The sequence below is a fragment of the Pseudomonas sp. 58 R 12 genome (assembly GCF_900005865.1).
In the GTDB taxonomy this organism is placed as follows: Bacteria; Pseudomonadota; Gammaproteobacteria; order Pseudomonadales; family Pseudomonadaceae; genus Aquipseudomonas; species Aquipseudomonas tritici.
Map to the genome: position 1 here is coordinate 462,156 of NZ_CVTP01000028.1, position 114,615 is coordinate 576,770.

Sequence of the window (114,615 nt, forward strand, 5' to 3'; positions counted from 1 at the left end):
TCGCCACAAAATCTCTGTCCTACAGACGGCACTGGCGTGATGGTTGAGCTACTGGTACTGTACAAAAAACCAGTATCGGTAGCCCTCCATGCAGTTGATCGAAAAACTCAGCATCCTCGCCGACGCCGCCAAGTACGACGCGTCGTGCGCCAGCAGCGGCGCGCCCAAGCGTAGCTCCGAGGGCAAGGCGGGGCTGGGTTCCACCGATGGCATGGGCATCTGCCACAGCTATACGCCCGATGGGCGATGCGTGTCATTGCTCAAGGTGTTGCTCACCAACTTCTGTCTCTACGACTGCCAATACTGTGTCAACCGCCGCTCCAGCGACGTGCCCCGCGCGCGTTTCAGCCCGGAGGAGGTGGTCACCCTGACCCTGGACTTCTACCGGCGCAATTGCGTCAGCGGGCTGTTTCTCAGCTCCGGCATCATCCGTTCGTCCGACTACACCATGGAGCAGTTGGTGCGGGTCGCCAAGCTTCTACGCGAAGAGCACGACTTTCGCGGCTATATCCACCTCAAGACCATTCCCGACGCGGACCCGGCGCTGATCGCCGAAGCCGGGCGTTATGCCGACCGCCTGAGCGTGAATATCGAACTGCCTACCGAGACCAGCTTGCAAACCCTGGCGCCGGAAAAACAGATCGTCTCGATCAAGCAGGCCATGCAGACCATCTACACCGGCGAGCAGACCGTGCTCAACGAGCCGCGCGCGCCGCGATTCGCCCCGGCAGGGCAGAGTACGCAAATGATCGTCGGCGCCGACGACACCGATGACAGCACCATCCTCCACGGTGCCGAAGCGCTTTACGGCAATTTCAAGCTGCGGCGCGTGTATTACTCGGCGTTCAGCCCCATCCCCAACAGCCCGAAGAGCGTGCCCCTGGCTGCACCACCGCTGATGCGCGAGCATCGCTTGTACCAGGCCGATTTCCTGCTGCGCAGCTACGGGTTCAGTGCCAACGAACTGTTCGCAGGCCCCGGCCACCTGGCCCTGGATATCGACCCCAAGCTGGCCTGGGCCCTGGAACACCGCGAGGTATTCCCCCTGGACCTGAACCGCGCCGAGCCGACCTTGATTGCGCGCATTCCGGGCATTGGCCTGCGCACCACCCAGCGCCTGGTGGACCTGAGGCGTGAACGCAAGATCCGCTTCGAAGACCTGGCGCGCATGCGCTGCGTACTGGCCAAGGCCAAGCCGTTTTTCATCACCAGTGACTATCACCCGCAACAGGCCGAAAGCACCAGCGTGCTGCTACGTGAACAATTGCGCGACCGCCCCGCACCCCAGCAAATGGGGCTGTGGGGATGATCAGCCTGGAATGCGACAACCTGTTCAGCACTTGGCGCGACCAGGCGCGATGGCTGCTCAGCCATCAGGTCGATCCCAGCCAGGTGAGCTGGGGCGAGGCCGAGGTAGCCGATCTGTTTGCCACCGACCAGTCCATTCCCGAAGGCCTCGGGCCGTTCCAGACGCGCGTGCCCAAGGCGTTGTTGGATCTGCTGGAGTCGGCCGCCTGCTACCACGGCGACCAGCGCTGGAGCCTGCTGTATGAAGTGTTGTGGCGTGTGAGCCATGGCGATCGTACTGCGATGCTGGCGGGGGACAAGCTGGGTAGCGAGTTGCAGCGGCGGATCAAACAGGTCAGCCGCGAGGCGCACCACCTGCATGCGTTTGTGCGGTTTATCGCATTACCCGCCGGGGCGGGGGCGGAGCTGCCGGAATATGTGGCCTGGCACGAGCCTGCACACGACATTCTGAAATCCGCCAGCCAGCATTTCGTCGGGCGCATGGGCCGTCATCGTTGGATGATCGCCACGCCGCTGGACGGGGTGTACTACGACGGAGAGCAGCTTATTCATCAGCGCGAGTGCCCCGAGGCGTGGCGGCAGCTGGCGCAGAATGTGGAGGATCCGCACAGTGCGATGTGGCTGACCTATTACAGCCACATCTTCAACCCGGCGCGGTTGAACCCCAAGGTGATGGAAGGGCACTTGCCGAGCCGGTTCTGGAAGAACTTGCCCGAGGGCAAGTTGATCCCAGGGTTGATCACTGAGGCGCGGACGGGGAAGCAGAAGGATGGGCAGGCGAAGTTGATTGGGGCAAAGGCCGGTCGCCAGATTGCCAGCCCCCACCGAGCGCGGTGACCAATCCCACGCTTGCCTGTAACTGACGGGTCTGCACCGCCTGCAATGTTCGTTGTGCCTGCAAGGCTGCCGTTTGTGCGGTCACTACATCCAGGTAACTCACGGCCCCGGCTTGGTAGCTGTTCATCGCCAGCGATTGCGTATGTTGCGCGGCATCCGCCGCCGCCTGTTCGTCCTGGGCTTCCTGTTGCAAGTCCCGAAGCTGCGCCAGGTTATCTTCGACCTCGCGCACCGCTTTCAGTACGCGGCTCCGGTATTGCGCCGAGGCTTCTTCAAACTCCGCTTTGGCTTGATGTTCATTGGCGCTCAAGCGGCCGCCATCAAAGATCGGCAAGTTGACCAGCGGCCCCAGCGCCCAATACCGATTGCCCGCCGAAAGCAGATTGCCGACGCCTTGCGTCTGCCCGCCAACCAACCCGGTCAAGCTGAAATCCGGATACCACGCGGCCTTGGCCACCCCGATATTCGCATTGGCCGCAAACACCCGCCGTTCCGCCGCCGCAATATCCGGGCGGCGCTGCAGCAACTGGCTGGGTAACTGCGTAGGAATTCCCGGTAACGCGATCAACTGTTGGCTCGGCGGCAACGTAAAATCACTGGCTGCGACACCCACCAGTTCACCAATGGCATGCTCAGTAAGGTTGCGCTGGCCGCGCACTTCATCCAATTGCGCCTTGGCTTCTGCCAACTGATTCTGCGCGCGGGTCAGGTCCAGCTCAGAAGCAATCTGGCCTTCATACCGGCTGCGGGTCAATTGCAGCGCTTGGCTGAAATCGTCCAGCGAACGGTTGAGAATTCGCGCCTGCGCATCCAGCCCATTGAGCTGCACATACAACGTCGCCAACTGGTGCTGCAGGCTCAAGCGTGCCACCGCCAAGTCATCGCCGGACGCTTGCGCCTGAGCATCACCCGCCGCCACCTGGTTGCGGATTTTGCCCCACAGGTCCAGGTCGTAGCTCAATGAAAAACCTGCGGTGTTGCTGTTATACACGGACGGCTGAGTCGTCCCCCGCAACGGTCGCGAGTCCGATTGCCGTTGCCGCAACGGCTGCGCGCTGGCAGTGATTTGCGGGAACAACCCGGCATGCAGTTGGCTGGCGTACGCCTGGGACGCATCGAAGTGCGCCAGCGCTGCATCCAGGTCCGGATTGGCCTTGAGCAGTTGCTGTTGCAGGTCATTCAGGTGTGGGTCGTTGTAGAGTTTCCACCATTCGGGCGCCAGTTGGTCGCAGGGTTGAGCGCTGTGCCACGGGCCGTCACGGGTCTGTTCGCGGTAGCCCGTCGGGAGGTTTACCGAAGGCACGGTGTAGGTCGGCGCCATTGAGCAACCTTGCAACGCCAGCAGTATCAGGGCTGCGACAGGTTTAAGCCTTGGGCACATGTGCACCTCCCGAGGCGTTGGCCAGTTGCACCGGGTCGCCTTCACGCAGGGCGTCGGGTGGGTTGTCGACGACACGGTCGGCGCGTTTCAGGCCCTGGTCGATCACCAAGCGTTCGCCCAAATCCAATCCGATGTGGATGTTCTGCAGGTGCACGTGATTCTGCGCGTCCAGCACCGCCACTTGCGTGCCTTGGGCGCGGAAGATCAACGCGCTGGCCGGGATGCTCACGCCATGGGTGTCCACCGGAATCGGCAGGGTGGCTTCGGCGTAATCACCGGGCAGCAATTCGCCCTTGGGGTTGTCTGCCACGAATTGCGCGAGCAGGGTCCCGGAGCGGCGGTCGATGGCGGTGGAGTCGCCGATCAGGCGGGCCTTGAAGTGTTCGCCAGGATGCTCGGGCACTGTCAGTTCGGCTTCAAGGCCGGGATGGATGACGGCCGCGTAGTTCTGTGGCACCGGCACATACAGGCGCAACTGGTGGGTGTCAGCAATGTTGAACAACTCGGGATCACTGTCGGTATCGGCTTTGATCAACTGGCCGATATCGGTGTTGCGCGCGGTGATGGTGCCGGCGAATGGCGCACGAAGGGTCTTGTAGCTTTCCAGCGCGGTGAGCCTCGCGTAGTCGGCAGCGGCGGCTTCGGCGTTGGCCTTGGCCGCGGCGGCATTGGAGGTTTTTTCATCGGCCTCCTGGCGTGATACCGAGTGGCTGGCGAGCAGGTTTTGCCAGCGGGTGGCGGTGGTTTTGGCCAGGCGTGCGTTGGCTTGTTCCTGCACTAGGCGTGCGTGGGTTTGGGCCAGTTGCTGGTCCAGGTCCGGGCTGTCGATCTCGGCGAGGACCTGCCCGGCCTTGACTTGAGTGCCGATGTCGGCTTTCCAGTCTTTCAGGTAGCCGCTGACCCGGGCGTGAATCGGCGCCTTGCTCCAGGCTTCCAAATGCGCGGGCAAACGCAGGGTATCGCCGGCGGCGTTCTGTTGCGGTTGGACCACCCTCACTTGAGCGATGGCGGCAGTCTCGGTCCAGGCGGCAACCGATTGTTCGTGCAGCGTACGGGCGTGCAGGCCGTTGGCGACCAACAGGGCGGCCAGGGTCAGGCCGCCGACACCCATGAGCATCAGACGCTTGCGCGAGGGTTTTTGATCAGACGACATGTGGGGGAACTCCTGCAACTGCGCGAGTAGAGTGACGACCGTGGACCAGGCTGAAGACCACGGGAACAAACAACAGGGTGGCGACGGTGGCGAAGATCAAGCCACCGATCACCGCACGGCCGAGCGGTGCGTTCTGCTCCTCGGAGATCGCCAGTGGCAGCATGCCGATGATCATCGCCAGGGCGGTCATGCACACTGGGCGAAAGCGCGTGTAGCCCGCTTCCAGCGCGGCCTTCAGCGCATCACCATGTTCGGCCAGGCGTTCGCGGCAGAAGCTCACGACCAGGATCGAGTTTGCGGTGGCGACGCCCATGCACAGGATTGCGCCGGTCAACGCGGGCACCGACAGCGAGGTGCCGCTGAGGAACAGCATCCACACGATCCCCGCCAGGGCCGCCGGCAAGGCGGTGATGATCACGAACGGGTCGGCCCACGACTGGAAGTTGACCACGATCAGCAGGTAGATCAGCACCACCGCACCGAGCAGGCCGACGCTCAAACCGCTGAACGCTTCATGCAACGCATCGATCTGCCCGTGCAGGCTGATCACCGCGCCTTTGGGGCGCATCGACGCGGTGTCATCCAGCACTTTTTGCACATCACGGGCTACGCCGCCGAGGTCGCGGCCTTGGACATTGGCGTACAAGTCCAGGGTCGGTTCGATGTTGTAGTGAGTCACCACCGCCGGGCTCTGCACGCGGGAGATGGTTGCCACGCCGCCGAGGATTTGCGACTGGCCGCCAGCACCCGTTACCGGCAGCGCTTCCAGTGACGGCAGGCTGTCGAGGCGGTATTGCGGGGTCGCGGCAACGATGGAATAGGACACGCCGTTGGCCGGGTTGAGCCAGAAGGTCGGCGCCACCTGGGAGCTGCCGGCGAGGGAGGCGACCATGCTGTTGGTCACGTCACGCTCCGTGATGCCCAGGCCGTTGGCGCGCATCCGGTCGACATTCACCTGCAAGGACGGGTAGCCGGTGGACTGTTGGATACGCAGGTCGGCGATGCCCGGGACGTGCTGCAGGCGGCGCTCCAGTTCTACCGCATAGGCGCGGTTTTCTTCGTCGTTGCGCCCGGAGATCTTCACGTCCAGCGGGGCAGGCGCGCCAAAGTTGAGGATCTGGCTGCTGATATCCGCCGGCAGGAACGCAAAGTGGCTGCCGGGAAAACTTTGCGGCAAGGCTTCACGCAGTTTCTTCACATAGTCCGCGGTGGGGGCGTGGTCTTTTTTCAAGGTGACCTGGATGTCGCCATCCTGCGGGCCGATGGTGCCGCTGCTGCTGTAGGCCATGTCGATGCCGCTCAGCGGGATGCCGATGTTATCGACAATGGTGTCGAGTTCTTCGGCGGGAATCACTTCACGAATCCGCGCTTCGATGCGGTCGAAAGCGGCGGCGCTTTCTTCGATGCGCGTGCCCAGTGGTAAACGTACGTGAAGGGCGAGGGCACCGGCGTCGGTGGCTGGGAAGAAGTCCTGGCCCAGGCTAGGCAACAGCAGGAATGACGCGAGTACGCAGGCCAGGAAACCGACGATAAAGCGTTTGCGATTGCCCAGCGCCAAGGTCAGCAGGCCGTAATAGGTATCGCGGCTATTCGAGAAATGGCGCTCGAACCCCTGTTGGAAATTCAGCATCGATTGCAGCAGGGCGTTGCGCTGTTTCGTGTGCTGCTCACCTTCGTGATGATTGATGAATTCATCTTCCGGGTGATGCCCCGCGCCTGGCTCCGGCATGTGCGGCTTGAGCAGGAACATCGCCAGTGTCGGTACCAACGTACGCGAGAGGATGAACGAACTGGCCATGGCAAAGATGACCGCCAGGGCCATCGGGCGGAACAGGTAGCCGGCGATGCCTTGCAGCAAGAACATCGGCACAAACACGATGCAGATGCACAGCAGCGAGACGAACGCCGGGCCGACGATCTGCGCGGCGCCGTCGAGGATCGCGGTTTTTACCGCCTTGCCTTGTTCCAGGTGCCAGTTGATGTTTTCGATGGTGACCGTGGCGTCGTCCACCAGGATGCCCACGGCTAACGCCAGCCCGCCGAGGGTCATCACGTTGAGGGTTTGCCCGGACACCGCCAGCAGCGCGATGGCCGAGAGTACGGCCAGGGGAATCGACGCCGCGATGATCAGCGTCGAACGCCAGCTGCCAAGGAACAGCAGGATCATCGCGCTCGTCAGCAGCGCGGCAATGATGCCTTCCTGGGCCACGCTGCCCACCGACTGTTTGACGAACACCGAGGCGTCGCCCAGCAGCGAAGTCTTCAGCGACGGCGGCAGCGTTTCGTTGATGCGCGGCAACATCTGCCGGATGCCGTCGATGATCTCCAGGGTGGAGATGCTGCCGTTTTTCAACGCCGGCATCAGCACCGCACGGTGGCCGTCGACGCGTACGATGTTGGTCTGCGGCGGCGAGCCATCACGTACGTGGGCCACCTGGCCGATGGTGATCAGCGCACCGTCGACGGTTTTGATTGGCAAATCGTTGAGTTCATCAATTGCCTTGGGGCTGTTGTTGAGCAGGATCGTGTATTCGTTGGGACCGAGTTTGGCGGTGCCCACTGGGATGATCTGGTTTTGCAACGCGAGTGCATTGCCCACGTCCTGGGCCGACAGCTCTTTGGCGGCCAGCGCCTGCGGGTCGAGGTCGAGGGTGATCTGGCGTTGTTTACCTCCCATGGGTGTGGGCATCGCCAGGCCGGGCAGGGCGCTTAAAGGCAGGCGGATGTTGTTTTGCACCAGGTCGCGAATCTTCGCCTCCGAGAGGCTCGGGCTGGAGAATGCCATCTGCAGGATCGGCACCGTGGAGGCACTGTAGTTGAGGATCAGCGGCGGCGTGATGCCCGGTGGCATCTGCTTGAGTACGGTTTGAGAAACTGCCGTCACCTGAGCGTTGGCGGTGCGGATATCCACGCCGGGCTGGAAGAAGATCTTGACGATGCCCATGCCGGGCAGCGATTGCGATTCGATGTGTTCGATGTCGTTGACGGTGGTACTCAGGGAGCGTTCGTAGGTGTAAATCACCCGGCCGGCCATGGCGTCCGGCGACAGGCCGTTGTACTGCCACACCACCGCTACCACAGGGATGCCGATATCCGGGAAAACGTCAGTGGGGGTACGCAGGGCCGCCATTGGCCCGATGATGCAGATGAATATGGCCAACACGATAAACGTGTACGGCTTTTGCAGTGCGGTCTTTACCAGCCCGAGCATGCGTGAACCTCCAAAGGAGCAGGATTGCAAACCCCGGCAGTCTTGCCCGACCCACCTAACACGCACCTTTCAGCCAGGTGAAGGAACATTTAGGTAAGGGCTGAAGATCGTTTCATATGTATTCATTTGTTCTAAACAGGCGCGCTCACCAAGCTTGTAACCCATCGGACATATCGTCTTTCTTTGGAGCCCTGCCATGTCACTCAAACCCCTGTTGTTGATTCCCGCCCTCGGTGCTGTGCTGCTGTTATCGGCCTGCGCCGGTCCCATTCCAAAAGCCGACCCGAGCGAAGCCTGGATCGGCTTGAAGGAAGAAGCGCCGAACGACCTGATGGCTGAGCGAGTGGATGGAAAACGCGTGGATGACGGGCGTTTTTTTGAAGTGACGCCGGGAGATCATCGCCTGGATGTGACGTTATTCGAGGAAGAACCAGGCGACGACAACCAGCAGGACTGCCAGGGTCGGGTCGAGTACAAGGACTTCAAGGCGGGTGAGCACTACACCTTGGTGGAATCCAGCCTGGGCACGACCGTGCGCGCATCCCTGGAGGATGGCCACGGCAAGGAAGTCGCGGCGACTCAGGATTTCAATTGCATGCCTGGCTAGGCGTGATGCACCGCTGCCTTATGAGGCTTGGCGGGTTTGGCGTGGGGGTGATGGTGCCGGCGGGTAATGCGCAACACCCCCCACAACATGGCGCCGGCTACCGCCAGCCAGCCGCAGATCAACAGGAAAATCGTTGTTGCAAGGCTCATTCGGGCCTCCTTTCGCCCCGTTCGGGGCACACACAGTCTTCTCAAGGGACAGTCTAGCTAGCTGGCGGTTGCCTGCTATTGACCAATGGTCGTGTCTGTCCAACTTCTTTGCTCTATCCACTCCCTTTACTAAGCCTGCGGGCTATACCCGCGTGGCAGAGCGTCCTATGATCAGGGCCCTCACCGGCGGTTGATCAAGAGAGAAGAACATTGCGGTTACGGTCGAACCTTAAAACATCCGTGTTGCTCGCCTGTGCCCTGGGGCTTGCGGCCTGTTCTGCAACCCCATCGAGGCTGGCGGGCCTGCCGGAGCGCGTCGAGCTCAATGGCGTGCCGACTTTTCGCAGCGAGGCTTATCAGAGCGGTCCTACGGCGTTAGCCAGCATGCTGTCGCAACAAGGCATTGTCATGACACCGGGCTTGCTGGATAAGCCGCTGCGTTTACCGGGCGCTGAAGCAGACCTTGAACGCAACATGCAGGTGCTGGCGCGTGAATACGGGCTGATGGTCTATCCGCTGGATGCGGAGCTGACGGCGGTGCTGGCGCAGGTGGCGGCGGGTTACCCGGTGATGGCGCGAATTGGCGGCGGGGTGTGGTCTGACGCGCATTATGTGGTCGTGGTCGGGTTCAATCAGCAGAAAAGCACCGTGCTGCTGCGCTCCGGGATGGACCGGCGCCTGTTGATGAGCTTCAGCGACTTTGAATCGAAGTGGAAGAATGCGGGGAGTTGGGCAGTCCTCACCCAGCGTCCAAGCCAGTTGCCGGCCAATGTGGATGCGCAACGCTGGCGGGAGTCGGCTAATGCAACGGCCCAGGCGGGGCAGGAACGGGCGGCGGCGCAGGCCCTTAAAGTGTTGGCGGAACGCAAGTAAGGAATACACCGAAGATCCAGTGTGGGAGCGGGCTTGCTCGCGAAAGCGGAGTGTCAGTCAATGCATTTGGCGACTGATTCACCGTATTCGCGAGCAAGCCCGCTCCCACATTAGAACTGTTGTTTAGCGACGCACTTCCGCAGCGTTAGGACGGTTCTTCAGGTTCTTGTCCGCCTTGTAGCGCAATGCCACATCCGGCACCGAGCCGCTCTTACCGGTTTCAACCCAATTACGAATCCGGCTGGCATCGGCAAAGTGCGTGAATTTGCCGAAGGCATCCAGGATCACCAACGACACCGGGCGGTTACCCATGCTGGTCACCAGCACCAGGCAGTGGCCGGCCTGGTTGGTGAAGCCGGTCTTGGTCAGCTTGATGTCCCAGTTGGCGCGGTTGATCAGGTGATCGGTGTTGGAGAAACCCAGGGTATAGTTGGGTTTGCGGAACGAAACGGTCTTTTCCTTGGTGGTACTCAGTTGGCTGAGCAGCGGGTAGTGGCGCGCGGCGGCCAGCAATTTGCTCAGGTCACGGGCGGTGGACACGTTATGAATCGACAGGCCAGTAGGCTCGACGTAGTGGGTGCTGGTCATGCCCAGCGCTTTGGCCTTGGCGTTCATCGCCGCGATAAACGCTGGATAGCCGCCTGGGTAGTGGTGGGCCAGGCTGGCGGCGGCGCGGTTTTCTGACGACATCAGGGCGATCAGCAACATCTCTTTGCGCGGCATTTCGCTGCCGATTTTCACGCGGGAGAACACACCTTTCATTTCCGGTGTGTCCTTGATATTGATATCGATGTACTCATCCATGTTCTGCTTGGCTTCGAGCACGATCAGGCCGGTCATCAGCTTGCTCACCGAGGCAATGGGCACCACCACGTCGGGGTTGCTGGAATAGATGACCTTATTGGTCTGCAGGTCCACCAGCATGGCGCTGCCTGAAGCGATCTGCAGCTTGGAGGTATCACGCGGAGCCTGGGTGGTTTCGGCTGCTTGCGCGAAGGTGCCTGTGAAAGCAAAAAATAGGCTGACAATAGAGAGACGAATTTTCACGCGGATGAACTCGCTAAAAAGTAAGGAAATGCCGTTGGGGAACGGGTTTTTGATAAATGCCGTTACATTTTAGGAGTATGGATCACAAAGTGATAGAGAGCCTTTAAATAAAGGCTCTAAGCCGCTGATTGGTTAGGCTTGTACCGATTTTGTACCAATCATCGCTTGCTCAAGCTTTCCAACTTCTGACCAGTCAGTGCTTGACGATAGCCATTTTGCGTAAGTCGTCAGCAAAACTTGGATGCTGTGGCCAAGCTGGCCGGCGATAAACGCAGGATTCATGCCCGCCATTAGACACATGGTGGCATACGTGTGTCGGCAGTTGTACTGCGGTCTATGTCGTAGATCAAGCGCCGTCAACGCCTTGCTGAACTGGTCGCCAGTCTGGGATGGCCGGCAAATGAATTCGGATCCACCCGATGGCGGAAACACGTACTGCGATGTCGTCTTGATTCTCCGACGCTGTAGCAATCGATCATCGGCGATTTGCTTGGCTTGCCGCAGGGCATTCAACGCTCGGCTATTAAGCATCACTGCCCTCGCGTACTTCGTTTTTGTGCGTTCCTCTACTTCCCCATCTACAACGATCCGGCAGACGTGTGCAGTGCGCGCGTCCATGTCAATCTCATCCCAGCGCAACGCCGCTATCTCTCCTGTTCTCAGCCCGCTGAAGAACGCAAATTCAAAATAGGCGGCAAATATCCGCACGCCTGGCTTTTTAAAATTCGTGTACATCCACTCAATGATTGCAGCCGCTTCATCCCCAGAAAATGGGTCTACCTGCTTTTTTACTTTCTTCGGTAGCTTTATCGGCGCAGCCGGGTTGCGATCGATCAGCTCATCTTGCACGGCAGACTTCAGTAGTGAAGTGACCCGTGCTATCGACTCGCGTTTAATCGACTGTGTTTCCCAAACTGTTTCACTTATTACCCTGCGTAGCACCATCGTGGTGATTGCCGTGATCGGGAGCTGCCCAAGCCATGGCATCCAGTAGGTGTTGATCGTTGCGCGATAGTTTCTGCGCGTGCCTGGTACGATCTCCAAGCTATTAATCCAGGCCTGGGCGTACTCGCCGAACGTCATCACCAGCGATACGGGCATGTAGCTGGAGTTTGGGAACAGCTCAGCGTATCGCTGATCATCCAAAACTCCATGCTTTGCCAGGCTTATTACTTGATCGCGTAGATCGGCTGCCGCTTTAATCCCTTTTGGGGTTTGTGGGTGTGCGAGAGTCTCGCAGCGTCGCTCGCCTCTCCAGGTGAAGCGAATGCGAACGGACTGGCCAACGAATTCAACTCCTGTGGGCAGGCCCATTGGCTTTCTAGCCATGCTTCATATCTCCTTAAGCTATAAAATATCCTGCCGTCTATCTTGTTCCAAACGCCTTCAGGAATTACGCGACGGTCGCGCTTGCCTTCCAGTGCGCGCTTAGTGGTGCCGATGATCTCGGCCATCCGAGACTCCGGCACTTTGTCGAGCTGAAAGGGTTCCTGTGTTTTCTGTGTTTCCGGCATAGGCGTACCTCGCCCGCCGCTCACCGGCAGGCATGTAGTGGGATAGAGTGATAGCGTTTTGCTCGTATTCACTGATCGTGAGTACGGGTGTACAACTTCGTTTAACTCACCCAGTCAGCAGGAGGGCACGTGTCACACCACCTCGATGTTCCAATTGCCCACGCTTATCGGGGTCACACGATGTTTCTCAAGTTCGATTGGCGACGTCCGAACGACGAGGCACCGGTTGCCGCGAAGATCATCGAGGCCGCGCCAATTGATGGATTGGGCGAGGTTGCCGCCGAATTGATCGGACCCTGGCCGGACTACCCTGCCGCGCTGGATGAGGCCATAGCTGCAGCTGAGCGTTGGATTGACAGCCAATTACCGTAAGACCGCTCATCGGCAGGCATGTAGGGGAATTGGAGTTAGGTGAGTGCCTTGCAGACTTCGGCGGCAACCCGAACGATTGCGCGCCGGGTTGGGCCCTCGGATCTAGGTTGTGAGGCTCGCTCAGTTGGATCGTGGTGCTGTTTAGGCTGTATACGTCGGTGATGTTTGGTAGCAGCGCCCGCTGCTCATCCATCTTGACGCCGGTATAAAGCTCTGCGCGAAGGGAGAGGGGATAAGCAGAAATATATAGGTACATCGCACTCAAAGCCGCGAAATAGGAAGATACTCCAGCGCTTTGGGGGGCTCGGAAATGTTTACTCGCGGTAGAACCTTTTGGACTTGGGCAAATCCGCACCTTCATTGCCGAACCAAAGATGAGCGTCTTGCTGACGGCGCTCAGGTCAACGTTCAGGTGCGGACTTCAAGCACAGGCGCTGTGCAGCTGTTTCTTGGGTTATACGCTCCGAAAGGAATTATGATTTTTGAGGAATCGTTTGACTCACGGCCTGACCAAACAATGACGCAAGCCATGGAATGGGGCATATCCAGAGCAAAAGAACTCTGGACTATCTCCAGGGAAAAAGCCCTGAATACGCGTAAGTTTTCAAAGCTCCCTCGATCGATATCTGAGTAGTCCACGTGACCGCTCATCGCTCTATTTGAATGCGCATATGTAATTAGATGTCACTGCTTCGGTGGGAACATTCCGGGGCCTCCGGCAATACCCGCCGCAAGGCGAATTTATGAGCGGAATAGATGACTTCAGATTTAAGTCCCACCACCTTTTGATCGAGCTAGATGCGGCGACGAGCATGATGATGCAGCTGGTTTCATCCAAGGAAGTGGCTGGGGCTGGTTGGGACGCTGCCGCCCTGCGCCACCATGAAGCCTTCGAGGCTTGGAGCGATTTTCTCAACTCTCCTGAAAGCCCTTTGGCCGAGCCGGCGCCGCCGATTCACTAGCGCTCGTCACCAGATTTTGGGCATTCACAACCGTCATGCCGAGGCGTTCTGCGATCAGGACTTCCAGGCGGGCGCCCTTTGAATTTTCCCAGCCGGGCAGGGTGGCCACGGTGTCGCACTCCATCAGCGTTGCTATGTCGCGGCGCATGCAGTCGGTCCTGCTGCCGCCCTCGGGGTTGAGCTCGGCGGGGTTGGTGACGGTGTGGCCGCCAGCGCGAACGCTGGCTTTCATGCTGTGGAAAGTCGGGAAGTTCAGCCCTGGCAAGCCGCTCATGGGGCCGCTGGGTAAATACGTTTCAGGCTGCCTCCTTTTGCTCGTCCGGCTTTCGGATCAAGCCCAGGCGCACACCTTCATCGCGAACAATCAAGATATCGTCGCCATAGCCCCAAGGATTCTCGAAACCGTTATCCATCACGTGCTGGAAATACCCGTAGCGCATCGGCTTTCCTGTGAGTACGAACGCACCGATAGACCCGACTAGGCTCTTCAGGGTGCCGCCGTGCGAGAAGCCATCCCATGAGCCCTCCCTCATCACGTTGATACGGGCCCCGGTGTAGTCATCGAACAGCCAGACGATATTGCGGCGACCATTGAGAGCTAGGTATGCATCGTGCCCGGCGCCCTTGTTACGAAAGAAGCACCGGCCGCAGTTGGCGATCACCCTGAGGAATTCGTTTGCATCGATGATCCGGTCCAGGCGCTGCTGACCGATGGTTTTGTTTTCTGTAGGCATGGGGAGTCCTTGCCGGGCCATGCCCGGTGTGTGGTGCTACGATGGCCCCTTCCTCTAAATGGGCTGGACCATGACAAAGCACGATATTTACGATGAGATCGAAGGCTTTCAGGTTTGGAACTACATGGAGTGCGACAAGGACGAGGAAGGCCGGGAGACCTGGCGTATCAATGTCGAAGTAAAGCGTGGTGGCGAAGTGGTGGTGCAGGTTGTTGCGGGTGACCGAACCTATGTTGACCGTGGCCTGGCGCAGGTTGCTGGGCGTAAAGTCGGTGCTAGGCTGATTGCAGAAGCAGGCTTATAGGTTTTCTGTGGGCTTCGGGTGTCCTATGCGGGGTCACGCCGGGGCGGCTAAAGTTCGGAGTTTTTGATACGATTTGCGCTTACAGAAAAATCCAAAAGGAGTTGTCAGAGTGGATGATGAAAACTCTATTGAAAAGGGTGATTCAAATTTAAGTGGCACTTGGCTTGTAATGTTGGCTCTATTACCCATAGTCATTGTTTCTTCACTTGTTGTTTCTCACTTTCAATTTGGTGTGGATATTCCATTTTTAAAAGTGATTAATTCGGGTTCGGCTACTTATTGGGGGCAAATTGGAGACTTTGTTGGCGGAGTTTTAAATCCAATCCTGAGTTTCATAGCTTTGCTCGCAGTTGTGCTCAGCCTAAGATCTCAGGCGTCTGAGCTCAGAGCCGCAAGAGCGGAGGCCAGAGCATCACAAATTACTCAGACACAGCAGACAGAAATTTTCGAAAAGCAAAGTAAACTAATTGAGCGTCAAAGCTTTGAGACTGTGTTTTTCGGGCTGTTAGATCTTCATACCAAAAACGCAGAGTCGGCTAAGTTCTTTAGACATGGCTCGGATAGTTTTGGCGCAGATGCATTCCAGTCATACTCCACAAGGTTTAATATTGACAGCGTGGCAATGACAGTTGGAGTCGGTGATGTAGCAGAAGCTGATATTTTGGAGCGCGTCTACTCTTTCAACGAAAGTTCGCGGGAAGGCCTTGGGCGGTATTTTAGGACGCTTTTTGAGTTTCTTGTATATATAGATAATTATGGAGTTCCCCTACGTCATAGTCATCTTGGCGTGAATCCTATTTTGCTTAAAGGCTTTGATACCCCAGATTCAGTCATCAAAAAGACGTATGCCAGTATCGTTGCCGCGACCTTTAGTTTGCATGAATCAGAATGCATAATGATGTACTGCTTGACTCCAGAAGGTAAAGGATTGAAAAGTCTTTGTGAGAAATATGGGCTTCTGAAGCACCTGCCGGATCGGCAGAATCAAGAGTTTTTTAAAGCTTTGTTTGAACCATCAGCATTTGGATAACGTTCTTATTTCACCTGGGTAGCCTCTGAGCCTAGATCGGACTAAGTATCAGCCTTTCAATTGCTATGAGCGTGCGGGATCCTTATCGATACGGGCCGGTTCATTGATGGTGGTGAGTACAGGCGGTAGTGGATAGGGCAGGAATGTCTTCGCCGCCGCGTGCAATGCCAGCGTGCAGCTCGACCTTGCTCCCGGCGAGCATGCCGGCGATTTGGGCGTTCATATCCAACTCGACGCCCTTGCTTTTCCGCGACTCTCTAATGTCTTGGGTGGCAAGGTATTGGCTGATCAACGCCTTGTCTTGCGCCTGAATCGCGATGAGGTTCTGGCCGGTGCCAGGCTGGCTGAGCGGATCAGCATCGGCTTGAGGTACAAGCGCTTTCAGCTTCGACTGAACCTCCCAAACCCACGCTAGTGCAAAGTGATCGCCGGCAGTTTCTGCCGAATACTGACTACGATGAACTCCTGATCTGACCGCTGAGCAGTAGGCCTTCCGGGCCTGGGTGAGCTTGGTGTGCAGCGCCTCGTACGCGTAAAGGGCGATGTTCTGGGCGGGAGACACTCCGACGAATGTTGCGCACTCAATGACCTGGCCTTTCGCAGAACTCCACGTCCTGCGCCGTAGGGTTGTGCAGTTGAATGCTTCTGCTACAGCGATGCTGAGCTGCTGATCCCACGCTGGTCGCCGCTTGGTGCGGAAGAGGGCGGACTCAACTTCACCGACATCGCTCAATTTCACATCCATTTCGGTCAGCCGGTACTCCCGCATCAGTGCCTGAGCCTGCCTGAGCGCAGTGGCTGCCTCGTTCTCGTTTGCGCTCTGCGCCAGTGCAAGGCAGTGTTTGATCTTGCGGATTGCGCGCTCGAGCTTCTTTTCGTCAATCTGTTGTGCGCACATAGGGGATCCTCGTCAGCTGGCGTGATTCGTTGATATAGGGTATTTGTGGTCTGCTGGGTATTGGGCAAAAACGTAGAGCAGAATATGAAACGAAGCGATGTTGTTCTTCTTGCGGTTTTTTCAGTTGGTTTTTTTTCAGTCGGTGTGGTTTGGCGTCCGGCATTTGGTACTTATGGGAACATTAAAGATGGGCTTGAGTGTGTAAGTTACATAGCGACCACGGTAGCTGCAATCGTAGCAATATTCGCGCTTAGTGCCTGGAAAGCTCAGTTTAAATATTCCGAAAAATTTAAATCGATTAATATACTTAATGATTCGGCCGTAGGGTTGCTAATATTTTCACATTATATTGTTGCAATGACGTCTCAATGCATGGAGGAAAAGTTCAAAACTCCTTCTCCTATAAGATCGAGCAGCAAAAAAATCGTTGATAACGAGAGTTTGTGGGGTGCGTTGAATAAATTTAAATTGGATCTAGCTGTGGCATCTTTATTTCTAACAAAATCCGAGTCTTCTGAAATCAGTGCTTGTGCTGATAGATTAGAGAGGGCACATAGGAAATGGCTGAAAAAGTTTCATGAGTGTCTTTTGTTGTCTGAGTATAACGCTGAGCCGGTTGAGCTAGTGGTTAAGTGGATCACTGAAATTAACGAGTATCTCGGGGCGCTTCAAGAAAAAATTTCTATCGCACGTAAGTCGTCAGTTGCCTAGTGCTGCAAATTAGTTAAGTTTCTCTTGTTGGATAAACTCTACTTGTAAAGCACGTTGTTATTTAAGTTTTGCAAGCTGTCGGCACTGAATTTAACTGATGGCGAACTCATGTTGCGACATGTTAGAAAAAGGTATAGTTACTTTAATCAGTGCTTTGCAGGGTTGACCAGAAACTTGGACACCGTCTCTTGCCATTCCTCGAAGTTTTGGCGCTCGCTGAAAATCTGAAGAGCGTCAGCGGGAGCTTTCGAGATGATCAGTGTTTGCTTTTCGGTGCCGATACTGTCGAGTAGTGTCTTCTCTTTCGCGCGCTTGTCCCGCTGGACCTGCGCGTTGTCCGGCCATGCCTTAGCTCTTCGGTTTCATGTCTTGGCACATCAAGCCATGTCTTCCGCCGAGGTTGAGGTGCTGGGCCTGGACTTGATCAATCAACCAACACTGTTGGAGCAGCCGCAATACGCCGCGATGTCGGCGGCCTGGTTCTGGTCCACGAAAGGCCTGAACACGCTGGCGGATCAGGGTGATTTCCCGAAGATCACCCGCCGCATTAACGGTGGACTCAACGGCCTAGAAGATCGCTTGCAACTGTGGGAGCGGGCGAAGAAGGTGCTGGCATGACGCCTTTGCAGAAGCTGGCCGGGCTGGTGCTGCTGATCCTGGTGCTGATGGCCAGCGCCGCGGGCGTGACCTGGCAGGTTCAGGACTGGCGCATGGGCAAACAGCTTTCCGAGCAGGCAGGCCTGCACCAGGCAGACCTCGCTGCCATCGGAGCTGCTGCTGCCGCCCAGGCCCGCACCGAGCAGGACAAACGCCTGGCTACAGAGCGGAAGCTCGCCGCCCAGGACCAACAACACACCAAGGAATTATCCGATGCCCAACGCAGCCAGGCTCTTTTGCGCGATCGCCTTGCCACTGCTGATGTGCGCCTGTCAGTCCTCCTTGCCGAGGATCCAGCCGATGGCTGCAACGTGCCTTCCGCCCCCGGCGCCGTCGGCGTGGTTCATGCAGCCCGTCGAGCCCAACTTGACCCAGCGCATGCTCAAAGAATTATCGGCATTACCGACGACGGCGACCAAGGATTGATCGCGTTGCGGGCATGTCAAACGTACGTCAGGGAAATTGCCCGCTGACCTAAAATCGCGGCCGCTAAAAATTAGAATGATCTCAATGAAAACCTCACTTGCAAAGGATTGCAAAAATGACAACCCCAATCGTTCCATGGATGGGTGGCAAGCGCCGCTTGGCCGATCGCTTGATCCCTCTCTTCCCTCCACATGAGTGCTATGTCGAGGTCTTCGCTGGCGGCGCCGCCCTTTACTTTATGCGGCCCCAGGCGGCCCCCGTTGAAGTTCTCAACGACATCAATGGCGACCTGGTTACGCTCTATCGGGTGGTGCAAAACCATCTGGAGGAGTTCGTGCGCCAGTTCAAATGGGCGCTCAGTTCTAGGCAAGTATTTGAGTGGCATAAGATGACCAGGCCGGAAACGCTCACCGACATCCAGCGAGCTGCTAGGTTTTTCTACCTGCAACACCATGCCTTCGCCGGCAAGGTGAGTGGACAGACCTTCGGTACAGCAACAACTGGCCCAGCCATTAACCTATTGCGGATCGAGGAGAATCTGTCTGCAGCTTGGCAACGGCTGTCCGGCACCTATGTCGAGAACTTGGGATGGCTTGAATGCGCTGAACGATACGATCGACCGCACACCTTCCATTACATGGACCCGCCTTACTGGCAGACTGTCGGATATGGCGTGGACTTCCCCTTTGAAAACTATGAGCGGATGGCCGACTTCATGCGCCGCTGTAAAGGCAAGGTGATGGTGAGCATCAACGACCACCCTGATATCCGGCGGGTTTTTGAAGGGTTCCACTTCGAAACGCTGGACATTCGGTACAGCACCACCAATCAGCGTCAGGGAAAGGCCGAGGTCAGCGGCGAGCTCGTGATTATGAATTGGAAGCCCTCCGACTTAGGCGGGCTGTTCTAAGGGGCCGGCTGTATCAGCTTGGGCCCCTGGTTCCGCACATTGCCCACAGCGGTATCGACCTTGAACCATTCGAAGGCTTCGGTCGGTTCGCACTGATGCAGCACCATCTGCTCGGCGCGCTCTTGGGGCGTAGCCGGGTCCAACCATTCCCGAGCCAACTCCGGCGTCAGCACTACGGGCCGACGGTCGTGGATGTCCACCATGCCGCCGGCGCTGTCGGCGGTGATGATCACAAAGCCGTCATGCTCCCCAGGTCCTTCGTCCGCGTCTGGCAGTTGGCCAATGGCCGCGCACAGCACTGGCGCGCCGTCCCGCCGACGGATCAAATACGGTTGTTTCTTCGGGCCGCCTTCGTCCACCCATTCAAACCAATTGTCTATGGGTGTGATTACACGATGCGGCCAGATCGCCCGGAAGAAAGGGCCGTGGGCAACCTTCTCGACACGGGCATTGATCGGCGCGGCACGATCCTTTGCCCAGTGCGGCCGCCATCCCCACCTTACCTGGTCGGCGTGCAGTAATTCGCCCTGCAGGTGAAGCAGCGCAACCTGCATTGTCGGCGCGACGTTGTAGCGCTCGATCGGTTGATCGCCTACAGAGTTGGCCAGAGCATTAGGCATGCTCAGCGCTGCAACAAAGTCATGGATGCCGCGGTACTGCGTCAATCTTCCGCACATGGTCGTCTCCGCTCGTCGGGGGTGGTGAACCCCCAGGATTCGGTCAGTATCTACAGGGTAGACACTGGGCCAGAGCATTCGTCATGACGATCAGTAATGGGCAAGGCAATGCATTAGAGGGATCAACTCCGCCGAGCATTCGGGCAGCGACCGGATCTCTATCCCCTCAAGAGCGGTACGACACGAGCATGTCCGCTGCGAACGTTTTGAGGTCGCATGGACTGATTGACGCGGCCGGTTGGATCGACTTGTCAGATAGAGCTCTGACTGTATACGCAGACGAGCTAGGTTGAAGGCTCTTTTAGATTTTTCAGCTCCATCAGCAGTCGCTGGTTCTCTCTCAGTAAGTGGTCGCGCTGGCCGGTAACCAGATCTATGGGACGGAAGCTCACATTGTCAGGCGCCTGATTGCTCACGGCTGAACCGCGCTCGATGGCTTCTCTGAGAGCCGCCTCTGCTGATGCCTTTCCGGTGGCGAGCAGGTCATTCATCTGCACCAGGCCTGCGATGTTGGCCCGCGCCTTTCTGAGCATCGATTCAGTCTCGATGAGCTCGTCCTCAAGCAGGGCGCACTGGTGTTGGTACATTTCGAGGGGTGTGGGGCAGCCAAGCCACGCGGAGGTGTCTTCGTCGATATTCATAGTGGATTAACTCAAATACTGTATGTGCATACAGTAATAGAGGTTTGTCCGGTGTGCGATTTGAGGCGACGGGAGGCTATCCGTCAGGAGACATGAGCACGGCCAGTGTCAGCTTGATGAACTCTTCGTTGTCGTCGATGGTATGCAGCGCACCCCGAATATTTTCTGCGACCTCAGCGGAGCCACGCTGCTCAACCCAGTTCGATAGCTCCATGATGGAAGCCTCAAGGGCCAGCTGGTTTTCGTAGAGCTTGGATAGAAGGGAGGGGAGTAGGTCTGAGTTTGGCATCGGCGTTCCTCTGGCGGAGTGAAGAGCTTAGCAGTCGGTTCTTTGGGCAGTTGTGTTCGGTCGGCAGGACGCCGTGGGAGGGGTGGATCTCGTACCAATTTTTGTACCACTGACCGCGTTCCGCTATCGAATGGTGTGTATCCCAAAGTAGGAAAGGCCCTGTATTTGCTGGGCCTTGCTACTTTGTAAAACTCTGGAAAACACAAAATTAATATTAGGAGTATGGATCAGAAACTGTCGAATGTTCTTCTAAAGCCAGATGAAAGTTCCTAAAAACTAAGAAAAAAGAGTTTTTTGCGGGCAATAAAAAGCCCTGCGATAAGACAGGGCTTTTTCAGTACACCTGGTTATTAATCGTGCAGGGTTTCTGCGGCGTACAAGGTGTTTTCCAATAGGCAGGCACGCGTCATCGGGCCAACTCCACCCGGTACTGGAGTAATCCAGCCGGCGCGGGGCAGGGCGGTTTCGTACACCACGTCCCCCACCAGTTTGCCGTCTTCCTGGCGGTTGATGCCCACGTCGATGACGATGGCGCCTTGCTTGATCCACTCACCCTTGACCAGGCCCGGCTTACCGGCGGCGACAACGACCAGATCGGCGCGGCCAACGTGGCCGGCGAGGTCTTTGGTGAAGCGGTGGGTGACGGTCACGGTGCAGCCGGCCAGCAGCAGTTCCATGGCCATCGGGCGGCCGACGATGTTGGACGCGCCGACAACCACGGCATCAAGGCCATACAGGTCGACACCGGTGCTTTCCAGCAGGGTCATGATGCCTTTCGGCGTGCACGGGCGCAGCAGCGGGATACGCTGGGCCAGGCGGCCGACGTTATAAGGGTGGAAGCCGTCGACGTCCTTGTCCGGGCGGATGCGCTCCAGCAATTTGGACGCGTCCAAGTGCTCGGGCAAAGGCAGTTGGAGCAGGATGCCATCGATCTTCGGGTCGTCGTTGAGACCGTCGATCAGGTCGGTAAGCGCCTGCTGGGTGGTCTCGGAAGGTAAGTCGTAGGCCTTGGAAATAAAGCCGACCTCTTCACAGTCTTTACGCTTGTGCGAGACATAAACCTGGGACGCAGGATCGCTGCCGACCAGGATCACCGCGAGGCCAGGCGTGCGCAGGCCTTGCTGGCCACGCTCGGAGACGCGTTTGGCGATCTGCTGGCGCAGGCTGGCGGCGATTGATTTGCCGTCGATAAGTTGTGCAGTCATTACGCGTGATTAACCATCGAGAGGGGGAAGAAAAGTGCGCGCATTCTCGCATGCCATGACGTGAGGGCAAAGGCGCTTGGTCTGCAAATTGCCCTAACCCCTTAAATAAAATCAGTTTTTTTCAAAAAAGATTTGACGGGTTTCCAGGCCCTCTATACTATTCGTCGCACTTGTCGGGCACAGCCTAGCACTGGTTAAGAAGGTCGAGCAGAATAGAGTGTTGTTCTGCAAGGCTGGAAGCACTTAGTTTGTAATCCTCCAAGAGTACAGATTAATCAGGCGCCCGTAGCTCAGCTGGATAGAGCATCCGCCTTCTAAGCGGATGGTCGCAGGTTCGAGTCCTGCCGGGTGCGCCATTAGGCAGCTTTGGCACAAGTAGCGCTAGTTGGTGGGCGTAGCTCAGTTGGTAGAGCACGGGATTGTGACTCCCGTTGTCGAGGGTTCGATCCCCTTCGTCCACCCCATATTTTGAAAAGGCGCCAGATTAATCGTCTGGCGCCTTTGCTTTAAGAGCTACAAGCGCGGATGTGGTGGAATTGGTAGACACACTGGATTTAGGTTCCAGCGCCGCGAGGCGTAAGAGTTCGAGTCTCTTCATCCGCACCAAACAAGGCTTGGCCATGTCGAAAGGCAGGGCAGGGCTAAACAAAGAAGTGGTTTGGTTTCTTTGTTAACGCAATATGGTGGGCGTAGCTCAGTTGGTAGAGCACGGGATTGTGACTCCCGTTGTCGAGGGTTCGATCCCCTTCGTCCACCCCATATTCGAAAGGCGCCAGATTTAACAGTCTGGCGCCTTTTTTGGTTTCAGCGGTACGAATATTCGGCGGCTGCAGGTAGTGGGTCGCAACGGCAGGGCGTTTCGTCGTATTTATGTATCTCGATGATGCCGCACTGCCTGCTGGCCCTGTTTGAGGGGTTGGCCGCCAAGGGGGTGCAGACGACTTCTTCTATTTATAGAAGAGGCGGCGCGGAGCCCTGGCGTACTTGGCTGTATTTGTCACCGGTGCGAGGTGCGTCAGTGCCTTCGTACCGATAAATTGCCGGCTGTTTTCGGGCGTATTTTCAGTAGGGTGACTTCTTGAGTTTGACCCACTAGAATGCATGCCCTTGATTGGGGTCGGAAATGGCCGGCTAACGTCTGTGCAACGAGGAATATCCATGCAAGTTTCTGTTGAAAATACTACTGCTCTCGAGCGCCGCCTGAGCATCACCGTTCCGGCAGAGCGTATTGAGACTGCGGTCAACAAGCGTCTGCAGCAGACTGCCCAAAAGGCCAAGATCGCTGGTTTCCGTCCAGGCAAAGTGCCAATGAGCGAAATCAAGCGCCGTTTTGGTGCTGATGCGCGCCAGGAAGCTGTTGGTGACGTAATCCAGGCTTCTTTCTACGAAGCAGTGGTTGAGCAAAAGCTGAACCCAGCAGGTTCGCCGTCGATCGAGCCTAAGTCCCTCGAAGCGGGCAAGGACCTGGAATACGTTGCCGTATTCGAAGTGTTCCCAGAATTCGAAGTGGCCGGTTTCGACGGTATTGCTATCGAGCGCCTGAGCGCCGAAGTGGCTGATTCGGACCTGGACAACATGCTGGAAATCCTGCGCAAGCAGAACACCCGTTTTGAAGTAGCCGAGCGTGCTGCCCAGAACGAAGACCAGTTGAACATCGATTTCGTTGGCAAGGTTGACGGCGAAGTCTTCGCTGGCGGCTCCGCCAAGGGTACTCAGCTGGTGCTGGGTTCCAACCGCATGATCCCTGGCTTTGAAGACGGCCTGGTTGGCGCCAAAGCCGGCGAAGAGCGTGTTCTGAACCTGGAATTCCCTGCTGACTACCAGAACCTGGACCTGGCTGGCAAAGCCGCCGAGTTCACCGTGACCGTCAACAGCGTTTCCGAGCCTAAGCTGCCTGAGCTGAACGAAGAGTTCTTCGCTCAATTCGGTATCAAGGAAACCGGCATCGAAGGCTTCCGCACCGAAGTTCGCAAGAACATGGAGCGCGAGCTGCGTCAGGCCATCAAATCCAAGGTCAAGAACCAGGTCATGGACGGTCTGCTGGCTGCCAACCCGATCGAAGTGCCTAAGGCACTGCTGTCCAACGAAGTGGATCGCCTGCGCGTACAAGCTGTTCAGCAATTTGGTGGCAACATCAAGCCTGATCAACTGCCGGCCGAGCTGTTCGAAGAGCAAGCCAAGCGCCGCGTCGTCCTGGGTCTGATCGTGGCAGAAGTGGTCAAGCAGTTCGACCTCAAGCCTGACGAAGACCGCGTTCGCGAAATGATCCAGGAAATGGCTTCGGCCTACCAGGAGCCTGAGCAGGTTGTGGCTTGGTACTACAAGAACGACCAGCAACTGAACGAAGTACGTTCGGTTGTGCTGGAAGAACAAGTTGTGGATACTGTTCTGCAGAAGGCTAAGGTGACCGATAAAGCGGTCTCTTACGAAGAAGCAGTCAAACCGGCGGAAGCACCACAAGCCGACTGATTGTCCAACTCGTTGGAAATTCAACCATAAGCCAGCCTCGCGCTGGCTTATGCGTTTTCAAGACATGACTATTTGGGAGTAACTGCAGAGCATGTTCCGTAATTCCTATATTCAGCAGAACTCTGATATCCAGGCCGCTGGCGGCCTGGTCCCGATGGTTGTCGAGCAGTCCGCTCGTGGCGAACGCGCCTACGACATCTACTCGCGCCTGCTCAAGGAGCGAGTGATTTTTCTGGTGGGCCCGGTAGAGGACTACATGGCCAACCTGATCTGTGCGCAGCTGCTGTTCCTTGAAGCGGAAAACCCGGACAAGGACATCCATCTCTACATCAACTCACCGGGCGGTTCGGTGACTGCGGGCATGTCGATCTACGACACCATGCAATTCATCAAGCCGAACGTATCCACCACTTGCATTGGCCAGGCTTGCAGCATGGGCGCGTTCCTGCTGACTGCGGGTGCCGAAGGCAAGCGTTATTGCCTGCCTAACTCGCGCGTGATGATTCACCAGCCACTGGGCGGTTTCCAGGGCCAGGCGTCGGACATCGAAATCCACGCCAAGGAAATCCTGTTCATTCGCGAGCGTCTCAATACGTTGATGGCCAAGCACAGCGGGCACACCCTGGAAGAAATCGAGCGCGATACCAACCGCGACAACTTCATGAGTGCCGAGGCCGCGCGTGACTACGGGCTGATCGACGCCGTGATCGACAAGCGCCCCGCTTAATATAAGCCGCTCAAAATAGGGCCGGTCGGCATGTCCGACCACTGGCGGGCTTGAAAAAGCCCGCATAAGCCTTCATCTTGTGTTGCAAGCCTATCGGATTTGGATCGAACGAATGACTGACACCCGCAACGGCGAGGACAACGGCAAGCTGCTCTATTGCTCCTTCTGTGGCAAAAGCCAGCATGAAGTACGCAAATTGATTGCCGGCCCCTCGGTCTTTATCTGCGACGAGTGCGTCGACCTGTGCAATGACATCATCCGTGAGGAGGTGCAGGAAGCCCAGGCCGAAAGCAGCGCGCATAAATTGCCTTCGCCTAAAGAAATCAGCGGCATCCTTGATCAATACGTGATTGGTCAAGAGCGTGCAAAGAAGGTTTTGGCCGTAGCGGTATACAACCACTACAAGCGCTTGAACCAGCGTGACAAGAAAGGCGACGAAGTCGAACTCGGCAAGAGCAACATCTTGCTGATCGGTCCTACAGGCTCGGGTAAAACCCTGCTTGCAGAAACCCTCGCTCGTCTGCTCAACGTTCCGTTCACTATCGCCGACGCCACCACCCTCACCGAGGCTGGATACGTGGGTGAAGACGTCGAGAACATCATTCAGAAGCTGCTGCAGAAGTGCGACTACGACGTAGAGAAAGCCCAGATGGGTATTGTCTACATCGACGAAATCGATAAGATTTCGCGCAAGTCTGACAACCCGTCGATCACTCGGGATGTTTCCGGTGAAGGCGTGCAGCAAGCCCTGTTGAAACTGATCGAAGGCACGGTTGCTTCCGTACCGCCACAAGGCGGCCGCAAGCACCCGCAGCAGGAATTCCTTCAGGTTGATACGCGCAACATCCTGTTCATCTGTGGCGGTGCGTTCTCCGGGCTGGAAAAAGTTATCCAGCAACGTTCCACCCGGGGCGGCATTGGTTTCGGTGCAGAAGTGCGCAGCAAGGAAGAAGGCAAGAAGGTGGGCGAGTCCCTGCGTGAAGTCGAGCCTGACGATCTGGTCAAGTTCGGTCTGATCCCGGAATTCGTTGGCCGTCTGCCCGTCCTGGCCACGTTGGACGAATTGGATGAGGCTGCTCTGATTCAGATCCTCACCGAGCCGAAAAACGCCCTGACCAAGCAATACGCCAAGCTGTTCGAGATGGAAGGTGTAGACCTCGAGTTCCGTACCGACGCACTCAAATCAGTGGCCAAGCGGGCACTGGAGCGCAAGACCGGTGCACGTGGCCTGCGTTCGATTCTGGAAGGCGTGTTGCTCGACACCATGTACGAAATCCCCTCGCAGTCCGAGGTGAGTAAAGTGGTGATCGACGAAAGCGTTATAGAAGGCAAGTCCAAGCCACTGTATATCTACGAAAACAGTGAGCCGGCTGCCAAGGCTGCGCCCGACGCGTAAGCGTTTCGCAGTTTCGGTATAAACAAGGGGCCTCCAGGGGCCCCTTTGTTTTTACAGCGTTTTTACTCCAAAGCGTTTACTGCGTTTAACTGCTGGCAATAAGCTTGTTTTTTTTGCATGCAGCCCCCATCTTGGTTTCAAGTTTATTTTTCAACTGTCATAGAGGCGAAATCATGAAGACAACCATTGAATTGCCTCTCCTGCCGTTGCGTGATGTCGTCGTCTATCCGCACATGGTTATCCCGCTGTTCGTGGGGCGCGAGAAGTCTATCGAAGCCCTCGAGGCCGCGATGACGGGCGACAAGCAGATCCTGCTGTTGGCCCAGAGAAATCCTGCTGATGATGATCCAGGCGAAGATGCCCTGTATCGCGTGGGCACCATTGCTACCGTGCTGCAATTGCTCAAGCTGCCTGATGGCACTGTCAAGGTGCTGGTGGAAGGTGAGCAACGGGGTGCGGTCGAACGCTTCATGGAGGTGGACGGCCACCTGCGCGCCGAAGTCGCGCTGATCGACGAAGTCGAAGCCCCTGAGCGTGAGTCGGAAGTTTTTGTACGCAGCCTGCTCTCGCAATTCGAGCAGTATGTGCAGTTGGGCAAGAAAGTCCCGGCTGAAGTCCTGTCTTCCCTCAACAGCATTGATGAGCCAAGCCGCCTGGTCGACACCATGGCCGCGCACATGGCGCTGAAAATCGAGCAGAAGCAAGACATCCTCGAAATCATCGACCTGTCGGCCCGTGTTGAGCATGTGCTAGCGCTGCTGGATGGCGAAATCGACCTGTTGCAGGTTGAGAAACGCATCCGTGGCCGTGTGAAGAAACAAATGGAGCGCAGCCAGCGCGAGTACTACCTGAATGAGCAGATGAAGGCCATCCAGAAAGAACTCGGCGACAGCGAGGAAGGCCACAACGAAATCGAAGAGCTGAAAAAGCGCATCGATGCCGCCGGCCTGCCGAAAGACGCCCTGACCAAGGCCAACGCCGAGCTGAACAAGCTCAAGCAAATGTCGCCGATGTCGGCTGAAGCCACCGTGGTGCGCTCCTACATCGACTGGCTGGTGCAGGTGCCGTGGAAGGCCCAGACCAAAGTACGCCTGGACCTGGCTCGCGCTGAGGATATCCTAGACGCCGATCACTACGGCCTCGAAGAAGTCAAAGAACGCATCCTCGAATACCTCGCCGTGCAAAAGCGCGTGAAGAAAATTCGTGGGCCGGTGTTGTGCCTGGTGGGGCCGCCTGGCGTGGGTAAAACCTCCCTGGCTGAGTCGATTGCCAATGCCACCAACCGTAAATTCGTGCGCATGGCCCTCGGCGGTGTGCGCGATGAAGCGGAAATTCGTGGTCATCGCCGGACTTACATCGGTTCGATGCCAGGAAGATTGATTCAAAAGATGACGAAAGTGGGTGTGCGCAACCCGCTGTTCCTGCTCGATGAAATCGACAAAATGGGCAGCGACATGCGTGGCGATCCGGCATCGGCCCTGCTCGAAGTGCTCGACCCGGAACAGAACCACAATTTCAACGACCATTACCTGGAAGTCGATTACGACCTGTCCGACGTAATGTTCCTGTGCACCTCCAACTCCATGAACATCCCGCCAGCGTTGCTGGACCGGATGGAAGTGATTCGTCTGCCGGGCTACACCGAAGACGAGAAGATCAACATCGCGGTCAAATACCTCGCGCCCAAGCAGATTTCGGCCAACGGCCTGAAGAAGGGCGAGATCGAGTTCGAGCTCGAAACGATCCGCGACATCGTGCGTTATTACACCCGCGAGGCCGGTGTACGGGGCCTGGAGCGCCAGATCGCGAAAATCTGCCGCAAAGCGGTCAAGGAACATGCGCTGGAAAAACGCTTCTCGGTGAAGGTCACCGCCGACTCCCTGGAGCATTTCCTGGGCGTGCGTAAATTCAGTTACGGCCTGGCCGAGCAACAGGATCAGGTAGGGCAGGTCACTGGCCTGGCGTGGACCCAAGTGGGCGGCGAGTTGCTGACCATCGAAGCTGCGGTGATCCCGGGCAAAGGCCAACTGATCAAGACCGGTTCCCTGGGTGACGTGATGGTCGAGTCCATCACTGCCGCGCAGACCGTGGTGCGCAGCCGCGCCAAGAGCCTGGGGATCCCCCTGGACTTCCATGAGAAGCACGACACGCACATCCACATGCCGGAAGGGGCGACCCCGAAGGACGGCCCTAGCGCAGGCGTAGGGATGTGCACGGCCCTGGTGTCGGCATTGACTGGCATTCCGGTGCGTGCCGATGTCGCTATGACCGGGGAAATTACCCTGCGTGGTCAAGTACTGGCTATCGGTGGTCTGAAGGAGAAATTGCTCGCCGCACACCGGGGTGGCATCAAGACCGTGATCATTCCTGAAGAGAATGTTCGCGACTTGAAAGAAATTCCTGACAATATCAAGCAGGATCTTCAGATTAAACCGGTTAAATGGATTGACGAGGTCCTGCAAATTGCGCTGCAATACGCGCCGGAGCCCTTGCCGGATGTGGCTCCGGAGATTGTCGCGAAGGATGAAAAACGCGAGTCAGATTCCAAGGAAAGAATTAGCACGCATTAATGCGATTAAGCCGGGTGGCTTCCTTGACAGCTTTTTAGAGCCCTTGTTATAAAGCGGCTCTTAAGTGTCTGTAGGCCATTCAGCACTGGCTTTTGTTTTTACCAAAAAACTTAGAATCATACTCAATAGAAATATAAGGGGACTTAGAGTGAACAAGTCGGAACTGATTGATGCTATCGCTGCATCCGCTGATATCCCGAAAGCTGCTGCTGGCCGTGCGCTGGATGCAGTAATCGAATCCGTCACTGGCGCTCTGAAGGCCGGCGACTCCGTGGTCCTGGTAGGCTTCGGTACTTTCTCTGTGACTGACCGCCCAGCTCGCACTGGCCGTAACCCACAGACTGGCAAAGCACTGCAAATCGCTGCTGCCAAGAAACCAGGTTTCAAAGCCGGTAAAGCCCTGAAAGAAGCCGTTAACTAAGCTTCGCTCAAGCCTTACCTACCCGGGTCGGACGCAGGTCTGGCCTGGCAGCGGAGCGGCAGTTGACCTACGTATCCATTGGGTCGCTACGCCGGGGGTGTGGGTTCAAACCCCCGTCCGCTCCGCCAGTTACGAGAAGGCGCATCCTCGGATGCGCCTTTCTTCTATCCGGACTCTACCCACGCTCCACGGTTGCCTATTTTTGAAGTTCAACCGTTTCTGGGGGACGCATGCTGCAAAATATCAGGGACAATTCACAAGGCTGGATTGCCAAGACCATTATCGGGATCATCGTCGCATTGATGGCGTTCACCGGTATCGAAGCCATTTTCCAGGCTTCGGGTAACAGTAAACAGGACGTGGCCAAGGTCAACGGTGAAGAGATCACCCAGACCGAGCTGAGCCAAGCCGTCGACATGCAACGTCGCCAGCTGATGCAACAGCTGGGCAAGGATTTCGATGCTTCGCTGCTGGACGAAAAACTGCTGCGCGAGGCGGCCCTCAAGGGTCTGATCGATCGCAAGCTGCTGCTGCAAGGTGCGGCCGATTCCAAGTTTGGCTTCTCTGAAGCTGCGCTGGACCAGGTGATCCTGCAGACGCCGGAGTTCCAGGTGGACGGCAAGTTCAGCGCCGAACGCTTTGACCAGGTGATTCGTCAACTGGGCTACAGCCGTATGCAATTCCGTCAGATGCTGACCCAGGAAATGCTCATCGGTCAGGTTCGCGCAGGTATCGCCGGCAGTGGTTTCGTCACCGACGCCGAAGTGCTGGCATTCGCCCGTCTGGAAAAACAGACCCGCGACTTCGCCACCGTCAACATCAAGGCCAACCCTGCCGCGGTGAAACTCACCGACGACGAGGTCAAGGCTTACTACGATCAGCACGCCAAAGAGTTCATGACCCCTGATCAAGTGGTTATCGACTACCTGGAACTGAAGAAGTCGTCCTTCTTCGACCAGGTCAGCGTCAAGGACGATGAGCTGCAGGCTGCCTATCAGAAAGAAACCGCCAACCTCGCTGAACAGCGTCGTGCGGCGCACATCCTGATTGAAGTCAACGACAAGGTCACCGACGCGCAAGCCAAGGCCAAGATCGAAGAAATCCAGGCCCGCCTGGCCAAGGGGGAGAAGTTCGAAGCCCTGGCCAAGGAGTTCTCCCAGGATCCAGGTTCGGCCAACAGTGGCGGCGATCTGGGCTTTGCCGGCCCAGGCGTCTACGACCCGGAGTTTGAAACCGCGTTGTACGCGTTGAACAAGGACCAGGTCTCGGCGCCAGTGCGCAGCACCTTCGGTTGGCACTTGATCAAGCTGTTGGGCGTTGAGGCACCGCAAGTGCCAACGTTTGCCAGCCTGAAAGACAAGTTGACCAAAGAGCTCAAGGCGCAGCAAGTCGAGCAGCGTTTTGTCGAAGCGACCAAGCAATTGGAAGATGCGGCATTTGAAGCGTCCGACCTGGCCCAGCCGGCATCCGACCTGAAGCTGACCGTGCATACCTCCGCGCCGTTTGGCCGTGAAGGTGGCGAAGGTGTTGCAGCCAACCGTGCCGTGGTCACCGCTGCCTTCAGCCCGGAAGTGTTGGATGAGGGTGCCAACAGCGCCGCCATCGAGCTGGACCCGGAAACCATCATCGTGCTGCGTGCCAAGGAGCATCTGAAGCCTGCGCAACTGCCGCTGGAAAGCGTCAATGCCGCGATTCGTACGCAGATGGCCAAGGAGCGCGCCAGCGCGGCTGCCAAGACTCACGCTGACGAATTGATCGCCAGCCTGCGTGATGGCAAGACCCCGCTGAACCAGCCGGTCGACGGCCAGGCCTGGAAGGTCACTGAAGCGGCTACCCGTAGCCAGGAAGCGATCGACCCTGCGGTGTTGCAAGCCCTGTTCCGCATGCCCAAGCCTGCGGCCAAGGACAAGCCGACCTTCGCCACCGTGACCCTGGCTGACGGCAGCCTGGTGATCGTGCGCTTGAACGGCGTCAACGAAGCCGCTGCACCAACGGATGAAGAAAAGGCGCAATACCGCCGCTTCCTCGCTTCCCGTGTCGGGCAGCAGGACTTCGCGGCGTACCGCAAGCAGTTGGAAACCAAGGCTGACATCAAGAAGTACTGATGTCGGTTTGAACAAGAAGCCCCCGGCCTGAAAAGTCCGGGGGTTTTTTTATGTGCGCTAGACTGGGCATTCACTGTCGCGGACCAAGGAGTTTTCAGCGTGTTCGATCAAGGAAGTGAGGGGGTGGTGATCCGCCGGGCCAGTGTGGCGGATGCCCCGGCGGTTTTGCAGGTGTTCGACGAAGTGATTGCCTGGTTCGTGTCCATCGGCAATAACGGTCAATGGGGAACCGAGCCTTGGTCGGCCTCGCCGCGGCGGGTTGCGCAAGTAACCGATGCCTGCGCGATGCCGGGTGCGTGGGTGGTAGAGGAACGCGGCGTCCGGGTCCTGGCCGCACTTGTGTTGGGCGAGCCCATGGCTTATGTGCCCGCAGCGACAGAGCCGGAGGTCTATGTGCGGCTGCTGATCGCTGCGCGGGATCAGCGTGTACGGGGTATCGGTCGGCGCCTCATGGCCTTCGCCGACGACCGTGCCCGTGCTGCGGGAGTGAGGCGTTTGCGTGTGGACTGCTACGGCGGTGGGACCGGCGACCTGGTGCGGTTTTATGAGTCCTGTGGCTATGAGCGCATTTCAACGTTCGACCTGGAGGGATGGCCGGGCCAGTTGTTGGGGCGCAGCCTGTAGAGCGCCGGCCAGGGCCAGCAGCATCAGCAGCACAACCGCCCACGGAAATGCGCCGACACCCCACCCCTGGAGCAACACGCCGCCTGCCAAACCGCCGCCCGCGATGCCCAGGTTCCAAACGGTCACCAGCATCGACTGCGCGGCATCCGCCGACTCGCCTGCCGACTTGGCCAGCGCTGTTTGCAGGAGCGCGGGCAGTCCGCCGAAGGCCAGGCCCCATAGCGCGACGGCGGTGTAGATGACCGCTGGCAGGTCAATCCAGAACGCCAGCGCAAAGGCGATCAGGCCAAACAGCGCGCAACTGATCAGCAACAGTGCGCGCAACCACCGATCAATCAATACGCCGGCCAGCCAGATGCTCAATAATGCGGCGAGGCCGAACACCAGCAGCAGCCGGTCGATATCCGCAACAATTCCCGCCGGTACCAACAGCGGGGCGATATAGGTATAGAGAATGTTATGGGCCAGCACGTAGGTGAAGGTCACCCACAGCACCGGACGAATGCCCGGCAATGTCAGCACTTGATGCAGCCCCAAACGTTTTCCGCCGCGTTCGCCGGCAAAATCCGGAAGCTGCCAGCGCGCCCAGATCAGTAGCACCAGGGTCAGCCCGGTCATGATCGCAAAACTCAGGCGCCAGCCAACCGCGGCGCCCAGAAAGGTGCCGGCGGGTACACCCAATGACAGCGCCAACGGGGCGCCCAGCATTGCCACCGCAATCGCCCGGCCCTGCAGATGTGGCGCAACCATTCTGCTGGCATAACCCGCCAGTAACGCCCAGAGCAGCCCGGCGAATACGCCGGCGAAGAAGCGCGCCACCAAGGTCAGCCCATAGTGGCTGGAAAGGGCGGTCACGCTGTTGACCAGCGCAAAGCCACCAATGGCCACCAGCAACAAGGGCCGCCGTCGCCAGCCTCGCGTCAACAGCGTCAACGGGATGGCCGCCAGCAGTGACCCCAGGGCGTAAAGCGTAACCAATTGGCCAACCAGCGCGGGCGAAACGCCCAGGCCTTCGCCCATCTGCGGCAGGAGCCCGGCAGGCATGGCTTCGGTGAGGATGGTGATAAAGCCGGCACTGGCCAGGGCCAGCAAGCCTGCCATCGGCAGTGTTTCAGGCCGGGTTGTGACGGGGGAATCGGTGAGGGAGGTCATCGCGCTCTGTCCATGCAAAAGGTCGAGCACGCAGAGTAGGGGGCTGTGGTCGGCGGAAAAACAGGCTAAGGTTCCGAACTTATCGGACCTTAGTGTCCGCAATCTTCAAAGGCCCATCATGGACAGTCTTGGCAGACTCTCGGTATTCGTGCAGGTGGCGGAGACTCGCAGTTTCACCGCCGCCGGGCGTGCGCTGGGGGTGTCGTCTTCGGCCGTAGGCAAAAGCATCGCGCGGATGGAAGAGCGCTTGGGTGTGCGGCTGTTTCACCGCAGCACCCGCAGCATCACCTTGACCAGCGAGGGCGCGCTGTTCCTTGAGCGTTCGCGGCGTATCCTTGCCGAAGTCGAGGCCGCTGAGCGCGAGCTGACCGAAGCCAGCGCCACGCCTCGGGGCAAGCTGCGCATCAGCGTGCCGCAAGTGCGCGGTTTGTTGATGCCGGTGCTCAGCGATTTTATGCGGGCCTACCCGGATATCGAGCTGGATGTGGATTTTTCCGACCGCATGGTGGACGTGATCGAGGAAGGTTTCGACGCGGTTATTCGCACTGGCAAACCGGAAGATTCGCGCCTGATGGCCCGTCATCTGGGGCATTACCAATTGGTGCTGGTCGGTACACCGGCTTATTTTCGCCAGCATGGCACGCCGAAAGAGCCGCAGCAGTTGAGCGAGCATGCCTGCCTGCGCCACAAGTTCTGTACCACAGGCAAACTGGAACCTTGGCCGCTGCGCATCGCCCCCGGCGCCTCGGAACCCTTTTTACGCGCGCCTCTGGTCAGTACCACCATCGAGTCCCTCAACCATGTGGTGCACGAAGGGTTGGGTATCGCTTGCCTGCCGGACTATATGGTCAACCGCGCTGTGCGCGAGGGGCGCCTGCAAAGGGTACTGGATGACTACCTTGAACACCGGGGCAGTTTCTGGATGTTGTGGCCATCAAGTCGCCATGCGTCGGTTAAATTGCGCGTATTTGTTGATCACATGTGCGCCGGGCTTTTTCCTACAGGTGGCGTCTCATAGGGCTGTGACGTTTTACCGACAGGAATGCGCGCGCCAAGGCCTCGTTCTGTTGCACAATACGGCCCTGACTGTTTTCCTCGGGATTTTCAATGTCGACATCATTTTACTTGCGTGGCCTTGGGGTGGCGCTGGTGTTGGCGGGCGCCGCGGGCTGCTCGTCACCCAAGACCGCTATCTATGAACATGAGAGCTTCGACGACTCCGGCACGTTTTCACGGGATTACCCGGTCAGTGATGTCGCCGCGTGCGAAGCTGCGCGGCGTGCCCTGCTGAGCCAGGGCTACATCATCACCAGTAACGATTCGAAAGTGGTCGTGGGTAACAAGAGCTTTCAGCAGACGGGCGAGAGCCACCTGCAGATCAGCTTCAACGTGGTGTGTGCCGATGATGGCAAAGGCACCAACCATTCAACGATGTTTGCCAACGCCTTGCAGGATCGCTACGCGCTGAAGAAGGTCAACAACTCCGCGAGTGTGGGGGTGGGTGTGCTGGGGTCCGTGTCGATGCCAATCGGCTCTACCGATGACTCGATGGTGAAGGTGGCCAGTGAGACCGTGTCCGCGCCGAAGTTCTATGATCGTTACTTTGCGCTGGTGGATGTGTTCCTGCCGCAAGAGGTGAAGAAGGCCGAGAATATCCCTGAGAAGCCGAAGGCTGACCTGGGGGTGCCGGAACCTAAAGCCGCCCCGGCTGCCGAGAAGGTCGAGCCGCCGAAGGACGCGCCTGCCGCTTCACAACCCGTCACGCCGCCTGCCGAGGCCGCGCCGATTGCCCCGCAAGCAGAGCCTGCACCGGCTGCCACCAACCCGGAGTTGCCTGCGCCGACCGAAGCGATTCCGCCCCTGCCGACGCCTGCACAGTAACTCAGACCGCTACGGGGTTCGTCTTGTCGACGTTGATCCCGTAGCGGCTGATTGCCTCACTGACTTTATCGCGACCGATCACACCGTCATCCGCCAGCGCCTTCAAGGCCGCCAGCACGATGAAGTGCCGGTCCACTTCGAAAAATGCCCGCAGGGTTTCTCGGGTATCCGATTGCCCGAAGCCATCCGTACCCAGTGCCACAAAGCGCCGGCCAGGCACGAAAGGGCGGATCTGATCGGCGAATAGCTTCATGTAGTCCGTCGCCACCACCACGGGTCCCGTTTCACCGGCCAGGCATTGCTCCACATAACTTGGCCGTGGCTCGCTCTCCGGGTGCAGCAGGTTCCAGCGCTCGGCCTCATGGCCATCGCGACGCAATTCGGTAAGGCTGGTTGCGCTCCACACGTTGCTTTGCACGCCAAAGTCTTTCTCCAGCAATTCAGCCGCCGCCATGACTTCCCGCAGGATTGAGCCACTGCCCATCAGTTGCACCTGGGCCTGCTCGCTGGCATTCAGTCGGTACATACCCTTGAGAATTCCATCTTCCACGCCATCAGGCATCGCCGGGTGCGGGTAGTTTTCGTTGAGCAGGGTGATGTAGTAGTAAATGTCCTCTTGGTCGACATACATCCGCCGCATGCCTTCGCGAATGATCACCGCCAGCTCGTAGGCAAACGTCGGGTCGTAAGACACACAGCACGGAATCACCGACGACAGGATATGGCTGTGCCCATCGTCATGTTGCAAGCCTTCGCCCATCAGCGTGGTGCGGCCGGCCGTGGCGCCGAGCAGGAAGCCGCGCGCCCTTGCATCGCCTGCCGCCCAGGCAAGGTCACCGACGCGCTGGAAGCCGAACATGGAGTAGAAAATATAGAACGGAACGGTCATCAGGCCGTGGTTGCTGTAGGACGTACTCGCCGCGATCCATGAGGAAATGGCGCCGGATTCATTCAGGCCTTCCTGCATGATCTGTCCGTCCTTGCTCTCCTTGTAGTAGCTCAGTTGCCCGGCGTCCTGTGGGGTATAGAGCTGGCCGACGGCGGAATGGATACCGATCTGACGGAACAGGCTTTCCATGCCGAAGGTGCGCGATTCATCTGGCACGATGGGCACGATCAGTTTGCCCAGGTGCGGGTCCTTGAGCAGGGTGCCAAGGATGCGCACGAAGGCCATGGTAGTGGAGATCGCGCGTTCGCCGGTGTCTTTAAGCTGGGTGGCAAAGGCGCTCAGTTCAGGGATTTGCAACGATTCGACCGCACTGTGTCGCGCCGGTACGTAGCCGCCGAGGGCCTGGCGGCGTGCAGCGAAGTAGCGGGCTTCTTCGCTATCCGCGGCAGGCTTGATGTATGGGATTTCGGCGAGTTGGTCGTCGGCCACTTCCAGGCCGAAGCGGTCGCGGAAGGCTCTTACAGCGTCGGCGCCCATTTTCTTGAGTTGGTGGTTGATGTTCTGGCCTTCGCCAGCTTCGCCCATGCCAAAGCCCTTGACGGTTTTCGCCAGGATCACGGTAGGTCGGCCGTTGTGGCGCACGGCGGCGGCGTAGGCGTTGTAGACCTTGTCCGGGTCATGCCCGCCCCGTGAAAGTTTCCAGATATCGTCGTCGGACATGTCCGCAACCAACGCCAGCAATTCCGGATATTTGCCGAAGAAATGTTCGCGCACATAAGCGCCGTTCTGGGACTTGTAGTTCTGATAGTCGCCGTCCACGCATTCCATCATGCGCTGGCGCAGCAGGCCGCTTTGATCTTTTTCCAGCAGCGCGTCCCAGCCACCGCCCCAGATCACTTTGATCACGTTCCAGCCAGCGGCGCGGTACAGGCTTTCGAACTCCTGGATCACCTTGGCGTTGCCGCGCACGGGGCCGTCCAGGCGTTGCAGGTTGCAGTTGACCACGAAGATCAGGTTGTCGAGTTTCTCGCGACCCGCCAGGGAGATGGCGGCCAGGGATTCCGGCTGGTCCATTTCGCCATCACCGAGGAAGGCCCAGACTTTGCGCCCTTGGTGCTGCTTGAGGCCGCGCAATTCCAGATAGCGCATAAAGCGCGCCTGGTAAGCGGCGGTGATCGGGCCGAGGCCCATGGACACGGTGGGGAATTGCCAGAAGTCCGGCATCAGCCGTGGGTGCGGATAGGACGAAATGCCCTCGCCACCGGCCTCGCGGCGGAAGTTGTCGAGTTGCGCTTCGCTGATGCGGCCTTCCAGGTAGGCGCGGCCGTAAATGCCAGGGGAGGAGTGGCCCTGGATGTACACCAGGTCGCCGTCAAAGGTATCGGTGCGCCCACGGAAGAAGTGATCGAAGCCTACGTCATACAGCACAGCAGCTGACGCATAGGTCGCAATATGCCCACCAACGCCGGAGTGTTTGCCTGCACGCAATACCATCGCCATGGCGTTCCAGCGAATAAACGCATTGGTCCGGCGTTCGATGGCCAGGTTGCCAGGGTAGGGCAGTTGGCGGTCCACCGGGATGGTGTTGACGTAGGGGGTGGTCACCCGCCCATAGAAGTCGCCATGCCGCGCCACGTCGAAATCCAGCAACTGATCGATCAAGTAGTGCGCGCGCGGTCGGCCTTCGGTGGACAACACCGATTCGATGGACTCCAGCCACTCGCGGGTTTCCTGTGGATCGTCGTCGCGTCTGACTGCGTTGTTCGGGGTCATGTGGAGCTCCAGGGTAGGCGGAATTCAAGTGGCGGGCTCTTTGTGGGAGTGCCGTCAATGTAATTGCAATTGCAACTACATAGCCGAATCTAGCGCGGGATGAGCTACTATTGCAACCTTCTTGAAATCCCTCGGATGGTGTTGCATGTCGTCGAAAGAGCCTGATGTATGGTTCCGTTTTGTCAGGGCCCACAGGACGGTCATCCGTGAAATCGAACGCCGCCTGGCCGAGGCGAACCTGCCGCCCTATGCCTGGTACGACGCATTGTGGGGCCTGGAAAGCGGCCCCGATGGCACCCGCCGCATGCACGAGCTGGCGGATGTGCTGGCCATCGAGCGCTACAACCTCACGCGCCTGGTCGACCGCCTGGAAAAGGATGGCCTAGTCGTGCGTTCGCGCTCCGATGGCGACGGCCGCGCGGCGTTTGCCTCGATCACCGATGCCGGCCGGGTGTTGCGTAAAAAAATGTGGAAGATCTACGAAAGCACGGTGGATGAGTTGTTCCTGTCGCAGATCGAACCGGAGCAGCGCCAGGGGTTTGCGGATGCGTTGGAGCGCACGGCGGGGCTGGCGATGGAGGCCGGGGTACAGACCCGCAGCCGGCGCAAAACCTGAAACTCAGTGGAGATCCAATGTGGGAGCAGGCAAGCCAGCTCCCACAGTTGACGGCGTTCCAATTCATTTGAGCGGGTACCGGGCCATCGCTGTTTCCACCTGCTGAAGATCAATACGCCCCTCATCCGCCAGCGCCCTGAGCGCCATCACCACAATCCAATACCGACTCGGCGCCCCGGCCTGCACCGACCCGGCCCCCAGCGCCACAAACCGCGCATCCGTATGAGCGGCCAACTGATCGACAATCGCCTGCGGATATCCGGTGACAGCAATCACCGGCGCCGCAGTTGCGGCCAGGCATTCACGCAGATGGCAACTGCGCTTGGGCGCTGTGGGGTGCAGCCGATTCCAGCGTTCAGCCGCTGCAGCCTCACGCGCCAGTCGCGTGTAACTGGGGCAACTCCACACCTGCGCCGTGATGTCCCAGTCCTGCTTCAATAACCGTGCGGCATGCAGCACGTCTTCCAGTGCCCGGCCCGCACCGAGCAAACGTACGTCGCCCGTGTGGTCACGCTTGATCGGGTACATGCCCTTGAGCGCGTCCTCGCGATCCTGCGCGCTCAGCACCCCTGCGCTTTGCTGATCATGTAACGCCAGGTAATAAAACCCCGGTTCACCGTCGACATACAGCGTGTGCAAGCCTGCCAGCACAATCGCCCGGGCTTCTTCACCGGAAGCCGGGTCGTACGGCGTGCAACGTGGATGGGTAGCGAGCCACAGCGGCAGGGAAGGTTGTGCACCTTTGGGCCAGGGCGAAGGCTGGTTTTCGATGTCGTTGCACAGGATGCCGCGCTGCTGGGTCACGTCCGCCAGCGCACTCAACTGTGCCGATGATTGCGCACTGTGCAGGTACAGCAAGGGTTTTTCGACGGTATTGCGCGCAAACCAGCTGGGCCAGTTCCCCACGCGCCGGGAGCGTGACTGGCCGCGAATCACCCACGCCTGTCGGCTGGATTCGAGCGTGTTGGCCATGGTCATCACGGTGTACAGCGGTGAGTTGGGAGCGTCTTCTGCGGCGCTCAAAACGTCGATGCAGCGTTGCGCGCAGTCGAGGGTGGAGGTGGGCATGGGCGAGTCACCTGGTCACGGATGCGCCTACCCTAATCGAATCCATTATGTGATTGCAATTGCAATGATTGCAATCGCACCTCAAGTCCTGGCGGCTAAATCCATAAAGCGCTGCTACGTTTAATCCTGGAGTGCAGGAACGTCATGGCGCAGACATTTTTTCGTCATCACGGCACTTTAGGCTGTTGATGAATGTCATTTGTTTGCAACCGCTGTTAATTCAAAAAAGGAGTCCCCCATGGACGATTACCAGGAAGAGCTGCTCGAGTACCAGGCCTTTGAATGGGACCCGCTGGAACCCGCAGACGATGCAACCGAGCTGTAAGACCGACTTCAGGCGGAATGCCGCTGACTGCGGCGAAATTCCCCTGGGGTCTGGTTGTTCCACCGCCTGAACGCCCGCTGGAAGGCTTGGGCGGAGGCAAAACCGAGCAAGTAGGCGATCTCGCCGAACGCCAGTTCCGTATCGCGAATATAGGTCATGGCCAGGTCGCGGCGGGTATCGTTGAGAATGGCGCGGAACTGAGTGCCTTCTTCGGCCAGTTTGCGGCGTAGCGTCCAGGTCGGCAGCTTCAAGCGTGCCGCCACTTCTTCCAGGTCGGGTTCCCGGCCACCATTGAGCATCGGCCCGAGCAACCGGGTAATGCGCTCGCGCAGGCTGCGGGTGCGAGTCAATTGCTCCAACTCTCTCTCACAAAGTTGTAACAACAGGTTCCAGGTACTTGGGCAGTGCTGCGGGTTGCGCAGGGCCAGGGTTTGCTGGTTGAGGCGCAATTGGTTGGCCTCGGCGCTGAAGTGAATGTCTCCGAGCGCGTTGTAGTGATCGGCATACACCGGTGTTTCAAATTCGATGTCGATGCGTTGTGCCTGCACCCGGTGTTGGGCCAGGCTCGACAATTGATGCAGCCAGCCGGCGATGATCGAGTCGACCACAAAGCGGTTGAAGGCGTTGTAGGGGCTGATGGAGTAGAAGCGCAGCCAGGCGCCTTCGGCATCTTCGACAAAACTCGACTGCCCGCGATAATTGGAGCCGTACAGTGCTTCGAAGCGCGTCAATGTGCGCGCAGCCTCGCGTACGTTGGGCGCCTGGGCGGCGGTGACGCCCGCGAGCCCTGCCTGGCTCAGGCGGCTGAACTGGCCCATGCGCAAACCCAGGCCCGGGTCGCCGGTGAGCTGGATGGCCGCATGGCCAAGGCGCATGTAACGCGGGATCGACAAGCGTGCACCGGCCTCGGCGAGGCGCGCCGGGTCGAGGCCGTATTGCAGCAGCAGCGGCTGCGGGTCCAGGCCGTGGCTGTGGATGGCATCCGCCAGGGTGTGCACGAAGCCCACCGACAGGTCCCCCAGCCGTACGGGCTTCACAGCCAGATATTCAACAAGCGCGCACCACGGGCGTCGCTATCTGCGCTGATTTGCCCGTTGCTGCTGAGGAAGCTATGCCCAGCGGTGCCCAGGTCCCAGAATTGTCCACGCAGGAACACGCTCATGCCGGCGCTTGCCTGACTGACGGGGGGCTGGCTGATCAGCGTGAGACGGCGCCAGGCTTCGCCTTCACTGAGTTCTTCGGGCTTGAGGCTGATTTCAGTCGGGGTGGACACGCTTTTGAAACCGCGCCATGGGCCGTCCCAGGTGTCACGTCCCAGCACAAAGGCCGGCACTGCGATCAACTGCGCGCCGTGTTCGTTGAGTTTGCGGTAGTTTTCCGGGTACCAGCTGTCGCTGCCCACCAGCACGCCCAGGCGACCGGCCGGGGTGTCGACCACGCTGACGACGTTTTCATCACCTGGTTCGATAAAGCCACGTTCATCGTAGATCGGGTAGAGCTGACGCTGCGGCTCGCCGACGGGCAAACCGTCGGCGCTGAAGACCACGCTGGCGTTATACAGCGCACCATGGCCGACCTGCAGCTGTCCCTGACTGACGCTTGGGTTGGGCAGGGTGATGGAGCCGGCCACCAAGGTCACGCCAAACTCCTTGGCCAGGCCGCCAAACAACACCTGATAGTCCCGCGCCATGCCATCGGCTTTCATGCGCAGGTAGGCGTCGTCGGTGCGGTTGTCGCCCGTGGCGCTGATCCACGCGCGCGCAAACATCAGTGGGTTGCTGACCGACAGCCAATTCATCGCATCTTTCGCGTGGAGAGCCTGGTAGACCTCGTTCTTCTCGCCTATGAGCATCAGCCAGGTGCCAATATGTTCGGGCAGTACCACGATGGTCTTGTCGTTGATCAGCCCTTGGTCGCGGGCTTTTTGCAGGTAGGCCGACAGCTTCAGGTGCAGGCGTTCCAGGCTCTGGTAGTCGGCCGGAAACAGCTCCGGCTGGATGCCCAGCAAGTTGCCACGGTCAGCCGGCAGGCCTTCGTTGACGGCAAGGGTGATGCGCAGGTCCGACAGGTAATGCGCCACGGGGCGCTCCTGGGTCCAGACCAGATACGCGGCGACGGCGGCAACCAGGGCCATGGTGACGGTAAAAGCGAGAAGTTTACGCATGGGGCAACAGACAACAGACCGTGTGCAGGGCGTGGGTAATCACTCATTATGAGATTTTGCCCGACGGCATATCAATCAGTTACGGCTAATCTTTCAGATTAAGTGAGTTTTTTTTTGCAGCTACTCTGACTTTCTCGCCGAACTTGAGCTTCACTTATGGAATTCGCAGTGATTACGGGATCTCAAATGACACAAGCTCCAGAAGTCCTCGCACGCAGTTGTTGCCTAAGGCTCATCGCCTCTCGATAGGCCGACTTTTCGGTCCAGTGCCTCACGCAACCAAAGTCGCCGGTTGCTTTTTGAAGTGGCAAAGGCGCTACAGCCAAAACAACCGATGCTCAGTACGGGAAATATTCAGCGCCCAGTTCTGTGCCCAAACGCTCTTTCAAAGCTGAAGAAAGTTTGTTTACCGCGCTCAACGGACCGTGGTGAACGCCAACGGCGACGATTTCTCCTTCCAAGCCTCGTGTCAGTGTCACTACACCGTGCACGGCGACGTTGCCGAACGCCTGCGCCTCATATTCGAACAGTTCCCGATTCCCGAAGCTGGCACTGAAGGTAACCGAGTGAGTCTCATACAGCGCGCCAGCGGCCTGTATGACTTTGATGATCGCATCCCTCCCTACGACCTTACGTTCGAGTACTGACGAAATCATGGTCGCGTCGGTCGCTAACTGGTTTAACCACGGGGGGAGTTAGCGACGGGGTGGATGGCGCGCTCATGGTGTGACCCTCAGCACGACCTTGCCCGATGTGCTTCCTTGCTCCACCAGCGCATGCGCCTGTGCGCCTTCGCTAAGTAGCAATTCGTGGCTAACGTGTGGCGTCAATTGGCCGGACCCCACCCACGCCGCCAACTGTTGCAGACCCGCTCCATCTGGCTCTACCGCAACGCTAGAAAAGCGCAATCCGGAAGCAGCCGCCAACGCGGGCATGTGAGAATGACTGAGGCCCATTGACGTCACTACGATGCCGTTCGGCTTGAGCACCGACAACGAACGCTCGGCATACCCATTGCCAGCGGTATCGAACACCAAAGCATGCCCTCAGATGTGCCCCCAATGTAGCAATCCACTGGAAGTGAATGGAGCTCCATGGTTTGTGGAGGGGCAAAAATGATCAGATGAACAGCCAGCCCGACGAGGCCTAAAGACTCCCAGGATAGCCAAAAAACATTTTTACTAGGCTCTAAAGCGGTATTTACAGCCAGAAAAAATAGAATTATGCCCCCATTTTTGCCCCCATTTGCACTGGGTGTGCGAGCGATCGCGAGTGGCGATTTATGACATGGATCTGGGTGGCAGTGGCTGGTATTCAGTGCGCCTCCGGATACTGGATGAGCAACCCGAATGTGGCAGGTCCGTGGTCGTTCGGAAACTGCCGACACAGCGGGCAAGTGAGATTGGGGAGTTGTTGCCACACGATTGGAGCCACCCTTGATAGCCCAGATATGTAAGGATGCTTTCATCACACGGATGGAAAAAAGGAAGATGCCATGGACGCAGTAATCCGGCTTGCCAAACTTGCCGATATCGATGCGATTTTTAAGATTCGAACCAGTGTTCGGGAAAATCACTTATCTCAAGATCAGTTAACGGAGATAGGCATAACGCCTGAAGCTATAAGTCAGGCAATTTCAGAGAATCCGTGCGCTTGGGTCGCGGAGGTCAGTGGCGTTCCAGTCGGTTTTTCGATGGTCGATATTGAAGATGGTTGCGTATTCGCGGTCTTCGTCTTGCCGGAATTCGAAGGGTACGGGTTGGGGCGCAATCTGATGCACAAAGCAGAGTCTTTTCTATTTCAAATCCATCAGAAGATATGGTTAGAAACCGCTGAAGCAAGCCGTGCGAGCGGATTCTATAGAAGCCTTGGCTGGCAGCCCGTGAAGAACCTACCGGAAGGTGACATTCGTTTTGAGAAGCAACTGAAGTAAAGCGAGAATAAAGGTATCGAGACGGTTAGATGGGCGCCCGGCCAATTGCGCAAGGTGTGTTTGGCGGACGCTTACGAAGCAGCAACAGGCCATCGCCCAATCGACCCTGGTAATCCACCGTCCCACGGCTGGGCGTAAAGGTGCAGGCCATCGACGACGTGCTTTACGACGCCTTCGGTCAGCGACAGATTGCGATAATTTTTACCCAGCTTGATCAGAACCACGTGTTCCTTGAACTCGACCCGAGCTGGTAAACATCCGCCGCCACTCTTGAACATTTGTTTGTCCGCGCAAGTTCCGGCGCCATGGTGCCGGAACTTGCTGGCCAGCGTCAAGACCCAATAAGTGCCGATCATCATCAATCATCAGGGCGTGTTCCCGGCCATTACCCTGTCGTTCGACCTCGCGCCCGGCCATGCCCTGAGTGAAGCGGTCACGGCGATCAATCAGGCGTCCCTGGCCGTCGCAATGCCCGATACCGTGCTGGGTAGTTTCCAGGGCGCCGCTCAGGCCTTCCAGGATTCATTAAAGTCACAACCCTGGCTGATTCTCGAGGCGATCCTCACGGTTTACATCGTATTGGGTGTGCTGTACGAGAATGCTATTCACCCGTTAACCATCATATCTACCTTGCCGTCAGCTGGTTTCGGGGCACTGCTGGTATTGATGCTCTGTGGTCAGGATCTATCGGTGCTGGGGATGATCGGCATGATTTTGCTGATTGGTATCGTCAAAAAGAACGCGATCATGATCGTCGACTTCACGTTGCAGGCCCAGCAGCAGGGCCTGTCGCCCCGAGATGCGGTGCGCGAAGGTTACCTGTTGCGCTTGCGGCCGATTCTGATGACCTCACTGTCTGCCTTGCTGGGTGCCTTGCCGCTGGCGTTCGGGCACGGTGCCGGCTCCGAGTTGCGCCAGCCATTGGGCATCGCAATTGCCGGTGGCCTGGCGGTGTCACAGATTCTGACGCTGTACACTACGCCGGTGGTTTATCTATGGTTTGAACGCTGGCGTCGAAAAACACTGCTCGACCGCGCTGAGGTTACGTTTTGAAACCCTCAACTGCCCAAAAAACTCTGCACCCGGTCGGGGTTTTGCAATTAAAGCCATTCTGACTTGTAACAACCAACCCATAGTTAGCGGTGACGAAAGGCAGAAATCGGCCAGAAGCGGTCATTCATACGCGTCTACCAAGTTGGCATTCAGAACGGCGCGACAGGCTAGCACCCACTATTCAGTGCAGTCGTCCTGTAAATCGCTCTTCAGGGAATCCGGCAGCTAAAACGGCTTCGGCTTTTATCAGCGTGCCATCGAAATCTGTCGGCTTATCCAGCCCTATCCGTGCGCTGGTGCTGTACAGCGTTGCATAACCGGGGCCCCCTAATACTGGGCAAGTGGTCTGAACACACGGGGATTCGATCACACGGTCAACTCTGCCGTCTGGCGCGTAACGCACCACCCTGCTGCCGCCCCATTCGGCATTCCAGAGAAAACCCTGCGCATCAATACAAGAACCGTCTGGAGCACCCTGACCGTTGACTGTAGTGAATACACGCTGGTTTTCTAGCGACGGGTAATCGCAGCAGAAAATGCATCCTTGCAGGGAGTCCGCGTAATACATGGTGGAACCGTCCGGGCTAAAACAGATGCTGTTCGGGATCGCCACTGCGGGAAGGTCCAGAGTTTCTGTCTCGAGCGCTGCCGCGTTGAGCCGATGAAATCTGCCTATGGTTTGCACCTGCTCACCGGCGTCCATTGTGCTGAATACAAAGTTGCCCATGCGGTCGCAGCGGCCATCATTGATCCGGGTTCCGGGCACGCCAGGGGTGGCTGTGATTTTGCTGAAACGACCGGTGCTCAGGTTATAGTAGCCCAGGCAGGATGCCAGTCCCATCAGCAATACGTCCTCGTCTGCCGTGAGGGCAAATGACCCTAGCGGCTCTGGCAGGGACCAACGCTGTACTTCGCCTCTTTCGGGGTCCAGAGCACGCAACTCGCAGCCGGGGATGTCGGTCCAGAACAGGCGTTCGGTTCTTTCACACCAGACAGGGCACTCGCCAAGAAGACTGGTGGTGTCGGTTAGGGCATCAAACATGGTTGCGTCCTACGAAACAGGATGGGCAAACAAGGCAGTCAGTTGGAGAAAAGCGCTGACCACCTGTCACCGAACAGGGCGATGGCCAGTCCTGCGAGCATCACCATCGACCCGGCCAACTTGATGAGAGACACCGGCCTTTCCGATGCCCCCATCAATCCGAAATGATCGATAACCAGTGAGGAGATAATCTGACCTGCGATAGCGAGGCCCAGCAGGGCTGACAGGCCGATTTTTGGCGCAAGCACCACATAACTAAGCAAGGCACCGGCACCCAGCAGACCGCCCAGCAGGCTCCACCAGGGCTGGGCAGGTATAGCCGCCAGTGAGGCCACTATCCCGCCACGCATCAATGAAAAGACGCCCAGGCACACCGCTCCGGCAGTAAATGAGAACAGCGCCGCCGCTACGGAATCTCCACCCACACCTTTAGCGAGTTGACCATTCAGCGTGGTCTGCAGGGTAATGCCAAGCCCCGCGGCGATGGCCAGCAGGTAGTAAGCTGCGTTCATTTCGCGCCTCCTTACTTGGCTGACTCAAGCGGCATGAATGTCTCGGCAAAAATATCCGGCTGGTAGCCTGCGGCAGCAAACAGATGCTCACGGGATTCGTCGATTGCTGCACGCAGCCTTTCGCTGTCCACGCCCAGCACCTTGCCGCCGCGCTTGACGATGCGCCCGCCAATCATGACCGTGTCGACATTGCTGCGTTCGGCCGCGTGTACCACGGTGCCGAATGCGTTACCCGACGGGTAAAGGTTGATGTCCTGCGCATTGATAAGGATCAGGTCGGCCTGTTTGCCGGGGGTCAGGGTGCCGACTTTGTCCTGCAATCCTGCACAGGTGGCGCCGTCAAGAGTGGCGGCTTTGAGCAGGCCATGAGCCGGCAGGGTCACCGGATGATGCTCTGCGCCGCAGCAGCGCTGCTGGTGCATGCCCATGACGCGTTGCAGGTAGAACGCCACCCGCATCTCCATGAACATGTCACCGCTATAGGAGGTTTCGTTATCGACACTCAGCCCCGGGCTGATGCCGTGACGCTGGGCCGACTGCATGGCGAACATTCCATCTTCAATGCCGTAGTGGGCATCTGAACGCGGGCATACGTTGACCCGCACGCCAGCCTCGCGAATGATTTTCCAGCCGGCGTCCGGCAGCGCTGTGCAGTGGTTGAAGATGTTATCGGGGCGCAGCAGACCCTCGCGATGCAAACCCTCCAACTCAGCTGCCATGTCCCCGCCGAAGAATTCGGTAATGATAGGCAGCCCCAAGCGCCGGGCCTCAGCCCATAGCTCAGGCTCCAGCTGCGCCATTACCGCCAGCGAGAGCAGCGGGTTGTCACCGTTCTTGACGTATTTCCCCTGGAGACGCTCCAGGTTGCCGGGCCAGTGGGCTTTGTCCCACTCACCAGAAACTGGCGCACCGGAGGCGTGTACAGACCGGATACCAGCATCGAGCAGCGCCTCGACCGCGGCGTCGGAGTGCGCGCCGGTGCGGCTGTTGTGCGAGTTATCGACCACGGTCGTGATGCCCGCATCGATGCACCCCAATGCAGTCAGTAGATTGCCAATATACATGTCAGCCGGGCGATAGTATTTGGCGAACGAGAAGTGCGTTGCGTTGCAGTAGTCTTCCAGGGTTTCGGCATTCGGATTGATTCGACGCAGTTGGCCCTCCCAGGAGTGACGATGCGTATCGACCATGCCGGGCATGGCAATCATGCCGGATGCCTCGATAACCATAGCGTCGCCGGCCTCGATGTTTTCACCTATGGCCGTGATGGTGCTGCCTTCGATAAGGATATCGCCGCGCGCCAGATTGCCGATATCACCGTCCATGCTCAGCACAGTGGCGCCGCGGATAAGGGTGCGGGCGGCCTGAGCGGTCGGGGCCTGCACAATGCTGCGGTTATATTCAGCCATTTTCTGTACACCTCTTCAAATTTCGTTGGAAGCAATGTACGCAATGCGATACTGCGGGAAAAAGATGGTTAAACTGTTTTTATTATTCAATATCTACGAATAATAACGACTTTACCCGATCACTGCTTTGAGGCTGCTAACAGTCATGGACCGTATTCAAGCGATGCAGGTTTTCGTACGTGTGGCTGAAGCAGGAAGCTTTATCCAGGCGGCGCAGACGCTCTCTCTGCCGGCCTCCACAGTTACCAGCAGCGTTAAAAATCTTGAGAAGTACTTGCAGGTACGCCTGCTGAACAGAACAACGCGTCGGGTCAGCCTGACCTCTGAGGGCGCACAATATCTGGCGCAATGCCGGGAAATATTGGAGCTGATCGAACACACAGAGACCAGCCTGACGGATTCCGTAAAACGGCCACAGGGGCGTTTGCGTGTCGATATGCCGGGTGGCATTGCACACTTCATCGTCATGCCAAACCTGCAAGACTTCTACAGGCGCTACCCGGATATCTACCTGATGATAGGCGTCAACGATCGGCAGGTTGATCTGGTTCAAGAGGGTGTCGATTGCGTTATTCGTACAGGCGAGCTCGATGACTCAACGCTCGTTGCGCGCCCACTCGGTCGGTTTCGCTGGGTAACCTGTGCGTCTGCCGCCTATCTCGAAGAGAACGGCACTCCGCAAAATCCGCAAGATTTGTCTCACCACCGGGCCATCCATTACTTCTCGGGCCGCGCAAGGCAAGCAGGTGAAATGCGCTTTGCCCGTGGTACCGAAAAAATCTCAGTCCCGGTGAACGGCACAGCGGCCGTCAACGAGACTGGGCTTTACATCAAAATGTGCCTTGAAGGCTTCGGGCTGGTGCAGCTCGCTGAGAACGTGGTCAGCGAGCATCTGCGAGAAGGGCGACTGGTCGAAGTGCTTGCTGACTGGCAGCCCGCATCGGTTCCTGTTCACCTGCTATACCCGCATCAGCGCTTTTTATCGCCAGCTGTGAGCGCATTCGCTGACTGGATTGCTGGGCTTGTTCGCGACGATGATTCAGCAGATTCAAGTTGAACGTTGCGCCCGGCCAGCATGCCGGTGAATGCTCCGGCTACGGAGATTGCGGCTGTGATCAGCAGCGGTCCTGTCCAGCCACCGGTCCAGTCGTGCAGTTGGCCCAGCAGCAAGGGGCCTGCGGCTGCCATCAGGTAGCCGACGCACTGCGCCATTCCTGAAAGTGCCGCCGTGTCACCGGCATTTTTTGTGCGCAAGCCGATGAAGGTCAGGCCGAGCATCATGCTGGCACCAGAGCCGAAGCCCAGGACCGCGGCCCACAACATGGCGTAGTCTGGCGCGTAAATGAGCCCGATCAGGGATGAGGCGGTTAACAGGCTGACGGTAGCGGCTGCCAGTTTCTGGTCTTTGAGACGACGAAGCGTGGCCGCCAGAATCAAGCCGGGAATGGCCGTCGTCAGTTGAAGCGTGCCGTGTACCGTGCCTGCTTGCTCCGGGGATATGCCATGGTCCATCAGAATGGTCGGCAGCCAGCCGACGGCGACATAAAAAGGCATCGCGTTCAGCCCCATGAACAGTGTGACCTGCCATGCCAGCGGCGAACGCCAGACGGCCACGGTTGGCGCTTGTTTCGGACCTGACAGATTTACGTGTTCGTGTTTTTTCAACTGCGGCAGCCACACCACCAGCGCCAACAACGGGGCTGCGACCAACAAACTCAGGGCAATCGGCCATCCCCATGATTGGGTCAGCGGAACTATTACGGCTGAACCGACAGCGCCCGCTGCACCCATGGTGATGGAATAAGCGCCGGTCATGGACGCCATTTTTGTCGAGAAGTCGCGTTTGATCAGGCCGGGCAGCAGCACGTTGCCCAGGGCGATCCCAGTGCCTATCAATATCGTACCGGCGTACAACACCCATGCGCTGCCTGCGGAGCGGAGCAGGATGCCCGCTGAAATGACCAACAGTGCACCGAAAAGCGTGCGCTCGATGCCGAACCTGCGGGCGACCGATGCGCTGAGCGGGGAGAAGGCTGCAAAGGCAAGTAATGGCAGTGAAGTAAGCAGGCCTAGAGCTGAGGCGCTCAAGCCAAAATCATTCTGGATCAGCGGCAAAACGGGCGCGATGCTGGTAAAGGGAACGCGCAGGTTCACGGCGATAAGCAGAATGCCTGCGACGAGCGCGATGGCATGCCACTTGTTTTTTGTATCTGACATATTCTTTATCTGTCCTCTTAAAAGAAGACAACTGTAGAGAACTTCAGAACCGGCTAATATAGATATCAAGACACCTGATATCTAAATTATGCCAAGCTCAAAAAATGTCGTTTCCTCGCCGGAAGATTTCGATTCAGACCTTTTCGCCCAGGCAGCGATTGCCCTCAAGGTTGCGCCTGACCTCAATGATTCGGGTGCCCGTCCGCATGATCATCGCAAAGGCCAGCTCATCCTGTCTTTGCATGGCGCAGTGAGCTGTGAGGTGCAAAATGCACTCTGGCTTGTCCCTCCCCAGCACGCCGTATGGATCCCGGGCGGCACGCCGCACAGTTGCCGAGTGACCGAAAACGCCCGGACCTGCTTTCTGTTCGTTGAGCCCGGTGCGGCAGCCATGCCTGAAGAATGCTGCACGGTTGCCATTACGCCCCTTGTTCGGGAGATGGTCCTGCATCTCGCTGAACAGGAACCTGCTTACCATTCCGAGGGCAAGACAGCTCGGCTGGTTGCAGTGCTGCTTGAGCAGCTTTCCGATGCCCCGCTGAAAGAGCTGCATTTGCCGATATCAGACCACCCCAAGATCAAACAAATCGCGGATACGCTCTTCTCAGATCCAGGCGACCGAACCACGTTGCGCGAGTGGGCCACTCGGCTTGCAACCAGTGAACGAACGCTGGCCAGGCTTGTAGAAAGCACGACCGGGCTGAGCTTCGGACGCTGGCGTCAACAATTGCATTTGATGATCGCACTGAGTCATTTGGCGGAGGGGGTATCCGTGCAACGTGTGGCGGGCATCCTGGGATATGACTCTGTTAATGCATTCATCACTATGTTCAAGAAAGCACTGGGTAAACCGCCTACTCAGTATTTTTCCTCTCTGCGCTAGTGCTCTGCTGGCTGATACAAAGCGCCGAGGCTGTAGAACGATCTGTCTGCTATTGGCCGATGTGGGACCTTCGTGAGAGGCAGCAGTCGATGCGTTCAATGTGAAGGACCTTGGAGCCATTTTTTGACGATAGCGTGATATGTGCCATCTTGCTTGATCCGATCCAATTCTGCCCTAAACCGTTCTACGGTTGCGTCTGGCGTAGCTGGACTGAAGGCCATGTACAGTCCTTCTTCACTTGATAGCTCGGGTAACGGCAGTGAACGCACCATCGTCATTTCAGGATCATCCCCATTCTTGCGCATAAGGTGAATGGCGTTGAGCTCATTGGAGATCCACAGCTCAACGTGATCGACCTTAAGCTTGCGGTAAGTGTTCTCGTACATGCTGCTAGACAGTAACTCTTTGCCCACCTGGAACCCGTGGGCCATCATGTACTGCTCACCAACGTCCTGTTTGACAGTCGCGATGTGATACTGACGTGCATCGTCGAGTGAATTCAGCCAAATAGGTCTTTCGGACAGACTGAACAGAAACCACCTCGTCGGTGCGATGGCTCCGACCCATTTGAAGAGATGTTCCCGCTCTTGGGTTCTTGCCATCGAATAGATCAGGACGTTGTCGGAATGTTGCGCTAAATCATAGGCGCGAGCCCAAGGCAGAATCTCAATCTTGGAGTTGAGCCCGAGACCGGCCATAACTGCTTGCACGATTTCCGTACTCAGGCCTGTGACCACTCCGTTTTCTGCCATGTTGTATGGCGGCAATTCCTCAGTGACAACCCGAATCGGCGCTGTAGCCGGATCTGAGGCGACGGAGATGCCTGAGGCAGCGAGTAAGAGGAAAGCGCACAACTGCCTTAAAAGCGGGGAGAACATTTTGCACCTGTGTAAGCACCGAATCCTGTGGGTAAGTCGGACTTCATGAACCTTAGGTATTGTCTGTCTTATAGGCATTAAGACTCGTTCTCACCTTAGGAGTTCATCCACATGAAACCTGAGTGTTGGCTTGCACTTCCTTTGAAGGCTGTCGCTGTATGTACGCAAGGGGAGTAACAAAAACGTATATGCTTGTTTTCATGTGTGCTGCTACCCCATCGCGAGAGAGCGTTGTTACGAGCACCCCATCCCTTGTTGAAAATATCACAAGTCGCGCGGGTTGAGCACCTACGCGCAAGATTATGCACCGTTACTCGCGGGATGAGCTAGAGGAGTGAGCTAAGTAAGCACGCCAATAACCGCACTCACCAGCGCTGCCGCCATGTTGTCTTTGTTGACTATGGCGTCGGGATGGTCTCGCTGAATGATACTGTTAGGCACGCTGGCTACAACTGCATCCTGTGGTTCCTGAACCAAGCACTTACCACCAGCTGCTGCCACTGTGTTGGTGTCCCTGGACGCCGCCGCAGTCTCCGCCTGAAAGAACAACGCAAATAACGCGTGGCCCAAATACCTCCGCCGCCGTAGTGGTCGCGGTAGGGACGGCAGTTACCTGCCGCCCCCCGCTCAGATCCGTACGTGCGGAACTACCGCATACGGCTCCTGCCTTGGGTACGTGACGCGAAGCGATCCTCAGGGTAAGGATGTGCACTCTTAGCGATCCCGCGCTCAACACTGGCCCAATGGGTCGGACAGACCGGTGTACAGCTTCAGGCACTGGTTGATGCTTTGCGAGAAGCGGTTCTAGCGCAACGAGTGCATCACACGGATAGAAAAAAGGAAGATGCCATGGACGCAGTAATCCGGCTTGCCAAACTTGCCGATATCGATGCGATTTTAAGATTCGAACCAGTGTTCGGGAAAATCACTTATTGAATCGCCCCTGATTTTCTAGACGCCTTTGACTGGCTCCTTTTGGCTGATCTCTGCCCTTCGCGAAGGGCAGCAATCGGCCGATTTTGTTGAAAAAGTCGGCGTCCCCAAGTGGTCGGAACATTTCGACCCGCGCAGCGAGGCCGTCGATGGATTTTCAAAAGTCCACCGGTTTGGGGTAGGGGTACATTTTTTCGACTTTTGCGTCGGGTCGCATCATGGCGGGGCTGGCTCCGGAAAGAGAGCGGGAGCGCAGCATACATAACGGAGCGAAATAACTACTGCGCGAAGCAGATGGCTTTAATAGAAGTGCATTCTGCTAACAAAGTTTTCCTTGAGTATACGGTTTTTATAGTCCAGCGGAGTTACACTGACCAAACGTTTGAATTCTCTTAAAAAATGAGGTTGATCACTGAAACCCAAGTCAAATGCTAAATCGCTAAACCCAATATTATTATGATGAATTTTATAAATCGCGGACTGGCAGCGAATGATGCGACAGAACATTTTTGGTGTCATTCCCAGATCATCGTGAAATGAGCGCTGTAAAGTTCTAATGGTATAGCCCGTTAGCGACTCCAGATTTTTAATACACACATTCCCTTGGGCTTGGCAAATCATATTTACGACTGGAAGAGTCAGCTTTAATGATTTTCGCGGAGCTGTATTCGTCAAGAAAAATTGCTTGAGAAAAGTGAGTTGCGTTATAAAGCTTTTCTCACGCACTACCTGCTCAAAGACACGTTCGGCATTATCGCTAACGTCAAGAAGGTCGAAAGAGCCTTCAATCAACTCTTCCGCAGAAAGATTTAAAAAATCAGGAACAAAGCCAGGTGAAAACCGCACGCCAACATAGCGGCGCCCCTTGCAAAATTCCACAGAACCGGCTTGCAGCATTGTTCCATGTACGCTTACAGAAGGATTGGTGTCATCACAGTCAAATATTATATCGATACAGCCGTCCGGAACCGACAGCATGAATGCCGAGGATAGTTTTGTTTCAAAACTATAAAAGTGTGAAATTAACGGACTGTCCGATATCGAAACTGAAAATTCTTTAGCGGCTTGCAACACAAACCATGGTTGGTGGGAGTGCATGCTTAAATAGGGACAAGCCAATGAAGATACTGACATAACCTGCACCTGCTTATTAAAATGATCACCTGAGTCCAAGCAGGTATCGTGCCATGTCGGTTGATAATAAATTTTGCAAATGTCGTGAAAATTCAATACTTAAAAATATCAGAGTTATAGGTTTGTTCCAGCCGAAAAATCGCTACAGCGCCTAGGCTTGATCACTAAGGGGGCTCTAAAAATTCCTGATCTTGGCAAGCAATCAGGATCCTGAAAGCGGAGCCTTCCTGTGAGGCAGGTTACCTTCGTTGATGCCGAGCACTCCGGCAGGCGCAAACAGATCCGTAACGAGTTGTTCTTGATCGGGCTCGATCAAGTGCCTCCCTGGAAGGGCTTGATTGGCTTGATGCGAGCCGCACTGTCGTAAAGGGCGGAGGCGGCCGTCAGGCCTACTGGTTTGGAAAAGCTTCCAGAAAATGATGGCGGTAAGGTTATCTGGCAGATGGTGGCACATCGCAGCACCAACAAAGGCTCTACAATTGGGGTGTTCTGTAACAAAGCCATACTGGGGTCGAGGATCCATTGTGGGTGTTCACGCACCAGTTCAGTGCGCCTTGTTCAAGATATATATCGTGTAAGTGGCATTGGCGCTATTCAGTAATGCATCGATTACAACTGGTTTTCAGACGTAACATAGTTGTTACGCTACATGCAGAAGACGTTCGTGAAAATTTTGAAATTGACGAAGCTTTTCTTGGGAAATCCGACTCGGATTTATGGTTGTCTCAATATAAAAACGGTTAACGATATGACGATTTCAAGTTCTTGTTCTGTTCAGGGCGTCACTGATCAGCGCGTATTTAATTATATTGATACGAACCTGGGCCAACTTCATTACGCGGAGTCGGGTGCAGGTGATGTGATGATTTTATTGCATCAAACACCGCGCTCACTGGATGAGTTCGCTGAAGTCCAACCGCTGTTGGCAACTCGCTGGCGTACAATAGCTATGGATATGTACGGTTTTGGGCAGTCTGCAAAATTTGCTGCTCCACAGACGGTTGAACACTATGCCCAAGGTGTTTTGGCACTGGTTAATGCGTTAAATATAGAGAGGTTTTCTATACTTGGGCATCACACAGGTATGTTTGTTGCTTCAGAGGTGGCGGCTATCGCTCCAGAGCGTGTGACCGCTGTGGTTCTTTCTGCTGGTGATATTGTTGATGCAGAGTTTCGAGAAGCAATGGAGGCGCTGGACGTAGATGTAGCTGAAACGAGAGAGGATGGCTCACACCTCATGGAACTTTGGCGAAAACGTTTGAATTTATACCCAGCAGGGCACACTGATGTGTTAAATCGATTTATTCGAGATGCGCTTGCTCCTGGGGTAACTCCTTTAGAGGGGCATCTTGCAGTTGCAAGATATGATATGGAAAATAGAGTTGGCCTTGTCAAGGCGCCGGTGTTGGTTCTGGCAGCTACAGAGGATCCTGTAACATACTCTCGGGCTCAGGTAGTAGTTGATGCTTATTGTAATTCCTGTTTCGTGTCCCGGGCAGAAATAAAGGGAGGTGGGATACCTTTAATGGAATTAAAATTTAAAGAAGTTGCAGGTGCAGTGCATGGTTTTTTTGATTATCTTGAATGTAATGTTATAGGCAAGAAACGCGACTGATTTCTTGAATCGACTTTATACGTGGCAGTTGCGGGAGCTGAGTGCAATACGGTTATTGAATTGAGGGTTGAACGTCATACCGCATCGCCATGGCGTCCTGCATCACCTTGCCCATAACTTCGCTTGGCATCTGAAGTCAAAGCGCTTACGTGGGCCCATTGGTCAGTTGCAGTGCGATCGGATCCAGTTCTTCCTGACGGTGTGTTGGGCCACGCGGGCCGAGTAGCCGTCACGGGCTCTCGATTGCGGCGCAACTCCCGGCTGATGGTCGAAGGGGATCGGATGATCAAGCAGGCAATCCTACGCAGGCTGAAGCCTGGGCATGACCGATTTGATGTCGCAAAAATTCAATATCCCGGCAAATAATAACTTTAGGATTGTTTGAGACGTTAAATACGCCAGGGTCATTTTTCATCGCCCTGCGCCGGAAAATTCAAAGCAAGTCCGTTTAAGAATTTTTCTTGATCCTGAAGGGGTGGGTAGTGATGGGGAAGATTTAGATTTCCTTGAGCGACAAAATGGCCGCCTAGTGCGAAGGCAGCTGTCAGCCTTATATGAATAGCTACTCGCTTGGAATGACCAGGTGCACTACGAAACTGGAAATGGAATTTGCGTCTTTGAGTGGGTGAATGACACGTCGATAAAGTGCGGGAGATGTGACCCACATCCCTTAGACGTAAGCCTGGAAGAAAATCCGAACAGATTTTCAATTAATGCCAATTACAACATAATAATATTGCGGATAAAAACTATGTCAAAACATAATGCCAAGATCGATTTCATTTATCTCTCCGAGCAGGACATGATCAAAGCCGGAGTGATGGACATGGCTGAGTGCGTGAACACCATGGAGCAAATGTTTATTCTGCTTCAGCAAGGTGATTATCGCATGGCAGGTGCTAATAATGACTCTCATGGCTCACAAATTACATTTCCCGCAGATTCTCCCTTTCCCAACATGCCGAAGCCTACACCTGATCGTCGCTTAATGGCTATGCCCGCCTACCTTGGCGGGGACTTCCAGGCCTGTGGTGTGAAATGGTACGGCTCTAACGTTACGAATCGCGAAAAAGGTTTACCACGTTCAATTTTGACGTTCATTTTAAACGATGTCGATACCGGCGCGCCACTGGCTTATATGTCAGCCAATCTGTTGTCGGCTTATCGAACTGGGGCGGTTCCTGGCGTAGGTGCTCGTCACCTTGCGCGGAAAAATTCAAAAGTTATTGGCTTGTTAGGCCCGGGCGTCATGGGCAAAACATCGGTCACTGCATTTATGTCGACGTGCCCAGAAATTGACACAATCAATATAAAAGGCCGTGGAGAAAACAACTTAAATAGGTTCGTTAAGTGGGTTAACGAAGTATTTCCTCAAATCAGAAATGTCAATGTGGTCGATACAGTTGAAGACGTAGTCCGCGGTGCTGACATCATTACTTACTGTAACTCCGGTGATGTCGGCGATCCATCGACGTATCCCTTGGTCAAGCGCGAGTGGGTTAAGCCGGGTGCTTTCCTTGCGATGCCTGCCTTTTGCCGTTTGGACGACGGCATGGAGCAAGCAGATGTACGCAAAGTACTTGATAACACAGGGCTTTACGATGCGTGGTATGAAGAACTACCCAAGCCGGCCCATAACCTGATCCCGTTAGTGGGTATGCGATTTATGGATCTGGTCGGGGAAGGAAAACTTTCCCGCGATGCGCTGGAGGACTTGGGTGACATCTGTGCAGGCATAACACCCGCGCGCCAAAACGATGAGGAAATCATCATTTTGTCTGTTGGCGGTATGCCGGTTGAGGACGTAGCTTGGGCGACAGTGATTTACCGCAATGCAGTTCAAAAAGGCATTGGGGTAAAACTTAATCTATGGGATGAGCCAGTACTTCGTTAAATATAATTTATTATTTAATGTCATAGGCGTTTCTCATGATGAAAGATATTATAAAAGTAAATGCCGGCTCAAAATTTTAAGTGCTAGGCAGCTACTCTCGAGCGGTGACGGTAGATAACTGGATTTATGTATCTCTCACTGCGGGGCGTAATCCAGATACTAAGGAAATTCCTGAAGATGCCGTTGAGCAGGCTGTGCAAGTTTTTCGGATTATTGAAAAGATCCTGGCTTCACTGGGCTCTTTTCTGGCTGACGTCGTGATGTCTCGTGTCTTTGTCCAATCACCCGAGCATGTAAATGCTGTGATGGGATTCATCGCGCAGAAATTCAAAGGCATCAATCCGGCCACGACGATCACTTGCCCACCATTAGGCTCAACCGTATACAAAGTAGAGGTGGAGGTTACAGCGTACCGTGGTGCGTCAAATCTAAATAAAGTTAACGTAGAACTAGAGTAACGACGGTTGAGCATTTCAGATACTCTCGCGGGCACCTCAGGAAATTGTCATGACGAAAACTCTCGAGTCAGTGAGGACTACTGATCAATTACCAAAATCCACCACTGTCGTCATTATCGGAGGTGGCATTATTGGTGTGACAGCGGCATTGACCTTAGCCGAGCGAAATATTCCAGTTGTCCTCCTGGAAAAAGGGCATATTGCAGGCGAGCAATCCTCGCGAAATCTTGGATGGGTGCGCAAGACTAATCGGCACGCAGCTGATGTGCCATTAGCTCTGGCGGCAGATCGCCTATGGGCAGGTATGCCTGAGCGCATTGGCCGCGAAGTGGGTTATCAGCAATCCGGTATTATGTTTCTTGCAGCAAATCAAGAGCACTTAGCGTTACATGAACGCTGGTTGAAGTCGGTGGAGTCTTTATCCTTAGACTCCCAAATGCTTAGCGCACGCGAGATTAATGAGCGTGTACCTAGAGGCAAAGGTGAGTGGGCGGGTGCTCTCTACACACCTTCAGACGGCAAAGCAGAGCCCCATCTGGCCACCTCTGCGCTTGCACAGGCAGCCATCGAAAAAGGGGCAGTCTTAATTCAGCACTGTGCCGTTAGAACACTATCAACGACGGGTGGGAAAGTTAGCGGTGTCGTTACCGAGCACGGTGAGATTCGCTGTGATCAGGTGCTATTAGCCGGTGGCGCCTGGTCTCGCCGTTTTCTAGGTAATGTTGGAGTTAGTTACCCAACTCTTCCTCTCACATGCTCCGTGCTTCGCACTACCCCAATGGAGGGTCCCACTGATATTGCCGTTGGAGGCCCTGATTTTTCATTTCGAAAACACATAGAGGGTGGTTACATCATCACCCAGCGCGCGGCCTTGGACGCTAATCTAACCTTGGATCACTTATTAATTGGCCACCGGTACCTCAGTCTGCTTCGTGGGCAAGGTTCCTTTTTACGCGTTTCTTTAGGCAAACCTTTCCTCCAGGACCTTGCCCTAAAGCGCCGCTGGCGTGCAGACCAAACCTCACCGTTTGAGCGCGTTCGAACACTCGACCCGTCTGTCAACGAAAGCCTTATCCAGGAAGCCTTGAGCAACCTTCGCAAGGCCTGGCCGATTTTTGAAAACGCAAGCATTTGCGAAGCTTGGGCGGGGCAGATTGATATAACCCCAGACTCAAACCCTGTCATTGACCATATTAAGTCCATTCCTGGGCTGACGATTGCCACTGGCTTCTCAGGTCATGGTTTTGGTACCGGCCCCGCTGCTGGGCAACTGGCAGCAGACCTCGTAACCCATATGACCCCACTCGTTGACCCAGCTCCATACCGGTTTGATCGCCTCTGAAGTAATCGAGTATTGGCCCTTAAATAATAAATGGACACTACACATGAGCGAATCTACGAAGATATCCAGTTCCAATCTCACGGCTGCTGGTGCGAATCCGCAACTATCCAAAAAGTTCGGATTACTCACGATGATGTCAATTTGTATCGGCTTGGTTGTTGCTCAAGGCGCAATGATATCGACGGCACAGGGCGTTGGTTTTGGTGCCATGACATTTCTGGCTGCCATGGTGGCAGCGTTGGCAATTTCACAATGTAATGCGATGAGTTTTGCCGAGCTTTCTCTGATGTTTCCTCAAAAAGGAACACTGGCTACCTATACCCAAAAAGCAATAGGTCATGTCCCAGCTATTGTTGCCGTTTTTGCCGGTTACATTGTTGTATCCGTGCTGGCGGTGCCGGTTGAGATGTTTATGATTGATATTATTGTGTCCAAACTGCTGCCTGGCTTCGTGCCAACTAAGTCAATATCTCTACTTATTCTGGTCGGCCTTACCATTACTAATTTAATGGGGACAGACGTATTTGCACGAGTACAAAACCTGCTTGTTGTAGTCATGGTGAGCGCAATTGCACTGGTGTCATGTGTTGCTATCACGGGAACAGCACAACCACACCCAGAGTTGGCGGGTACTCCGGTTGACTGGAGTTTTGCTAGCGTGACTAACTTCGGTTTTATCGGATTCATTGCACTCTCGATGTGGTGTTTTGTCGGCATAGAGTACATTTGCTCGCTGATAGGCGAGGTAAAAGATCCACATAAAAATGTTCCTCGCTCCATGCATCTTTCCTTGTTCTTAATATTTTTCTTATTCGTCGGGTTTGGCTATGGTATAACCTTTTATATGGACTCGGAAACCTTGGTTAGTGCTAAAATGCCATATGTTGACTTTATCATGGCTGTATTTGGTAGCTCTACCGGCTTGGTGATTACAGCCGTTGTTGCACTTACTGCGACTTCCAGTTCTGTTAATACTGTACTGGCAGCCGTTCCAAGAATGATGCATGGGATGGCTGAACAAAATCAGTTGCTACCCATTTTCAAAAAAGTTAATCGTTATAATGTGCCTTGGGTAGCCACCGTAGTGCTGAGCATTTCGATAGTTATTCCTTACTTATCGCTTGATATTGACTCGATCATCCTATTTGTTATCGCGGCCAGCACCAGTTACCTTATCGCCTACTTGATTGCGCATCTGAATGTGATTGTCTTGCGTAAGCGGATGCCGGATCACCCACGTCCATACCGCTCTCCGTTCTTCCCTTTACCGCAAATCTTTGCAATTGTTGCCATACTGTATGTGGCCATCAATAATTCCCCCTCGCCGGCGTTGACGAGTTCTGTTTATGCCATTACTGGCGGCATGCTTTCGTTCATCACCATCTGTAGCGTTATCTGGGTTAAATTTTATATGAAACGGGGTATTTTTGAGCCTGATATGGACTAATAAAACTGGGCGCAAGGTAGGCGTTCATTGGTAAGCGCCTACCCGCTACGCTCAATCGATTAACTTGGCCATCGGTATTTCCACTCTTGCAGCGTTGATCGCTGGCAGCATACAAACCAGCGCCTACGAACTTTACTCAGATGAAGATACTCACCTCAGCGCTAACCTCGAAGCCACGTGCGGTGTCTTTAACAGCCAGCAGAACTACTCGAACTCCGGCAGTAAGTCTAAGGGTTCGTCTACCAGGCGCGAAGGTTATATCAAGTACGGAATCAGTGGTGATCAGTGCCTGGCTTGCGCTCTGGCGAACGGTTCGAGGCACTGGGTAAAGACGGGCCAGACGTGTCCTTCGGCCGCCAGAGGGTTACGGTCGGCGATGGTTTTCTAATTTGCGGCGACGGCACGAACTTCGATAACGGTTTGGCCGATAGCGAGTATAAACGGGGTGGCAGTACCTACTTGGTTGGGAGCATGCAAGAACTTCGACAAAACGGCCGTGCTGCGTCTCGATGGTCAGGAGGGTTGGCGCAGAGAAACGTGAACCACCTAAGCGATGAGACGTGTCCGGGATTCAAAATGCGTCTTAGTCGGACAGAAAGTAGCCTGATGAGCGGTGACAGTAATGAGATCCAATGTCCTACTGGACTTCCAGGACCAACAACTCAAATATCTCTTCTTCAGCCATCAACTCGGATCGATGCGTGCAGCGGCTGACGAGCTAGGCATTGCCCCCTCGTCGATCAGTCGACAGATTGCCAAGTTAGAGGCGGAACTAGACATTGATCTGGTAGAGCAGGGCACTCATCGGATTCGCCTGACTGAGGCTGGGCAGGTTGCGATTGATTATTACCGTGCCAGGGCTAGCCAGCATGAAGCGTTGCTGGATCAGCTCAGCGAGTTGCGAGGGCGTTTTCTAGGTACGACTATCATTGCCATCGGAGAAGGATTGCTGGGCTCCCAGGCAATCGTGGAACTGCAAAACTTTTTCAAGCAATACCCCGATGCTCATATCGAAATCATCATCGCGCCGTCTTTTGAGGTACAGCGGATGATCCAAGATGACGAAGCGCACATTGGCCTTGCTTTTGCGCCAGCAAGCACAGCCACCCTCCGCAGTTTGTATGCGTTCGAGCAGCCGCTCCGTGCGATTGTGTCCAGGGAAAGTCCGTTGGCAAAAAAGCATGTGCTGACGTTAACAGATCTTGCCAATACCCCGTTGGTTTTGCCTGGCCCCAAATACCGCGTTAGGGAGCTGGTTACTCAAGCTTGCAAGGATGAGCCGTTTACGATTGAGCCGGTGGTTACCGCCAACTCACTACAGGTCATCCTGGACCTGGTCCGCGCAGGGATAGCCAGTACCGTGCTGCCAGAACTGCCCTTGGTTTCCGAGCTGACATCAGGGTTGTTCAAGGCGATCCCGTTAGCATGTGAGGCAATGAGCAGTACCGAAATGCGAATCATCGTTCGCCCATCCCGCAAGCTTTCCCCAGTGAGCCACGCGTTGATACGCCATCTTGCCAGAGCTATTTCATTGATGCGTAGAGGCGATGGCCGTACTGCAAAGAGTATGCTTGTCTGAGTGTGTTTCTCATTAAAAAGGCAGCACGGGAGGCGGGCAAGGGAGCAAGGCGGATGATAGCGTTTAGATGTTTTTGCAAAATTTGAATGGTTGATTTATCCATGCGCCACCTTCCCCACAGCCAGAGACAGCGAATCACCAAGAATGCGCCACAAAGCGGTAAGACGCCGACAGTAGGTGCCTTCACTACAGTAAATCAACTCGACATGAAGGCTGTCGACAACCGCTATATAAGCATCCTGAAACATTGAAATCTCGTTCGCCGACAGGGCTGGATACCTGTTCTCAAGGCTTGCGCCAAAGCGTTCATGAAGACGGTCCAGATAGGCTTCAAAGCCACTTGTCACCGATGCCTTTAACTCCGAAGGCGGAAAGAATGCCGTTCGCAGCAGGAAACGCAGGGCAGCGGAAGACTCGTAGCGGTTTGAAAGATTGTCCGTGTACAGCTTGCCGGGCTCGTCATCATTCGCCGGGACGCTTGCAAACATCTCTTCGATATAGTGCCTCTCCGTCGCCAGCGCCAGATTCAGCACGGCGTTGAACAGATCATCCTTGCTCTTGAAGTGCGCGTATAACGAGGGCTTGCGCATACCTGCCACGACAGCGATTTCATTGAGCGACGAGGCGTCGTATCCCCGCTCAGCGAAATGCACCAGAGCGATATCACAGATTCTGCTTGCGGAAGGGCTCAGCACTTTCATCGGGATGACCTTTTAATTCAGTGATTTAACGCGGTGATGTGCTCGGCCCTGCCTTCGCGCACACTGACCCAGGTCAGCGCACCCACCATAACGGCGCAGACTATCAGGAATGCGCACCAGGCAATGGCGCCATAGCTGCTCGCCCAACCGGTCAACGGTGTGGCGAAGGCCGAGATGCCAAGCTGAAACGCGCCGAGCAATGCAGCCGTTGAACCCAGGGCAGTGGTTTGCGAAGACATCACCAGCGTCATCAGTGAGGTTTCTGCAATCCCCAATCCAAGCAGTGCTACCGCGACACCGGCAGCCAGCCAGTACAAACTAGAACCAGATACTGCTGCGCCGTAGGCCATGACAGAACCTGCAAAGATGCAAAAAGCTCCAGCCGTTGCCATGCGGGCCAAACCGTACTTGCCCACCAGTCTGGTAGCCACGACGGCCCCTATGAGAATCGCGATGCCGGTTGCGCCAAACAGCGTACCGAACTGGGCAGCAGGCAGTCCGTATTCCTTCTGATAAACAAATGTAGCGCCGCCCACATAGGCAAAGAGAAAGAAGAACACGGCTGACAGCGCTAAAGCTGGCCTTAGAAAACGACCGTCTTTTGCGAGGCGCGCATACGTGCGTATCGCAAGGCTCATATTCAATGGCTCGCGCTTTTGCATTGGTAGTGTTTCAGGCAAAACAGCCATCGAATTCACCGCCACCAGCGCACCGAGAACAGCCAGTACCAGCATGACGGCCCGCCATCCGAAATGCGCCTCAATGTAACCACCCAACCCCGGGGCGATGATGGGAGCAACACCTTGAATGGTCAGCAGCAGGCCAAAAAGTTTTGCTGCCTGAACGCCCTGAGTGACGTCACGCACCATGCTCATGATGACCACCAACGTCAAAGCACTGCCTATCCCTTGGGCAAATCGTGCCACGAGTAGCCACTCAAGGGTTGGTGCCGCTCCTGCAGCCAGCGCACTCAAACTGAACAGCAACAAGCCTGCTATCAGTGGACGTCGACGGCCCAAGGCGTCGACTACCGGCCCGAACAGCAATTGTCCAAGCCCCATTGCCAATAAAAAGACCGTGAGCGTCAGCTGAATGCTGGCAACACTGGTCGAATAATCAACCGCCATTTCGGGCAGGCTTGGCAAATACATATCGACGGCTGAGGGCCCCAGTGCGGCGATGGCCCCCAAGGCAATGGCAAACTTCAGTGAAGGATTGCCGAAATGACTCTTTTCCATAACAAACTCATGATTGACTTCCTACCGGAAGGTAGGAAAGTGGCGTGAAGTTAACGAGAACCGAGAGGCAAGGTCAAGCGGTTATTTTCTTAGTGGCCAGGCAGCACCTGCCAGCGCTCCGCGCAATGCATGCGCACGAAAGTGTTTTAGGCTTCAGTTCAAAGTGTTTTTTCAAGAAGCGGCTGAAATGAGCGGAATCTGTGAAACATCATTTTTAAGCGATCGAGGTAAGCGACTCAGTGCGCAGCAACGGGTTGGCCAAATCGATCACGCTGCGTTCGAGCCTGGCGCGCTGGATGTATCGACAGACGCCGTCACCTTCCGCACCAGCGATGGGGCGGAGAGGGTGGCCATCTCGTTGTAGTCGGGGCAATTTTGAGGCAACACAGAGGACCACCTGGCGCCGTTATCCAGCGCCACGGTTGGCCCACACGCCAACGGGACACTTAGCGCCAATGGCCGTAACTTTGTGGGCGGGATCAGGGTTCAAATTGAACTCTATGAGAGCCAGACTTGCCTGCGAACTAGGCGCCTTGGTGTATCAGGCAGACCTCTTCATCGTACGCGCGGGCAAGCCTCGCTCCAACAGATGGCCTCCGATACCTCTTACAAGCGAAACCTCGACACCATGCTGTTCAGGTCAACCGCCAGGCGGGTCAACTCGCCGCTGGCGGCGCTGGTCTGGGCGGCGCCGTTGGAAGATTGCGTCGACAGGTCTCGGATGTTGACCAAGTTGCGGTCCACTTCACGGGCGACTGCAGCCTGTTCTTCCGCAGCGGCGGCGATGACCAGGTTACGCTCGTTGATCTCGATCACTGCGGTGTTGATGGTTTCCAGCGCCAAGCCTGCGCCTTTCGCGATGCTCAGGGTAGATTCAGCACGGTCAGTGCTGTTACGCATTGAACTGACCGCTTTTTGGGTGCCGCCTTGAATGCTGCCAACCATACGTTCAATTTCGCTTGTGGACTGTTGGGTGCGATGGGCCAAAGCGCGTACTTCATCGGCGACAACCGCAAAACCGCGACCGGCTTCACCGGCCCGGGCCGCTTCGATAGCTGCGTTCAGCGCCAGCAGGTTGGTCTGATCCGCCAAGCCACGAATCACGTCCAGAACCTTGCCGATGTCGCGGGACTCCTCCGCAAGATTACCAATCAGATCGGCGGTGCTTTGCACATCCCCGCTCATGCGTTCGATAGCGTTGACGGTTTCGTGAACTAGATCCCGGCCATCGCCTGCTGACGCCGTCGCGTTTTTTGACGCCTCTGAAGTGCTCACTGCGTTACGCGCCACTTCTTCGACGGCGCTGGTCATTTCGTTGACTGCAGTCGCGGCTTGTTCTATTTCGTTGTCCTGCTGCGCAAGGCCGCGGGCGCTTTCATCGGTAACTACGTTCAGCTCCTCGGCAGCGGAAGCCAGTTGTGTTGCGGATCCGGAAATACGCATCAAGGTATCGCGCAGTTTCTCCTGCATTTTTTGCATGGCGAGCAGCAACCTGCCCGCTTCGTCAGTGCCATCAACCTTTATCGGTCGGGTCAGATTACCTTCGGCTATGGTTTCAGCCGCTTCAAGTGCCAACGCTATAGGTTGGGTGATGCTCTTGGTCAGCAGCCAGGCAAACAGCATGGTCAGCAGCGAGGCAATAATGAGGAGGCCGACAACACAGTTGAACGCAGAGCTGTACTGGTCAGCAGCGGATTGATTGATGATAGCCAGCTGGGCGTTATTGAAGTCAGTAAGCTTACCCAACGCCACGTTTATCTGCTCAGCGTTAGCCGCAGACTCGGCGTTCAGCACGCGCGTTAGCTCCTGCAGATCGCCAGCCCGACTGAGGGTAACAAGGCGCGTTTCAATCTTGCGATATTCACCCATCAGCCGCATATAGTCGTTGTAGTCGGATTGCTCTACAGGGGATGAAATCAGTTTGGCGTATGCTGCCTGCGACTGGTTAAGTTGTTGGTTTTGTTCCGCAAGTAATTCGATGGTCCTGTTCTGAATATTTGGTTCGCGATCAGTTAACAGCCGATGCGATAAAACCCGCATTCGGACGCCCGTCACCGTTAGAGCATTCAGGGTCTGAAAGCTAGGGACGCCATTTATCGCGATGTCGTCGCCAGCTGCTCGGATCTTGCTCATCTGAGACAGGGCGAAGAGGCCGAGAATCAGCATGAGCGCGCCTATCAGGGAGAACCCCAGAAATGCGCGCGGAGCAATGTTCATTGTTCTTATTGTCATGGTTTTCCCAGAGCGTGGAATGTGCTCCCCGCAAGCAGCGGCGGATGGCCCAGCGCATAAGTTTTTATCGGTCGCTTGATGACACACTTGAGCGAAAACAGCTGTGTGCCGCATATTAAAACTGATATTGCCCACTTACCAACTTACATACGACTGATGTCGGCCCGATGCAGCCCGATTGCGACAATCTTCAACCCAGACGGCCTGGACGCGATTTTCGTTCAGTTGGTAGAGACTCGCTAACAAGGTTGCATATTTCTCTTACAGAATCAGCTCTAGAGACTGCAGCAGCGTGACAGAAGCTGCTGTGCATAGTGGTGCTCAAGGATAGGGGATGGTCGGTTCGATGCCCGCGAACACCGCGCCAGCGCCGTCGTAAGTCGCTTCGCCGAGGAAAGCATGCTGTGTCACTACCATGGAGTCGCGTACGATCCATTGCATACGATTGTCATTGAAGATGGCTGCAGTCCCCGCCAGTCGATAAGCCTTCATGACTACGTCCGCTCCGGTATGAGCGGCATGGGTGGCGCTGAGACGTAATAAGTTAGTCTGCTGCAGGGTCACCGGATTACCGGCGATGAGCGAGGCCCATACAGCTTCGGCGGATTCGTAGAAAAACGCCTGGGCGCTTCGCAGCATCGCCTCTGCCTTACCCAGTTCGCTGCGGTAATAAGCGCGATCACCCAAACGCGGGGCACCGGTGACAGTCTTGGTGCTGCCCGACATTGCGATCACCAAGTCCAGTGCTGCGCGTGCCAGCCCGAGGTTAACGGCGGCGTGAACTTGCGCCTGGTAGGAAACAGACGGGTAATGATAGAGGGGCTCGTCAATTGTGGAGGCACTGCCCCGCACGAAAGTCCACTCGCGTTGGACGTTCTTTTGGTGCAATTTGAGGTCATGGCTCCCCGTGCCTTGCATCCCGACAACATTCCAGTTGTCGACGATCTGCACTTCGCTTGCCGGGAACACAGCGGTCAGCGGTTTGCCTGCCGTCGGTCCTCCACCGTTGGCCGATGTGCCACCGATGCCTACACCAATCCAGTTGGCACCTTTGCACCCACTAGCAAACCGCCAGTGCCCGCTGACTTCCCAGCCATTTTCAGTCTCTTTGGCAGGTTGTAGAGGGTAAAGGCCGCCAGCATAGACCTGGTCTGGCCCGTTGGCATAAATCAATGCTTGGGTTGCCGGGGGGAGTGCCGCCAGGTAGATGTTGGCTGAGCCGAACGCGGTCACCCAACCGACCGAACCGTCGGCTTCGGAAACCCGCTCTACGATGCGCAGGAACTCGGCTGGAGGCAGCGCATCGCCACCGAAACATTTGGGAGTACTGGCGCGGAAGATACCCACTGCTTTCATTTTTTCAATCATGTCTAAAGGGACATGGGAGCGTTGGTTAAACTCGCTGCGACGCTCGGCAATCTCCGCAATCACATCATCCAGGGAAATCGCCTTGATGCTGATTGGAGCGCCTTCACGTGTGTCACGATCATCGAAATTGTTTTTGCTGTTCATGTTTATTGTTCTCTGGCTAGGGTGATTGCATACACGTTCAGAATGCGTGGGATGATAAGAAAAAATCAAATTCGGAATATGAATAAGCTAAATAATCCGTGGGAATTAACTGTCGTGCCATGCGCCTCTAAAGGGGAGGGCGTTTAAGGGCGATGGCTATTCCTGCTGTCAATAGTGCGTATGAGTAAAGCGAATTTGACCGAATGAACAATCCCTCTCAACATGGATTCACCAAGTCAATAATTAAAAGGTGAAGGTTATGGTTAGCGATCAATCAAAACAACATTTTCGGCAAGCGCTGTCATTGTTGTCTGCGGCGGTGAATATCATTACTACCGATGGCCCCCATGGTCGCTTCGGATTAACTGCGAGTGCGGTCTGTTCGGTCACTGATACGCCCCCAACATTATTGGTTTGCATCAACCGTAACAGTTCAATTCATGAAGCGTTGCTGGGCAACAGGGCGTTGTGCGTAAATATACTGACCGGTGATCTGGAGGGTGTTGCGCGACAGTTTGCTGGCATGACCGACCTGCCGCCTGCTGAACGTTTTGCCGGCCAGGATTGGCGGACAGGCTCCTCGGGCTTACCGGTGTTGAACGACGCCCTAGCAAGCCTCGAAGGAAACATAGTAGATATCAAGGAAGTCGGATCGCATTCGGTATTATTTGTCGAAATTAACCAAATTCAGGTCCGTGAAGAGGGGGAGAGTCTGATCTACTTTGGGAGAAACTTTCACCGTCTGGGGCGGGCTGCAGCCGTCAACGTACAGACGTCGGCATCCTGAATAATTGCAGTTCCCCATTCGTGGGTTGCAGGGTTTATAAAGAATGCTCGCACGCCTCATTTGATATGAAATCCGGTATGGCTGCCGGAGGCAAACAGACTAATGATTAACCCGCGCAGCCAGGTTATCCCGGCATCCGATAGGAAACGGCTATGGCAATAAAGTCCCACCGAGATGGCTGGCAATTCGATGGGCAGACTCAGCAGCCGATAGCGCTGGTCGTGGTTTAGCTGCATGGCAATGGCACGCGGCAGAATCAATGCCAGATCAGTGTTGGCAACGATTTTCGGGGCAATCGTGAAGTTAGGCACTTTCAGAGCGATTTCGCGCGCAATGCCGGCCTTTCCGAATGCTGCATCGGCGGTTACGCCATGGCCGGTAATATTGCTCGAAACGTCAACATAGCGCAGGGCGAGTATGTCCTGAACGCTCAATTCATCTTCCTGAAAAGGATGGCCGTCGCGCAACAGACAAATGAATTCGTCGTCTAGCAAGTTTTCGTGGATGCACTCTTCACCAAGTTCTACCAGATAGCCTATCGCGATATCTACATCACCTTTGCGCAATGCCATAGCCAGTTGCTCTATAGGCATTTGACGCACATCCAGGCGTACTTTCGGCGCCTCGCGCGCTAGCACTTCCATCACCGTCGGTAGCACATAAAGTTGCGACATATCCGACATGGAGATGCGAAAAGTACGATCCGCTGTTTTCGGTTCAAAGTTCGAAAACATCATTAATGCGCTTTGAATAATAATCAGCGCATGTTCAATGGGTCCGTGCAGGCGAATAGCTGCGTCAGTCGGCTCCATCGACGTTGCTGTTCGTACGAACAGCGGATCGTCAAACACATCGCGTAGTCGACGCAGTGCGTGACTGACGGCGGGCTGGCTGAGGTGTAGGCGTTCGGCCGCGATTGTCAGGCTGCGGTGTTCCCAAATAGCCACAAAAGTCCTGAGAAGATTCAGATCGATCGTGGCCATGTTGATGTGCGTCATTTATTTACCACGAGCCTTACGCGTGATGCTGGAAAAGACGCCGTCGCGGTATATCCAAGCATGTATCAGCGCTGCGCAAAGATGTCCTAACACAAGCAGAAACAGAGCCCAGGCGAATAACCCATGTGCGGCCCGAAACCAAGCGTAAAGCGCGGAGCTGACAGGAGCAATGGGTGGAAGGTTCCAGCCCGCGAACATGGTGACAGGCCAATTTCCGGCAGAGAGCGTCGCCCAACCGAGCAGTGGCAGGCAGAGCATCAGCAAGTAGAGCAATAGATGCGAAACATGCGCCGCCATTGCCTGCCAGTACGGTACGCTGGCAGGCAATGGCGGCGTGGTGCTTAAAAGCCGATTGCCTAGACGCAGGATAGCCAAAAGAAGAATGGCGATTCCCAGAGGCCTATGAAGATCAATGAGCCAGGGACGCAGGCTCAGAGAAGCCATCATGCCTACACCTATAAATAGCATAGCCAGGATAAGGACAGCCATGAGCCAATGGAGAAGCCGTGCCGCGAAGTTGAAACTTTGCACACCGGTGTGCTTCTGCTGGGTATGCATTATTTGATTTCCTTTTTGCCAACCGCGTCAGTGGCTTTACCAAAACCGACTTCTCGTAATCGGGCGTTATAGGACTGGGAGTAAATACCCGCACGGGCTGCAAGCACCGGATCGTCTGAAAGCGCTATTCCTGAAGGTACAAGCGTCGGGTCAAAGTTAATGTCACGACATGCCCCATGAGTTTGCTCTACCACCTGGTTGACCTCTAACGTCCCAGCGATTACCTCCTTGCGGTTGCTCGGCCATGGTTGAGAAGGGTCGTTCACCGGATCTCCCGCCTCGGCCAGTTGGAATACCAGATCCCAGTACAAGGGTGCTACACCCACACGCTGAGTTATTTCATTAAACAGGAAGTCATGACTGGCTTGCGCATGAGCCTCTTTGCTCAACATCTCTACCGCCGCATGAGGGCGCATGGACCAGCGCACAGGTTGACGTTTTCCATCCGCTGCAATGAGTACGAAGGCGTTGATGGAATTATATTCGGTTCCTGCAAAACTGGCCGGCCAAGTCGCGTTCGCCTCTCGCTCTACAGACTTGCGAGCCTCTGGATATTTTTGAAAAAACGCGGCCACCTTGTCCGGGGCTGGTTGTCCAGTGGCAGCCACCGGTTCAAAGGCCTCGACCTGCGCCAGGAAACCCTCGGCATCCCGAGTCGCGAAGTAGGGTTCGTTGTTGAGCTTCATTCGCCACTGTGACTTGTCGTCGCCTACCAGCATGAGTGCCATGCTGACGGTCGCCGTCGAATTGTCCGCCGCATGCGGGTCCACGGTGCCGATTGAAAAACGCCCGACGGCGGGGATGTTGGCCGGTAGAAAAATACGTGAGGTCGACAGAGGGACGGCCTCGCCGCTCGCATGAAAAGTCCCACTGAAACACATACCCTTACCGTGGGCCCGTCGATAGCCTGGTGGAAAATTATCTAGGGAGTCACCCAGAAACTCTTTTGTGGTAACGCCGGTGCCTAAGAATCCTCCTGCCCAGGCAAAAGCCAGCACAAGAGCAGTCGCGATACTGAATATGCCCAACAACGGCACTCGATATTTCCATAAACCCTGAAGGTTATTCTTAAGCATAAAATTCTCAGCTGCACGTTGTCAGGCAGCGCTGGATTGAAACTGCCGAATGGCTAGCGCCAACACTAACCGGCGCAGAGCAGTAGTCATGTGTAAGACAGGGGGATTTGAATCGCCGATACGGCAAGAAAAAATCCCGGTGGGCTCAATGGGTTTGCTTGAGCGGCAACGCATGACAATCCCTGCGCCATAGCCTGTGTGTCATTACATTGCTGAGGACGGCCAAGGCAAATGACGCCGGCGATGCACCGCTTTTGACGTTATATGTCCAGCACCAATCGTGGAGATTTTGATCGTGAACAGCATACCAATATCGTATCGTTCGCCGCTTTTTCATCAGCAGTGAGATACACATCGCGATGGTCTGGTTCACCCTCTAAAACATCACAGAGGCATGTGCCACAAACACCCTGCTCGCAGGATATTTCGATATCAATACCTACTTCAGCCAGTGCTTGATAAATGGTCTGCCCGGTCATGACATTGACGGTTTTACCGCTGCGCGCCGCCACAACCTCAAAACCAGACCCATTGGTATCAATGTCGGCCTGAAAGTATTCGCGGTGAATGTGTGCATCAGGGTAGCCGAGTTCGAGAGCATTATTGATAACCCACTTCATAAAACCTCCCGGTCCACATGTATAGATGTGAGCCGTGTCCTGGCTGCCTCCTAATACGCGTTTGAGGTCCAGTTGGCTTTCAGGTTCATCGTCGAAGTGCAGCTGGACAGCTTGGGAAAATCCGGATAGCTCCAACTCTTCAAGAAACGCACTTCGGCTACGTGAGCGTGCGCAATAATGCATTTCAAACGCCTTGCCCCTGGCTTCAAGCGCATAGGCCATGGCCAGCATCGGTGTGATGCCAATACCCCCTCCGAGCAGGATTGAACGTTCGGCATTCAAGTCCAGCGGGAAATGGTTACGAGGCAGGCTTATGTTTACCTTTACGCCTTCAAGTAATTCCTGATGGACTGCAATGGACCCGCCCCTGGATTGAGGATCTCTCAATACCCCAAGGCGATAAATGCCTGCGTCAGCGGGATCGCCGCACAACGAATATTGGCGGATCACATTTGAGGGTAGGTGCACATCAATATGGGCACCGGCCTCAAAGGTCGGTAAATTGCCGCGGTCTGCCCGCGCCAGCTCGATGACGACCACATCATCACCTTGCAGCACTCGTTTAAGCACGACTACGTTTAGGAGTTCATTCATCGGGTAATACCTGTACGCACGCGGGAAGACAATTCATATTGATGGTTTAAAAAAGGTCGCCAATCTTCATTCAGCCTGATCAAAAACACGCATAACACCGGCCTTGAGTGACGTATGGGCGAGTAAGCCTTCTTCACCCAATTCATGACCTGCGCCTGAATCCTTCATGCCGCCGAAGGGGAGACTGAGATCCAGCACATTGTGGTTATTGATCCAGATAGTGCCTGCTTTCACGCCGCCGAAGAAGCTCGTGATCCGATCAACGTTTTTGGTCCAGATACTGGCCCCCAAACCAAATGAGGTCGCATTGGCGCGCTGGATAACCTCACGGTCGTCCTTGAAGGAAAAGGCTGTTAGCACCGGCCCAAAAATCTCCTTTTGGGATGTGATGCTGTTGTTTGTAAGGTCGGTCAAAATGGTAGGCTGAATATAAGCGCCAGGGCTGTTGATCGTTTCGCCCCCACACAGTAATTCTGCACCGGACTCAAGGCCCTGGTGGATCATGCTCATCACCTTGTCGCGGTGGGCGTGATGAACGAGTGGACCCATCTGCGAACTTAAATCCAGACCCGGGCCAATTTTGATGGTCCGTGCGATTTCAGCGACTCCAGCAGTGACTTCGGCGTAGTGGCGTTCGTGGACGTACAGCCGAGAACCTGCGCAGCAGTTTTGACCATGATTGCCGAAAATAGCCCAGGCAGCGCCGGGAATAGCGATGTTCAGATCGGCATCTTCGGCGATGACGACCGGTGACTTACCGCCGAGTTCAAGCGTGTATTTTTTCATCAGGGGCGCTGCTATTGCGGCGATTCGTTTCCCTGTCTCAGTCGAGCCTGTAAAACTTATCTTGTCCACGCCAGGGTGCTCAACAAGCGCCGCACCTACTTCATGACCTAGGCCGGTAATGACATTGACAACTCCAGGTGGAATGCCAGCTTCATTACACAGCTCCGCCAGGCGCAAAGTAGTGAACGGGGTTTGCTCAGCGGGCTTGAGAACAACAGTGCACCCTGTTGCAAGAACAGGTGCCAATTTCCAGACCGCTTGGCAAAGCGGAACGTTCCACGGGGTAATTGCTGCGACGACACCCAGTGGCGATCGTTTTGTGAAACCAAAGAATTTTTGATCCGGCAGGTAAGGAACGGACAGATCCAGGGTTTTTCCAGAGATTTTGGTGGACCACCCGGCCATATAACGCAGCGTATAAACCGACAGGTCCGCATCGAATGCGCGAGTGTTTCGAATAAGGCGGCCACTGCTGAGCGTCTCGAGTTCAGAAAGCTCCTGAGCATTTTCCGCAATCAAATCAGCGAGCCGCAGCATCAAAGCTTCACGTTGATAGGGTCTCATTCTGGACCAGGCGCTGTCTTCAAATGCCTTGCGTGCAGCGGCCACTGCCAGGTCGACGTCAAATTGGTCTGCCTGTGCGATTTGACCTAATTCAAGACCGTTACTAGGATCGGCGATAGAAAAGTATTTTTCTGAATGCGGGTCCCTGAACTCACCATTAATGAAGATTTGGGTACGTTTGCCGATCCTGGATTTAGCCCCAGAGGTGAGGTGTTCGTAGTTATTTGCCAATGTCATGATCGAATGCCCATTGTTATTGTTTCAGGGGCCGCTATCGTACTAGCGGAATATAAAGGAAATTAATATCCCGCACCGTCACGAGTTGGACAATGACAGCAGAGGTACCTATTGTTGCCCTTGCTGCAACAAAGGCGAATCATCCAGGTGGTGCGTCCAATGTATCACTTGCGTGTAGGGCGGATTGGTTTTTGCTGATCGTGCCCTAGGTCGTGGACCATGACTGCACTAAGCTGAGACGATGACGATATCGGGTAAAACAGTAGTTCATCTGACCGGGCAGGTATATCTGGCCTGTATGGAATACAAGCAAGTATGGTCTTTAAGGCGAATTAAGAGTGTTGTATAATTTCTGCAAAATTTTTAGGTAAAAAGGAAATTCTCAATGAGGGTTGCTAAAAACAATCAAAAGACTGAAGAGAAACGTACGGCTATTTTGGTCGAGGCAAGGATGGTATTTCTCGACTCGGGAAATGCTGGATTCAGTATGAGAAGCGTGGCTAAAAAAGTCGATATGTCGCTGAGTCATCTTCAATATTTTTTTCCGACCAAAGATCAACTATTTTTGGAGATGGTCAGGTATACCGTAAATGACTATCTGAAAAATTATAAACTCATCATGATGGAGTCCTATAATAGTCCCGAACAACAGATGTGTGCTGTGTTGGATTATTTGTTTAGCGATCTCATGCGACTGGATGTTACAGCTATCTTCGTCGAGCTCTGGGGGATGGCACTCCGGGATGTAGAGGCGCGCCTTTTTCAGCGTAAACTGTACAGAGTCAATAGGCGAAAATTTTCGACAATCCTTACCAGGGTTTACCCTGATGCATCGCGTGAGACCATCAAGCGGGTCGCAACCCAGGTGCTGTTACACATCGATGGCATTATGGTGCTTTACATGGTGGATTGGCCGGATGCGCAGAATTATGAGCGAATAGTTCAAGACGCTAAATCCATCATATGGAGAATCATGGAAAACATCGCTCAGAAAAAAGAGGCTAGTCAACTGCCGTAGCTATGGCATTTTTCCGAACCAAGAAAATCTTATTGGGATTTCTGCTGGTGCAGTCACGAATGCGCCGAATCTGTGCGTTTATCGCCATTGCCAAGTAATGCACCAAATCACGCGAAAGAGGGGACAGCTTCCTGGATTGGCGCGAAATAATTTGTACTTGTGTTACATTCAATGCGTGATAATCGATAGGAATAGCTTTTAATGTGCCGTTGCATAACTCATCAATGACGGGAAAGTCACTGAGTATTGTCGAGGCTATGCCATTGCGCGTGAGGTCCAACATTATCTTCAGTGAGTTTGAAGTAATGTAAGGCTGGAAGTGAGCGCTGCTTTCACTTTGCAACTGATCAATAATTCCTCTGATCCGGTACTCAGGCGGGGGTAGAACAATATCTTCGTCAGCCAGGTCTTGAAGACTGAGTATCGATCTGCCCGCCAGCGAATGGTCGGGGTGGACAATAGCTCTCATGGGTTGATCGAAAGAATGGAGCCTATTGATGTTGGTGGTCTTGGTAGGGGAAAACACCAATCCTATGTCTGCTTCGTCTTCAGCGACCATTCGCTCAACTTCGTGAGAGGGCGCAATCAACAGCTCAGTGTGCGATTGTCGGTTAGCTTTGAAAAATTGATAAAGCTCACCTATGGCCTGAGTACTAAGTAGTCCTTCGCCCACCGCAATGCTGGTTCTATTTAAATATCCTTCTTTGAGTTGGCCGAGTTTTTTCAAAAGTTGATTGTGATGACCCATACGCTCAACATAATAATCAACTGCAGCCTGACCTGCGGCGGTCAGGCAGATCCTGTGAGTACCTTCTTGTATGAGCTGAATACCTAGATCGGACTCCAGTTTCGCAATCTGGCGACTGATGGAGGAGACGGCGAGCTCCAGCTCTTCGGCCGCCGCGCGCATGGTTCCCAGTCTGGAGCTCAAATACAGATACTTGAAGCGTTGATCTTGAAGCTCAGTTTGGGAATTCATCATGGGTGCCTCGCACGGTTCGCATCATCAAGTTTTTTATTATGTTGATGAATCTATGCTAGTGAATGCCGGGAAGCAATACTGTGGGCTAGTTTTTTTGGTCAGTGACCTACAATATTTTTATAGCTTTTTGATCTAAGAAGGTTTTTCTGTCTGCGCCGAAATTTGCGGTTCTAGGTTGGATAGTTAGCTTTCTATAGAACTCTTGATTGCTGAGGTACCCCTGATTTTCTGGCTTGATCAGCTGTGCTGGCGCTTGAGGTGATACGGTGCGGGATTAACTATGGGGGTGTCGCCAGTGACGAGATCAGCGACCAGTTGTCCGGCTGCTGGAGAGGTGCCAAAACCATGCCCTGAGAATCCGGAAGCAAGCGTCAAACCCGGAATTTTATCTACGGGGGATATCACTGGGAGGCCGTCCGGCGTTACATCGATCATGCCAGCCCATTCGAGTTCTATGGTGGCTTTTTTAAAAGCGGGCCAAGCTTCAGTGAGATTGCGTAATGCAGCCCGATTCAGTCCGTGATTGACGTTTGGGTCTATTGTCCGTCTCTGCTCGAAAGCAGAGGTACCTTGGTCAGAACTGCGTCGCGACAGGGCCAGTTCTGTCATGAACTCTCGTCCCAGGGAAAGATTCATGTTTTTCCATTGAGAACGCAGTGTGGAAAAGTAGTGATGCCCGATCAGCAAGCTGTCAGGTACGATCGGCACCATGAAAGCTCCCCGGTTCGTAATGATGTATCCGCCGTCCTGGTGTTTGCGAAAAGAGATATCTGGAGTGCCTACTGCGACTTCAGTCATTCCCTCTATCGTCAGAGGAGCCGTTCGAAGGACTGAGGCGACTACCGGTAACGTCAAGAGGGGAACACCGCAGGTAGCGAGAAAGCGTCTCGACCACATGCCGCCGGAAAGGATTACGTTATCGCAACGCACTTCCCCCCGCTCGGTTACAACACCGCTTACTCTGCCTGCCGACATGGATAGCGTTCGCACCGCGCAGTTCTCCACGATGATAACGCCTTTAGCGATAGCCGCCCGTGCGATGGCACTGCTGGCAAGAGTAGGTTCTGCTCGGCCATCAGAGGCTGTATAAATTCCGCCTGCCCAATCGACGGTGCACCCTGGAGAAATATCAGCGATTTCTCTCGCCGTGACCAGGCGTGAGTCGAGCGAGGCATCAGCGACTGAGTTCAACCATTCTTGATGTGAAGCCATTTCCCCGGCTGAGCTGGCGGTATACAAAATACCGGTCTGTCTGTAGCCAACATCGGCATTGAGCCGTTGTGCCATGGTGCTCCATAGTTTTTCTGCGGCGATTGAAAGAGGGAGGTCCAGTTTGGCCCGCCCCATTTTCCTGATCCACCCCAGATTTCGCGAGGATTGTTCGCCAGCAATTCGGCCCTTTTCAAGTACTGTGACGGGGATGCCACGTTCTGCCAGCGACAATGCCGCAGTGAGTCCGATAATGCCCCCTCCGATCACCACCACTGTCGTGGCGGCAGGAAGAACGACAGAAGTCTGAACGGGAGAGAGAGAGGGGGCCAAGTTTCTTGTCCTTGATACTGTATACGTTATCGAAAGTGCACTGAATCGCTACGCCCTGAGGCTGCTAAGTGTCACGTATTGTTATGAGTAATCGTGATTTCTTTGACATTGGCCTTTGAGACCCCGCGATAGGCGGTGACTTCAATTTCAACTTTGTATATCTCAGATCCCAGAGGAGGGCTGGTCAGCGTCAGCGTTGGATTAATACCGCGCATTTTTTCTGCGTATGTAGCCATTACGATATCTATGTCCTTCGCAAACGGTATGAATACGCGCGCGGCAACGATATCGCCAAGCGAAGCGTCAACGGCCGAAAGGGCATGTTCTATATTGGCCAAGACTTGAAGGGTCTGCTCAGCCGGGTCTTCGGGCATTTCCTTTGTGGCGGGATTGCGGCCGGCGGTATTGGATACGAAAATCAGATCGCCGACGGCGATGAGGCGCGAATAGCTACCCAGCTCCTCAAACTTGGATCCGGTTTTAACTTTAATAACGTCGATAACTTCTTTCATGTGGAGTGTCCGATATTCAATGAAAACTCAGAAGGCGCGGTGGCCGTGCGGGATCAACTTAGCGTTGGGGTTTCCCAGAGATTAAGTTTGACGCCTATGCCTTTTTCGCAGGCGTTGCGATAAATCACGGTGCCCCACGCAACGTCTTCTACCGGCATACCGCCGACCGACATGATGATGATTTCATCGTCGTTTTTGCGTCCAGGTGCTTCACCGACAACAATCTTGCCCAGATCCTCGAGCTGGTCAGGTGACATTTTTCCTTCGTCTATCAGATCCAGGAATTGGATGCCCACTACTGGCACGATGTTGTGCACTGGCTTGGGATTTTCTTCATGCCATGCCTGGTAGAGAGAAGGATTGTCCAGAACCTTGCGGATGTCGGGTGACTGCATGCCTTCATCGATACTCGTCAAGGCGGGCATGGACAGAAACGTACCAGGGCTTACCCATTCACGCTTCACCACAGGGTAGGCAGAGGCATCACCAATTGCTCCGGAATTGCAGAATGTGACGATGTCACAGTCGCGTACCACAGCTTCGTTGGTGTCAACCACATGAATGTTGACAATCTGCGGAAAAGTCTCACGAACCCACGATGTAAACGCATCGATATTTTTTTGGCCGCGTCCCTTGACTTTAACTGTGTCAATCTCAGGACATTCGGCAACGAATGCCGAAAGTGAGGTCTTCGCCATCACACCTGGACCCAGGATGCCAACCACCTTCGAATTCTTTTTGGCCAGATGGCGGGCGCCTACGCCAGGCACGGCGCCTGTTCGATAAGCAGAAAGAAGATTCGCTGACATGATTGCCAGAGGAGCGCCCGTATCGGCATCGTTGAGTACGAACAGAAGGATGGAGCGGGGGAGGCCCTTCTCTCTATTCGCGATGTTGGATCCGTACCATTTCATCCCGGCTGTTCGAAATTGACCGCCAAGGTACGCAGGCATCGCCATGAAGCGTCGATCGGGGGTAGGTTTGGGCATGTCCGGAAAAGGTGAGTCTTCGGGAAATACCACCACAGATCCGTGGGAATTGTTATTGGGACCTGCCATCCGGTAGTCGCCGTGGTACATCAGGGAAAACATTTCTTCCATCGTGTCAACGCAGGCTGCCATATTGGTGACGCCCGCCTGAATCATGTCCGGTTCGGAGAGGTAAATGAAATCAATATTTGGTAAGTTGTGCATAGTCGTTGATGCTCATTTTGAAATACTGCTCTTGCCGCTGATACGAACCTTTCTCAGCGGGGACGTGATCTGACCGGTTGCGCTCTAACCTTCAACGCCGTTGTCATTCTGAATCGAACGGTCCAAATGGCAGGGCCTTCGAATAATCGGGTGAGCCATGACGGTTATGCGCTTTTTTCGGCGCTTAACTGCTCCAAATCAGCCTTGGAGCATTCGGCATGAGTTCTGGCGCTCAAGCTAAACTAGGTAACAGACCACGCTTATCCTACAGTTCGTTTTTTTGAACTCGATGACATTCGAGGCGACACTTGTTGTGGTAATGACAACGCTTGCGCTAGCAGGGTATAGCGGCTATTCCGGTCAAGCACCGATCAACATCATTGCCTAAAAAGCAACATGATCCCTGGTTGCTGTGATTGTGGCCCGATTTCTATGTCAGTAATTTCCTTGTCTTGTTTTTGCAGATTCGACAGGAGCCTTTTCATGATTTCCCCCATTTCTGACATTTCCCTGCTGGAAGAGCGTATTCGGGTACTTGAGGCCGAATCTGCGGTTCGCCATTTACTGAATCGGTATATGTTTTTGTGCGACGTTCCCGGGCCTGAAACACGTGAAAGCGAGCTGGGCCAATTGTTCTGCCAGAACGCAGTTTGGCAGGGGGTCGGATCTCGGTATGCCCTTAAGTTTGGTCGTGTAGGCGGACGCAAAGCGATAGTGGCGATGCTCATGAGTTACCTGCCACCGGCTCCACACTTTCTGTCAAATATGCACTTTCTTTCCGGTGAGCAGATATCTGTCGATGGTTTTCAAGCCAAAGGCCGATGGGTAATGCAGCAACTCAGTCGCTACGAGTCTGGCCAATCAGGATCAGTTGTCGCCGCCCTCAGCGTGGAATTTCTCTGGGAGGCAGACGCCTGGCGCATCTCCTCTTTTTCAACTGAACGCGTTGATGCCTTTCGTCTCGAGAATGTCCAGGGGGCGTCACTGTGATCCCGCTGGTCATTGAAGGTTGCATCGGGGGGCCAGGTCGGACGGTCGCCATCAAGGATTCTTTGGATGTGGCAGGTTGGCCAACACGGTGTGGGAGTCGTGCTTTCGAACACGCCCCGCCAGCCCAAAACCATGCAACTGTTGTGAAGGCGCTTCTCGACGATGGTTGGCAAATCATTGGCAAGACTGTGCTGCATGAGCTGGCTTTCGGTGTGACCGGTATCAACGAGTGGGCTGGAACGCCAATTAATCCACAGGCACCGGGTCGGATACCTGGTGGCTCTTCCAGTGGCTCAGCGGTCATCGTTGCTCAGGGAAATGTTGATGTGGCATTGGGTACTGATACAGGAGGTTCTGTGCGCATGCCGGCTGCCTGCTGTGGGGTCTTGGGTCTCAAGCCATCGTTCGGTCGTTTGAGTCGTCACGGTGTGTATCCGGCTTCCAGTTCTCTTGATGTTGTAGGACCCATGGCTCGTGATCTCGAGACGCTCGTGGCTGCGATGACTTCAATGGACTCAACTTTCTCGGCGCATAAGCCTCTCGGGAAATTCCGGGTAGGTTTAGTCAATGTCTCTTGCGATCCTGCGATTGAGCAAGCCATAAGGGACGAGATGAACCGTCGCGGCTGGGCCTGGGAAGTCGTCACGCTGCCGCTTCTTGATCAGGCATTCGAGGCTGCATTGACCGTCATTAATGCTGAAACGTGGGCTGCTTATGGTCATTACACCGGCCAGGCTTTACTGGGTGCCGATATTGAGGCGAGGTTACTGCGTGCGGCCAACACTGATGCCGTAGCCGTACAAGCTGCGCATGCGGTGCGCATGGCATTCAGCGAACAAGTAGACCATTTGCTGGAACGCTTCGATACACTCGTCCTTCCGAGTTTGCCTCGTCTGCCACCGCTATTGGTTGATGTATGCAAGGGTGAATCGGTGATCGATCTGACGCGCTTCCTCAGGCCGTTCAACTTGAGCGGGCACCCGGCATTGAGTGTGCCAATTCCCTATCCGGGTTCCTCCATTAAAACCAGCCTGCAACTCATCGGGGCAAAGGGTGACGACGCACGTCTGTGTGCCATTGCTGGCGCGTTCCTTTGAATAAATCAGCGTTCGTCATCGAGCGCAGCAAGCACGCGGGTCAGGCGGTGCAATCAGCAGGCGGTGCAAGCAAAAAGTGACTCAGTTCCTTCTCGGGCGACCAAGGACCTGATCAGGGATGTCACTCAAAAGGTTGCAGCGTTGCAATCTGTACAACGAATGTCGCTTACGGTGTCATCGTTTTCGCGACGAAGTACTGCAAGGATACCGGTAGGCCGTATACCCCTATGAAGCCGGCTACGTGTGATGCGCAATCTACATCGCGCCGACAATTAGAAGGATACGCTTGAACCAGATTCAATCCGCTTGCCAAGGCCAGGAATATACACTGCACATTGATGCCTCGTTGAATAGGCGTCATGAATCGTGTCATCGAAGACAAGTGATTGGTTTGAGTTTCTGAGTACACGCCTTTTGGCAAGATAAGAGTTTGATGAACTCGGCAACGAGTGAAGGGCGATATAAAGAATGGCCAGGCTGCGGTTTTCAGGGGCAGCGGGCAGGTATCGCTTGCGCTTGAGGAGCGCTCGCGTTGGTCCGCAAGGACGCTGCTGCATCGATTTATTTCCGTTATTCATAAAATAATTAGAGTGGAGAATTGGGATGACAGAGCTATCCGAGCCCCTATCTGCAGATGTGCCTGCAGGCGGCCAGCAATTAGAAGGTAATCTAAGTGCTTATAAAATCGCGTTATTGGTGATTGCAGCCGCAGGACCGTTAGGGGCCGTTCTTACAGCAGCCCCCATTGCTTTTGAGCACGGTAATGGCGCTGGCCTTGCCGGAGCATTCCTGCTGGCAGGAATTCTGATGATTTTTTTCTCGATAGGGTATGGCGAGTTAATCCGGGCGATCCCGGGGGCCGGCGCATTTTACAAGTACCTCACGGTGATCTTTGGACGGGGCGTAGGCACGGGGGCGGCATGGGTCGCCTTAGCCTCTTATCTGGCGATTACCACGGCGATTGCCGTGGCGTCCGGGTATTACACGAATATGACCATGCAAGGGTTTGGTATTGATATCGGTTGGGCAGCATGGACCGTCTTATACGTGGGGGCGATCTGTTACCTGGGTCGGGCGAATATTGATTTTGCCGCAAAGATCCTCGTGCCTTTGGTGCTTGCAGAGTTCTTTGTGCTTTTTCTACTGGGTATTTCAATATTCTTGGATAAAGGTCTTAACGCCTTCCCGGTTCAAGCCATCTCGGTAGACGCAATAATGCTGCCGGGGCTGGGGGTTGGGCTCATGGTGGCGCTGGCATCATTCCTCGGTGTTGAGTCCGCCGCGCTTTATGCGATGGAAGCCAGGAAGCCAGCAAAAACCATTCCGCATGCCACTCGTTTGGCGGTCGTTTTGGTAGGCGTCGCCTATTTGATCATTATCTGGCTGATCATCGGTGAGGTTGGGTTTGACTCCATCAAGGACGAGGCAGCAATAGCGAAGGGTGGGTTGGTCATTAATTTGTTCACGACTCGTTTGGGTAGCACGATGGCGACAATTGTTTCTCTCATGCTGTGCACCAGCAACTTTTGCTGTTTGTTGTCACTGCATAATGCTGCGACGCGGTATGTTCAAGTTTTGGCCAAAGACAGGCACTTGCCGAATGTTCTTTCACATGTTCATGAAACGAAAAAATCTCCAGCCAATGCAAGTCTGCTTGTGACCGTGCTCGTTGCACTGACCATTATCGTCTCTTCCTCCCTGGGCTATGACGCTTTTGTATTTTTGTTTCCCGTAACGGTGGCATTGTCGACGCTTGGATTGATAGGGCTTCAGACATTTGTCACATTGGGGGTCGTTGTTCACTTCAAAAAAGCCAACGATAAACGGTATTTTAAAACGTTACTCAGCCCACTCATCGCACTGGCTGGGCTTAGTACTGCCGTTTATCTCATCTACGACAATTACGGCATGCTGACGGGCAGTGAATCTGCCTGGGTCAATGGCACTCCATTACTTCTAGTTGTCTTGTTTCTCTACGGGATAATCAAGGGACGCTTCAGGAAATCCGACTCGTCCGGAATCAAATGATATAGGCCATGCCTACACCACCGTTAAGCTTGATCCAGGTGGGCTGACGCTTGTTGTCTTTAAAACAATAAACCTCTCGCGGTCGGCGGTTGATGAGCTGTGGGTGCGGGCTTAAGGTTATTTCAAAATAACTCTCGTGACATTGCGATAGAAAGGTAACTAATTGTGAGCGATTTAATTAACGTTGTCGGGCTTGATATGGAACCCGCAAGCTTGATCAAGCACGACCGCGTGCACACCTCGTTGTACACCGACGCCAAGCTGTTTGACATGGAACTGGAAAAGATTTTCTACAGTACTTGGGTCTGGGTCGCGCACGTCAGCGAGATCCCGGAGGCGGGCAGCTACAAAAGCACCTACATCGGTAAGCAGCCGGTGATCGTGGTGCGCGACCGCAAGAAACAGGTCCATGTGCACCTCAACCGCTGCCGCCATCGCGGCGCTACGGTATGCGAACACAAGAAGGGCAAGACCAACAGCTTTGTCTGCCCATATCACGGCTGGAGTTACGCGCTGGATGGTTCACTGCGTGGTGTGCCGAGCCCTGAAAGCTACGGTGATTGCCTGGATAAGGGCGAGCTGCCTCTGGTCAGCCTGCGTGTTGAAGAATATGCGGGCATGCTGTTTGCCACTCTCAAGGATGACATCGAACCACTGGCCGACTTCCTCGGGCCTGCCAAGAAATGGATCGACCTGTTCATGAAACAGGGCGCCGGTTACCCGATCAAGGTCCCAGGCGAGCACCGTTTCCGCTTTCCGGGCAACTGGAAAATCCAGTTGGAAAATACCACAGACGCTTACCACTTCCCGCTGGTGCACAAGTCATTCCTGGCATCGGTTGATGAGCAAACCCTCAAACTGTTCGACTTCGTTGAAGGGCCGGGTTACGTCGAAGACCTTGGTAACGGGCACAGCGTAATGGTGATGATCCCCGACCTGGTGGATCTTGAAGCCGATCTCGACAAACCGATTCCGGAGCGCTTCGAGGAGCTTGCTGCGCAATTGCGCGAAGACGGTATCGAAGAGCAGCAAGTGCGCCGTATTGTTCGTGCTGTCGGTGGCTCGGGTTTCAATCTTAACCTGTTCCCCAACGTTGCCTGTTCCATGGCGTTTTTCCGCGCGCTGCAACCGATATCGGTGACAGAGACAGAAATTCATCACTCGGTAATCACCATGGACGGCGGCCCTGCTATAGCCAACCGCTACCGCCTGCGTTTGCATGAGCACTTCCAGGGTCCGATGGGCTTTGGTACTCCGGACGATTCCGAAGCCTGGGAGCGTGTGCAGAAAGGCGCCAGTGCTGGCGAAGACCTGTGGATCATGTTGAACCGTGGCCTGCCGGGTGAGATACCGACCGAAGACGGGCTGGTCAGCGACGTAAGCGCCGAGACCGGCATGCGCGCTGCTTACCAGCAGTGGAAAAAGATGATGACGGCAGAGACTAAGTAAATGAACCTGCAATTACTGAACCAAGTCACCGCTTTTATCTGGGCTGAAGGCGACATGCTCGACCATGGCGAATTCGACACCTGGTTGAGCCTGTGGAACGAAAAGGGTACTTACATTATCCCGATCAATCCCAAGGAAGAAGACTTCGAAAACACCCTCAACTACGCCTATGACGATCATCACATGCGTCAGTTACGAATCAAGCGTCTGACCGGAGGTGATTCGATTTCCACCAGCCCGCAGCCGCGTACCGTGCGCACCCTGTCACGTTTTCGTGTGCTGTTCGAAAGCGATGAAAAAGTGAGGGTCCGTTGCGCGCAAAACGTGCGCGAGTTCCGTAAGGACTCGCTCAAACATTACAGCGCGGACATCGTCTACGAGCTTGAGCGCGTTAGTGACACTTTCAAAATTCAGCGTAAGTTGATTCGTTTGATCAACGCTGACGACGCACTCGCCGGGATAGGTTATATACTTTAAGTTAACAGTTCGGGTGCCGGAGACGAGGAGTGCCCGCACTGTTTCTGCCGGCTATAAGAGCGGTGCCTTCTGACACTCGCCAAGCGTTTTGATCGGAAGGCAATTTGTCGGGGTTGAACAGGGTCTACTGAGGGTGTCGGTTATAGATTTAAATATCAGTCTCTGTAGAAGCGGGTGTTTTCTGTTGGGTCAGCATACTTAAATCTTTAGCCCTTCTTATACGTGGCACAGGCTCTACAGAAAAAGCACGTCAGACTCGATTGTTGTAAAGATAATAATGCTCATGTTAGGCCTGCTAGAGAGGTATTCAAGCAAGCTATCGCGAGGAGGTGAAGATTTAAAAAAACGCAACAGATGTTTAAAACTTAAACTACGCAACTATTAATCGGTAGCTCCCATTGACTACCCCAACGACTGCAGAATCCTGGCGGCATTTAAATGCAGGTGAGGAATAGCCCATTTAATGTATCGCTTAACCCAATAAAAAAAATGGAAATGCAACCATGCGTCGATATTCCCTGCTTCACTTTTGTACCCTCGCTGCACTGTTCAATGCAACAACTCCCGCGGGCGCTTATGAGCTTTTTTCCCGAGATGACACCCATCTCAATGCTAACCTGGATGCGGTTTTTGGCGTTTTCCACAGTCGTGAAAGTTATCCAGCCTCTGGCCGGTTAACACAGGGGGCGTCCTCATGGCGAGAGGGCTACATCAAGTACGGCGTGAGCGGCGATCAGGGATTGCGAGGCGCAGGGACGGCCTATGGTGCCTTCTCACTGGTCAGTTCGGCCACTTGGGGGGACGGGGACGCTGCTGGCTACACTGATGGATCTGAGCGCACCACCAAGATTGAAGATGCTTATTTGGGATGGCGCTCGGGCAACCTAGTTGAAGTCCTTGGCAAAGACGGCATCGACTTTTCATTCGGTCGACAGAATATTGCAGTGGGCGACGGCTTCCTTATTCAGGGCGATGCCTTCAGTGCAGGTCGCGGCCTCGGCGACGGACAGTACAATCGTGGAGGTGCTTTCTACGTGGCTGCCCGCAAAGCGTTCGATAAGACAGCCGTGTTGCGCATTGGCGGTAAAGAGGGCTGGCGTGGCGATCTGATGTGGCTTAAATCCGATAACCCGTCTCAGGCCAATACCGAGATGTACGTCGGTACGCTGGAACACGTGGCTGCAGCCGGTACGGTTGGCCTGACGTACATCAACACCACGAAAATCGCTGAACAGTACGCTTCGCCCCTGCAGCTTGAGCGTGAAGGCATGAAGACCTACAGCGTGCGCGCAGTGGGGAATGCGGGCGTGGAAAACCTGTTTTTGTCGGGTGAATACGCCAGGCAAAACAAACCGAATGCGGCGAATGAGGACGCTTGGTATCTGGAAGCAGGGTGGACCTTTGCTGATGCTCCGTGGAAGCCGAGCGCCAGCTATCGCTACAGCCGCTTTTCAGAGGGTTATGACACCTTGTTTTATGGGACGGGTCGTGGCTACGGCACATGGTTCCAGGGTGAAGTGGCCAGTAACTATGCCGGCCCCTTTAACAATAACGCTCGTATCCAGAATGTTACGTTCAAGGTCAATCCTTTGGAAAGCCTGACCCTCGGAGCCATGTACTTTAATTACGACACCATCGATCGTAACGTGAGTAACACCGATGGTCATGAAATCGACTTGTATGCCGAGTGGCGCGTTAATCAGCACTTGACCGTTTTGCCATTGTTAGGCATCTACCAGCCAGAAAAGAGTACAGAGAAGGGGGGGACGCAGTTGGGTAACAACGATACAAATGTGTACACCCAGTTGGTGTTTGCTACGACATTTTGATACCTGGCAGGTGACTGATGTCACCTGTTTTTGTTCCTCGCCGTTTATATAAAGTTGTATCCCTGCACACGCCATAGCCCACCGTCGGATCGCCGAGTTTTGCCTGGCAAACGTTCTGTACTTCTTGCGAGATCTAGCTTGATCAAAGAAAAGCATGACGTAAATAACGCAGTCAGTACTAGAAACCGGCAGAGCGTTTCATCCGTGCGCCTGGAATAGTTTCCACTTTTGCTCCTTGGTGGAGGTGCCCTCGTTCCCGAGGGCACCCTTTTTAGACAGCCACTCTTTTTGAGCGGTTCTTGGCCGCTTTATTCTGGCGTTGCGTTTCCCAAGACTATTTCGTCTGGAGCACTCACGATTTTAGCCCAATCGACTTTCCTGACAGCGTCGCCGCGACATCGAGCATCATGCCCCAGAAGAAAAATCCCACGGTGCTGGAGTATATCAAGTGGCGCAGCGGGCATATCGTCGGTCTGCTGATGGGGAGGCGAGCATCAGCATCAAGGGAAGCAATTTCTCCCATACCTGCGACGGCGACCGGGAGGGCGCCCGTGGGTTCTGGTAGGTGGTGGAAGAAAGCCTGCGCTGCCTGAAACTCCTCTACCTGGTGTTGCGCAGCGCGGCGCCGAACATCGAGCTGGCACACTTGATATTGCAGGAAGCGGATCTGTCGTTTCGCGAGGCCTATCACATGGTACGTGTGGTGGTGCGCAGAGCCATGGACGCAGGCCTGCTGACGCACCAGATCGACGCCGGCTGTGCTAAAGCTCATTCATGTTCCAGAGCTGCTTTCGCAAGCACCAGACCCTTGGTGGGCTCCGTTTCAAGCGATATCTAACGAGGCGTTGGCATCCTGCGCCAACGCCTTCCTGGTTCATAGCATGCGACGCAGCACGTCTTTGCGCGGGTCCTTGTCGAAAAACCGGTGCTTGAGCGCACCCACCACATGCAGCACGATCAGCGCCAGCAGGGTGTAGGCGAGGACTTTGTGCAGCCATTGGAACACGGCGAACCAATCGTCATTCTTGGGCAGCAGCTCCGGCAAATTAACCCCGAAAAAGAACACGCCGTCGCTCATCGTGTAGGTGCTCGACATGGAGTACCCCATCAAGGGCACGATCACTACCAGCGCATACATTGCACGTTGCGTCAGTCTGGAAAGGATCCGCTCGTACGGTGCCAGTGTCTCCAGCGGTTGCGGAATGCTCGGTGCCCGCCAGCGCAGGGTGATCTGGGTCAGCACCAGCAGAAACGTCAGTAACCCGAAGGATTTGTGCCAGGGGTAATACAGCTCGTATTTGCTCGGCACTTCATCGTTCAGGCCGGTCATGTGCCACCCTGCCCAGAGCAGGCCCAGGACCAGTACGGCACGTACCCAGTGCAATACGCGCAGGGCGGTTGGGTACCGATCTATTGTCGGTTGATCTAATGGGGTCATATAAGGCTCTCCACGGTTCTATGCACGTTTGAAGGGCCACCCTTGTCGAGGGTGGCGCGGTCAGTGCGGAAAGTACGCTCAGGCAGGCAGCAGCACGGTAATCACTTTTTCCTCGGTGTAGGCCAGCGCGCCGCTGAACCCGCCTTCACGGCCGATACCGCTGGTCTTGAGGCCGCCCCAGGGCAGGTTGGCGTCCAGCGGGCTCCAGCAGTTGATGCCCACGGCGCCGGCCTTCACCGCCGCCGCGACGCGGTGCGCGCGCGACAGGTCGGTCGTCCATACCGTGGCCGCCAGGCCGTAGCTGGAGTCGTTGGCCAGGGCGATCGCTTCCTCTTCGCTGTCGAAGGCGATCAGCGTGCCCACGGGGCCGAATATTTCGTCCTGGGCAATCGCCATGTCATTGCGCGCATGGGCGAAGATCGTCGGCCGCACAAACCAGCCCCGTTCAGGACTCGATACCCCGCCGGCGAGTAGCACGGCGCCCTCGTCGATGCCGAGCTGGATGTAGCGGTTGACGCGCTCGAACTGGGCTTTCTTGGCCACCGGGCCCATCTGGACGCCGGGCTGGCGCGGGTCGCCCACGTTCACCGCCTGAGCAGCCTCGGCCAGCGCCGCACCGAAACGCTCGGCGATGCTGCGCTGCACCAGAATGCGCGAACCGGCGGCGCAGACCTGGCCCTGGTTGGCGAACAGGCCGAGTGCACAGCCGCGCAAGGCGTCGTCGAAGGACGCGTCGTCGAACACGATCTGCGGGCTCTTGCCACCCAGCTCCAGGGCCACGCGCTTGAACAGCACGCCGGCGGTGCGCTGGATCTCGCGTCCGGCCTCGGGGCTGCCGGTGAAGCTGATCTTGGCGATGCGCGGGTGTTCGCACAGGGCCCGGCCTACTTCGTTGCCGTAGCCGGTGACCACGTTGATTACGCCGTCCGGGAAACCCGCCTCCTGCGCCAGCGCCGCCAGGTGCAGCGCCGATTGCGGGGTTTCTTCCGAAGGCTTGATGACCACCGTACAGCCTGCCGCCAGCAAGGCGGCGAGCTTCCACACCGTTATCATCAGCGGCGAATTCCAGGGCACGATGGCACCCACCACGCCCACCGGCTCGCGTACCGTGTACGACAGGGTCCGGGTGCCGAAGTAGCCGCCGCTGGGAATGGTCCGGCCTTCAAGCTGGTTGGCCCAGCCGGCCGCGGCGCGCAGATTGGCGATCGCGTTGGGCAGGTCCATCCGGCGTGGTTCGATGGGCGAGCGGCCGATGGCGTTGGCGTCCAGGTCGGCGAGTAATTCGCTGTCGCGCTCTACCAGGTCGGCCAGCTTCGACAGCAGCCGGCCACGCTGTGCGCCGTCGAGCTGGCTCCAGGCGCCGCCCTCGAGCTGGCTGTACGCGGCTGCCACGGCGCGGTCCACGTCCTCGGCCGTGCCGCGCGCGGAGCTGGCGTACACCTGTTCGGTCACCGGGTTTATCAGGTCGAGGCGACGGCCGTCGGAACTGTCGACGGCCAAGCCAGCGATGAAATGCTTCAAGTGCTCAGTCATTTTTTGTGTTCCATAAGAGGGCAGGATCAGGCCTTGAGGGACGCCAGGGCGTCGCCGAAGATATCCAGGGCCTTGAAGAACAGCTCGCGGGAAATGGTCAGCGAAGGCATCACGCGCATCACGTTGCTGTAGCGGCCACAGGGGATCATCAGGACGCCGTGGTTGAGCAGGTAGCCCATCAACTGACCGATCTTCTCGCCCGCCAGGGGCGCTTTGCTGACGGAGTCTTCGACCAGTTCGATACCGATCATCAGGCCGCGCCCGCGCACTTCCCCCACGAGCGGGCTGTTGAAGCCACGGATACGTTCCTGGGCTTCCAGCCCCAGCGCGTGGGCACGGTTGAGCAGGTCGAGATCGGGGTCCTGGAGGATGCTGATGTTGGTCAGCGCCACGGCCGCGGACAGCGAGTTGGCGGCGAAGGTATTGGGCATAGAGCCGTCGGGAATCTTCGCCGCCAGGTCCGAGCGCATAATCAGGCCGGCCATCGGCAGGTCGCTGCCGATGCCTTTGCCGAAGGTGAGCATGTCGGGCTTCACGCCGGAATGTTCGACCGCCCACATCTTGCCGGTGCGACCCGCGCCGGATTGCACTTCATCGACAATCAGCAAGGTGCCGCTGCGGTCGCAGGCCTGGCGCAACCGTTGCAGGAACTCCGGCGAGGGCGGCACGTAGCCGCCTTCGCCCTGTACCGGTTCCACGATCACGGCCGCCACGTCATCGGCGGCGGTGTACGGGGTATTGAGCAGATAGTCGATGTAGTCGCCGGCGATCTGTTCGGCGCTTTTGTGGGTGGTGTCGAAGGGAAAGCGGTAGGCGTAAGGGTAGGGCGCGTGAATCACGCCGCCCATCTGTGCGCCAAAGCCCTTGCGGTAGGCCGTGCCGGTTGTCAGCGAGCCCGAGGCGTTCCAGACACCGTGGTAGCCGCCATGGAAGGCGATGATCTGGTGCCGCCCGGTGATGCGCTTGGCGAACTTGATGGCGGCTTCCAATGCGTCGCTGCCGCTTTGCGTGAAGAAGGTAATGCAATCGCCACGCAGGCCGTCAGGGGCGATTTCGGACAGTTTGGCGGCCAGCTCGGTGCGGCGGGTGCTGTTGATTTCCAGGGCATGCATCAGCACTTCGGACTGTTCGCGAATGGCCTGCACCACTTTGGGGTGGCAACGGCCCACGCTGCTCACGCCGACCCCGGCGGACAGGTCGATGTAAGTGTTGCCGTCGGGATCCTTGAAGGTGGCGCCGAAGGCGCGGTCCATGGCGATCGGCATGCGCCCGCCGCCGCGTGCCATGGACTCGGTGCGCGCCGACAGTGCCAGGGCCTCGCACGTCTTGGGCCCGGGAAGCGCGCTGGAGGTGATTCGCGGTGCATCGGCAAAATGGAGGGCTGCAAGCTGGGCTTCACTCATGACGGATTCTCTGCAAGGGTGTTTTATGTGGGGTTGATCATCTCCGTAGCGGGCGCCAGGCAGGTAGCCCGAATCGGCACATGGGCGTGCTGGCGCAGGTCATTCGGCGTGCCCTTTAAATGGCGCTGGAATTTGCATAAATTGCTTTATGTGAGAATATAAAGAAATAAAAACGCCTTAAAAGAATAAATAATTAGTAGGTGTCGCTCATTATGAGAAATAATAGCACCGGTCATTTTAAGGACGTGCACGTTCATGCCGCCAACGTGCAGCAGTGGAACCAGGACTACAACCAGTTAACCGCCGGCTCGACCGAGAGTACGCTGATGCAGCTGACCACGGGCGGTTGCCACGTTTTCCTCGAACAGATCAACCAGCGTGTCGTGCAACACGGCGTCGCGCCGCGCGGCAAGATGTGCTTCGCGGTGCCGATCAACGTGCCGGGTTCGATGCGCATGCAGGGGCGTGAGGTGGACGACAGCAGCCTGTTCTTTCTGCACGGCGGCGAGGAGTTCATGTTCCATATGCCGATGGGCATGCAGCTGCTGTCGATTACCTTCGAGCGAGAATTGTTCGAGCAGGCACTGGCGCAAACGGCATCGGCGAAGGACGTCAGCCTGTTGCTGCGCCAGCCGGTTATCAGGGTGTCCAGCCAGCGTTTCTCCGAGGCCCGTCGGCGCTTGCTCGCGCTGTTCGCCCAGGCCATGGCCGATGGGACTCACGACAGCGTGCAGGAGCGGCAACATGAACAGGCGCTGGAACAGGCCATGCTCGATGAGCTGGTGCAACTGATGGCCGACCCGGCCTGCGACAAGCAGCAGCGCACGCCCAGTTCCACACGCAGTTTTATCGTCGAGAAATGCCACCGTATGGCGGCTGCCGGGCAGTTCGACGTGCCCAGTGTGTTCGAACTGTGCGAACGCCTACAGGTGAGCCGGCGCACCGTGCAGAACAGTTTTCGCGCCGTGGCCGAGACCACGCCCCTGAACTACCTGCGTTGCGTGCGGCTCAATGGCGTGCGCCGCAGCTTGATGTCCACCCAGACCGCGGGCCTCTCGATTGGCGACGCAGCGGCCCAATGGGGGTTTTACCACCTCAGCCATTTCGCGGCCGAGTACCATGCGCTGTTCGCCGAGTTGCCGTCCCAGACGTCACGCGCCACCCTGGCGCCGTGCGCTATACGCGGAACTGGTCCATCAGTGTCATCTGTTGATTGGCCCGTGCGTTGAGCTGACTGCTGATCTGCGCCGACTCGGCGGCCTGCTCGGTAAGGGTCTCGGTCACCCCGCGGATGGTCGAGACGTTTCGGTTGACCTCTTCGGCCACCGCGCTTTGTTCTTCCGCCGCGCTGGCGATCTGCATGTTCATGTCGCTGATTACCGTGACCGCCTCGCTGATTTTGCTCAGGGCCTGCACGGCCTGGTGGATCTGCCCGGCGTTGTCCTGGGCCAGTGTCTGGCTGGAATACATGGTGGCGACCACGCCGCGCGTACTGGTCTGGATGCGCTCGATCACCAGGCGGATTTCTTCTACTGAATCCTGGGTGCGCTTGGCCAGGTTGCGCACTTCATCGGCTACCACCGCAAACCCCCGGCCGCTTTCCCCGGCGCGCGCCGCTTCAATCGCCGCGTTGAGTGCCAACAGGTTGGTTTGCTCGGCAATGCTGCGGATCACTTCCAGCACCGAACCGATCTGCTCGCTGTTGACCGCCAGGGCCTCGACTTCATTCACCGCCTTACTGACCTCGCTGGCCAGGGCGGTGATGTCGCGGGTGCTGCGCTCGATAAGGCTGATGCCGTCCCTCGACGCCTGGTCGGCACCGTGTGCCGCCTGGGCCGCATTCGAGGCGCTGTGGGCGACTTCATGGGCGGTGGCGCTCATTTCGTTGGACGCGGTTGCCAACTGGTCGATCTCGCGAAATTGCACCTGCATGCCTTCACTGGTCTGCCGCGAGATTTCCGAGGATTGGTCGGCGGTGCCGCGCGCATCGGTGATGCTCTGCTTGATCTGCGCGATGGTCGGTTGCAGTTTGTCGAGGAAACGGTTGAACCAGTTCACCAGTTCGCCCAGTTCATCTTTCTTGCTGTAGTGCAGGCGTTGGGTCAGGTCGCCGTCGCCGCTGGCAATTGCCTTGAGCATCTGCGCGACACTGTTGATCGGGCGCGTCACGCCGGAGGCGGTGAGCCAGATAAGCAGCAGGCCCAGCAACCCGGCGCCGATGGCCACCAGCAGCGACTCCAGCGTGTCGCGGGTTTGGGTCTGGTCAAGCAAGGCCTGAAGCGCGATCGAGTCGGCCAGCAAGACTTGTTTGGGCAAATCGATGACCACGCCCCACGCCGCCGCGTCGGGGATGGGCGCGACGGGGTAGACGGCACGGATCAAGTCATTCTCGGCCAGCACCGCCGGTTTTTTTTGCGCCACAGCCGCGAGTATCGTCTTGCCTTGCTCGCCCAACGTGACGTTGACCGGTTTGGCGACCTGGCCTGCGTCCTTGCTGTAGGCCGCGAGCACGCCGCTGTCGGACACAATCAGCATGCTGCCCGAGCCGTTGAACAGCGTCCGCTGGGCATCGCTCGCCGCCGCTTGCAGGGCGCCGAGTGCGAGGTCCACACCGAGGGTGCCGATGACCTTGCTATCGGCAATCAGCGGTGTCGACAGCGTGGTCATCAGTTGCACTTGCCCGGCCTGGGTATCGGCGTAAGGCGACAACAGGCAGGTGCGTCCTGTGTCTCGCGGACAGGTGTACCAACTGTTATAGGGGGTGCCGCTGATGCTCAGCTCGGTCTTGTGCAAATCGGCTTCGGGAATAAGGATGTTCAACGATTCGCCGCCACCGCGGTTCCAGGCGCTGGAAAAGCGGCCCTTTTCATTGGAGGCGCGCGCCGCGTCATTGACGAACTCGCTGTCCTGGCCTTCCAGCGCGTTCGGTTCGAAAACCAGCCACAGCCCCAATATCTGCGGGTTGTGCTCGAAGGTTGTCTTCAGGCTCTGGTTCACTTCCTCGCGCAACGTCGCGGCCGGCAAGCCGCGTTGGGCGGCCATGTTCCGTAATTGGATCGTCTGGTCGGAGAGGGCGGTTATCAGCAACAGGTTGTTGCCAAAGGCGCGCTGCAAATTGCCCGCCTGTTCCGCGGCCTTGGCCAGCAGCAGGTTCTCGCCGCTGTCGGTCAGCATCTTGCTGCTGGACGTACCGATCAACCGGCTGTTCTGGTTGCCCTGGTAGAGGTTCATGCTGACGATCAGGCCGATCACGCCCAGAAGGCACAAGCCGGACAGCAAGATGATTTTCAAGCGGATGGAGAGCGTGTCGAGCATCGGAGTATCTCGCTAGTGAACAGCGTGCCGGTTGACCAGTCATTGGCCTGGGCCACTGGCTTTTTATTGGGTATGTCATATATCGGCCGGCCTTGGGGTTTTAACGAGCCCGGTTCGGTCATTTTTCTACGCTCGCGGCATGACCGCTGCTTGCCGGCCGGGCCGGACCCGCAGCGCCGCGATCAACAGCAGGGCTGCCAGTACCGCGAGTACGGCCACGAAGCCCGTATCGAACGCCGAACGGGCCAGCCCTGTCAGGAGCGCCGCGTCATCGCTCGATAACGTTGCCGACACCAGCAGCGCGTCGTCCAGGCTCTCGAACGTCAGGGGATTGAGGCTCAACCGGGCTGGCATGCTCAAACTGGCGGACCAGGCATATATCGCCGACAACAGGCTGCCTGCCAGTGTCACGCCGGCGGCACCGCCCAGTTCGAAGGAGACTTCCTCGATGGACGCGGCCATGCCGGCCTTGTCCGTGGACACGCTGAGCATGATGGTGCTGGACGCCGCCGTCAGCGCCGCGCCCATGGCCATGCCCAGCAGGGCGAGGCTGACAATTTGCAGCGGTACCGCCGCGTTGTGCAGCAACAGGTACGCCAGCATGGCGGCCGCCGAGAACAGCAAGGTCCAGAACAGCATGCGCCGGTTGCCCAGGCGCGACAGGTAGTAGCCGGCCAGTGGCCCGGCCACGAAGGAACCCAGGGGCAGCGGCAGGATAAACAGTGCCGCTTGCAACGGTGACATCCCCAGTACCAATTGCAGACGCTGGCTGAACACCAGTTCCATGCCGATAAACGCGACGGCTGAAGCGACGGCCGCAATCACCGCATTCCTGAACAGCGGCATGGCGAACAGTGACAGTTCCAGCATCGGCTGTGCGACCCGGCGCTGACGTCGAATGAACAGCGTCAGGAACAACGCACCCAGCAGCAGCGCCACCAGCATGGCCGCGAAGGAGGGCGACCGCTTGCCGAGTTCCTTGACGGCATAGGCCAGGCTTATCAAACCGATCATCACCTGCAGCGACCCCAGCCAGTCCCAGTGCCGCTGCGCATTGCCCGGATGGTCGTGGATCAACAGCGTTCCGAGCAGCAGCGCCGCCAGCACAATCGGCACGTTTATCAGAAACACCGAGCCCCACCAGAAATGCTCCAGCAGCAAGCCGCCCACGACCGGACCGAGCGCCGCGCCGCCGGAGGCCACCGACGCCCACACACCAAAGGCCATGGCCTGTTCGCGTGCGTCGCTGAACGTCAGCCGGATCAGCGCCAGGGTGGCGGGCATCATCATCGCCGCGCCGACGGCCAGGCCACCTCGGGCGCCGATCAAGACATTGGCCGAGGGCGAGAAGGCCGCGATGAGCGAGAACAGGCCGAACACAACCAGCCCGCCGAGGAACAGACGCTTGTGCCCCAGGCGATCCCCGAGTGTGCCCATGCCCAGCAACAGGCCGGCGGCAATCAACGCGTAGATATTCAGGATCCAGAGCTTTTGCGAGGCTGTCGCGCCAAGCTCGCGGGTCAGGGTGGGTAAGGCGGTGTACAACACGGTCATGTCAATGACGATGAGTAGCAATGCGCTGGAAATAATGCCGAGGATCAGCCAGCGGCGCTTGGCGGACATAGGGTGCACTCGATAATTGAATGGCCGACGCCGGCAACTTCAGGCTCAGGCAGGCGTAGGGTGGGTGATGCTAGCTTGCACGACTGCAGGCCCGTAGCGTTATCCCAAATCGGCGGGGAGTGAATCGGGCCCTGACCTGTTTTGGGGCGCCGCCCGCGATGTTACCGATTTGGGATAGCGAGGTGTTCGTGGGCGGGCATAGCATCGAATACAGCGCCCAACCTCAACAATAAAAGCGCTACCCGGCACCGATAGCGCCTGGATCGGGGCTACCCCACAGCGACTGCCTCATACAATAAGGTCAAGAACATGAGCGTAACTCTCCCGGTCAACAGCTCCACGGAGCTCAAGCGTGGCGCCCTGGGTGTCGGCTTCATCATCTTCTTCGTTATTTCCGCGGCGAGTCCGCTCAGTGTGATCGCCGGCGGCTTCCCGATCGGCATCATGCTGGGCAACGGCGCGGGCACCCCGGCATTGCTGATCCTGGCCTTGCTGGTGCTGATGGCGTTCTCGGTGGGTTACACCACCATGTCGCGTCACGTTACCAACGCCGGCGGTTTCTACGCCTTTACCTCCCGGGGCCTGGGTGGCCTGGCCGGCGGTTCGGCGGCGGTGCTGGCGATGTTCGCCTACAACATCCTGCAGATCGCCTTGTATGGCATGTTCGGTGGCGTGGTCGCCGGCACCATGGAGAGCGTGGCGGGCGTGGTCTTGCCCTGGTGGGCCTATTCGCTGATGGCGATGGCCAGCATTGCGTTTCTCGGCTATCGCAAGATCGACCTCTCGGCGCGGGTCCTGTCGTTGGTGGTGATCGCCGAATACCTGGCGATCCTGATTCTCGACTTCGCCATCCTGAAGACCGGCGGCGACAGCGGCGTCAATCTCGACTCGTTCACCAGCCAGCATGTGTTCAGCGGCACTCCGTCCATCGGCCTGCTGTTCTGCTTTGCCGCCTTCATCGGCTTCGAGGCCACGACCATCTACGGCGAAGAGGCGAAAGACCCGCAGCGCACCATCCCGATTGCCACCTACAGCTCGGTGCTGCTGATCGGCGGGTTCTACGCGCTGTCGGTATGGTCGATGGTGGTGGGCGTGGGCGCGGACAAAATCGTGCCGATGCTGCTGGCCTTGCAAGACCCCACCACCTTTATCTACGGCATGTCCGATCACTTTGTCGGCCCGCAGCTGACCCAGGTCATCCGCGTGCTGTTCATGGTCAGCATCTACGCCGGACTGCTGGCGTTCCATAACGCCGCGGCGCGCTATTTCTACGCCATCGGCCGTGACGGCCTGCTGCACAGCGTGCTCGGCACCACCCACCGCGTGCACCAGAGCCCGCACATGGGGTCGGCCTTACAGAGCCTGATCGCGGCGGTGGTGGTGTTGATCTTCGCCGCGATGGACGCCGACCCGATTCTGCAACTGTTCGCCTGGTTCTCCAACCTGGCAACCCTGTGCGTGATCCTGCTGATGGCGATGACCTCAGTGGCGATCTGCGTGTATTTCCATCGGCATCCCGAGCACAAGGTCGGCTTGCTGCGCGGGCGCATTCTGCCAGTGCTCTCGTGCCTGGCGTTGCTGGGCGTGCTGGTGCTGGCGGTGGCGCATTTCGATGTGCTCACGGGAGCCAGCCAGCTCTTGTCCTACAGCTTGTGCGCAGTGATTCCCGCAGCCCTGCTGAGCGGCCTGTACCTCGCCATGCGCCTGCGCAAGGTGTCGCCGCAGCGGTTTATGGCCCTGGGCAGCCACAAGCTCTAAGGTCTGGATCGATACCTCTCTACTGTGAATTGTTCGCTTGCCACTGTCCGGCAAGGCTCGTCTGCGTTAAAGGAAATTGCATATGCACCCTTACAAGATGTTCATCAATGGCGTTGCGGTTGGCGGTGAAAGCGGCCAGTTCGACGTGATAAACCCGGCGACCGGCGCCGTATTCGCGCAATGCCCGGCCGGTTCGCTGTCGCAGCTGGACGAGGCGGTAGCCGCCGCCCAGGCGGCTTTCAAGACCTGGCGCCACAGCGCCCACGCTCTGCGCTGCGAGCGCCTCAATGCGATCGCCGATGACATCGAGCAGGACGCCGACGCCCTGGCTCGGCTGATCGTGCAGGAACAAGGCAAGCCCCTTGAACTGGCGTTTTCCGAAGTCATGGGCGCCGCCGCCTGGACCCGCTACGCGGCCGGGCAAGAGATTGCCGTGGAATTGGTGGAAGAGACCCCGACCCAGCGCGTCGAGCTGCATCGCAAGCCCCTGGGCGTGGTGGCTTCCATCACGCCGTGGAACTGGCCGTTCATGATTGCCGTGTGGCACATCATGCCGGCGCTGCGCGCGGGTAACTGCGTGATCAGCAAGCCGTCGAGCCTGACGCCGCTGAGTACGTTGCGCCTGGTTGAAATCATCGGGCGGCATGTGCCCCACGGCGTCATCAACTCCGTGACCGGCGAGCAGGGTTTCGGCAGCGCGATCACCTCGCACCCGGGGATCCAGAAGATTGTGTTCACGGGCTCCACCGCCACCGGCCAGAGCGTGATGCGCGGGGCCGCCACCAACCTCAAGCGCCTGACGCTCGAACTGGGTGGCAACGACGCGGCGATTGTCTTGCCTGGCACGCCGGTGGAGGAGGTGGTCGAAGAGATCTTCCAGGCCGCCTTCCTCAACATGGGCCAGACCTGCGCCGCCCTCAAGCGGTTGTACATTCACGAATCCCAGTACAAGGCGTTTGCCGAGGCACTGACAAAAATTGCCGAGCGCCAGGTGGTCGGTGATGGCCTGGAGCCCGGCGTCAACTTCGGCCCGGTGCAGAACCTCGATCAACTGCGCCTGGTGGACGCCCTGATTGCCGATGCGCGGGCACACGGTGCGCGGGTGCTGTGTGGCGGCGCACGCCTGGATCGTCCTGGTTTCTTCTACCCGCCCACACTGGTGGCGGATGTGACCGATGGCCAGCGTCTGGTCGACGAGGAACAGTTCGGGCCGGTATTGCCGCTGATCGCTTATCAGGATGTCGAGGATGTGTTGCGCCGCGCCAATGCCGGCGACATGGGCCTGGGCGGTTCGGTCTGGGGCCCGGACGTTGAGCAAGCGCAGGCATTGGCCAGCCGTCTGGAGAGTGGCGTGGCCTGGGTCAACTGCCACGCGCGCATTCAGCCGAACACGCCGTTCGGCGGTAGCAAGATGTCCGGCTTCGGCGTCGAGTTCGGCCTGGAAGGGTTGCTGGAATTTACCGGCCAGCAGTTGCTGTTCGTCAACAACCGCGCAGCCGAATAACGCCTCAACAACTAAGACAGCCTCTCAAAAGGCGCACCCAAGGAGCTTCGATCATGCGGTATCCCTCCACGTCATTTCTCAGCGGTACGTTGGCCTGTACGTTGACGCTTTGCGCCATCAGTCAGGCTCAGGCCTATGAGTTGTACAGCGATGAGAGTCGGCATCTGAATGCCGACATGACCGCCGTGTTCGGCATGTTCAACAGCCGCAACAACTATGACGGCACGCCGGGCGGTTCGACCTGGCGCGAAGGTTTCATCAAGTATGGCTTGAGCGGCGACCAGTCCCTGGCCGGAAATGGCACCGCCTATGGCGCCTTCGCGCTGGTCAGTTCCGCGACCTGGGGTGACGGTGACCCGGCCGGCAATACCCTGGGCAGCGAACGCACCACCAAAATCGAAGATGCGTACCTGGGCTGGCGCTCCGGCGACCTGTTTCCGGCCCTGGGCAAGGACGGCGTGGACATTTCCGGCGGTCGCCAGGTGGTCAAGCTCGGCAGTGGCTTCCTGATCAACGACGACGGTCCGAACCTGGGCAAGGGGCCGGCCAATGGCACGATGAACCGTGGCGGTGCGTATTACCTGGCCGCGCGGCACGCCTTCGATCAAACCGCGTTCCTGCGGCTGGGCGGCAAGGATGGTCTGCACGGCAGCCTGTTGTGGCTCAAGTCCGATAACCGCGCCCAGGCTGAAACCGAAGTGGCCGCCGGTACCCTTGATTACACCACCAAGCCGGGCACTCTGGGCTTGACCTGGGTGCACGGCATCGATGTGAACGAACGCTGGGCCAGTGATTTTCAACGCCAGCGCAAGGGCATGAATGTCTACAGCGTACGCGGCGAAGGCGACGCAGGCCTGCCGAATGTCAGCCTCGCGTTCGAATATGCCTGGCAGGACAAGGATACCGGCCCCGAAAAAGCCTGGTACGGCGAAGCCGGCTACACCTTTGCCGATGTCGCCTGGGCGCCAAAGGTAAGCTACCGCTACACCCGCTACTCACAGCAGTGGGATTCGCTGTTCACCGGCTTGAGCACTGGCTATGGCACCTGGCTGCAGGGCGAAGTCGCGGGCAACTATGCCGGGCCGTTCAACAGCAACACCAGCATCCAGCACGTGGCCCTCAAGGCCACGCCTCTGGAAAACCTGACTCTGGGTGCGCTGTACTTCGACTTCGACACCGTGCGCAAGAGCAATGCGCTGAACCTCAATGCTCGGGAGCTGGATGTATACGCCGAGTGGGCCGTCAACCCGCACCTGATCGTCACGCCGCTGATCGGCCTCTACAAGCCCAAGCAGGACGCCACCACGGGCGGCAACCAGGTCGCCGGCAACGGCACCAATGTTTACAGCCAGTTGACCATCGCCGTGCCGTTCTAGCCCACCGCAGCCGCCGCGCCTGAACCTCAGGATGCGGCGGCGCCCGGCGGATTGCGCAGGTTCTCGGCAATCCGGCGGGTGGTGTCCATGACCATTTCAATCACGGTTTCCTGGCGCAGCAGCTTGAAGTTCTGGGTGCTGCCGACGGCGGACAGGCTGCCGATCACCTCGTCGATATCCGGCTGGATGATGGGCGCGGCGATGCCGGTCAGGCCGAGGTTGAGTTCATCATGGGTCATGCAGTACCCATCCTTGCGAATCTTCTTTGTGGCCTTGGCAAAGCTGGCCCAGTCGTACGGGCTTTCCGGGTCGCTGGCCATATGCTCTTCGAACAGACGCTGCAGGCGTCGACCTTTCTGGAAAGCGATCAATACCTTGGACTGCGCGCCGCGAAAAAAGGGCAGCGGATGCCCGCGCCCGAAGGAGAAGTGATACGTGTCGGTGGGTTCGGCAATGTAGGTGTTGATGATGCGTCCGTCGTAGAAGACGCTGGCGAACACCGCCAGGCCGGTCTGCGCCGACAGCTCGTGCATCAGCTCGCGCCCCGCCAGAAGTATGGGGTCGTACTGGCGCATCATCCAGTCCAGCTCGATCACGCGCGGCCCCAGGCCGTAGTGGCCGGCGTCCACGCGGGTCAGCAGGCCGGCGTCGCACAATTCCTTGACATAGCGATACGCGGTGGCGCGCGACAGGCCCATGCGCTCGGCGATGGTGTCCGGGTCGATCTTCAACGTCGCCGGACCGAACAGGTCCAGGACATTCAGCAATTTACTCAGGCTGCTCATTTCGTTCCTAGAGAAGGGATGGCATGCGGGTAAGCACTATAGGCGAAAACAGCGCAGATCCAATGTGGGAGCGGTCTTGCGCGTGAAAGCGGTGGGCCAGTGATGGAAGTTACTGACAAACCGCATTCTCGAGCAAGCCCGACCCTGCAGGTCGAAAGACTAAGCTTTTCAGATTATAAATTCACCTAAATCTCAAATAAAGAGATTATATTCATAAAATACTTGTTTGTTACTCTATATTGTGTGATAAATCTCAACAAAGAAAACGCTCAAGCGAGAGGGCTGACAATGAATGGCGCGCAACTGATAGTGAATGCGGCAGCGGCAAGCGGTATCGAGTACTGCTTTGCCAACCCGGGCACCACCGAGATTCCGCTGGTGGCGGCCATGGCCAGCGCACCTGCCCTCAAGCCGGTGTTGTCATTGTTCGAAGGGGTATGTACCGGCGCCGCGGACGGCTATGGCCGCATCGCCGGCAAACCGGCGATGACCCTGACGCACCTGGGCCCGGGCTTTGCCAATGGCATCGCCAACCTGCATAACGCGCGTCGGGCCAATACACCCATCGTTAACGTCATCGGCGATCACGCCTCCTGGCATGTCAACTACGATCCGCCCTTGGCGAGTGACATCCAGGCCTTAGCCGGCACCGTTTCTGGTTGGGTGCGTACCTCGCGCACGGCGGCGGGTATCGGTGAAGACTTGCAGGAAGCCGTGCGTGCGGCATGGCAGGCCAAAGGCCAGATCGCCAGTTTGATCCTGCCTATGGACCTGCAAGCCCACGCGGTGACGCACAACGGTGTATTCGCCCCGTTGCGCGCACCGGTTCGCCGGTTTGCCGGTGACCGGATCGAAACCGTGGCGCAGGCATTGCGTGACGGCAAGCGGCTGGTGTTCATCGTCGGCGATGAGGGCTTATCAGTCGCGGGACTGGAAGCAGCGGGGCGCCTGGCGCAACAGCCCGGCGTGCGCCTGTTTGCCGAGACCTTTCCGCGCCTGAGTTACCGTGGCGGTGGCTTGCCGGACCTGGATCGCCTGCCGTATTTCCCGGAAGTGGCGATTGAAATTCTTGAGCAGTACGACCTGGTCATTTGTGCTGGCGTGCCCGAGCCCATTAGCTACTTTGGCTACGAAGGCATCCCGTCGCGCCTCGCCGAACGTGAACGTCTGCTGACGCTGGCCGAAGTCGGTGACGATGTTTCCGCCGCGCTGACGGCGTTGGCCGATGCCCTGAATGCACCGGCCTATGTGCCGACCCCGGAGGGTATCGAACTGCCACCCGGCCACGCCGAGCTGACGCCACAATCCATCGGCCAAGTGCTGGCCGCGTCACTGCCCGACGACAGCATCGTCTCGGTTGAGGGCGGCACCTGCGGCTATCCCTTTTTTACCGCCTCCGCCCGCGCCGCGCGGCATCGGGTATTGACTAATACCGGTGGCGCGATTGGCCAGGGGATTCCGGTGGGGTTCGGTGCCGCCTTGGCGGAACGCGGCAATAGCGTGTTCTGCCTGCAATCGGACGGCAGCGCCCAGTACACCATTCAAACCCTGTGGAGCATCGCCCGCGAGCAGTTGCCGGTGGTGATCCTGATTGCCGCCAACCATCGCTACGCGATTTTGCAGAACGAGCTGCGTCGTTTCGGCATGACCGAAATGGACCCACAAGCCCTGCGCCTGACCGTGCTCGACAGCCCGCGTATTGACTGGAAGGCCCTGGCCAAAGGCTACGGGGTACCGGCCTGCACGGTACAGACCAATGCCGAACTGCAACGGGCGCTGGCCAATGCCAAGGCCGACCGTGGTCCTTGCCTGATCGAAATGGCGCTGTGAAGGAGTCGACCATGAACCTGCCCCCATTATTGCCTGCCGTCCAGGCGTTCCTGGATCAGCCCGGTCGCCTGTTCATCGGCGGCACCTGGCAGGACGCCGCCAGCGGTCGGCGCTTTGCCGTGCAAAACCCGGCCACCGAGCAGACCCTCACCGAAGTCGCCCAAGGCGATGCGCGCGATGTGGATGCAGCCGTCGCGGCTGCCCGCGCGGCCTTTAGCGGTGCCTGGGCCTTGCAGTCGCCGGCACAGCGCGGCCTGTTGCTGTTTCGCCTAGCCGATCTGCTGGACCAGCACCGCGAGGAACTGGCGCAGTTAATCACCCTGGAGAACGGCAAGCCGATTGCCAACGCGCGCGGTGAAGCGGCCAGCGCGGCGAACATCATTCGCTACTTCGCCGGCTGGCCAACCAAGATCGAGGGCAGCACGCTGCCCGTCTCGCCGGCCAGCGGCGCGCCGATGCTCAACTACACCTTGCGTGAACCGGTGGGTATCTGCGCGCTGATCGTGCCGTGGAATTTCCCGTTGACCATGTGCGTGTGGAAGCTCGGCCCGGCGCTGGCCACCGGTTGCGTGGCGGTGCTCAAGCCCGCCGAGCAGACACCGCTGATCGCGATCCGCCTGGTGCAACTGATCGAGGCCGCCGGCTTCCCGGCCGGGGTGGTCAACCTGATTACCGGCCTGGGCGCCGACACTGGCGCACCGCTGGCACAGCACCCGGACGTGGACAAGATCGCCTTTACCGGCTCGACCCAGGTCGGGCGGCTGATCGCCCAGGCGGCCACCAGCAACATGAAAAAGGTCTCGTTGGAACTGGGCGGCAAGTCCCCCAACATCATCTTGCCCGACGCCGACATCGTGCGTGCCGCCAAGGGCGCCGCCGATGGGATCTTCTACAACCAGGGCCAGGTGTGTACCGCCGGCTCGCGCCTGTATGTGCACGCCAGTGTGCTCGACCAGGTGCTCGAAGAGCTGCAGCGTCATGCCGCCGCGCATGTGCTCGGCAATGGCCTGGACCCGGCGAGCAGCATGGGCCCGCTGGTGTCCGCGCGGCAGTTGAACACCGTCAAGGGCTACCTGCAGCGGGGCCAGGAAGAGGGCGCCGAACTGATCTGCGGTGGCGGCCGTCCCGCGCACCTGGAGCATGGGCATTTCATTCAACCGAGCGTGTTCCTCGACCGTGCCGAACGCGCCTGCGTGGCCCGCGAAGAAATCTTCGGCCCGGTACTGACCGTCATGAGCTGGACCGAAATCGATGAACTGGTGTTGCGCGCCAACGATTCGCCGTATGGCCTCGCCGCTGGCCTGTGGACCCGCGACTTGCGTTCGGCGCACCGCGTGGCTGCACAGCTCAAGGCCGGCTCGGTATGGATCAACTGCTGGAACGTGGTCGATCCCTCTTCACCGTTCGGTGGCTACAAACAATCCGGCTGGGGTCGGGAAATGGGCAAGAACGTGATCGACGCCTACACCGAGACCAAAAGCGTGTTTGTCGATCTCGCCTGAACTGAATAATCACAAGAGGAAATGGCAATGGATCTGGAATTGAAAGGCCGCGTGGCGATCGTCACCGGCGGCGGCATGGGCATCGGCAAGGAAGTCGCGCGTTTTCTGTCCGAGGAAGGCTGCAAGGTTGTGATCTGCGCGCGCCGCATGGCGTTCCTGCAGCTGGCTGCCGAAGAAATCACGGCACAGACCGGCAACGAAGTGCTGCCGCTGTTCTGTGACACCAATGACATGAAGGCCGTGTCGGAGATGGTCGATGCTGCGTACAAGCATTTCGGCCGTATCGACATCCTCGTCAACGGTGCCGCGGCCCCGTCCGGCGTGGTGCGTAATGACATCGAACACGCCGGCGACGATGAACTGCTGTCGGACCTCAACACCAAGGTGATCGGCTATTTCCGTTGTGCCAAGGCCGTGACGCCGCACATGAAGGCCGCCGGCTTCGGTCGCATCATCAACATCGGCGGGCTTACCGGGCGCAGCAGCAAAGTGCTTTCGGGCATGCGCAACCTGGCAATCGCGCACATGACCAAGACCCTGTCCGACCAGTTGGGCCCATTGGGCATCACGGTCAACCTGATTCACCCCGGCGTCGTCGATACCCCGCATATCCAGGAGTTGTACGAGCGCGAAGCGGTCAAGCAAGGCAAGACCGCCGAACAGGTCGAGCAAGCCTATATCGACGCCACGCCGATTCGCCGCACCCTGGCACCGATTGAAATGGGCTGGCTGATCGGTTTCCTGGCCTCGCCGAAGGCCGGCGCGGTGACCGGTGAGTCCATCGGCATCGACGGCGGTTTGACCCGTGGCATCTATATCTGAGGAGGATCACAGATGAGTAACGGAACCCTTTTGGTGGCCACCGTCGGGCAGGCGGTGATCCGCAGCGCCGACGACGGCAAGACCTGGCATCGCCTGGGCCTGGGGCAGGACCTCGAGTTCGATGCGATCACCCGCTCCCTCAGCGTGCACCCCGACACGCCCGAGCGCATCTATGCCGGCACCGACGTGGGCTTGTGTGTCAGCCACGACACCGGTGGCCATTGGCAGCGTGTCGATTCGCCGTTCAACGGGCAGACGGTGTGGAAAGTCGCCGTCGACCCGCAGGACGCGCAACGGATTTTCGTCGGCACCGGCGCGCCTTCGCGCGCCGTGTTGTGGCGTACCCTGGACGGCGGCCTGAGCTGGGATCGCGCGCCGGTGGAAATCCCCGAGTTCTGCGACGGCGTCAGTCGCCCACGCCTGCTGGCCTTCGCCTATGACCCCAGCGACCGCAACCAGTTGTGGTTCGGCCTGGAGGAGGGCGGGTTGTTCCATTCCCGTGACGGCGGTGACACCTGGACCCGTGTCGATGACCGCCTGTTGTGGGACTACAACTCGGACATCCACAACATCGTGGTCCTGCCCAATCACGGCGAGAAAGTCATCGTGGTGGTGTGCGTGAACGCGGTCTACCGCAGCCTGGATGAAGGCCTGACCTGGACCGGTATCATCGGCCGCGAAGCCTTCGATTTGTACTACCTGCGCGCCATGAACGCGCCGCTGGGCACGCAAAACGAGCTGTACCTGAGCATTTCCGACGGTACGCCAGGCACCACCAGCAAGATCCTCGTTTCCCGCGATGCCGCGCTCAGCTGGAACGTCTTGCCCCTGCCACAGCAGCCCAACTCCTGCGTCTGGGCGCTTGCCTTCAACCCGGCCAACCCGCGCCAGATCGTGGCGGGCACCAAGTACGGGCACTTGTTCACGTCCGACAACGGCGGTGATGGCTGGCAGAAGCACTGGCGTGAATTCAGTGAGATCGCCGATGTGCTGTGGACGCCCGCCGTGGCGCAGATCAAGGCCGGGCATCAATCCATCGTCAAGAAGAACTGAGGTAACCGGTGATGAAAGTCAAAATCCTTCGGACCCACATATCGCTGTTTGTGAGTGATCCTGATGTGTCGGCGCGCTGGTATGCCGACATCCTGGGCATGCACGAAAGTGCCCGGGGCGAAAGCTGGGTCATGATGGCGTTTGGCACCAAGCACCACGATATCGCCTTGATTCGTGCAGAACCCGGCGCCCACCAGGGCGGCCTGGGCCTGCAGCACTACGGATTGGAAATCGACGGTGATATGACCACCTTGCGCCAGCTCTACGGCATGTTGCTGGAGAAGGGCGTCGAGGTGGTGAAAATCACCGATCACGAAATCGGCAACGGCCTGTATTTCAACGACCCCGATTGCAATCGCATGGAATTCTTTCTCGAGACCGAGCATGACGATGCGTGCGGCAAGGCCCGCTTCAAGGCCGCCGGCGCGCCGAGTCGCAACATCACGCTTGACCCCCTTGACCCGCTTTGAACCGAGGTTTACCTGATGAAAACTGCAAATTTCGCCAGCTATCACATCCGCAAATGGTACAGCTTCGTTGAAGAAACCCTGGCCAACGAGACCGGTCAACTGGCCGATGGCGAGCCGTTGTTCAAGTATGCCGTGGCCGCGGTGATCGACAACCCGTATGCCGGGCGCTTCAGCCAGGACCTGGCGCAATTGGTCGAGCCGTCGCCGCTGTTGGGCGAAGAATTCGGCCGGCGCATCCAGGCACTCGCCGGCAGCCGTGAAATCATCAGCTACGGCAAGGCTATCCTGGTGGGCAGCGCAGGCGAGTACGAGCACGGTAACGCGCTGCTGACCAACCCGGCCGCCGATCCCATCCGCGTGGCCCTGGGCGGTGGCAAGTCGTGGGTGCCGTCCACCGGCAAGCGTGGCGGCCCAGGTTCGACCATCGACGTGCCGCTGGCGCACAAGGACGCGTTGTATGTGCGTTCGCACTATGACAGTTTCTCCCTGACCTTCGGCGACGGCCCTTCGCCGGATGAAATCGTCGTGATCTGGGCCTTCGCCACGCGCGGGCGTTTGCATGCGCGGTTGGGCGGCCTGAAAGCCGAAGAGGTCAAGGGCCTGGACGGCCTGCACTGAAAACACCCATGTAGGAGCGAGCTTGCTCGCGAAGAACGTTAACGATCACGCGTTCGTTCTGGATAAATGCAGTGCCTATGCGTTCTTCGCGAGCAAGCTCGCTCCAACAGAAATGCGCATGCCCGGACTCAACTCACAACAAGAAAAGCGGTGAATAGCGATGAAGCAGGAGAAGACCCAGGTTGTCATCGTGGGCGGTGGCCCCAACGGGATCACCGCCGCGCACTATATGGGGACATACGGCATCGACTGCGTCGTCCTCGAACTGGCCGACGGCATCCTGCCGTATCCCCGTGCCGTGGGCATGGACGATGAGGCGCTGCGCGTGCTGCAGGGCATCGGCATCGCCGACCTGGCGGTGCGCGACATGATCTGCGATGTACCGCTGCGTTATTACAATGCGCGCGGCGTGTGCTTCGCCGAGGTCAAGCCGAGCACCGCGCATTATGGCTGGCCGATGCGCAATATCTTCATGCAGCAGCTGCTTGAAGGCACCCTGCGCGAACACCTCGGCCAGCACCCCTGCGTCGAGTTGCGCCAGGGCCACGAATTGTTCGAACTCGAGCAGGACGCAGAGGGCGTGACCCTGCAGGTGCGCGATGCCCACGGTGAGCTTTACCAGCTCCGGGCGGACTACGTGATCGGTGCCGATGGCGGGCGCTCCACGGTGCGCAAGCAACTCGGCGTCGAGCTGCTCGGGCTGACCCATCCGCGTAAATGGGTGGTGGTCGACACCGCCAACGACACCCTCGATGCGCCCTTTACCGCGCTGCATGCCGACCCGCAGCGGCCCTTCGTGTGCATCTACCTGCCATACCAGCAGCGCCGCTGGGAATTCATGCTGATGGAAGGCGAGGACGAAGCGAAAATGTGCGAAGAAGCGACGATTCGCCAGTTGATCCACGGGCATATCGGCGATGCCGTGAACGACCTCAATATCATCCGTATCCGTGCCTATACCCACCACTCGCGGGTCGCGGCGCGGTTTGTCGAAGGGCGTGTGGCGCTGGTGGGCGACGCCGCGCATATTTCCCCGCCGTGGGCCGGGCAGGGCCTCAACTCCGGCCTGCGCGACGTGGCCAACGTGGCCTGGAAACTGGCGGCGATCATCCAGGGTCGCGCGGCGCCGTCGATCCTCGCCAGTTACGACCAGGAGCGGCGTGGTCACGCAACCGAGCTGGTGTCCCTGGCCGACAACATGGGCGCGGTACTCGGCCTGACCAACCCGTTGATGGCCGGTGTGCGCGACTGGCTGTTCCAGGCCGTCAACACTGTGGATAACCTGCGCTCGCACTTGCTGGAATTCAAGTTCAAACCCAAGGCCACCATCACCAAGGGCCTGGTCCACCATGAACGGGCCGAGTTGCGTGAGGATGATCTGGTCGGGCAGTTGTTCATCCAGCCGAATATCGAAGACGCCCAGGGCCAGCGTCGGCGCCTCGATGAGGTGCTCGGCAATGGCTACGCCGTACTGGGTTATCGGGTGAACCCGCGCGACCACCTCAGTGAGCCGATGGCCGAGTATTGGGCGCGGTGGGAGACACGTTTCATCCAGGTCAATCGCTCGCGCAGCGGCGTGGGGCGCAACCAGCCGTTGACAGCCAACGCGGCCTTGAGTGTGGAGGACGTGGATAACCGCCTCGGCCAATGGTTCTCCAAGGTGCGCGACTGCATCGTTGTAGTGCGTCCGGACCGTTTCGTCGCGGCGATCACCACCCCTGAGCGGCTTGACGGCGTGCTGCGCAAGCTGGCGGCGCAACTGTCATGAGCAGCGCTGACGAGTTAACCGGCCAACTGCACGAGGCCGGGCGCAGCGCCCGGGCCATCGCGCCGTTGTCGCCCGAGGCGCTGGACAAACAGCAAGGCTATGCGCTGCTGCGCCAGGGTTTGGCGCAGCGCCTGGCAGGCGGCGAGCACCTGAGCGGCTGGAAGGTGGCCTTCGCCGGGCGCGCGGCGCAGGCGCGTTTTGGCCTCGACGAACCGGTATATGGCGCGCTTACGTCGGCCATGGTGGTCGCGCCGGGCAGCACGGTGTCGTTGGCGCGGCTGATCCAGCCCAAGCTCGAGGTTGAACTGGCGCTGGTGTTCGGGCGCACGCTGGTGCCGGGCGACTACAGTGATGCGCAGATTCTGGCGGCGATTGCCGAGGTGGCCCTGGCCTTTGAAATCGCCGATTGCCGCTGGCAGGGTTGGACATTCGGGCTGGGCGCGTTCCTGGCCGATAACGCTGCCGCCGGGCTTTACTGTGTCGGGCCGCGGGTGCCATTCGATGCGGCGCGGCATGCCTGCGTGGAATATCGCCTGGAGCATGCGGGCGCGCTGCTGGGCAGCGGCAATACCCAGGCACGCGAGGACAGCCCGCTGTTCAATCTCTGCTGGCTGGTGCGGCGCCTGTTGGCGGACGGTCATCCCGTGGCGGCCGGGCAGGTTGTGCTGTCCGGCGCGTTACTGGCACCGCTGGAGATACAAACGGGCGCTTATCGTCTGCAGATGCTTGGCACGGAACTGGCTTTGGATTTCCACGCCGGCCCCGCGCCTGCGCAAACGCCCGCTACCGTTATGGATGACTGAGCCCCCTTCAGGCCAAAAAACAAGCATCAGGCCGCCGAGGAATGACCAACATGCTCGCCGAAGTCCGCACCTTCAATGACTCTCAACAGCACGCCGGCTCGATCCAGGGCTGGCAGCAGGTCTATGACCAGCTCGGTCGCGGCTGCCTGACCAGTGAGCTGCGCCAGCTGTCCGGCGATCGCTTCCAGATCTTCCAGGAAGTGCTGGACAAGCGTGTGGTGCAGCATGGCCGCTCGCCCAAGGGCCGCTTGTGCGCGGCCATGTCACTGGGCAGCCCGCCGGTGGTGCAGGGCCAGCAGGTGGGGGCCGAGAGCGTGGTGCTGTTGCGGGACGGCGAGGAATTTGTGCTGCATGCACCGCAGGGCACACATTTCTTCGCCTTGAATGTGGACGCGTTGCGCTTTGCCAGACTGGCGGCGGTCGAGTTGTCCGGCGAGCAGCTCAAGCGTTTGACCAGCGTCTCGGCGCTCAGCGTGGATGAAGCGTTACTGTTGCGCATTCGCCAGCGTATCCATCCACTGTTTCGTCACTTTTTGGAACACGCCGACACGATCAGCCCGGCGGCGGAGAAGATGCTCGAGGATGAATTGCTCGGTGCGTTCCTTGATCTGTTCACCCACGCCGGCGATGAAGTGCGTGGCCGGCGTGGCAACTTCGCGGTCAGTGCGTATCTGGTCAGGCGCAGCCAGGAATTAATCATCGCCAGTGGCGATACCCCGTTGAGCATTCTTGACCTGTGCGAGCAACTGCGCGTGAGCCGCAGGACCTTGCAGAACAGTTTCCAGGCGGTGACCGACATGCGCCCGGTCGAGTACTTGCGCAATTTGCGCCTGAATGCGGTGCGCCGTCGACTGATCGCGACGTCCGCGAGCGAAAAAAACGTCGGCGAGATTGCTGTGGCCATGGGTTTTTTCCACCTGAGCCACTTCGCGACGCATTATCGCGAGCTGTTTGGCGAGTCGCCTTCGGAAACGCGCAGGGCGTCTTGCTGATGCTCCAAGGATCTGATGCACTGCAATCCAAATGTGGGTTCGGCGTGAGTTATCGGTCCAGGCCGGGGTCCACGCGTTTGCCGATGTCCTTGAGCCGCGCCAGTTGATCGATCATCGAGGGCGCTTCGTCCAGGCAACTGACGAAGGTCCACAAATAGGTCATCACCGCGTAGATGTGCCCGGCTTTTATCTGCGGTGCCAGGGCCAGTTGCGTAATCGCGACGACGAACAGCAGCGCCGCCAGCAGGCCAATGGACAGGAAGGCAATGGCCTCGCGGTCGGATAAGCCGATGCGCAGGCGCGACAGCAGGTGATAGTGACGGCGCAGGGTGTGTGCGCCGACTTTTTCCACCAGGCCGATCTCTTTTTCCAGGCGATTGTTCAAGCGCTCGTGCAAGCGCTGGTTGCGCCGCGCAAAGCCAGGCATGAACGTGACGCACAGCAACAGCGCGAGCAGGCACGCCAGGCCGACCCAGGGCTCGATCACCAGCAGCATCGCCGCCGCGCCGACGATCGACACCAGTGCGGTGGCGATGGTTGGTACGTGCTTTTCGAAAAAATCGACGAAATCCCGCGCCAGCATCACGCGCGCCGCTGCCCTGGAGGTGCTGTGGCGTTGCAGGCGCTGGTTGAGAATCACCGGTACCGCAAGGTCGGCGTAGATGCGCGTGAAGGTGCGCGTATCCAGGGCCCGGCGGGCCGCGCCGACCACCCAGAAACCGAGCACGACGGCGGCGTACCACACGGCACTGCCGGCATCGCCACGAATGATCGAGTCGACGGCAAACCCGGCGAACAGCGGATAGGCCAGCAGCAAGGCGTTTTCCAGCGCGACCAGCGACAAGGTGCCGGACAGTTTGCCGGGGTAGGCCCTGGCGATAGCCTTGAGGGTCTGGCTGGCGGATTGCTGCCCCAGCTTTTTACTTTCTTCGAGCAGAATCGGCGGCGTTACGGCTGGCATGGGGCGCCTGTGGGGTACGTGTTGCGTTGATAAATGTCACGGGTGACGTCGAGCAGGTAACGCACTTCGTCGGTCATCAGTAACAGATCAATCTGGACTTCTTCGACAATGATTTCCGCGGTAATCAATATACAAATAGCCGGGGCGATGACCAGCCAGTGGTAGTACGACAGTGTCACTAATGAAACGCACACGCCGATTAACCATAACGCCAAGACACTTTGCGGGGCGTACTTCTGCAGGGGAATCCAGAAGCGTTGCAACTTTCTCAATTTAAACTTGTAGAGCGAAAGTGACGCTTCCAGTTGTTTAAGGTCGATAGCGTTGCGAGCTGAATGCTGTGTCGGCATAACAGTTATCCACGTGAGAACGTTAAACATCAGAGCCAAGCAGGCGACAATGCGGCTATTCTCTGTCCCGGCGCTCATGGCCTGGCAGCGTTTGGCTGAGCCAGGCGAGATTGACTTCACTGACTTCCATCCATTCGCCCCTGGCGGGAATCCTTTCGCAACTCATGAAAGCAATACAACGTCCGTGTGTGTCCAGTAAGGCAAAGTGGCGGTATTTTCTTGCCCGCTTGAACAGGCCAATACACAAACGCATGCCATCACCTTGGTGGGTATTCATATACAGCGGGTTTGTTTCAGCGGGTATCAGGTCTGGGCAGTGAAACGTGATGCTGCGGGCCAACTGAGTTCAAACAATGTGCCGCTGTTTATCAATGTTCGACACGTCACCGCGCCGCCGTGGGCGATGGCTATCGCGCGCACCACCGCAAGACCCAGTCCACTGCCGCCCTGGGCGCGCGAGCGTGAACTCTCGCCACGCTGGAACGCCTCGAAAATATGCTCGGCGAACGCCGCATCGATCCCCGGACCTTCATCCGCGACCCTCAGGAAGTGACCGCGCTCGTCACTGCCCAATTCAATGCTGACAGTGCCCGGCGTGGCATGCCGGCGAATATTGTCGAGCAGCGCCAGCAAGCCCTGGCGGATGCGACCGGGGTCGCAGTAGACGGGGCCCTTGCGCAGGTTCAGCTGCAGGCTAAAGCCGGCGCTGTTCAAGCTCGGCTCGAACAGCCGCGCTTCGGCTTCCAGTGCGTCGGCCAGTTCCACCTCACTGAGTGCCAGGACCAGGTGGCCGTTATCGCCCATGCCTACCACGCGCAGGTCTTCGACCAGGCGGGTCAAGCCTTCGACCTGGCCGAGCAGGCTGTAGAACTGCGCGGTGTCCGGCTCGAAAACGCCCTCGGCCAACCCCTGCAGGCGGCCGCGCAGGATCGTCAGCGGGGTGCGCAGTTCATGGGCAATGGCGGCATTCCAGAAGGCTTGCTCCTCGGCCATGTGTTTGAGTCGATTCGCCATGCTATTAAAGTCATCCACCAACAGAGCGGCTTCGCCCAGGGAAAGATCGGGCGCCACGGCGCGTGCATCCAGGTCGCCGGCAGCCAGGCTGCGCAGGCTCGTTGCCACCGAATTGAGCGGCATCAGAATGCGCTTGGACAACTTGACCGCCATCGCCACGCCCAAGCTCAGGCTGACGCAGGTAATCAGGCTCATCCACAGCCATTCCACGCCACTGGGCAGCCATTCATCCGCTTCCAATTCCAGCTGCGTGGGCGGCGACAGGCTCCAGA

At 57.1% G+C, this 114,615-nt stretch carries 101 protein-coding genes, 4 tRNA genes and 9 pseudogenes (1 of these 114 cut by a window edge); 59 read left to right on the forward strand and 55 right to left on the reverse strand.

Annotated features, from left to right (window positions below):
* Positions 1-88 precede the first annotated feature (88 nt).
* Both BFP95_RS26505 and BFP95_RS26510 read left to right on the forward strand, forming a co-directional pair.
* Positions 89-1,309, forward strand: coding sequence for a putative DNA modification/repair radical SAM protein (locus tag BFP95_RS26505; protein ID WP_065875995.1), 1,221 nt, complete (start codon positions 89-91; stop codon positions 1,307-1,309).
* The gene (locus BFP95_RS26510) at positions 1,306-2,145 is read left to right on the forward strand and encodes a TIGR03915 family putative DNA repair protein (protein WP_065910918.1); all 840 of its coding nucleotides are present in this window, start codon (positions 1,306-1,308) and stop codon (positions 2,143-2,145) included. The genes BFP95_RS26505 and BFP95_RS26510 overlap by 4 nt, the downstream gene beginning before the upstream one ends.
* Here the strand turns inward: BFP95_RS26510 and BFP95_RS26515 are convergent.
* From BFP95_RS26515 to BFP95_RS26525, 3 genes and pseudogenes are all read right to left on the reverse strand, one after another.
* A pseudogene (locus tag BFP95_RS26515) lies at positions 2,114-3,526 on the reverse strand (efflux transporter outer membrane subunit); the annotation flags it as partial. The gene BFP95_RS26510 and the pseudogene BFP95_RS26515 overlap by 32 nt on opposite strands.
* Positions 3,510-4,679: an efflux RND transporter periplasmic adaptor subunit gene (locus BFP95_RS26520; protein WP_065910919.1), complete on the reverse strand. Its 1,170-nt coding sequence runs from the start codon at positions 4,677-4,679 to the stop codon at positions 3,510-3,512. The gene BFP95_RS26520 and the pseudogene BFP95_RS26515, both read right to left, overlap by 17 nt.
* Entirely contained in the window at positions 4,669-7,890 is a 3,222-nt protein-coding gene (locus tag BFP95_RS26525; protein WP_065910920.1) for an efflux RND transporter permease subunit, read from the reverse strand. The genes BFP95_RS26520 and BFP95_RS26525 overlap by 11 nt, the downstream gene beginning before the upstream one ends.
* Before the next feature lie 196 nt (positions 7,891-8,086).
* Here BFP95_RS26525 and BFP95_RS26530 point away from each other — a divergent pair, with 196 nt between their 5' ends.
* A complete protein-coding gene (locus tag BFP95_RS26530) occupies positions 8,087-8,497 on the forward strand; it encodes a PA0061/PA0062 family lipoprotein (protein WP_049712574.1) in 411 nt (136 codons plus the stop codon).
* On the opposite strand, the gene BFP95_RS29855 is transcribed toward BFP95_RS26530, so the two are convergent.
* Positions 8,494-8,646 (reverse strand): hypothetical protein, encoded by a 153-nt coding sequence (locus BFP95_RS29855; RefSeq protein WP_175403023.1) that lies wholly within the window; start codon positions 8,644-8,646, stop codon positions 8,494-8,496. The two genes, BFP95_RS26530 and BFP95_RS29855, sit on opposite strands and share 4 nt — an antisense overlap.
* A 210-nt stretch (positions 8,647-8,856) precedes the next feature.
* Between BFP95_RS29855 and BFP95_RS26535 the strand changes: the two genes are divergently transcribed.
* Positions 8,857-9,519 (forward strand): C39 family peptidase, encoded by a 663-nt coding sequence (locus tag BFP95_RS26535; RefSeq protein WP_065875999.1) that lies wholly within the window; start codon positions 8,857-8,859, stop codon positions 9,517-9,519.
* Positions 9,520-9,642: 123 nt separating this feature from the next.
* Here the strand turns inward: BFP95_RS26535 and pbpG are convergent, their stop codons facing one another.
* Together pbpG and BFP95_RS26545 are read right to left on the reverse strand one after the other, a co-directional pair.
* Positions 9,643-10,566: a D-alanyl-D-alanine endopeptidase gene (pbpG, locus tag BFP95_RS26540; protein WP_065876000.1), complete on the reverse strand. Its 924-nt coding sequence runs from the start codon at positions 10,564-10,566 to the stop codon at positions 9,643-9,645.
* Between the two features lie 132 nt (positions 10,567-10,698).
* Positions 10,699-11,895 carry a tyrosine-type recombinase/integrase gene (locus BFP95_RS26545; RefSeq protein ID WP_065910921.1) on the reverse strand — a complete coding sequence of 399 codons (1,197 nt, stop codon included), beginning with the start codon at positions 11,893-11,895 and terminating at the stop codon, positions 10,699-10,701.
* A gap of 314 nt (positions 11,896-12,209) precedes the next feature.
* On the opposite strand from BFP95_RS26545, the gene BFP95_RS26550 reads away from it, so the two are divergent.
* Positions 12,210-12,452: a hypothetical protein gene (locus BFP95_RS26550; protein WP_065910922.1), complete on the forward strand. Its 243-nt coding sequence runs from the start codon at positions 12,210-12,212 to the stop codon at positions 12,450-12,452.
* Positions 12,453-13,364: 912 nt separating this feature from the next.
* Here the strand turns inward: BFP95_RS26550 and BFP95_RS26555 are convergent.
* Both BFP95_RS26555 and BFP95_RS26560 read right to left on the reverse strand, forming a co-directional pair.
* Positions 13,365-13,688, reverse strand: coding sequence for a DUF4406 domain-containing protein (locus tag BFP95_RS26555; RefSeq protein ID WP_065910923.1), 324 nt, complete (start codon positions 13,686-13,688; stop codon positions 13,365-13,367).
* Between the two features lie 22 nt (positions 13,689-13,710).
* A complete protein-coding gene (locus BFP95_RS26560; protein ID WP_065910924.1) occupies positions 13,711-14,148 on the reverse strand; it encodes a hypothetical protein in 438 nt (145 codons plus the stop codon).
* A gap of 70 nt (positions 14,149-14,218) precedes the next feature.
* On the opposite strand from BFP95_RS26560, the gene BFP95_RS26565 reads away from it, so the two are divergent.
* Both BFP95_RS26565 and BFP95_RS26570 read left to right on the forward strand, forming a co-directional pair.
* Positions 14,219-14,452, forward strand: a complete 234-nt coding sequence (locus BFP95_RS26565; protein WP_065911056.1) for a hypothetical protein — start codon at positions 14,219-14,221, stop codon at positions 14,450-14,452.
* A 109-nt stretch (positions 14,453-14,561) separates the two neighbouring features.
* On the forward strand, positions 14,562-15,482 hold the full coding sequence (locus BFP95_RS26570; RefSeq protein WP_065910925.1) for a putative phage abortive infection protein: 921 nt from the start codon (positions 14,562-14,564) through the stop codon (positions 15,480-15,482).
* Positions 15,483-15,582: 100 nt separating this feature from the next.
* Here BFP95_RS26570 and BFP95_RS26575 read toward each other — a convergent pair whose 3' ends face one another.
* Entirely contained in the window at positions 15,583-16,380 is a 798-nt protein-coding gene (locus BFP95_RS26575; protein WP_065910926.1) for a DUF2786 domain-containing protein, read from the reverse strand.
* A gap of 84 nt (positions 16,381-16,464) precedes the next feature.
* On the opposite strand from BFP95_RS26575, the gene BFP95_RS29660 reads away from it, so the two are divergent.
* From BFP95_RS29660 to BFP95_RS26595, 4 genes and pseudogenes are all read left to right on the forward strand, one after another.
* Positions 16,465-17,091: a hypothetical protein gene (locus tag BFP95_RS29660; protein WP_139115330.1), complete on the forward strand. Its 627-nt coding sequence runs from the start codon at positions 16,465-16,467 to the stop codon at positions 17,089-17,091.
* 402 nt (positions 17,092-17,493) lie between these two features.
* Positions 17,494-17,709 (forward strand): annotated as a pseudogene (locus tag BFP95_RS26585) (glycoside hydrolase family 19 protein); the annotation flags it as partial.
* A complete protein-coding gene (locus BFP95_RS26590; protein WP_065910928.1) occupies positions 17,706-18,221 on the forward strand; it encodes a lysis system i-spanin subunit Rz in 516 nt (171 codons plus the stop codon). The pseudogene BFP95_RS26585 and the gene BFP95_RS26590, both read left to right, overlap by 4 nt.
* A 68-nt stretch (positions 18,222-18,289) precedes the next feature.
* Complete coding sequence (locus tag BFP95_RS26595) at positions 18,290-19,084, forward strand: DNA adenine methylase (RefSeq protein ID WP_046035617.1); 795 nt, start codon at positions 18,290-18,292, stop codon at positions 19,082-19,084.
* On the opposite strand, the gene BFP95_RS26600 is transcribed toward BFP95_RS26595, so the two are convergent.
* The 4 genes from BFP95_RS26600 to folD form a co-directional block, all read right to left on the reverse strand.
* A complete protein-coding gene (locus tag BFP95_RS26600) occupies positions 19,081-19,761 on the reverse strand; it encodes an SOS response-associated peptidase family protein (protein WP_065910929.1) in 681 nt (226 codons plus the stop codon). The two genes, BFP95_RS26595 and BFP95_RS26600, sit on opposite strands and share 4 nt — an antisense overlap.
* 284 nt (positions 19,762-20,045) lie before the next feature.
* The gene (locus tag BFP95_RS26605) at positions 20,046-20,402 is read right to left on the reverse strand and encodes a hypothetical protein (RefSeq protein WP_065910930.1); all 357 of its coding nucleotides are present in this window, start codon (positions 20,400-20,402) and stop codon (positions 20,046-20,048) included.
* A 76-nt stretch (positions 20,403-20,478) separates the two neighbouring features.
* Complete coding sequence (locus BFP95_RS26610; protein WP_046035620.1) at positions 20,479-20,691, reverse strand: hypothetical protein; 213 nt, start codon at positions 20,689-20,691, stop codon at positions 20,479-20,481.
* Between the two features lie 350 nt (positions 20,692-21,041).
* Complete coding sequence (gene folD, locus BFP95_RS26615) at positions 21,042-21,896, reverse strand: bifunctional methylenetetrahydrofolate dehydrogenase/methenyltetrahydrofolate cyclohydrolase FolD (protein ID WP_065890720.1); 855 nt, start codon at positions 21,894-21,896, stop codon at positions 21,042-21,044.
* Between the two features lie 279 nt (positions 21,897-22,175).
* Between folD and BFP95_RS26620 the strand changes: the two genes are divergently transcribed.
* The 11 genes from BFP95_RS26620 (at position 22,176) to BFP95_RS26670 (ending at position 32,208) form a co-directional block, all read left to right on the forward strand.
* Positions 22,176-22,252: transfer RNA gene (locus tag BFP95_RS26620), tRNA-Arg, on the forward strand.
* 32 nt (positions 22,253-22,284) lie between these two features.
* Positions 22,285-22,360 (forward strand) — tRNA-His (locus BFP95_RS26625).
* Positions 22,361-22,417: 57 nt separating this feature from the next.
* A tRNA-Leu gene (locus tag BFP95_RS26630) sits at positions 22,418-22,502 on the forward strand.
* A 77-nt stretch (positions 22,503-22,579) separates the two neighbouring features.
* Positions 22,580-22,655 (forward strand) — tRNA-His (locus BFP95_RS26635).
* Between the two features lie 399 nt (positions 22,656-23,054).
* Positions 23,055-24,365, forward strand: a complete 1,311-nt coding sequence (gene tig, locus BFP95_RS26640) for a trigger factor (RefSeq protein WP_065876002.1) — start codon at positions 23,055-23,057, stop codon at positions 24,363-24,365.
* 91 nt (positions 24,366-24,456) lie between these two features.
* Positions 24,457-25,092: an ATP-dependent Clp endopeptidase proteolytic subunit ClpP gene (gene clpP, locus BFP95_RS26645; protein WP_017848147.1), complete on the forward strand. Its 636-nt coding sequence runs from the start codon at positions 24,457-24,459 to the stop codon at positions 25,090-25,092.
* A gap of 112 nt (positions 25,093-25,204) precedes the next feature.
* Complete coding sequence (gene clpX / locus BFP95_RS26650) at positions 25,205-26,488, forward strand: ATP-dependent Clp protease ATP-binding subunit ClpX (RefSeq protein ID WP_017136464.1); 1,284 nt, start codon at positions 25,205-25,207, stop codon at positions 26,486-26,488.
* A gap of 173 nt (positions 26,489-26,661) precedes the next feature.
* Positions 26,662-29,058: an endopeptidase La gene (lon, locus tag BFP95_RS26655; protein WP_065890721.1), complete on the forward strand. Its 2,397-nt coding sequence runs from the start codon at positions 26,662-26,664 to the stop codon at positions 29,056-29,058.
* A 148-nt stretch (positions 29,059-29,206) separates the two neighbouring features.
* Complete coding sequence (locus BFP95_RS26660; RefSeq protein WP_003174819.1) at positions 29,207-29,479, forward strand: HU family DNA-binding protein; 273 nt, start codon at positions 29,207-29,209, stop codon at positions 29,477-29,479.
* 230 nt (positions 29,480-29,709) lie between these two features.
* Positions 29,710-31,584: a SurA N-terminal domain-containing protein gene (locus BFP95_RS26665; RefSeq protein ID WP_065910931.1), complete on the forward strand. Its 1,875-nt coding sequence runs from the start codon at positions 29,710-29,712 to the stop codon at positions 31,582-31,584.
* A gap of 99 nt (positions 31,585-31,683) precedes the next feature.
* Positions 31,684-32,208, forward strand: a complete 525-nt coding sequence (locus BFP95_RS26670; protein ID WP_065910932.1) for a GNAT family N-acetyltransferase — start codon at positions 31,684-31,686, stop codon at positions 32,206-32,208.
* Here BFP95_RS26670 and BFP95_RS26675 read toward each other — a convergent pair.
* On the reverse strand, positions 32,155-33,360 hold the full coding sequence (locus BFP95_RS26675; protein ID WP_065876006.1) for an MFS transporter: 1,206 nt from the start codon (positions 33,358-33,360) through the stop codon (positions 32,155-32,157). The genes BFP95_RS26670 and BFP95_RS26675 overlap by 54 nt on opposite strands.
* A 118-nt stretch (positions 33,361-33,478) precedes the next feature.
* Here BFP95_RS26675 and BFP95_RS26680 point away from each other — a divergent pair, with 118 nt between their 5' ends.
* Both BFP95_RS26680 and BFP95_RS26685 read left to right on the forward strand, forming a co-directional pair.
* Positions 33,479-34,378, forward strand: coding sequence for a LysR family transcriptional regulator (locus BFP95_RS26680; RefSeq protein ID WP_065876007.1), 900 nt, complete (start codon positions 33,479-33,481; stop codon positions 34,376-34,378).
* Positions 34,379-34,467: 89 nt separating this feature from the next.
* Positions 34,468-35,241 carry a DUF2242 domain-containing protein gene (locus BFP95_RS26685; protein ID WP_065876008.1) on the forward strand — a complete coding sequence of 258 codons (774 nt, stop codon included), beginning with the start codon at positions 34,468-34,470 and terminating at the stop codon, positions 35,239-35,241.
* A 1-nt stretch (position 35,242) separates the two neighbouring features.
* Here BFP95_RS26685 and aceE read toward each other — a convergent pair whose 3' ends face one another.
* Positions 35,243-37,903 carry a pyruvate dehydrogenase (acetyl-transferring), homodimeric type gene (gene aceE, locus BFP95_RS26690; protein WP_065876009.1) on the reverse strand — a complete coding sequence of 887 codons (2,661 nt, stop codon included), beginning with the start codon at positions 37,901-37,903 and terminating at the stop codon, positions 35,243-35,245.
* Positions 37,904-38,048: 145 nt separating this feature from the next.
* Between aceE and BFP95_RS26695 the strand changes: the two genes are divergently transcribed.
* Positions 38,049-38,519, forward strand: a complete 471-nt coding sequence (locus BFP95_RS26695) for a MarR family winged helix-turn-helix transcriptional regulator (protein ID WP_065876010.1) — start codon at positions 38,049-38,051, stop codon at positions 38,517-38,519.
* Positions 38,520-38,582: 63 nt separating this feature from the next.
* On the opposite strand, the gene BFP95_RS26700 is transcribed toward BFP95_RS26695, so the two are convergent.
* From BFP95_RS26700 to BFP95_RS29250, 5 genes are all read right to left on the reverse strand, one after another.
* Complete coding sequence (locus BFP95_RS26700) at positions 38,583-39,587, reverse strand: transketolase-like TK C-terminal-containing protein (RefSeq protein ID WP_065876011.1); 1,005 nt, start codon at positions 39,585-39,587, stop codon at positions 38,583-38,585.
* A 333-nt stretch (positions 39,588-39,920) separates the two neighbouring features.
* Complete coding sequence (locus BFP95_RS26705; protein ID WP_065910933.1) at positions 39,921-40,949, reverse strand: AraC family transcriptional regulator; 1,029 nt, start codon at positions 40,947-40,949, stop codon at positions 39,921-39,923.
* Positions 40,946-42,076: a carbon-nitrogen hydrolase family protein gene (locus BFP95_RS26710; RefSeq protein ID WP_065876013.1), complete on the reverse strand. Its 1,131-nt coding sequence runs from the start codon at positions 42,074-42,076 to the stop codon at positions 40,946-40,948. The genes BFP95_RS26705 and BFP95_RS26710 overlap by 4 nt, the downstream gene beginning before the upstream one ends.
* A 338-nt stretch (positions 42,077-42,414) precedes the next feature.
* Complete coding sequence (locus BFP95_RS26715) at positions 42,415-42,732, reverse strand: hypothetical protein (RefSeq protein WP_065910934.1); 318 nt, start codon at positions 42,730-42,732, stop codon at positions 42,415-42,417.
* 63 nt (positions 42,733-42,795) lie between these two features.
* Positions 42,796-43,110: a zinc-binding dehydrogenase gene (locus BFP95_RS29250; protein ID WP_256534329.1), complete on the reverse strand. Its 315-nt coding sequence runs from the start codon at positions 43,108-43,110 to the stop codon at positions 42,796-42,798.
* 461 nt (positions 43,111-43,571) lie between these two features.
* Between BFP95_RS29250 and BFP95_RS26720 the strand changes: the two genes are divergently transcribed.
* Entirely contained in the window at positions 43,572-44,009 is a 438-nt protein-coding gene (locus BFP95_RS26720) for a GNAT family N-acetyltransferase (protein WP_065910935.1), read from the forward strand.
* 71 nt (positions 44,010-44,080) lie between these two features.
* Here BFP95_RS26720 and BFP95_RS30135 read toward each other — a convergent pair whose 3' ends face one another.
* Positions 44,081-44,368, reverse strand: coding sequence for a hypothetical protein (locus BFP95_RS30135; protein WP_256534330.1), 288 nt, complete (start codon positions 44,366-44,368; stop codon positions 44,081-44,083).
* On the opposite strand from BFP95_RS30135, the gene BFP95_RS26725 reads away from it, so the two are divergent.
* Positions 44,355-45,062, forward strand: coding sequence for an efflux RND transporter permease subunit (locus tag BFP95_RS26725; protein WP_056861407.1), 708 nt, complete (start codon positions 44,355-44,357; stop codon positions 45,060-45,062). The two genes, BFP95_RS30135 and BFP95_RS26725, sit on opposite strands and share 14 nt — an antisense overlap.
* 181 nt (positions 45,063-45,243) lie before the next feature.
* On the opposite strand, the gene BFP95_RS26730 is transcribed toward BFP95_RS26725, so the two are convergent.
* The 3 genes from BFP95_RS26730 to BFP95_RS26740 are packed head-to-tail and all read right to left on the reverse strand — an operon-like array spanning position 45,244 to position 48,025.
* Positions 45,244-46,104 (reverse strand): SMP-30/gluconolactonase/LRE family protein, encoded by an 861-nt coding sequence (locus BFP95_RS26730; protein WP_065910936.1) that lies wholly within the window; start codon positions 46,102-46,104, stop codon positions 45,244-45,246.
* Between the two features lie 38 nt (positions 46,105-46,142).
* Entirely contained in the window at positions 46,143-46,616 is a 474-nt protein-coding gene (locus tag BFP95_RS26735) for a DMT family transporter (RefSeq protein WP_015371102.1), read from the reverse strand.
* Between the two features lie 11 nt (positions 46,617-46,627).
* Entirely contained in the window at positions 46,628-48,025 is a 1,398-nt protein-coding gene (locus BFP95_RS26740; RefSeq protein WP_053139078.1) for an amidohydrolase family protein, read from the reverse strand.
* 145 nt (positions 48,026-48,170) lie between these two features.
* On the opposite strand from BFP95_RS26740, the gene BFP95_RS26745 reads away from it, so the two are divergent.
* Entirely contained in the window at positions 48,171-49,082 is a 912-nt protein-coding gene (locus tag BFP95_RS26745; protein WP_015371104.1) for a LysR substrate-binding domain-containing protein, read from the forward strand.
* Here BFP95_RS26745 and BFP95_RS26750 read toward each other — a convergent pair.
* Complete coding sequence (locus BFP95_RS26750) at positions 48,995-50,242, reverse strand: MFS transporter (RefSeq protein ID WP_015371105.1); 1,248 nt, start codon at positions 50,240-50,242, stop codon at positions 48,995-48,997. The genes BFP95_RS26745 and BFP95_RS26750 overlap by 88 nt on opposite strands.
* Before the next feature lie 88 nt (positions 50,243-50,330).
* Between BFP95_RS26750 and BFP95_RS26755 the strand changes: the two genes are divergently transcribed.
* The gene (locus BFP95_RS26755) at positions 50,331-51,125 is read left to right on the forward strand and encodes an AraC family transcriptional regulator (RefSeq protein ID WP_041931406.1); all 795 of its coding nucleotides are present in this window, start codon (positions 50,331-50,333) and stop codon (positions 51,123-51,125) included.
* Positions 51,126-51,220: 95 nt separating this feature from the next.
* Here BFP95_RS26755 and BFP95_RS26760 read toward each other — a convergent pair whose 3' ends face one another.
* Positions 51,221-52,003, reverse strand: a complete 783-nt coding sequence (locus tag BFP95_RS26760) for a substrate-binding periplasmic protein (RefSeq protein WP_065910937.1) — start codon at positions 52,001-52,003, stop codon at positions 51,221-51,223.
* 339 nt (positions 52,004-52,342) lie between these two features.
* A complete protein-coding gene (locus tag BFP95_RS30475; protein WP_371914471.1) occupies positions 52,343-52,504 on the reverse strand; it encodes a chemotaxis protein CheB in 162 nt (53 codons plus the stop codon).
* A gap of 201 nt (positions 52,505-52,705) precedes the next feature.
* On the opposite strand from BFP95_RS30475, the pseudogene BFP95_RS29665 reads away from it, so the two are divergent.
* Positions 52,706-52,834: pseudogene (locus BFP95_RS29665) on the forward strand (transposase); the annotation flags it as partial.
* Between the two features lie 402 nt (positions 52,835-53,236).
* On the opposite strand, the gene BFP95_RS26770 reads toward BFP95_RS29665, so the two are convergent.
* A complete protein-coding gene (locus BFP95_RS26770) occupies positions 53,237-54,070 on the reverse strand; it encodes a helix-turn-helix domain-containing protein (RefSeq protein WP_056858389.1) in 834 nt (277 codons plus the stop codon).
* 229 nt (positions 54,071-54,299) lie between these two features.
* Here BFP95_RS26770 and BFP95_RS30140 point away from each other — a divergent pair.
* Both BFP95_RS30140 and BFP95_RS29255 read left to right on the forward strand, forming a co-directional pair.
* Positions 54,300-54,442 (forward strand): annotated as a pseudogene (locus BFP95_RS30140) (IS5/IS1182 family transposase); the annotation flags it as partial.
* Positions 54,443-54,734: 292 nt separating this feature from the next.
* The gene (locus BFP95_RS29255) at positions 54,735-55,685 is read left to right on the forward strand and encodes an alpha/beta fold hydrolase (RefSeq protein WP_162238845.1); all 951 of its coding nucleotides are present in this window, start codon (positions 54,735-54,737) and stop codon (positions 55,683-55,685) included.
* A 52-nt stretch (positions 55,686-55,737) separates the two neighbouring features.
* On the opposite strand, the pseudogene BFP95_RS30145 reads toward BFP95_RS29255, so the two are convergent.
* Positions 55,738-55,887, reverse strand: a pseudogene (locus BFP95_RS30145) (IS30 family transposase); the annotation flags it as partial.
* Positions 55,878-56,052, reverse strand: a pseudogene (locus BFP95_RS30480) (helix-turn-helix domain-containing protein); the annotation flags it as partial. The pseudogenes BFP95_RS30145 and BFP95_RS30480, both read right to left, overlap by 10 nt.
* Positions 56,053-56,436: 384 nt before the next feature.
* Between BFP95_RS30480 and BFP95_RS26775 the strand changes: the two are divergent.
* The 6 genes and pseudogenes from BFP95_RS26775 to BFP95_RS26795 all read left to right on the forward strand — a co-directional run bounded on the left by BFP95_RS26775 (position 56,437) and on the right by BFP95_RS26795 (position 62,405).
* On the forward strand, positions 56,437-57,579 hold the full coding sequence (locus tag BFP95_RS26775; RefSeq protein WP_065910939.1) for a tyramine oxidase subunit B: 1,143 nt from the start codon (positions 56,437-56,439) through the stop codon (positions 57,577-57,579).
* 80 nt (positions 57,580-57,659) lie between these two features.
* On the forward strand, positions 57,660-58,037 hold the full coding sequence (locus BFP95_RS26780; RefSeq protein ID WP_256534331.1) for a Rid family hydrolase: 378 nt from the start codon (positions 57,660-57,662) through the stop codon (positions 58,035-58,037).
* Between the two features lie 49 nt (positions 58,038-58,086).
* Positions 58,087-59,379 carry an NAD(P)/FAD-dependent oxidoreductase gene (locus BFP95_RS26785; RefSeq protein WP_056858391.1) on the forward strand — a complete coding sequence of 431 codons (1,293 nt, stop codon included), beginning with the start codon at positions 58,087-58,089 and terminating at the stop codon, positions 59,377-59,379.
* 43 nt (positions 59,380-59,422) lie between these two features.
* Positions 59,423-60,826, forward strand: a complete 1,404-nt coding sequence (locus BFP95_RS26790) for an APC family permease (RefSeq protein WP_065910940.1) — start codon at positions 59,423-59,425, stop codon at positions 60,824-60,826.
* 58 nt (positions 60,827-60,884) lie between these two features.
* A pseudogene (locus tag BFP95_RS30485) lies at positions 60,885-61,355 on the forward strand (hypothetical protein); the annotation flags it as partial.
* Positions 61,356-61,448: 93 nt separating this feature from the next.
* Positions 61,449-62,405: a LysR family transcriptional regulator gene (locus tag BFP95_RS26795; RefSeq protein ID WP_083224250.1), complete on the forward strand. Its 957-nt coding sequence runs from the start codon at positions 61,449-61,451 to the stop codon at positions 62,403-62,405.
* Positions 62,406-62,500: 95 nt separating this feature from the next.
* Here BFP95_RS26795 and BFP95_RS26800 read toward each other — a convergent pair whose 3' ends face one another.
* From BFP95_RS26800 to BFP95_RS26815, 5 genes and pseudogenes are all read right to left on the reverse strand, one after another.
* On the reverse strand, positions 62,501-63,106 hold the full coding sequence (locus tag BFP95_RS26800) for a TetR/AcrR family transcriptional regulator (protein ID WP_056858393.1): 606 nt from the start codon (positions 63,104-63,106) through the stop codon (positions 62,501-62,503).
* 17 nt (positions 63,107-63,123) lie between these two features.
* Positions 63,124-64,344 carry a multidrug effflux MFS transporter gene (locus BFP95_RS26805; RefSeq protein ID WP_056858394.1) on the reverse strand — a complete coding sequence of 407 codons (1,221 nt, stop codon included), beginning with the start codon at positions 64,342-64,344 and terminating at the stop codon, positions 63,124-63,126.
* Between the two features lie 73 nt (positions 64,345-64,417).
* Positions 64,418-64,666, reverse strand: a pseudogene (locus BFP95_RS30150) (hypothetical protein); the annotation flags it as partial.
* A gap of 284 nt (positions 64,667-64,950) precedes the next feature.
* Positions 64,951-66,576: a methyl-accepting chemotaxis protein gene (locus BFP95_RS26810; RefSeq protein WP_065910941.1), complete on the reverse strand. Its 1,626-nt coding sequence runs from the start codon at positions 66,574-66,576 to the stop codon at positions 64,951-64,953.
* A gap of 321 nt (positions 66,577-66,897) precedes the next feature.
* Complete coding sequence (locus BFP95_RS26815; RefSeq protein ID WP_065910942.1) at positions 66,898-68,088, reverse strand: acyl-CoA dehydrogenase family protein; 1,191 nt, start codon at positions 68,086-68,088, stop codon at positions 66,898-66,900.
* A 259-nt stretch (positions 68,089-68,347) separates the two neighbouring features.
* Here BFP95_RS26815 and BFP95_RS26820 point away from each other — a divergent pair, with 259 nt between their 5' ends.
* The gene (locus tag BFP95_RS26820; protein ID WP_003232755.1) at positions 68,348-68,875 is read left to right on the forward strand and encodes a flavin reductase; all 528 of its coding nucleotides are present in this window, start codon (positions 68,348-68,350) and stop codon (positions 68,873-68,875) included.
* Between the two features lie 56 nt (positions 68,876-68,931).
* Here BFP95_RS26820 and BFP95_RS26825 read toward each other — a convergent pair whose 3' ends face one another.
* The 5 genes from BFP95_RS26825 to BFP95_RS26845 all read right to left on the reverse strand — a co-directional run bounded on the left by BFP95_RS26825 (position 68,932) and on the right by BFP95_RS26845 (position 74,308).
* Positions 68,932-69,873, reverse strand: a complete 942-nt coding sequence (locus BFP95_RS26825; RefSeq protein WP_065910943.1) for a LysR family transcriptional regulator — start codon at positions 69,871-69,873, stop codon at positions 68,932-68,934.
* The gene (locus BFP95_RS26830; RefSeq protein WP_056858398.1) at positions 69,874-70,431 is read right to left on the reverse strand and encodes a cytochrome b; all 558 of its coding nucleotides are present in this window, start codon (positions 70,429-70,431) and stop codon (positions 69,874-69,876) included.
* A complete protein-coding gene (locus BFP95_RS26835) occupies positions 70,431-71,507 on the reverse strand; it encodes a catalase family peroxidase (protein ID WP_056858399.1) in 1,077 nt (358 codons plus the stop codon). Before BFP95_RS26835 ends, BFP95_RS26830 begins: the two co-directional genes overlap by 1 nt.
* Positions 71,508-71,767: 260 nt before the next feature.
* Positions 71,768-72,721 carry a PDR/VanB family oxidoreductase gene (locus BFP95_RS26840; protein WP_015372132.1) on the reverse strand — a complete coding sequence of 318 codons (954 nt, stop codon included), beginning with the start codon at positions 72,719-72,721 and terminating at the stop codon, positions 71,768-71,770.
* A gap of 66 nt (positions 72,722-72,787) precedes the next feature.
* The gene (locus BFP95_RS26845; RefSeq protein WP_065873526.1) at positions 72,788-74,308 is read right to left on the reverse strand and encodes an aldehyde dehydrogenase family protein; all 1,521 of its coding nucleotides are present in this window, start codon (positions 74,306-74,308) and stop codon (positions 72,788-72,790) included.
* A 385-nt stretch (positions 74,309-74,693) separates the two neighbouring features.
* Here BFP95_RS26845 and BFP95_RS26850 point away from each other — a divergent pair, with 385 nt between their 5' ends.
* On the forward strand, positions 74,694-75,326 hold the full coding sequence (locus tag BFP95_RS26850; protein ID WP_015372130.1) for a TetR/AcrR family transcriptional regulator: 633 nt from the start codon (positions 74,694-74,696) through the stop codon (positions 75,324-75,326).
* On the opposite strand, the gene BFP95_RS26855 is transcribed toward BFP95_RS26850, so the two are convergent.
* The 4 genes from BFP95_RS26855 to BFP95_RS26870 form a co-directional block, all read right to left on the reverse strand.
* Positions 75,310-76,308: a LysR family transcriptional regulator gene (locus BFP95_RS26855; protein ID WP_236708818.1), complete on the reverse strand. Its 999-nt coding sequence runs from the start codon at positions 76,306-76,308 to the stop codon at positions 75,310-75,312. The two genes, BFP95_RS26850 and BFP95_RS26855, sit on opposite strands and share 17 nt — an antisense overlap.
* A gap of 237 nt (positions 76,309-76,545) precedes the next feature.
* Entirely contained in the window at positions 76,546-77,850 is a 1,305-nt protein-coding gene (locus tag BFP95_RS26860) for an NAD(P)/FAD-dependent oxidoreductase (protein ID WP_065910944.1), read from the reverse strand.
* A 71-nt stretch (positions 77,851-77,921) separates the two neighbouring features.
* The gene (locus tag BFP95_RS26865) at positions 77,922-78,362 is read right to left on the reverse strand and encodes a Rid family hydrolase (RefSeq protein ID WP_003232737.1); all 441 of its coding nucleotides are present in this window, start codon (positions 78,360-78,362) and stop codon (positions 77,922-77,924) included.
* A gap of 53 nt (positions 78,363-78,415) precedes the next feature.
* Positions 78,416-79,555, reverse strand: a complete 1,140-nt coding sequence (locus BFP95_RS26870) for a tyramine oxidase subunit B (RefSeq protein WP_003173918.1) — start codon at positions 79,553-79,555, stop codon at positions 78,416-78,418.
* A gap of 483 nt (positions 79,556-80,038) precedes the next feature.
* Between BFP95_RS26870 and BFP95_RS26875 the strand changes: the two genes are divergently transcribed.
* From BFP95_RS26875 to BFP95_RS26900, 6 genes are all read left to right on the forward strand, one after another.
* A complete protein-coding gene (locus tag BFP95_RS26875) occupies positions 80,039-80,545 on the forward strand; it encodes a nuclear transport factor 2 family protein (RefSeq protein ID WP_065910945.1) in 507 nt (168 codons plus the stop codon).
* Complete coding sequence (locus BFP95_RS26880; RefSeq protein WP_065910946.1) at positions 80,542-81,642, forward strand: amidase; 1,101 nt, start codon at positions 80,542-80,544, stop codon at positions 81,640-81,642. Before BFP95_RS26875 ends, BFP95_RS26880 begins: the two co-directional genes overlap by 4 nt.
* A 603-nt stretch (positions 81,643-82,245) precedes the next feature.
* Positions 82,246-83,670, forward strand: coding sequence for an APC family permease (locus tag BFP95_RS26885; protein WP_065910947.1), 1,425 nt, complete (start codon positions 82,246-82,248; stop codon positions 83,668-83,670).
* A 165-nt stretch (positions 83,671-83,835) separates the two neighbouring features.
* The gene (locus tag BFP95_RS26890; RefSeq protein ID WP_065910948.1) at positions 83,836-85,119 is read left to right on the forward strand and encodes an aromatic ring-hydroxylating oxygenase subunit alpha; all 1,284 of its coding nucleotides are present in this window, start codon (positions 83,836-83,838) and stop codon (positions 85,117-85,119) included.
* Positions 85,120-85,596 (forward strand): aromatic-ring-hydroxylating dioxygenase subunit beta, encoded by a 477-nt coding sequence (locus BFP95_RS26895; protein WP_065910949.1) that lies wholly within the window; start codon positions 85,120-85,122, stop codon positions 85,594-85,596.
* Between the two features lie 503 nt (positions 85,597-86,099).
* Positions 86,100-87,425: a hypothetical protein gene (locus tag BFP95_RS26900; protein WP_065910950.1), complete on the forward strand. Its 1,326-nt coding sequence runs from the start codon at positions 86,100-86,102 to the stop codon at positions 87,423-87,425.
* Between the two features lie 352 nt (positions 87,426-87,777).
* Here BFP95_RS26900 and BFP95_RS30490 read toward each other — a convergent pair whose 3' ends face one another.
* The 4 genes from BFP95_RS30490 to BFP95_RS26920 form a co-directional block, all read right to left on the reverse strand.
* Positions 87,778-88,197 (reverse strand): hypothetical protein, encoded by a 420-nt coding sequence (locus tag BFP95_RS30490; protein WP_065910951.1) that lies wholly within the window; start codon positions 88,195-88,197, stop codon positions 87,778-87,780.
* A 102-nt stretch (positions 88,198-88,299) separates the two neighbouring features.
* The gene (locus BFP95_RS26910; RefSeq protein WP_065873520.1) at positions 88,300-88,863 is read right to left on the reverse strand and encodes a cytochrome b; all 564 of its coding nucleotides are present in this window, start codon (positions 88,861-88,863) and stop codon (positions 88,300-88,302) included.
* A 78-nt stretch (positions 88,864-88,941) separates the two neighbouring features.
* Complete coding sequence (locus tag BFP95_RS26915; RefSeq protein WP_056858410.1) at positions 88,942-90,396, reverse strand: aldehyde dehydrogenase family protein; 1,455 nt, start codon at positions 90,394-90,396, stop codon at positions 88,942-88,944.
* A 26-nt stretch (positions 90,397-90,422) separates the two neighbouring features.
* Entirely contained in the window at positions 90,423-91,799 is a 1,377-nt protein-coding gene (locus tag BFP95_RS26920; RefSeq protein WP_056858411.1) for an aspartate aminotransferase family protein, read from the reverse strand.
* 212 nt (positions 91,800-92,011) lie between these two features.
* Here BFP95_RS26920 and BFP95_RS26925 point away from each other — a divergent pair, with 212 nt between their 5' ends.
* Complete coding sequence (locus BFP95_RS26925; RefSeq protein ID WP_056858412.1) at positions 92,012-93,028, forward strand: helix-turn-helix domain-containing protein; 1,017 nt, start codon at positions 92,012-92,014, stop codon at positions 93,026-93,028.
* On the opposite strand, the gene BFP95_RS30495 is transcribed toward BFP95_RS26925, so the two are convergent.
* The 3 genes and pseudogenes from BFP95_RS30495 to BFP95_RS26935 all read right to left on the reverse strand — a co-directional run bounded on the left by BFP95_RS30495 (position 92,976) and on the right by BFP95_RS26935 (position 96,737).
* Complete coding sequence (locus BFP95_RS30495) at positions 92,976-93,731, reverse strand: methyl-accepting chemotaxis protein (RefSeq protein WP_371905584.1); 756 nt, start codon at positions 93,729-93,731, stop codon at positions 92,976-92,978. The two genes, BFP95_RS26925 and BFP95_RS30495, sit on opposite strands and share 53 nt — an antisense overlap.
* 102 nt (positions 93,732-93,833) lie before the next feature.
* Positions 93,834-95,114, reverse strand: a pseudogene (locus BFP95_RS30500) (HAMP domain-containing protein); the annotation flags it as partial.
* 126 nt (positions 95,115-95,240) lie between these two features.
* The gene (locus BFP95_RS26935) at positions 95,241-96,737 is read right to left on the reverse strand and encodes an MFS transporter (RefSeq protein WP_056858414.1); all 1,497 of its coding nucleotides are present in this window, start codon (positions 96,735-96,737) and stop codon (positions 95,241-95,243) included.
* Positions 96,738-97,046: 309 nt separating this feature from the next.
* Here BFP95_RS26935 and BFP95_RS26940 point away from each other — a divergent pair, with 309 nt between their 5' ends.
* The 3 genes from BFP95_RS26940 to BFP95_RS26950 all read left to right on the forward strand — a co-directional run bounded on the left by BFP95_RS26940 (position 97,047) and on the right by BFP95_RS26950 (position 101,375).
* Positions 97,047-98,495, forward strand: coding sequence for an APC family permease (locus BFP95_RS26940; RefSeq protein ID WP_065873517.1), 1,449 nt, complete (start codon positions 97,047-97,049; stop codon positions 98,493-98,495).
* An 82-nt stretch (positions 98,496-98,577) separates the two neighbouring features.
* Positions 98,578-99,999, forward strand: a complete 1,422-nt coding sequence (locus BFP95_RS26945) for an aldehyde dehydrogenase family protein (RefSeq protein ID WP_065873516.1) — start codon at positions 98,578-98,580, stop codon at positions 99,997-99,999.
* A gap of 53 nt (positions 100,000-100,052) precedes the next feature.
* A complete protein-coding gene (locus BFP95_RS26950) occupies positions 100,053-101,375 on the forward strand; it encodes a hypothetical protein (protein ID WP_175403054.1) in 1,323 nt (440 codons plus the stop codon).
* Positions 101,376-101,401: 26 nt separating this feature from the next.
* Here BFP95_RS26950 and BFP95_RS26955 read toward each other — a convergent pair whose 3' ends face one another.
* Positions 101,402-102,160, reverse strand: a complete 759-nt coding sequence (locus tag BFP95_RS26955) for an IclR family transcriptional regulator (protein ID WP_065873515.1) — start codon at positions 102,158-102,160, stop codon at positions 101,402-101,404.
* Positions 102,161-102,448: 288 nt separating this feature from the next.
* Between BFP95_RS26955 and BFP95_RS26960 the strand changes: the two genes are divergently transcribed.
* The 9 genes from BFP95_RS26960 to BFP95_RS27000 all read left to right on the forward strand — a co-directional run bounded on the left by BFP95_RS26960 (position 102,449) and on the right by BFP95_RS27000 (position 112,018).
* Positions 102,449-103,990: an acetolactate synthase large subunit gene (locus BFP95_RS26960; protein ID WP_065910953.1), complete on the forward strand. Its 1,542-nt coding sequence runs from the start codon at positions 102,449-102,451 to the stop codon at positions 103,988-103,990.
* Between the two features lie 11 nt (positions 103,991-104,001).
* The gene (locus tag BFP95_RS26965) at positions 104,002-105,492 is read left to right on the forward strand and encodes an aldehyde dehydrogenase family protein (RefSeq protein ID WP_065873513.1); all 1,491 of its coding nucleotides are present in this window, start codon (positions 104,002-104,004) and stop codon (positions 105,490-105,492) included.
* A 27-nt stretch (positions 105,493-105,519) separates the two neighbouring features.
* Entirely contained in the window at positions 105,520-106,314 is a 795-nt protein-coding gene (locus tag BFP95_RS26970) for an SDR family NAD(P)-dependent oxidoreductase (protein ID WP_056858420.1), read from the forward strand.
* Positions 106,315-106,326: 12 nt separating this feature from the next.
* Positions 106,327-107,367 (forward strand): VPS10 domain-containing protein, encoded by a 1,041-nt coding sequence (locus BFP95_RS26975; RefSeq protein WP_065910954.1) that lies wholly within the window; start codon positions 106,327-106,329, stop codon positions 107,365-107,367.
* 11 nt (positions 107,368-107,378) lie between these two features.
* Positions 107,379-107,837, forward strand: a complete 459-nt coding sequence (locus BFP95_RS26980; protein WP_056858422.1) for a VOC family protein — start codon at positions 107,379-107,381, stop codon at positions 107,835-107,837.
* 15 nt (positions 107,838-107,852) lie between these two features.
* Positions 107,853-108,455 carry an amino acid synthesis family protein gene (locus BFP95_RS26985; protein WP_056858423.1) on the forward strand — a complete coding sequence of 201 codons (603 nt, stop codon included), beginning with the start codon at positions 107,853-107,855 and terminating at the stop codon, positions 108,453-108,455.
* Positions 108,456-108,615: 160 nt separating this feature from the next.
* Positions 108,616-110,223 (forward strand): bifunctional 3-(3-hydroxy-phenyl)propionate/3-hydroxycinnamic acid hydroxylase, encoded by a 1,608-nt coding sequence (locus BFP95_RS26990; RefSeq protein WP_056858424.1) that lies wholly within the window; start codon positions 108,616-108,618, stop codon positions 110,221-110,223.
* Positions 110,220-111,026, forward strand: a complete 807-nt coding sequence (locus BFP95_RS26995) for a 2-keto-4-pentenoate hydratase (protein WP_056858425.1) — start codon at positions 110,220-110,222, stop codon at positions 111,024-111,026. Before BFP95_RS26990 ends, BFP95_RS26995 begins: the two co-directional genes overlap by 4 nt.
* Positions 111,027-111,076: 50 nt before the next feature.
* The gene (locus tag BFP95_RS27000) at positions 111,077-112,018 is read left to right on the forward strand and encodes a helix-turn-helix domain-containing protein (RefSeq protein ID WP_065882047.1); all 942 of its coding nucleotides are present in this window, start codon (positions 111,077-111,079) and stop codon (positions 112,016-112,018) included.
* Between the two features lie 49 nt (positions 112,019-112,067).
* Here BFP95_RS27000 and BFP95_RS27005 read toward each other — a convergent pair whose 3' ends face one another.
* The 3 genes from BFP95_RS27005 to BFP95_RS27015 form a co-directional block, all read right to left on the reverse strand.
* The gene (locus tag BFP95_RS27005; protein WP_065910955.1) at positions 112,068-112,979 is read right to left on the reverse strand and encodes an ABC transporter six-transmembrane domain-containing protein; all 912 of its coding nucleotides are present in this window, start codon (positions 112,977-112,979) and stop codon (positions 112,068-112,070) included.
* Positions 112,967-113,449 (reverse strand): hypothetical protein, encoded by a 483-nt coding sequence (locus BFP95_RS27010; protein WP_329606454.1) that lies wholly within the window; start codon positions 113,447-113,449, stop codon positions 112,967-112,969. The genes BFP95_RS27005 and BFP95_RS27010 overlap by 13 nt, the downstream gene beginning before the upstream one ends.
* Before the next feature lie 183 nt (positions 113,450-113,632).
* On the reverse strand, positions 113,633-114,615 hold the 3' portion of the coding sequence (locus BFP95_RS27015) for an ATP-binding protein (RefSeq protein WP_056858427.1). The gene runs 109 nt beyond the window's last position; only the last 983 of its 1,092 coding nucleotides appear in the window; the start codon falls outside the window, past its right edge; the stop codon is at positions 113,633-113,635.

Bases quoted from the DNA above. Each gene is read 5' to 3' on its own strand.
- BFP95_RS26955 (WP_065873515.1), bottom strand. From the start codon at position 102,160: ATGAGCAGCCTGAGTAAATTGCTGAATGTCCTGGACCTGTTCGGTCCG.
- BFP95_RS26835 (WP_056858399.1), bottom strand. From the start codon at position 71,507: ATGCTTAAGAATAACCTTCAGGGTTTATGGAAATATCGAGTGCCGTTG.
- BFP95_RS26785 (WP_056858391.1), top strand. From the start codon at position 58,087: ATGACGAAAACTCTCGAGTCAGTGAGGACTACTGATCAATTACCAAAA.
- BFP95_RS26800 (WP_056858393.1), bottom strand. From the start codon at position 63,106: ATGAAAGTGCTGAGCCCTTCCGCAAGCAGAATCTGTGATATCGCTCTG.
- BFP95_RS30135 (WP_256534330.1), bottom strand. From the start codon at position 44,368: ATGATGATCGGCACTTATTGGGTCTTGACGCTGGCCAGCAAGTTCCGG.
- BFP95_RS26945 (WP_065873516.1), top strand. From the start codon at position 98,578: ATGCACCCTTACAAGATGTTCATCAATGGCGTTGCGGTTGGCGGTGAA.
- BFP95_RS26895 (WP_065910949.1), top strand. From the start codon at position 85,120: ATGAACCTGCAATTACTGAACCAAGTCACCGCTTTTATCTGGGCTGAA.
- clpX (WP_017136464.1), top strand. From the start codon at position 25,205: ATGACTGACACCCGCAACGGCGAGGACAACGGCAAGCTGCTCTATTGC.
- BFP95_RS26695 (WP_065876010.1), top strand. From the start codon at position 38,049: ATGTCGTCGAAAGAGCCTGATGTATGGTTCCGTTTTGTCAGGGCCCAC.
- BFP95_RS30490 (WP_065910951.1), bottom strand. From the start codon at position 88,197: ATGAGCTTTAGCACAGCCGGCGTCGATCTGGTGCGTCAGCAGGCCTGC.
- BFP95_RS27000 (WP_065882047.1), top strand. From the start codon at position 111,077: ATGCTCGCCGAAGTCCGCACCTTCAATGACTCTCAACAGCACGCCGGC.
- tig (WP_065876002.1), top strand. From the start codon at position 23,055: ATGCAAGTTTCTGTTGAAAATACTACTGCTCTCGAGCGCCGCCTGAGC.
- folD (WP_065890720.1), bottom strand. From the start codon at position 21,896: ATGACTGCACAACTTATCGACGGCAAATCAATCGCCGCCAGCCTGCGC.
- BFP95_RS26985 (WP_056858423.1), top strand. From the start codon at position 107,853: ATGAAAACTGCAAATTTCGCCAGCTATCACATCCGCAAATGGTACAGC.
- BFP95_RS26675 (WP_065876006.1), bottom strand. From the start codon at position 33,360: ATGACCTCCCTCACCGATTCCCCCGTCACAACCCGGCCTGAAACACTG.
- BFP95_RS26525 (WP_065910920.1), bottom strand. From the start codon at position 7,890: ATGCTCGGGCTGGTAAAGACCGCACTGCAAAAGCCGTACACGTTTATC.
- BFP95_RS26925 (WP_056858412.1), top strand. From the start codon at position 92,012: ATGAGAAATAATAGCACCGGTCATTTTAAGGACGTGCACGTTCATGCC.
- BFP95_RS26700 (WP_065876011.1), bottom strand. From the start codon at position 39,587: ATGCCCACCTCCACCCTCGACTGCGCGCAACGCTGCATCGACGTTTTG.
- BFP95_RS26590 (WP_065910928.1), top strand. From the start codon at position 17,706: ATGACGCCTTTGCAGAAGCTGGCCGGGCTGGTGCTGCTGATCCTGGTG.
- BFP95_RS26555 (WP_065910923.1), bottom strand. From the start codon at position 13,688: ATGAGCGGCTTGCCAGGGCTGAACTTCCCGACTTTCCACAGCATGAAA.
- BFP95_RS26950 (WP_175403054.1), top strand. From the start codon at position 100,053: ATGCGGTATCCCTCCACGTCATTTCTCAGCGGTACGTTGGCCTGTACG.
- BFP95_RS26520 (WP_065910919.1), bottom strand. From the start codon at position 4,679: ATGTCGTCTGATCAAAAACCCTCGCGCAAGCGTCTGATGCTCATGGGT.
- BFP95_RS26750 (WP_015371105.1), bottom strand. From the start codon at position 50,242: ATGTCAGATACAAAAAACAAGTGGCATGCCATCGCGCTCGTCGCAGGC.
- BFP95_RS26560 (WP_065910924.1), bottom strand. From the start codon at position 14,148: ATGCCTACAGAAAACAAAACCATCGGTCAGCAGCGCCTGGACCGGATC.
- BFP95_RS26915 (WP_056858410.1), bottom strand. From the start codon at position 90,396: ATGACTGAGCACTTGAAGCATTTCATCGCTGGCTTGGCCGTCGACAGT.
- BFP95_RS26680 (WP_065876007.1), top strand. From the start codon at position 33,479: ATGGACAGTCTTGGCAGACTCTCGGTATTCGTGCAGGTGGCGGAGACT.
- aceE (WP_065876009.1), bottom strand. From the start codon at position 37,903: ATGACCCCGAACAACGCAGTCAGACGCGACGACGATCCACAGGAAACC.
- BFP95_RS26960 (WP_065910953.1), top strand. From the start codon at position 102,449: ATGAATGGCGCGCAACTGATAGTGAATGCGGCAGCGGCAAGCGGTATC.
- BFP95_RS26710 (WP_065876013.1), bottom strand. From the start codon at position 42,076: ATGCGTAAACTTCTCGCTTTTACCGTCACCATGGCCCTGGTTGCCGCC.
- BFP95_RS26510 (WP_065910918.1), top strand. From the start codon at position 1,306: ATGATCAGCCTGGAATGCGACAACCTGTTCAGCACTTGGCGCGACCAG.
- BFP95_RS26840 (WP_015372132.1), bottom strand. From the start codon at position 72,721: ATGAATGAACTCCTAAACGTAGTCGTGCTTAAACGAGTGCTGCAAGGT.
- BFP95_RS26595 (WP_046035617.1), top strand. From the start codon at position 18,290: ATGACAACCCCAATCGTTCCATGGATGGGTGGCAAGCGCCGCTTGGCC.
- BFP95_RS26610 (WP_046035620.1), bottom strand. From the start codon at position 20,691: ATGCCAAACTCAGACCTACTCCCCTCCCTTCTATCCAAGCTCTACGAA.
- BFP95_RS26730 (WP_065910936.1), bottom strand. From the start codon at position 46,104: ATGTTTGATGCCCTAACCGACACCACCAGTCTTCTTGGCGAGTGCCCT.
- BFP95_RS26845 (WP_065873526.1), bottom strand. From the start codon at position 74,308: ATGACATTGGCAAATAACTACGAACACCTCACCTCTGGGGCTAAATCC.
- BFP95_RS26920 (WP_056858411.1), bottom strand. From the start codon at position 91,799: ATGAGTGAAGCCCAGCTTGCAGCCCTCCATTTTGCCGATGCACCGCGA.
- BFP95_RS26995 (WP_056858425.1), top strand. From the start codon at position 110,220: ATGAGCAGCGCTGACGAGTTAACCGGCCAACTGCACGAGGCCGGGCGC.
- BFP95_RS26885 (WP_065910947.1), top strand. From the start codon at position 82,246: ATGACAGAGCTATCCGAGCCCCTATCTGCAGATGTGCCTGCAGGCGGC.
- BFP95_RS30495 (WP_371905584.1), bottom strand. From the start codon at position 93,731: ATGCAGGTGCAATTTCGCGAGATCGACCAGTTGGCAACCGCGTCCAAC.
- BFP95_RS26865 (WP_003232737.1), bottom strand. From the start codon at position 78,362: ATGAAAGAAGTTATCGACGTTATTAAAGTTAAAACCGGATCCAAGTTT.
- BFP95_RS26810 (WP_065910941.1), bottom strand. From the start codon at position 66,576: ATGACAATAAGAACAATGAACATTGCTCCGCGCGCATTTCTGGGGTTC.
- BFP95_RS26770 (WP_056858389.1), bottom strand. From the start codon at position 54,070: ATGTCAGTATCTTCATTGGCTTGTCCCTATTTAAGCATGCACTCCCAC.
- BFP95_RS26790 (WP_065910940.1), top strand. From the start codon at position 59,423: ATGAGCGAATCTACGAAGATATCCAGTTCCAATCTCACGGCTGCTGGT.
- BFP95_RS26605 (WP_065910930.1), bottom strand. From the start codon at position 20,402: ATGAATATCGACGAAGACACCTCCGCGTGGCTTGGCTGCCCCACACCC.
- BFP95_RS26745 (WP_015371104.1), top strand. From the start codon at position 48,171: ATGGACCGTATTCAAGCGATGCAGGTTTTCGTACGTGTGGCTGAAGCA.
- BFP95_RS26820 (WP_003232755.1), top strand. From the start codon at position 68,348: ATGGTTAGCGATCAATCAAAACAACATTTTCGGCAAGCGCTGTCATTG.
- BFP95_RS26965 (WP_065873513.1), top strand. From the start codon at position 104,002: ATGAACCTGCCCCCATTATTGCCTGCCGTCCAGGCGTTCCTGGATCAG.
- BFP95_RS26795 (WP_083224250.1), top strand. From the start codon at position 61,449: ATGAGATCCAATGTCCTACTGGACTTCCAGGACCAACAACTCAAATAT.
- BFP95_RS26565 (WP_065911056.1), top strand. From the start codon at position 14,219: ATGACAAAGCACGATATTTACGATGAGATCGAAGGCTTTCAGGTTTGG.
- BFP95_RS26545 (WP_065910921.1), bottom strand. From the start codon at position 11,895: ATGGCTAGAAAGCCAATGGGCCTGCCCACAGGAGTTGAATTCGTTGGC.
- BFP95_RS26805 (WP_056858394.1), bottom strand. From the start codon at position 64,344: ATGGAAAAGAGTCATTTCGGCAATCCTTCACTGAAGTTTGCCATTGCC.
- BFP95_RS26980 (WP_056858422.1), top strand. From the start codon at position 107,379: ATGAAAGTCAAAATCCTTCGGACCCACATATCGCTGTTTGTGAGTGAT.
- BFP95_RS26940 (WP_065873517.1), top strand. From the start codon at position 97,047: ATGAGCGTAACTCTCCCGGTCAACAGCTCCACGGAGCTCAAGCGTGGC.
- BFP95_RS26685 (WP_065876008.1), top strand. From the start codon at position 34,468: ATGTCGACATCATTTTACTTGCGTGGCCTTGGGGTGGCGCTGGTGTTG.
- BFP95_RS26505 (WP_065875995.1), top strand. From the start codon at position 89: ATGCAGTTGATCGAAAAACTCAGCATCCTCGCCGACGCCGCCAAGTAC.
- BFP95_RS26910 (WP_065873520.1), bottom strand. From the start codon at position 88,863: ATGACCCCATTAGATCAACCGACAATAGATCGGTACCCAACCGCCCTG.
- BFP95_RS27005 (WP_065910955.1), bottom strand. From the start codon at position 112,979: ATGCCAGCCGTAACGCCGCCGATTCTGCTCGAAGAAAGTAAAAAGCTG.
- BFP95_RS29855 (WP_175403023.1), bottom strand. From the start codon at position 8,646: ATGAGCCTTGCAACAACGATTTTCCTGTTGATCTGCGGCTGGCTGGCG.
- BFP95_RS26970 (WP_056858420.1), top strand. From the start codon at position 105,520: ATGGATCTGGAATTGAAAGGCCGCGTGGCGATCGTCACCGGCGGCGGC.
- clpP (WP_017848147.1), top strand. From the start codon at position 24,457: ATGTTCCGTAATTCCTATATTCAGCAGAACTCTGATATCCAGGCCGCT.
- lon (WP_065890721.1), top strand. From the start codon at position 26,662: ATGAAGACAACCATTGAATTGCCTCTCCTGCCGTTGCGTGATGTCGTC.
- BFP95_RS26875 (WP_065910945.1), top strand. From the start codon at position 80,039: ATGATTTCCCCCATTTCTGACATTTCCCTGCTGGAAGAGCGTATTCGG.
- BFP95_RS26760 (WP_065910937.1), bottom strand. From the start codon at position 52,003: ATGTTCTCCCCGCTTTTAAGGCAGTTGTGCGCTTTCCTCTTACTCGCT.
- BFP95_RS26870 (WP_003173918.1), bottom strand. From the start codon at position 79,555: ATGCACAACTTACCAAATATTGATTTCATTTACCTCTCCGAACCGGAC.
- BFP95_RS26990 (WP_056858424.1), top strand. From the start codon at position 108,616: ATGAAGCAGGAGAAGACCCAGGTTGTCATCGTGGGCGGTGGCCCCAAC.
- BFP95_RS26600 (WP_065910929.1), bottom strand. From the start codon at position 19,761: ATGTGCGGAAGATTGACGCAGTACCGCGGCATCCATGACTTTGTTGCA.
- BFP95_RS26935 (WP_056858414.1), bottom strand. From the start codon at position 96,737: ATGTCCGCCAAGCGCCGCTGGCTGATCCTCGGCATTATTTCCAGCGCA.
- BFP95_RS26715 (WP_065910934.1), bottom strand. From the start codon at position 42,732: ATGATTTCGTCAGTACTCGAACGTAAGGTCGTAGGGAGGGATGCGATC.
- BFP95_RS26900 (WP_065910950.1), top strand. From the start codon at position 86,100: ATGCGTCGATATTCCCTGCTTCACTTTTGTACCCTCGCTGCACTGTTC.
- BFP95_RS26665 (WP_065910931.1), top strand. From the start codon at position 29,710: ATGCTGCAAAATATCAGGGACAATTCACAAGGCTGGATTGCCAAGACC.
- BFP95_RS26735 (WP_015371102.1), bottom strand. From the start codon at position 46,616: ATGAACGCAGCTTACTACCTGCTGGCCATCGCCGCGGGGCTTGGCATT.
- BFP95_RS26740 (WP_053139078.1), bottom strand. From the start codon at position 48,025: ATGGCTGAATATAACCGCAGCATTGTGCAGGCCCCGACCGCTCAGGCC.
- BFP95_RS29660 (WP_139115330.1), top strand. From the start codon at position 16,465: ATGAAACGAAGCGATGTTGTTCTTCTTGCGGTTTTTTCAGTTGGTTTT.
- BFP95_RS26755 (WP_041931406.1), top strand. From the start codon at position 50,331: ATGCCAAGCTCAAAAAATGTCGTTTCCTCGCCGGAAGATTTCGATTCA.
- BFP95_RS26720 (WP_065910935.1), top strand. From the start codon at position 43,572: ATGGACGCAGTAATCCGGCTTGCCAAACTTGCCGATATCGATGCGATT.
- BFP95_RS26855 (WP_236708818.1), bottom strand. From the start codon at position 76,308: ATGATGAATTCCCAAACTGAGCTTCAAGATCAACGCTTCAAGTATCTG.
- BFP95_RS26825 (WP_065910943.1), bottom strand. From the start codon at position 69,873: ATGACGCACATCAACATGGCCACGATCGATCTGAATCTTCTCAGGACT.
- BFP95_RS26975 (WP_065910954.1), top strand. From the start codon at position 106,327: ATGAGTAACGGAACCCTTTTGGTGGCCACCGTCGGGCAGGCGGTGATC.
- BFP95_RS26530 (WP_049712574.1), top strand. From the start codon at position 8,087: ATGTCACTCAAACCCCTGTTGTTGATTCCCGCCCTCGGTGCTGTGCTG.
- BFP95_RS26850 (WP_015372130.1), top strand. From the start codon at position 74,694: ATGAGGGTTGCTAAAAACAATCAAAAGACTGAAGAGAAACGTACGGCT.
- BFP95_RS26575 (WP_065910926.1), bottom strand. From the start codon at position 16,380: ATGTGCGCACAACAGATTGACGAAAAGAAGCTCGAGCGCGCAATCCGC.
- BFP95_RS26775 (WP_065910939.1), top strand. From the start codon at position 56,437: ATGTCAAAACATAATGCCAAGATCGATTTCATTTATCTCTCCGAGCAG.
- BFP95_RS26830 (WP_056858398.1), bottom strand. From the start codon at position 70,431: ATGCATACCCAGCAGAAGCACACCGGTGTGCAAAGTTTCAACTTCGCG.
- BFP95_RS26815 (WP_065910942.1), bottom strand. From the start codon at position 68,088: ATGAACAGCAAAAACAATTTCGATGATCGTGACACACGTGAAGGCGCT.